This window comes from Fulvimarina thalattae, assembly GCF_040239565.1.
Lineage (GTDB): Bacteria > Pseudomonadota > Alphaproteobacteria > Rhizobiales > Rhizobiaceae > Fulvimarina.
In genome coordinates, this window is the sequence record NZ_JBEHWS010000011.1 from 56,056 (window position 1) to 142,290 (window position 86,235).

The 86,235-nt window shown below is 61.5% G+C and carries 90 protein-coding genes and 3 tRNA genes; 44 read left to right on the top strand and 49 right to left on the bottom strand.

Translation table 11 applies throughout. The features are described 5' to 3' along the window. Window positions 1-124: 124 nt before the first annotated feature. From ABRA89_RS14245 to rpoZ, 4 genes are all read right to left on the bottom strand, one after another. On the bottom strand, window positions 125-697 hold the full coding sequence (locus tag ABRA89_RS14245) for a DUF2062 domain-containing protein (RefSeq protein ID WP_349942166.1): 573 nt from the start codon (window positions 695-697) through the stop codon (window positions 125-127). Window positions 698-758: 61 nt separating this feature from the next. Continuing rightward, window positions 759-1,337 (bottom strand): orotate phosphoribosyltransferase, encoded by a 579-nt coding sequence (gene pyrE / locus ABRA89_RS14250; RefSeq protein ID WP_349942167.1) that lies wholly within the window; start codon window positions 1,335-1,337, stop codon window positions 759-761. Window positions 1,338-1,569: 232 nt separating this feature from the next. Beyond that, on the bottom strand, window positions 1,570-3,798 hold the full coding sequence (locus ABRA89_RS14255) for a RelA/SpoT family protein (protein WP_349942168.1): 2,229 nt from the start codon (window positions 3,796-3,798) through the stop codon (window positions 1,570-1,572). 174 nt (window positions 3,799-3,972) lie between these two features. Continuing rightward, on the bottom strand, window positions 3,973-4,371 hold the full coding sequence (rpoZ, locus tag ABRA89_RS14260) for a DNA-directed RNA polymerase subunit omega (RefSeq protein ID WP_349942169.1): 399 nt from the start codon (window positions 4,369-4,371) through the stop codon (window positions 3,973-3,975). A 242-nt stretch (window positions 4,372-4,613) separates the two neighbouring features. On the opposite strand from rpoZ, the gene ABRA89_RS14265 reads away from it, so the two are divergent. Both ABRA89_RS14265 and ABRA89_RS14270 read left to right on the top strand, forming a co-directional pair. Further along, window positions 4,614-5,213, top strand: a complete 600-nt coding sequence (locus ABRA89_RS14265) for a LabA-like NYN domain-containing protein (RefSeq protein WP_349942250.1) — start codon at window positions 4,614-4,616, stop codon at window positions 5,211-5,213. 23 nt (window positions 5,214-5,236) lie between these two features. Further along, window positions 5,237-5,896, top strand: coding sequence for a uracil-DNA glycosylase (locus tag ABRA89_RS14270; protein ID WP_349942170.1), 660 nt, complete (start codon window positions 5,237-5,239; stop codon window positions 5,894-5,896). 84 nt (window positions 5,897-5,980) lie between these two features. On the opposite strand, the gene ABRA89_RS14275 is transcribed toward ABRA89_RS14270, so the two are convergent. Together ABRA89_RS14275 and ABRA89_RS14280 are read right to left on the bottom strand one after the other, a co-directional pair. Further along, window positions 5,981-6,346 carry a hypothetical protein gene (locus ABRA89_RS14275; RefSeq protein WP_349942171.1) on the bottom strand — a complete coding sequence of 122 codons (366 nt, stop codon included), beginning with the start codon at window positions 6,344-6,346 and terminating at the stop codon, window positions 5,981-5,983. A gap of 325 nt (window positions 6,347-6,671) precedes the next feature. Next, the gene (locus ABRA89_RS14280) at window positions 6,672-8,168 is read right to left on the bottom strand and encodes a CoA-acylating methylmalonate-semialdehyde dehydrogenase (protein ID WP_349942172.1); all 1,497 of its coding nucleotides are present in this window, start codon (window positions 8,166-8,168) and stop codon (window positions 6,672-6,674) included. Between the two features lie 123 nt (window positions 8,169-8,291). Here ABRA89_RS14280 and ABRA89_RS14285 point away from each other — a divergent pair, with 123 nt between their 5' ends. Beyond that, window positions 8,292-9,173: a LysR family transcriptional regulator gene (locus tag ABRA89_RS14285; RefSeq protein ID WP_349942173.1), complete on the top strand. Its 882-nt coding sequence runs from the start codon at window positions 8,292-8,294 to the stop codon at window positions 9,171-9,173. A gap of 13 nt (window positions 9,174-9,186) precedes the next feature. After that, complete coding sequence (locus ABRA89_RS14290) at window positions 9,187-9,591, top strand: hypothetical protein (RefSeq protein ID WP_349942174.1); 405 nt, start codon at window positions 9,187-9,189, stop codon at window positions 9,589-9,591. A gap of 8 nt (window positions 9,592-9,599) precedes the next feature. On the opposite strand, the gene thrS is transcribed toward ABRA89_RS14290, so the two are convergent. The 3 genes from thrS to ABRA89_RS14305 form a co-directional block, all read right to left on the bottom strand. Next, complete coding sequence (thrS, locus tag ABRA89_RS14295; protein WP_349942175.1) at window positions 9,600-11,612, bottom strand: threonine--tRNA ligase; 2,013 nt, start codon at window positions 11,610-11,612, stop codon at window positions 9,600-9,602. A 335-nt stretch (window positions 11,613-11,947) separates the two neighbouring features. Beyond that, window positions 11,948-13,342 carry an ATP-binding response regulator gene (locus tag ABRA89_RS14300; protein ID WP_349942176.1) on the bottom strand — a complete coding sequence of 465 codons (1,395 nt, stop codon included), beginning with the start codon at window positions 13,340-13,342 and terminating at the stop codon, window positions 11,948-11,950. Beyond that, window positions 13,339-14,577 carry an FIST N-terminal domain-containing protein gene (locus ABRA89_RS14305; protein WP_349942177.1) on the bottom strand — a complete coding sequence of 413 codons (1,239 nt, stop codon included), beginning with the start codon at window positions 14,575-14,577 and terminating at the stop codon, window positions 13,339-13,341. The genes ABRA89_RS14300 and ABRA89_RS14305 overlap by 4 nt, the downstream gene beginning before the upstream one ends. A 382-nt stretch (window positions 14,578-14,959) precedes the next feature. Here ABRA89_RS14305 and ABRA89_RS14310 point away from each other — a divergent pair, with 382 nt between their 5' ends. The 13 genes from ABRA89_RS14310 (at window position 14,960) to ABRA89_RS14370 (ending at window position 26,544) form a co-directional block, all read left to right on the top strand. Next, window positions 14,960-15,877 carry an ABC transporter permease subunit gene (locus ABRA89_RS14310; protein ID WP_349942178.1) on the top strand — a complete coding sequence of 306 codons (918 nt, stop codon included), beginning with the start codon at window positions 14,960-14,962 and terminating at the stop codon, window positions 15,875-15,877. A gap of 6 nt (window positions 15,878-15,883) precedes the next feature. Beyond that, window positions 15,884-17,341, top strand: a complete 1,458-nt coding sequence (gene livM, locus ABRA89_RS14315) for a high-affinity branched-chain amino acid ABC transporter permease LivM (RefSeq protein ID WP_349942179.1) — start codon at window positions 15,884-15,886, stop codon at window positions 17,339-17,341. A 2-nt stretch (window positions 17,342-17,343) separates the two neighbouring features. After that, window positions 17,344-18,348, top strand: a complete 1,005-nt coding sequence (locus ABRA89_RS14320) for an ABC transporter ATP-binding protein (RefSeq protein WP_349942180.1) — start codon at window positions 17,344-17,346, stop codon at window positions 18,346-18,348. Next, window positions 18,345-19,097, top strand: coding sequence for an ABC transporter ATP-binding protein (locus ABRA89_RS14325; RefSeq protein ID WP_349942181.1), 753 nt, complete (start codon window positions 18,345-18,347; stop codon window positions 19,095-19,097). The genes ABRA89_RS14320 and ABRA89_RS14325 overlap by 4 nt, the downstream gene beginning before the upstream one ends. Further along, window positions 19,097-19,444, top strand: a complete 348-nt coding sequence (locus tag ABRA89_RS14330) for a DUF6867 family protein (protein WP_349942182.1) — start codon at window positions 19,097-19,099, stop codon at window positions 19,442-19,444. The genes ABRA89_RS14325 and ABRA89_RS14330 overlap by 1 nt, the downstream gene beginning before the upstream one ends. Before the next feature lie 166 nt (window positions 19,445-19,610). Then, a complete protein-coding gene (locus ABRA89_RS14335) occupies window positions 19,611-20,837 on the top strand; it encodes a branched-chain amino acid ABC transporter substrate-binding protein (RefSeq protein WP_349942183.1) in 1,227 nt (408 codons plus the stop codon). A gap of 252 nt (window positions 20,838-21,089) precedes the next feature. Further along, window positions 21,090-21,950: a D-amino-acid transaminase gene (locus ABRA89_RS14340; RefSeq protein ID WP_349942184.1), complete on the top strand. Its 861-nt coding sequence runs from the start codon at window positions 21,090-21,092 to the stop codon at window positions 21,948-21,950. Window positions 21,951-22,034: 84 nt separating this feature from the next. Then, on the top strand, window positions 22,035-22,583 hold the full coding sequence (locus tag ABRA89_RS14345; protein ID WP_349942185.1) for a biotin transporter BioY: 549 nt from the start codon (window positions 22,035-22,037) through the stop codon (window positions 22,581-22,583). A gap of 15 nt (window positions 22,584-22,598) precedes the next feature. Beyond that, window positions 22,599-23,273, top strand: a complete 675-nt coding sequence (locus tag ABRA89_RS14350) for an energy-coupling factor ABC transporter ATP-binding protein (protein ID WP_349942186.1) — start codon at window positions 22,599-22,601, stop codon at window positions 23,271-23,273. After that, the gene (locus ABRA89_RS14355; RefSeq protein ID WP_349942187.1) at window positions 23,270-23,860 is read left to right on the top strand and encodes an energy-coupling factor transporter transmembrane component T family protein; all 591 of its coding nucleotides are present in this window, start codon (window positions 23,270-23,272) and stop codon (window positions 23,858-23,860) included. The genes ABRA89_RS14350 and ABRA89_RS14355 overlap by 4 nt, the downstream gene beginning before the upstream one ends. A 129-nt stretch (window positions 23,861-23,989) precedes the next feature. Further along, window positions 23,990-24,988 (top strand): ABC transporter substrate-binding protein, encoded by a 999-nt coding sequence (locus ABRA89_RS14360; protein WP_349942188.1) that lies wholly within the window; start codon window positions 23,990-23,992, stop codon window positions 24,986-24,988. Then, window positions 24,978-25,784 (top strand): ABC transporter permease, encoded by an 807-nt coding sequence (locus ABRA89_RS14365; RefSeq protein ID WP_349942189.1) that lies wholly within the window; start codon window positions 24,978-24,980, stop codon window positions 25,782-25,784. Before ABRA89_RS14360 ends, ABRA89_RS14365 begins: the two co-directional genes overlap by 11 nt. Window position 25,785: 1 nt before the next feature. Continuing rightward, window positions 25,786-26,544 (top strand): ABC transporter ATP-binding protein, encoded by a 759-nt coding sequence (locus ABRA89_RS14370; protein ID WP_349942190.1) that lies wholly within the window; start codon window positions 25,786-25,788, stop codon window positions 26,542-26,544. Between the two features lie 81 nt (window positions 26,545-26,625). Here the strand turns inward: ABRA89_RS14370 and ABRA89_RS14375 are convergent, their stop codons facing one another. After that, window positions 26,626-26,952 carry a DUF1236 domain-containing protein gene (locus tag ABRA89_RS14375; RefSeq protein ID WP_349942191.1) on the bottom strand — a complete coding sequence of 109 codons (327 nt, stop codon included), beginning with the start codon at window positions 26,950-26,952 and terminating at the stop codon, window positions 26,626-26,628. A gap of 219 nt (window positions 26,953-27,171) precedes the next feature. Here ABRA89_RS14375 and glpK point away from each other — a divergent pair, with 219 nt between their 5' ends. Together glpK and ABRA89_RS14385 are read left to right on the top strand one after the other, a co-directional pair. Beyond that, a complete protein-coding gene (gene glpK / locus ABRA89_RS14380) occupies window positions 27,172-28,659 on the top strand; it encodes a glycerol kinase GlpK (RefSeq protein ID WP_349942192.1) in 1,488 nt (495 codons plus the stop codon). 324 nt (window positions 28,660-28,983) lie between these two features. Beyond that, the gene (locus tag ABRA89_RS14385) at window positions 28,984-29,235 is read left to right on the top strand and encodes a ribosome modulation factor (RefSeq protein ID WP_349942193.1); all 252 of its coding nucleotides are present in this window, start codon (window positions 28,984-28,986) and stop codon (window positions 29,233-29,235) included. Window positions 29,236-29,244: 9 nt separating this feature from the next. On the opposite strand, the gene xth is transcribed toward ABRA89_RS14385, so the two are convergent. Next, window positions 29,245-30,048 carry an exodeoxyribonuclease III gene (xth, locus tag ABRA89_RS14390; protein ID WP_349942194.1) on the bottom strand — a complete coding sequence of 268 codons (804 nt, stop codon included), beginning with the start codon at window positions 30,046-30,048 and terminating at the stop codon, window positions 29,245-29,247. 228 nt (window positions 30,049-30,276) lie between these two features. Here xth and ABRA89_RS14395 point away from each other — a divergent pair, with 228 nt between their 5' ends. Together ABRA89_RS14395 and ABRA89_RS14400 are read left to right on the top strand one after the other, a co-directional pair. Next, window positions 30,277-31,986 carry a hypothetical protein gene (locus ABRA89_RS14395; protein ID WP_349942195.1) on the top strand — a complete coding sequence of 570 codons (1,710 nt, stop codon included), beginning with the start codon at window positions 30,277-30,279 and terminating at the stop codon, window positions 31,984-31,986. Between the two features lie 165 nt (window positions 31,987-32,151). Then, the gene (locus ABRA89_RS14400) at window positions 32,152-32,925 is read left to right on the top strand and encodes a glutaredoxin family protein (protein WP_349942196.1); all 774 of its coding nucleotides are present in this window, start codon (window positions 32,152-32,154) and stop codon (window positions 32,923-32,925) included. A 72-nt stretch (window positions 32,926-32,997) separates the two neighbouring features. Here ABRA89_RS14400 and ABRA89_RS14405 read toward each other — a convergent pair whose 3' ends face one another. After that, entirely contained in the window at window positions 32,998-33,309 is a 312-nt protein-coding gene (locus ABRA89_RS14405) for an ArsR/SmtB family transcription factor (RefSeq protein ID WP_463671301.1), read from the bottom strand. Window positions 33,310-33,384: 75 nt separating this feature from the next. Here ABRA89_RS14405 and ABRA89_RS14410 point away from each other — a divergent pair, with 75 nt between their 5' ends. Genes ABRA89_RS14410 through ABRA89_RS14420 form a run of 3 tightly spaced genes read left to right on the top strand, consistent with a single transcriptional unit; the run spans window position 33,385 to window position 34,813 of the window. Continuing rightward, complete coding sequence (locus ABRA89_RS14410) at window positions 33,385-34,290, top strand: MBL fold metallo-hydrolase (RefSeq protein ID WP_349942198.1); 906 nt, start codon at window positions 33,385-33,387, stop codon at window positions 34,288-34,290. Between the two features lie 11 nt (window positions 34,291-34,301). Then, a complete protein-coding gene (locus ABRA89_RS14415) occupies window positions 34,302-34,691 on the top strand; it encodes a rhodanese-like domain-containing protein (protein ID WP_349942199.1) in 390 nt (129 codons plus the stop codon). Beyond that, the gene (locus tag ABRA89_RS14420; protein WP_349942200.1) at window positions 34,688-34,813 is read left to right on the top strand and encodes a hypothetical protein; all 126 of its coding nucleotides are present in this window, start codon (window positions 34,688-34,690) and stop codon (window positions 34,811-34,813) included. The genes ABRA89_RS14415 and ABRA89_RS14420 overlap by 4 nt, the downstream gene beginning before the upstream one ends. Window positions 34,814-34,838: 25 nt before the next feature. Here ABRA89_RS14420 and ABRA89_RS14425 read toward each other — a convergent pair whose 3' ends face one another. The 4 genes from ABRA89_RS14425 to ABRA89_RS14440 all read right to left on the bottom strand — a co-directional run bounded on the left by ABRA89_RS14425 (window position 34,839) and on the right by ABRA89_RS14440 (window position 36,098). Then, window positions 34,839-35,303: a DUF411 domain-containing protein gene (locus ABRA89_RS14425; protein WP_349942201.1), complete on the bottom strand. Its 465-nt coding sequence runs from the start codon at window positions 35,301-35,303 to the stop codon at window positions 34,839-34,841. A 235-nt stretch (window positions 35,304-35,538) separates the two neighbouring features. Then, window positions 35,539-35,615 (bottom strand) — tRNA-Arg (locus tag ABRA89_RS14430). A gap of 54 nt (window positions 35,616-35,669) precedes the next feature. Further along, window positions 35,670-35,975: an ETC complex I subunit gene (locus ABRA89_RS14435; protein ID WP_349942202.1), complete on the bottom strand. Its 306-nt coding sequence runs from the start codon at window positions 35,973-35,975 to the stop codon at window positions 35,670-35,672. Between the two features lie 46 nt (window positions 35,976-36,021). Next, window positions 36,022-36,098: transfer RNA gene (locus ABRA89_RS14440), tRNA-Pro, on the bottom strand. A 178-nt stretch (window positions 36,099-36,276) separates the two neighbouring features. On the opposite strand from ABRA89_RS14440, the gene ABRA89_RS14445 reads away from it, so the two are divergent. Both ABRA89_RS14445 and ABRA89_RS14450 read left to right on the top strand, forming a co-directional pair. Beyond that, a complete protein-coding gene (locus tag ABRA89_RS14445; RefSeq protein WP_349942203.1) occupies window positions 36,277-37,074 on the top strand; it encodes an alpha/beta hydrolase in 798 nt (265 codons plus the stop codon). A 224-nt stretch (window positions 37,075-37,298) separates the two neighbouring features. Further along, window positions 37,299-37,499: a hypothetical protein gene (locus ABRA89_RS14450; protein WP_349942256.1), complete on the top strand. Its 201-nt coding sequence runs from the start codon at window positions 37,299-37,301 to the stop codon at window positions 37,497-37,499. Here ABRA89_RS14450 and yacG read toward each other — a convergent pair. The 4 genes from yacG to ABRA89_RS14470 all read right to left on the bottom strand — a co-directional run bounded on the left by yacG (window position 37,450) and on the right by ABRA89_RS14470 (window position 39,705). After that, window positions 37,450-37,647: a DNA gyrase inhibitor YacG gene (gene yacG, locus ABRA89_RS14455; RefSeq protein WP_349942204.1), complete on the bottom strand. Its 198-nt coding sequence runs from the start codon at window positions 37,645-37,647 to the stop codon at window positions 37,450-37,452. The genes ABRA89_RS14450 and yacG overlap by 50 nt on opposite strands. Next, window positions 37,644-38,348, bottom strand: a complete 705-nt coding sequence (locus tag ABRA89_RS14460; RefSeq protein WP_349942205.1) for a Maf-like protein — start codon at window positions 38,346-38,348, stop codon at window positions 37,644-37,646. The genes yacG and ABRA89_RS14460 overlap by 4 nt, the downstream gene beginning before the upstream one ends. 42 nt (window positions 38,349-38,390) lie before the next feature. Then, on the bottom strand, window positions 38,391-38,609 hold the full coding sequence (gene infA, locus ABRA89_RS14465; protein WP_007065640.1) for a translation initiation factor IF-1: 219 nt from the start codon (window positions 38,607-38,609) through the stop codon (window positions 38,391-38,393). A gap of 352 nt (window positions 38,610-38,961) precedes the next feature. Further along, entirely contained in the window at window positions 38,962-39,705 is a 744-nt protein-coding gene (locus tag ABRA89_RS14470; protein ID WP_349942251.1) for a L,D-transpeptidase, read from the bottom strand. Window positions 39,706-39,972: 267 nt separating this feature from the next. Between ABRA89_RS14470 and cueR the strand changes: the two genes are divergently transcribed. Next, window positions 39,973-40,377: a Cu(I)-responsive transcriptional regulator gene (gene cueR / locus ABRA89_RS14475; protein ID WP_349942206.1), complete on the top strand. Its 405-nt coding sequence runs from the start codon at window positions 39,973-39,975 to the stop codon at window positions 40,375-40,377. A gap of 90 nt (window positions 40,378-40,467) precedes the next feature. Then, window positions 40,468-40,953, top strand: a complete 486-nt coding sequence (locus ABRA89_RS14480) for an MmcB family DNA repair protein (RefSeq protein ID WP_349942252.1) — start codon at window positions 40,468-40,470, stop codon at window positions 40,951-40,953. Window positions 40,954-40,990: 37 nt separating this feature from the next. Here ABRA89_RS14480 and ABRA89_RS14485 read toward each other — a convergent pair whose 3' ends face one another. Then, a complete protein-coding gene (locus ABRA89_RS14485) occupies window positions 40,991-41,563 on the bottom strand; it encodes an ActR/PrrA/RegA family redox response regulator transcription factor (protein WP_349942207.1) in 573 nt (190 codons plus the stop codon). Between the two features lie 234 nt (window positions 41,564-41,797). Beyond that, window positions 41,798-43,171 (bottom strand): ActS/PrrB/RegB family redox-sensitive histidine kinase, encoded by a 1,374-nt coding sequence (locus tag ABRA89_RS14490; protein ID WP_349942208.1) that lies wholly within the window; start codon window positions 43,169-43,171, stop codon window positions 41,798-41,800. Between the two features lie 270 nt (window positions 43,172-43,441). Between ABRA89_RS14490 and ABRA89_RS14495 the strand changes: the two genes are divergently transcribed. Then, window positions 43,442-43,936, top strand: a complete 495-nt coding sequence (locus ABRA89_RS14495) for a YciE/YciF ferroxidase family protein (RefSeq protein WP_349942209.1) — start codon at window positions 43,442-43,444, stop codon at window positions 43,934-43,936. 215 nt (window positions 43,937-44,151) lie between these two features. Beyond that, on the top strand, window positions 44,152-45,936 hold the full coding sequence (locus ABRA89_RS14500; RefSeq protein ID WP_349942210.1) for an SLC13 family permease: 1,785 nt from the start codon (window positions 44,152-44,154) through the stop codon (window positions 45,934-45,936). 9 nt (window positions 45,937-45,945) lie between these two features. Here ABRA89_RS14500 and ppdK read toward each other — a convergent pair whose 3' ends face one another. The 4 genes from ppdK to ABRA89_RS14520 form a co-directional block, all read right to left on the bottom strand. After that, entirely contained in the window at window positions 45,946-48,609 is a 2,664-nt protein-coding gene (gene ppdK / locus ABRA89_RS14505; protein WP_349942211.1) for a pyruvate, phosphate dikinase, read from the bottom strand. Window positions 48,610-48,772: 163 nt separating this feature from the next. Beyond that, window positions 48,773-49,651, bottom strand: a complete 879-nt coding sequence (locus ABRA89_RS14510; RefSeq protein WP_349942212.1) for a DsbA family protein — start codon at window positions 49,649-49,651, stop codon at window positions 48,773-48,775. A 131-nt stretch (window positions 49,652-49,782) separates the two neighbouring features. Then, complete coding sequence (locus tag ABRA89_RS14515) at window positions 49,783-50,301, bottom strand: DUF721 domain-containing protein (RefSeq protein ID WP_349942213.1); 519 nt, start codon at window positions 50,299-50,301, stop codon at window positions 49,783-49,785. Next, the gene (locus ABRA89_RS14520) at window positions 50,298-51,596 is read right to left on the bottom strand and encodes an O-antigen ligase family protein (RefSeq protein ID WP_349942214.1); all 1,299 of its coding nucleotides are present in this window, start codon (window positions 51,594-51,596) and stop codon (window positions 50,298-50,300) included. The genes ABRA89_RS14515 and ABRA89_RS14520 overlap by 4 nt, the downstream gene beginning before the upstream one ends. Window positions 51,597-51,655: 59 nt before the next feature. Here ABRA89_RS14520 and mutY point away from each other — a divergent pair, with 59 nt between their 5' ends. Then, window positions 51,656-52,894: an A/G-specific adenine glycosylase gene (gene mutY, locus ABRA89_RS14525; RefSeq protein WP_349942215.1), complete on the top strand. Its 1,239-nt coding sequence runs from the start codon at window positions 51,656-51,658 to the stop codon at window positions 52,892-52,894. A gap of 15 nt (window positions 52,895-52,909) precedes the next feature. On the opposite strand, the gene ABRA89_RS14530 is transcribed toward mutY, so the two are convergent. Continuing rightward, window positions 52,910-54,046: a site-specific DNA-methyltransferase gene (locus ABRA89_RS14530; protein WP_349942216.1), complete on the bottom strand. Its 1,137-nt coding sequence runs from the start codon at window positions 54,044-54,046 to the stop codon at window positions 52,910-52,912. 192 nt (window positions 54,047-54,238) lie between these two features. On the opposite strand from ABRA89_RS14530, the gene ABRA89_RS14535 reads away from it, so the two are divergent. Further along, window positions 54,239-54,934: an HAD family hydrolase gene (locus ABRA89_RS14535; RefSeq protein WP_349942217.1), complete on the top strand. Its 696-nt coding sequence runs from the start codon at window positions 54,239-54,241 to the stop codon at window positions 54,932-54,934. A gap of 24 nt (window positions 54,935-54,958) precedes the next feature. Here ABRA89_RS14535 and ABRA89_RS14540 read toward each other — a convergent pair whose 3' ends face one another. After that, window positions 54,959-55,318, bottom strand: coding sequence for a gamma-butyrobetaine hydroxylase family protein (locus ABRA89_RS14540; RefSeq protein WP_349942218.1), 360 nt, complete (start codon window positions 55,316-55,318; stop codon window positions 54,959-54,961). Between the two features lie 369 nt (window positions 55,319-55,687). On the opposite strand from ABRA89_RS14540, the gene moaA reads away from it, so the two are divergent. Both moaA and ABRA89_RS14550 read left to right on the top strand, forming a co-directional pair. After that, window positions 55,688-56,677 (top strand): GTP 3',8-cyclase MoaA, encoded by a 990-nt coding sequence (gene moaA / locus ABRA89_RS14545; RefSeq protein WP_349942253.1) that lies wholly within the window; start codon window positions 55,688-55,690, stop codon window positions 56,675-56,677. Window positions 56,678-56,748: 71 nt separating this feature from the next. Continuing rightward, entirely contained in the window at window positions 56,749-57,234 is a 486-nt protein-coding gene (locus tag ABRA89_RS14550) for a hypothetical protein (protein ID WP_349942219.1), read from the top strand. A 27-nt stretch (window positions 57,235-57,261) separates the two neighbouring features. On the opposite strand, the gene ABRA89_RS14555 is transcribed toward ABRA89_RS14550, so the two are convergent. Continuing rightward, window positions 57,262-57,666: a hypothetical protein gene (locus ABRA89_RS14555; RefSeq protein WP_349942220.1), complete on the bottom strand. Its 405-nt coding sequence runs from the start codon at window positions 57,664-57,666 to the stop codon at window positions 57,262-57,264. A 295-nt stretch (window positions 57,667-57,961) separates the two neighbouring features. Here ABRA89_RS14555 and ABRA89_RS14560 point away from each other — a divergent pair, with 295 nt between their 5' ends. The 3 genes from ABRA89_RS14560 to ABRA89_RS14570 all read left to right on the top strand — a co-directional run bounded on the left by ABRA89_RS14560 (window position 57,962) and on the right by ABRA89_RS14570 (window position 60,710). Next, window positions 57,962-59,170 carry a multidrug effflux MFS transporter gene (locus tag ABRA89_RS14560; protein WP_349942221.1) on the top strand — a complete coding sequence of 403 codons (1,209 nt, stop codon included), beginning with the start codon at window positions 57,962-57,964 and terminating at the stop codon, window positions 59,168-59,170. Continuing rightward, window positions 59,167-59,775, top strand: a complete 609-nt coding sequence (gene mobA / locus ABRA89_RS14565) for a molybdenum cofactor guanylyltransferase (protein WP_349942222.1) — start codon at window positions 59,167-59,169, stop codon at window positions 59,773-59,775. The genes ABRA89_RS14560 and mobA overlap by 4 nt, the downstream gene beginning before the upstream one ends. Window positions 59,776-59,915: 140 nt before the next feature. After that, the gene (locus tag ABRA89_RS14570) at window positions 59,916-60,710 is read left to right on the top strand and encodes an ABC transporter substrate-binding protein (RefSeq protein WP_349942223.1); all 795 of its coding nucleotides are present in this window, start codon (window positions 59,916-59,918) and stop codon (window positions 60,708-60,710) included. A 101-nt stretch (window positions 60,711-60,811) separates the two neighbouring features. Here the strand turns inward: ABRA89_RS14570 and ABRA89_RS14575 are convergent, their stop codons facing one another. Further along, the gene (locus ABRA89_RS14575) at window positions 60,812-61,795 is read right to left on the bottom strand and encodes an MBL fold metallo-hydrolase (RefSeq protein WP_349942224.1); all 984 of its coding nucleotides are present in this window, start codon (window positions 61,793-61,795) and stop codon (window positions 60,812-60,814) included. A gap of 116 nt (window positions 61,796-61,911) precedes the next feature. On the opposite strand from ABRA89_RS14575, the gene ABRA89_RS14580 reads away from it, so the two are divergent. Both ABRA89_RS14580 and ABRA89_RS14585 read left to right on the top strand, forming a co-directional pair. After that, window positions 61,912-62,619 carry an ABC transporter permease gene (locus tag ABRA89_RS14580; protein ID WP_349942225.1) on the top strand — a complete coding sequence of 236 codons (708 nt, stop codon included), beginning with the start codon at window positions 61,912-61,914 and terminating at the stop codon, window positions 62,617-62,619. Further along, window positions 62,616-63,425, top strand: coding sequence for an ABC transporter permease (locus ABRA89_RS14585; RefSeq protein WP_349942226.1), 810 nt, complete (start codon window positions 62,616-62,618; stop codon window positions 63,423-63,425). The genes ABRA89_RS14580 and ABRA89_RS14585 overlap by 4 nt, the downstream gene beginning before the upstream one ends. A 23-nt stretch (window positions 63,426-63,448) precedes the next feature. Here the strand turns inward: ABRA89_RS14585 and ABRA89_RS14590 are convergent, their stop codons facing one another. The 8 genes from ABRA89_RS14590 to ABRA89_RS14625 form a co-directional block, all read right to left on the bottom strand. Continuing rightward, entirely contained in the window at window positions 63,449-64,855 is a 1,407-nt protein-coding gene (locus ABRA89_RS14590; protein WP_349942227.1) for an L-serine ammonia-lyase, read from the bottom strand. A gap of 174 nt (window positions 64,856-65,029) precedes the next feature. Further along, window positions 65,030-65,335, bottom strand: coding sequence for a type II toxin-antitoxin system RelE/ParE family toxin (locus ABRA89_RS14595; RefSeq protein ID WP_349942228.1), 306 nt, complete (start codon window positions 65,333-65,335; stop codon window positions 65,030-65,032). Window positions 65,336-65,583: 248 nt separating this feature from the next. Further along, on the bottom strand, window positions 65,584-67,269 hold the full coding sequence (locus ABRA89_RS14600) for a PQQ-dependent sugar dehydrogenase (protein WP_349942229.1): 1,686 nt from the start codon (window positions 67,267-67,269) through the stop codon (window positions 65,584-65,586). Next, window positions 67,262-67,717 (bottom strand): DUF2231 domain-containing protein, encoded by a 456-nt coding sequence (locus ABRA89_RS14605; RefSeq protein ID WP_349942230.1) that lies wholly within the window; start codon window positions 67,715-67,717, stop codon window positions 67,262-67,264. Before ABRA89_RS14605 ends, ABRA89_RS14600 begins: the two co-directional genes overlap by 8 nt. A gap of 138 nt (window positions 67,718-67,855) precedes the next feature. Then, complete coding sequence (gene pip / locus ABRA89_RS14610) at window positions 67,856-68,806, bottom strand: prolyl aminopeptidase (RefSeq protein ID WP_349942231.1); 951 nt, start codon at window positions 68,804-68,806, stop codon at window positions 67,856-67,858. 96 nt (window positions 68,807-68,902) lie between these two features. Beyond that, window positions 68,903-71,128 (bottom strand): xanthine dehydrogenase family protein molybdopterin-binding subunit, encoded by a 2,226-nt coding sequence (locus ABRA89_RS14615; RefSeq protein ID WP_349942232.1) that lies wholly within the window; start codon window positions 71,126-71,128, stop codon window positions 68,903-68,905. A gap of 5 nt (window positions 71,129-71,133) precedes the next feature. Beyond that, a complete protein-coding gene (locus tag ABRA89_RS14620; protein WP_349942233.1) occupies window positions 71,134-72,105 on the bottom strand; it encodes an FAD binding domain-containing protein in 972 nt (323 codons plus the stop codon). Further along, a complete protein-coding gene (locus ABRA89_RS14625) occupies window positions 72,102-72,650 on the bottom strand; it encodes a 2Fe-2S iron-sulfur cluster-binding protein (protein WP_349942234.1) in 549 nt (182 codons plus the stop codon). The genes ABRA89_RS14620 and ABRA89_RS14625 overlap by 4 nt, the downstream gene beginning before the upstream one ends. Before the next feature lie 212 nt (window positions 72,651-72,862). Between ABRA89_RS14625 and ABRA89_RS14630 the strand changes: the two genes are divergently transcribed. Continuing rightward, window positions 72,863-73,138 (top strand): type II toxin-antitoxin system ParD family antitoxin, encoded by a 276-nt coding sequence (locus tag ABRA89_RS14630; protein WP_349942235.1) that lies wholly within the window; start codon window positions 72,863-72,865, stop codon window positions 73,136-73,138. After that, the gene (locus tag ABRA89_RS14635; RefSeq protein WP_349942236.1) at window positions 73,131-73,427 is read left to right on the top strand and encodes a type II toxin-antitoxin system RelE/ParE family toxin; all 297 of its coding nucleotides are present in this window, start codon (window positions 73,131-73,133) and stop codon (window positions 73,425-73,427) included. Before ABRA89_RS14630 ends, ABRA89_RS14635 begins: the two co-directional genes overlap by 8 nt. Here the strand turns inward: ABRA89_RS14635 and ABRA89_RS14640 are convergent, their stop codons facing one another. The 5 genes from ABRA89_RS14640 to ABRA89_RS14660 form a co-directional block, all read right to left on the bottom strand. After that, the gene (locus ABRA89_RS14640) at window positions 73,428-74,009 is read right to left on the bottom strand and encodes a DUF447 domain-containing protein (protein WP_349942237.1); all 582 of its coding nucleotides are present in this window, start codon (window positions 74,007-74,009) and stop codon (window positions 73,428-73,430) included. 34 nt (window positions 74,010-74,043) lie between these two features. Then, on the bottom strand, window positions 74,044-75,474 hold the full coding sequence (locus ABRA89_RS14645; RefSeq protein WP_349942238.1) for a DUF6513 domain-containing protein: 1,431 nt from the start codon (window positions 75,472-75,474) through the stop codon (window positions 74,044-74,046). A 52-nt stretch (window positions 75,475-75,526) separates the two neighbouring features. After that, window positions 75,527-76,180 (bottom strand): amino acid kinase family protein, encoded by a 654-nt coding sequence (locus ABRA89_RS14650; RefSeq protein ID WP_349942239.1) that lies wholly within the window; start codon window positions 76,178-76,180, stop codon window positions 75,527-75,529. Between the two features lie 130 nt (window positions 76,181-76,310). Further along, the gene (locus ABRA89_RS14655; RefSeq protein WP_349942240.1) at window positions 76,311-77,396 is read right to left on the bottom strand and encodes a (5-formylfuran-3-yl)methyl phosphate synthase; all 1,086 of its coding nucleotides are present in this window, start codon (window positions 77,394-77,396) and stop codon (window positions 76,311-76,313) included. Beyond that, window positions 77,393-78,172, bottom strand: a complete 780-nt coding sequence (locus ABRA89_RS14660; protein WP_349942241.1) for a DUF3280 domain-containing protein — start codon at window positions 78,170-78,172, stop codon at window positions 77,393-77,395. The genes ABRA89_RS14655 and ABRA89_RS14660 overlap by 4 nt, the downstream gene beginning before the upstream one ends. On the opposite strand from ABRA89_RS14660, the gene ABRA89_RS14665 reads away from it, so the two are divergent. Further along, window positions 78,144-79,439, top strand: coding sequence for an ABC transporter substrate-binding protein (locus ABRA89_RS14665; protein ID WP_349942242.1), 1,296 nt, complete (start codon window positions 78,144-78,146; stop codon window positions 79,437-79,439). The two genes, ABRA89_RS14660 and ABRA89_RS14665, sit on opposite strands and share 29 nt — an antisense overlap. Window positions 79,440-79,454: 15 nt before the next feature. Here the strand turns inward: ABRA89_RS14665 and ABRA89_RS14670 are convergent, their stop codons facing one another. Next, window positions 79,455-80,636, bottom strand: coding sequence for a BaiN/RdsA family NAD(P)/FAD-dependent oxidoreductase (locus ABRA89_RS14670; protein ID WP_349942254.1), 1,182 nt, complete (start codon window positions 80,634-80,636; stop codon window positions 79,455-79,457). A gap of 277 nt (window positions 80,637-80,913) precedes the next feature. Here ABRA89_RS14670 and ABRA89_RS14675 point away from each other — a divergent pair, with 277 nt between their 5' ends. Next, on the top strand, window positions 80,914-82,179 hold the full coding sequence (locus tag ABRA89_RS14675; protein WP_349942243.1) for an ABC1 kinase family protein: 1,266 nt from the start codon (window positions 80,914-80,916) through the stop codon (window positions 82,177-82,179). Between the two features lie 26 nt (window positions 82,180-82,205). On the opposite strand, the gene ABRA89_RS14680 is transcribed toward ABRA89_RS14675, so the two are convergent. The 4 genes from ABRA89_RS14680 to ABRA89_RS14695 all read right to left on the bottom strand — a co-directional run bounded on the left by ABRA89_RS14680 (window position 82,206) and on the right by ABRA89_RS14695 (window position 85,080). Beyond that, window positions 82,206-82,931, bottom strand: coding sequence for an amino acid ABC transporter ATP-binding protein (locus tag ABRA89_RS14680; RefSeq protein ID WP_349942244.1), 726 nt, complete (start codon window positions 82,929-82,931; stop codon window positions 82,206-82,208). Beyond that, the gene (locus ABRA89_RS14685) at window positions 82,909-83,568 is read right to left on the bottom strand and encodes an amino acid ABC transporter permease (RefSeq protein ID WP_349942245.1); all 660 of its coding nucleotides are present in this window, start codon (window positions 83,566-83,568) and stop codon (window positions 82,909-82,911) included. Before ABRA89_RS14685 ends, ABRA89_RS14680 begins: the two co-directional genes overlap by 23 nt. Beyond that, window positions 83,568-84,242: an amino acid ABC transporter permease gene (locus ABRA89_RS14690; protein ID WP_349942246.1), complete on the bottom strand. Its 675-nt coding sequence runs from the start codon at window positions 84,240-84,242 to the stop codon at window positions 83,568-83,570. The genes ABRA89_RS14685 and ABRA89_RS14690 overlap by 1 nt, the downstream gene beginning before the upstream one ends. Window positions 84,243-84,315: 73 nt before the next feature. Then, the gene (locus ABRA89_RS14695; RefSeq protein WP_349942255.1) at window positions 84,316-85,080 is read right to left on the bottom strand and encodes a transporter substrate-binding domain-containing protein; all 765 of its coding nucleotides are present in this window, start codon (window positions 85,078-85,080) and stop codon (window positions 84,316-84,318) included. Between the two features lie 282 nt (window positions 85,081-85,362). Here ABRA89_RS14695 and ABRA89_RS14700 point away from each other — a divergent pair. After that, window positions 85,363-85,439 (top strand) — tRNA-Arg (locus tag ABRA89_RS14700). A 416-nt stretch (window positions 85,440-85,855) separates the two neighbouring features. Here the strand turns inward: ABRA89_RS14700 and ABRA89_RS14705 are convergent. After that, on the bottom strand, window positions 85,856-86,235 hold a 380-nt coding region (locus ABRA89_RS14705), incomplete at its 5' end, for a recombinase zinc ribbon domain-containing protein (protein ID WP_349942247.1).

Below are 86,235 nucleotides of genomic sequence, written 5' to 3' on the forward strand. Positions count from 1 at the left end.
AAACCTTTTGGATCGACCGAAACACCCCGGCCACAAATGTTAAGGCGCTTTTATCCACCATGCCCCTCAGGGGCAATGCGCGAAACCACCGAGAATGCAAGCGCTGCCACATGGTGACAGATTGTCATCCGGTTATGGCAGATTTGGCGCGGTTGAGCTTGAGACGGGCAAGGCGTGCCGCGCGCCGCGTCTGGAATCGACCGACACCCATATGGATGATCCAGTAGGAGATTCCGGCAGCGACGAGACCGATCGGGATGCCACCGATCAACATGGGCTTTAAGAGCGGCTCCCAGATAGCCGCCACGTTCATCTCTCGCAGCGCCCAACCGACCTGGTGCGTGGATCCAAGTTCGCCGCGCCCATAGAGGATTTCCGAGCCGCATTCGAAGGTGAGCGCCCAGATGAAGGGAAAGGTAAGCGGATTTCCGACGGCGGTTCCCAGCGCGGCGGAAGCCATATTGCCTCCGATGACATAGGCGATGGCGAAGGCGAGCAGAAAATGAAAGCCGATGAACGGCGTGAACGAGGCGAGCACGCCGGCGGCGAACCCGGCCGCGATTGCATGCGGCGTCGCATGGAGCCGCAGCACCCGCTTCTTGAAGTAGAGAAAGGAGCGCTGAAACGAGACGCGCGGCCAGAGCCAGAGCCTGGCTCTATCCCAGAAGATTTCCGGTTTGCGTCTTCGAAACAGCATCTTCGGCGATTGTTTTCATTCCGTAACGGGACGACGTGGGCGGTTTTCGTTCAGGACACCGTCAAAGCGAGCGGCTACCCGGTTTCACCGGCTCTATTGCCGCAAGTTCTGGCGGAATTTGGTCCGCCGGATAGGCCGGCACCTCATATTCGGCGAGCGCGATCAGCGGAACGCCGACATCTGACTTTCCGGCAGAACGATCGATGATGCAGGAAGCGGCGCGCACATCGACACCTATCTCCTTCAGGCAGGCCACCGTCTCGCGGATCGAGAGCCCGGTGGTCACGATATCCTCCACGACCACCACGCGGGCACCTTTCGGCAGTTCGAAGCGGCGCAGTTTGAAGACGCCGTTCTCACGCTCAACCCAGACGGCCGGCACCTTCAGATGGCGGGACGTCTCGTAGGCCGGGATGATCCCGCCGACAGCGGGTCCCACAACGTAATCGACCGGACCGTCGACGCGTTCACGGATCGCATCGGCCATTGCCTTGCAGAGCCGCTCGGTCAGGTCCGCATGCATAAAGACACGCGCCTTCTGCAAAAAGACCGGGCTCCTCAGGCCGGAAGTCAAAATGAAATGGCCTTCGAGATAAGCGCCCGCCTCGCGAAATATGGCCAGGACCTCGTCGGTCGTCATTGAGAATACCTTTCTAACGAACGCGCTCGGCGAAGCGCACCGCCCGCACGTCCTTCGTCTCTCAGATATCGCGATCGGACCGGCCGAATGCGAAAGACCGGCGGCATAAACCGTTCGGCCGTTTTGAGAGAACCATCGATCTGCTTTCGCATCGGTTTAGAAGGTCGCTTCCCGGGTATCAACCGGAACGGCCACAAGCCACGCACACAGAGCATTGAGCGTTACTGAAAAGCTATCCGTTGACCCGTTCGACGGTGGAAACGCACTCTTTTCCACGGATCTGGGACAGCGTCCGATTCAGATGGTTCACGTCCCAGACTTCGAGATCGAACACCATCAGGGTGAAATCTGAAGCCGCCGATTTCATCTCCAGCTTGTGAATATTGGCGTCATTATGCGCGATCGTCGCGGCGATTTCGGCGAGCGAGCCCGGCTCGTTGAGCGCGGAGACCGAAATACGCGCGGGAAACCGGCGGTCGAAGTTTTCGTCGATGTCCCAGCGCACGTCGACCCAGCGCTCCGGATGATCCTCGAAGGCAAGCAGCGCCGGCGACTGAATGGGATAGATGGTGATCCCCTTGCCCTGCTCCAGAATGCCGACGATCCGATCCCCCGGAACCGCACCGTCTTCGGAGAACGTGACCGGCAGGTCGCCGCCGCCGACGCGAATCGGGATGGCCGACGAATTCTTCTTGCGCTGCGGCTTTGGCTTGCCCGGCACGCGGAATATCATGCCGGCCGCACTGCGTAGGTTGAACCAGCCATCCTGGGGATCGCGCTCGGTACGCCGCGTGACGCGCGTATCCTGATAGTCGGGGTGGATCGCCCTCAGAACGTCGAGAGACGGCAGCTCGCCGCGACCAACGGCGGCGAAGGCGTCCTCGACATTCTGATGACCGAGCTTTCCGAGAACGGACTTCAGCATCTCGACCGAAAATGGCCGGCTCGAACGGGTGAAGGTTCGCTCGATAATCTGGCGGCCCAGGCCCGAATACTGCTTGCGGATATTGGCGCGGGAAGCCCGGCGGATCGCGGAACGCGCCTTGCCGGTCACGGCGATGTTCTCCCAGGCTGCCGGCGGCACCTCGCCATCGCCGCGGATCACTTCCACCTCGTCGCCGTTCTGGAGCTCCGTCACCACCGGCATGATGCGGCCGTTGATCTTCGAGCCGACGCAGGAATTGCCGATATTGGTGTGGACCGCATAGGCAAAATCGATCGATGTCGCTCCGCGGGGCAGCGCGATCAGGCGGCCCTTTGGCGTGAAACAGAAGACCTGGTCCTGGAAGAGTTCGAGTTTGGTGTGCTCGAGGAATTCCTCCGAATTGTCGCCGCTTGCCAGAAGCTCGATCGTATGGCGAAGCCAGGCATAGGCTTTCGAATCCTTCGAAAGCTCGATCGATCGGACGACCTCGCCGTTCTCGCCCTTCTCATCCTTGTAAATGGCATGGGCCGCGATGCCGTATTCGGCGATGCGGTGCATTTCGTGGGTGCGGATCTGAAGCTCGACACGCTGGCCCGCCATGCCGATCACCGTCGTATGCAGCGAGCGATAATCATTCTGCTTCGGCGTCGAAATATAATCCTTGAACCGCCCCGGCACCATGCGCCAGGCGCGGTGCACGATGCCGAGCGTGCGGTAGCAATCCTCTTCCGCCGCGACGACAACCCGAAAACCGAAGATATCCGACAGCTGCTCGAAGGACAGCTTCTTGCGCTGCATCTTCGAAAACACCGAATAGGGCCGCTTCTGCCGGCCTGTCACCTTCGCATCGATCCCCATGGCCTTGAGGCGCGCGGTAAGTTCCTCCTCGATCTTGGTGATCGTTCCCGCATAGCGCCGCTTCAGCTCGGCGAGACGCTCCGTCAGCGTTTCATAGGCTTCCAGATTGACATGGCGAAAGGCGAGGTCTTCCAGTTCCTCGCGCATGTCCTGCATGCCCATACGCCCGGCGAGCGGCGCATAGATGTCGAGCGTCTCCTGCGCGATGCGGCTGCGCTTGTCGGCCCGCATCGGCCCGAGCGTGCGCATGTTGTGAAGGCGATCGGCAAGCTTGACGAGGAGGACGCGGATATCGTCCGCGATGGCGAGCAGAAGCTTGCGCAGGTTCTCCGCCTGGGCGGCGCGCTTCGACACGAGATCGAGTCGCTTGAGCTTGGTCAGTCCCTCGACCAGTTGGCCGATCCGCGGGCCGAAAAGCTGATCGATCTCCTTGCGGGTCGCGTCGGTATCCTCGATCGTGTCGTGTAGGAGGGCCGTCGCGATCGTCGCCTCGTCGAGGCGCAATTCGGTGAGGATCGCGGCGACTTCGAGCGGATGGGAGAAGTAGGGATCGCCGCTGGCGCGCTTTTGCGCACCGTGCTTCTGCATGGCGTAGACATAGGCGCGGTTGAGCAGAGCCTCGTCCAACTCAGGGCGATAGGCCGCGACCTTCTCCACCAGTTCGTATTGGCGCATCATCGCCGCGCTGCGCTTTCATCCATGCAATGCCGGGCAGACTTGCAAAAAGCCCCGAAACGAAAAAAGGAGCATGCCCCGATGGGCACGCTCCTTCACAATAGTCAGCTTTGACGCAACGCGGTAGGCCTCTGCGGCATAAGACGCCGCAATAAAAGGCCTATGTGCGCAACGCGCTTAATAGTCGTCGGTTTTTTCCGGAGCGACGAGGCCTTCGATACCGGCCAGCAGTTCGTCCTCGGACATGCGGTCGAAGGCGACAGTGTCGTCGGGCTTGTCCTGGATGGCGGCCTGCGGCGCCGGAGCCTCGGAACGTTCTGCCGGGCGGGTGTCCTCCGGCTCGTCGACCTCCACATGCTTCTGCAGCGTGTGGATGAGGTCTTCCTTCAGATCTTCCGGCGAAAGGGTTTCGTCGGCGATCTCGCGAAGGGCGACGACCGGGTTCTTATCGTTGTCGCGATCGACCGTGATCGGGTTGCCCTGGCTGATCTGACGGGCGCGATGGCTGGCCAGGAGCACGAGCTCGAAACGGTTGTCGACCTTATCGACGCAATCTTCTACGGTGACACGGGCCATGCCTGTCTCCTCATGCCGAATAGCGGTATGGTTGGAATCGTGGACTCAATACCGAATAGGCGGAACCTCCACAAGGCCGCTTTCCGATAAAATACGCGTTCGGCTTCAATAAATTCGCAAGCCACCTTGATTAAAGCATGATTGTCCCTGTACCGGAGCGCGATCAGTACCCTCCTCAATTTGGCGGCCAATACCTCACTGAGAAATTATTACCGCCCAATAGACTAGCGAAAGTTGAATATATGTTCGATCAACGCGAGAAAATTGCACTTTTTATTGACGGCGCAAATCTCTATGCAGCCTCTCGCAATCTCGGTTTCGATATCGATTACAAGAAAATGCTTACTTTCTTCGAGAAGAAGGCATATCTTCTACGCGCATACTACTACACCGCACTGATCGAAGATCAGGAATACTCCTCCATCCGCCCACTCATCGACTGGCTCGACTATAACGGGTACCGGGTGGTGACGAAGCCGGCAAAGGAATTCACAGATCAGTCCGGCCGCCGTAAGGTAAAAGGCAATATGGACATCGAACTTGCCATCGATGCCATGGAATTGTCGGACACGGTCGATCACTTCGTCCTTTTTTCCGGCGACGGCGACTTCCGTTCACTTGTTGATGCCTTGCAGCGCAAAGGCCGCAAGGTGTCTGTCGTTTCCACGCTCTCGACCCAGCCGCCGATGATCTCCGACGATCTGCGGCGCCAGGCCGATCATTTCATCGATCTGACAAGTCTGAAGAACGATATCGGTCGCAGCCAGGCCGAACGTGACGCGCGCCTCGCACGCCGCGCCAATGTGGACAACGCCGATGACGACGAGGACGACGACTACTGATTTCGTCGGCCCGATCGAAGACGATGAGCGCGACCGGCCCGACCGAGCCGCCCCGCAACTGCCCGCTCTGCCCGCGCCTCGTGGATTTCCGCGAGGAATGGCGAGCGAAAGAACCCGGCTGGCACAATGCGCCGGTCTCGACCTTCTATCCCGAAGGCGGCGCCGGTGAGGTTCGCCTGCTCATCGTCGGACTCGCGCCGGGCGTACGCGGCGCGAATCGAACCGGACGACCATTCACGGGCGACTACGCCGGCACCCTTCTTTACGGCACGCTTCACAAGCACGGCTTCGCAAATGACCGATTCAATGCCGACCCGAATGACGGACTGAAACTCTTCGGGACCGCCGTGACCAATTCGGTGCGATGTGTTCCGCCCGAAAACAAGCCGGTAGGAGCCGAGATCAATACCTGCCGGCAATTCCTGTCGGCGACCATTGCATCGCTGCCGAAACTTCAGGCGATCGTCACGCTAGGCCGGATCGCGCATGACTCGACCGTGCGCACGCTCGGCTTGAAGTTGAAGGACCAACCGTTCAGCCACGGCGGTCAGCTGCCCGCGGGCGCCTACACCCTGTTCCCGACCTATCACTGCTCGCGGTACAACACGAATACGGGCAGGCTGACTGAAGAAATGTTCGACAAGGTATTCGCAAACGTCGCCCGTTTTCTTGCCGCGACCTGAACCCTCCATGCAAAAAGCCGGCCCGCGCGTTGCGGACCGGCTTTCATCAAGTCTTGGGAGGACTTTACTGGTAGCGTCTATTGTTTATCGAACACTATCGCGGGTCTGCTGCTCAGCGATATGGCGACCATAGTCCGAACCCGGCACGATCTGCGTGCTACCCGGGTTGACGCTGGAAGCGTTGACACCAGCAGTATCAGCCTGGACCGCAGCGCGCGTCTGCTGCTCGGCGATATGGCGACCATAGTCTGAGCCCGGAACGGTCTGGCTATAGCCATACACACGGGTCGCATCGACAGCGGTCGAACGCGGAGCGTCCGCAACGCTTTCACGTGCAGCTTCTTCGTTCTGGGTCTTGTAGTACTCCGAACCGCCAAGCGCCTGGGCACTGGCGGGAGCGGCGATTGCGGTTGCGGCGAGGGTTGCTGCGATCAGCGTTGTCTTGAACATCGTACAGTCTCTTTCATCGTTCGAATGTCGGTAGGCCTTATCGCGGCCATTGGCTCGACACTTCGGGGCGGCGCCTGTCGCGTCGTCTTGTGAACCCAAGATGGTGACTGTGGATTGGCACGGTAGGCCATATCCATTGAACAATCTGTCGATATTCAAACCGATCACGACCGTATGATCGGAGGAACTTAATCGATGAGTGAACAATCATGAATTTATTGGCCTTCGCGCAAATACCTCTCTCAAACGTGATCGGGCGCCCCGCAAAGGGAGCGCCCGATCGAAAGCGTGTGCCTGAGAAAGACACGGAAAGTGCTTGAGCCCCTCAGCGCATAACGGGCATCGAGAATTCCGCCCCGTCCTTGATGCCCGAAGGCCAGCGGCTGGTGATCGTCTTGGTGCGCGTCCAGAACTTGATCGAGTCCGGACCGTGCTGGTTGAGATCGCCGAAGACCGAGCGCTTCCAGCCGCCGAAGGAGTGATAGGCCATAGGTGTCGGGATCGGCACGTTGACGCCGATCATGCCGACCGGCACCTTCGAGGCGAAGTCGCGTGCCGCATCGCCGTCGCGGGTATAGATCGCAACGCCGTTGCCGTATTCGTGGTCGGTCGGCAGAGCCAGCGCCTCGTCGTAGTCCTTCGCACGGACCACCGAGAGGACGGGACCGAAGATCTCTTCCTTGTAGATGTCCATGTCCTTGGTGACATTGTCGAACAGGCATGCCCCGACGAAATAGCCGTCCTCATAGCCCTGCATGTTGAAGCCGCGACCATCGACGACGAGATTGGCGCCTTCCGAAACCCCCTTTTCGACAAGGCCGAGGATCTTCTCCTTCGACGCCTTCGTGATGACCGGGCCGAAATCCGCTTCGCTATCGGTATACGGGCCGATCTTCAGCGCCTCGATGCGTGGAACAAGCTTGTCGACGAGGGCGTTCGCCGTCTCCTCGCCCACCGGCACGGCCACCGAGATCGCCATGCAGCGTTCGCCTGCGGAGCCATAGCCCGCTCCGATCAGCGCGTCGGCCGCCTGATCGAGATCGGCGTCCGGCATAACGATCATGTGGTTCTTGGCACCGCCGAAGGTCTGGGCGCGCTTGCCGTATTTCGCTGCCTCCGCGTAGACATGAGCGGCGATCGGGGTCGAGCCCACGAACGAAACGGCACCGATATCCTGATGCTGGAGTATGCCGTCGACCGCGCCCTTGTCGCCGTTGACGACCTGGAGGATGCCCTTCGGCAGTCCGGCTTCCATCATCAGTTCGGCAAGCCGCATCGGAACGGAGGGATCGCGCTCGGACGGCTTCAGGATGAAGGCATTGCCGCAGGCGATCGCCGGGCAGAACATCCACATCGGGATCATGGCCGGGAAGTTGAAGGGCGTGATCCCGGCTCCGATGCCAACGGGCTGGCGCATCGAATACATATCGATGCCGGGGCCCGCGCCCTCGGTGTATTCGCTCTTTTGAAGATGCGGGATGCCGATGACGAATTCAGCGACCTCGAGGCCGCGCTGGATGTCGCCCTTGGAATCCTCCACCGTCTTCCCGTGCTCGGAAGACAGAAGCTGGGCGAGTTCCTGCATGTTGTCGTTCAGAAGCTGAACATACTTCATGAAGACGCGCGCCCGGCGCTGCGGATTGGTCGCCGCCCAACCCGGCTGTGCCGCCTTCGCCGCGTCGACCGCATTCTGCAGATCGTCGGCGCCAGCGAGCGCGAGCTTTTTCGTCACCTGGCCGGTCGCCGGGTTGTAGACATCCGTCGTCTGCCCGCTCGAGCCGGGAACGCGTTCGCCATTTATGAAATGACCGATTGTGTCCATGAGATCCTCCTCAGATTTCTGCGTTGCCCCGTAGTGGCGCACAATTTCGTCCAAACCAATCCCTTGAAACGCCAATCCGTTGTGCGAAAAGTATAGTCCATCCACTGCCGACGGGGCTCATCAATGAACTGGGACGATGCGCGGATTTTTCTCGCCGTCGCGCGAGCAGGCCAGATACTCGGCGCAGCACGTCGGCTCGAACTCAACCATGCGACGGTCGGGCGACGCCTCTCGGCGCTGGAGGCCGATATCGGCGCACAGCTCCTGCATCGCCGGCCGAATGGCTGCGAGCTGACGGCTCAGGGTCGTACCTTCCTCACCCAAGCCGAACGCATGGAAGCGGCGACGATCTCCGCCCGCGCCGAGATCGGTCAAGCCGATGTCAGTCTTTCCGGAACGGTGCGTATCGGCGCACCCGATGGCTTCGGTACCAGCTTTCTCGCCCCGCGCCTCTGGCGTCTGGCCGAACGCCATCCGAACCTGACGATTCAGCTCGTGCCGGTCCCCCGCGCCTTTTCGATCTCGCGGCGCGAGGCCGATATCGCGATCACGGTGGAACGGCCCGAGCACGGGCGTCTGGTGGCGGGAAAGCTTACGGACTACTCCCTCGGCTTCTACGCGGCCCGATCCTATCTCGATCGGCACGGGGAACCCGAAAAGCTGGAAGATCTCGCCTCCCACCGTCTCGTCGGCGCAGTCGAGGACCTCCTCTACTCACCACGCCTCTCCTACTTCGCCGATCTTCTTCCCGAATGGCCATCACGCTTCGAGGTGTCTTCGGCCATGGGGCAGCTGGAGGCGGTTTCGGCCGGTGCGGGCATCGGCATCCTACATTGCTTTACCGCGGAGAAACGCAGCGAACTCGTCCGTCTGCTCCCGGCAGAACACATCGACCGCGCTTATTGGCTGGTGTTCCATGAAAGCGTCCGCGACGTTGCCCGGATCGCCGCCGTCGCCGAATTCATCCGCGAGACGGTAGAAGCGGAGAAAGCGCTTTTCGGATGAGGGTCATGCGCACATGAACAGGCGCCTCGCACTGGCGAACCTCTTCCTCTTTGCAGCCAGCGGAATTGCGCTGGTCTGGGTCCGATTATCGGATCTGGTGTCCTGGAAACGTGCCATCACGAACTGCGCGAAATCGCTCGCGATCGACAATTCAAGCTTCTGGCTTCTCGGCGCCTCCGGACCCGAGCTGTTCCCGCTGCTCGGCCTGTTCTCATCCGAGCGAATACACGCGATGATCCTCGCGGCGAGTGTCGTTCTGTTCCTCGCCCTGCCGCTTCTCGGATATGCGATTCTGAGATCGTACGCAGCCGATCGAGGCTATGACTGGATCGAAGCGCCGAGCGTCTTCGTGCTTCGCGCCTATGACGTCCCTGCCGAAGGACCATGCGAGCGGACCGCCGATGATCCGCCCGCATAATTTCAGCGTCAGGCTTGAGTCTCGAACGCCTTGTCCATGGCCTTGCGCTTCAGATCGGGCGGCATGGCCTCTGCCGCCAGCGTCTGGACCGCCTCTTCGAGACCCATCGCCGTCTGGTCCTTCGAGCCGAGACGGCGGATGTTCACCGCCCGCTCCTCGGCCTCGCGCTTGCCGCAGACGATGATGACCGGCACCTTGGCTAGCGAGTGCTCGCGGACCTTATAGTTGATCTTCTCGTTGCGCAGATCGGTCTCCACCTTCAGCCCGGCGGCGCGCAGGATCTCCGTCACCTCGCGGGCGTAGTCGTCGGCTTCCGAGGTGATCGTCGCGACCACCGCCTGCTGCGGCGCAAACCAGAGCGGCATGTGGCCGGCGAAGTTTTCGAGAAGGATGCCGAGGAAGCGCTCCATCGAGCCGCAGATGGCGCGGTGGATCATCACCGGGCGCTTCTTCTCGGAGTTCTCGTCGATATAGAAGGCCCCGAAGCGCTCCGGCAGGTTGAAGTCCACCTGCGTCGTGCCGCACTGCCATTCGCGGCCGATCGCATCGCGCAGGGTATATTCGAACTTCGGCCCGTAGAACGCGCCCTCGCCTTCCAGGATGCCGGTTTTGATCTTGCCGCCGGACTTAGCCTCGATCTCCTTCAGAACATCGCCCATGATTTTCTCGGCATGGTCCCAGTTCTCGTCCGAGCCGACGCGCTTTTCCGGCCGGGTGGAGAGCTTTACCACGATCTCCTCGAAGCCGAAATCGGCATAGATCGAAAGGATGAGATCGTTGATCCGCATGCATTCGGCGGCCAGCTGCTCTTCCGTGCAGAAGACGTGCGCGTCGTCCTGCGTGAAGCCTCTGACGCGCATCAGGCCGTGCAGCGCGCCGGACGGTTCATAGCGATGCACATTGCCGAACTCGGCATAACGGATCGGCAGCTCGCGATAGCTTTTGAGGCCGTGCTTGAAGATCTGCACATGGCCGGGGCAGTTCATCGGCTTGATCGCGAAGACGCGGTGATCGGCTTCCTCGTCGTCCGGATGGGTGAAGGCGTGAGCCGACTTCACCGCGAACATGTTCTCCTGATACCAGCCCCAGTGGCCGGAGGTCTCCCAGAGCGCCTTGTCGAGGATCTGCGGCGCATTCACCTCCTCATAAGTGCCGTCGAGCCGGCGGCGCATGTAGGAAACAAGCGACTGGAACATGCGCCAGCCCTTGGAATGCCAGAAGACGACGCCCGGCCCTTCCTCCTGGAAGTGGAAGAGATCCATCTCGCGGCCGAGCTTGCGATGGTCGCGCTTTTCGGCCTCTTCCAGCATGGTGAGGTAATTCTTCAGCTGTTCCTTGGAAGCCCAAGCCGTGCCATAGATGCGGCTCAGCATCGGCCGCGTGGAATCCCCGCGCCAATAGGCCCCGGCCGTCTTCATCAGCTTGAAGGCATCGCCGATCTGGCCCGTGGAAGCCATATGCGGCCCGCGGCAGAGATCGAACCACTCGCCCTGTTTGTAGATCTTGAGGTCCTGATCCTCGGGAATCGCATCGACCAGTTCGACCTTGAAGCCCTCGCCCTTCTTTTCGAAGACGTCCTTTGCTTCGTTGCGCGACCAGACCTCCTTGGTGAAAGGCTTGTTGCGCTGGATGATCTCGCTCATCTTCTTTTCGATGACCGGCAGATCCTCCGGCGTGAACGGCGACTCGCGGTGGAAATCGTAGTAAAAGCCGTTCTCGATCACCGGCCCGATCGTCACTTGCGTCCCCGGCCAGAGCTCCTGCACGGCCTCGGCCAGCACATGGGCGCAATCGTGCCGGATGAGCTCGAGCGCGCGTGGATCATCCCGTGTCAGGATTTCGAGCGCGCCGGCGCTTCCCACCGGGTCGGCAAGATCGCGCACCTCGCCGTCGAGCGCATAGGCGACGGCCTTCTTGCCCAGAGATTTGGAAATGCCCGACGCGATCTCCGCGCCGCTCGTCTCGGGCGCGTACTGCTTGATCGAACCATCGGGAAAGGTAAGGGAAACGGCTTCCGCCATCGGTCTGCTCCTGAAGTTTCCAGTCCCGCCTACGAGCGCGGGTGGGGTGAGTTGAGGCGCACGGCTGTTTCGGTGCGCGGGGCCGATATATGCGGAAGTCGCGACAGGCTCAAGCGAAAGACGGAGGACTGCAGGGCAACGTATTCAGATGGCGGCAGATGACGGGTTGCCTCGAAGAGGTCCGCCATAAACCTTTCAGTCGCCAAACCGCCTGTTGCGAAATCTACTGGCCACAGTCTTTCCATTCCAAAGCCGCAGCGCACCACCCAATGAAAACACCACAGATGCATGATGCGGCGTTCGTGTAAGATATTTGAATGAACATACAGGCCGCTTCACGCCGTCATGTGAGCGAGCAGGGCGCGAAGCTCGGCGGGCCTCACCGGCTTTCGGATCAGTTCGCAGCCGCTGGCCTGGATCTGCTCTTCGGTCTCTGTGGCATAGTCCGCCGTTAGAACGCAGGCCGGCACGCTTCGCCCGAGCGTCGAGCGAACCGCTTCGACGACATCGATGCCGAGCTGTCCCTTGTCGAGCCAGTAATCGGCGATGACGACGTCCGGATAGAACTTTTCCTGCGACAGGATCGCCTGCGCCTCGCTGATGCCGCTGGCCGTGCGCACTGAGCAGGACCAGCGCTCAAGCAGCGCAACGGTCGCTTCCATCACCGCCTTCTCGTTCTCGACGAGAAGCACCTTGGAAAAGGCGAGGCCGATGCCTGAGGCCTGAACACGTGGCGAGGCCGGTTTGTCCTGCCGGTGCTGGACCGGCGCCAGCGGCATCGTGACGGAGAAGACCGTTCCCCGCTTCTCGCGGGAACGAAAGGTGAGATGATGGCCAAGCGCAGCCGCCGTCCGTTTGACGATCGACAGGCCGAGACCGAGGCCTGGCCGCGCGGTTGAACTCTGCGGTCCGAGCCGGCCGCGATGGAATTCCTCGAAGATCTTCTCGTACTGATCGGCCGCAATCCCGTGGCCCGTATCGACGACATCGATCCGCACCGAATCCCCACGTCGCCGCGCGCCGATCAACACGCCGCCCTTGTCGGTGTAACGGATCGCATTGGAAAGGAGATTGGCCAGCAGCCGGCGCAGCAGAGCGGCGTCGGAGAGGCCGATCAGATCGCTGCCGACAGCGCGCAAGGAGAGAGCCTTTTCCCGCGAGAGCGGCTGAAATTCGGCGGCAAGCCTCGTACAGAGATCGCCGACGGCGATCTCGCCGATATCCGGCTCGAGCACGCCCGCATCGAGCCGCGCGATTTCGAGAACGCTGCCGATGAGGTCTTCCATCGTGTCGAGGGCACGGTCGACGGCCGTCGCGAAGCGCTCGCCCTCCGGATTGAGTCCGGAGCCCTGGACGGCGAAGAGCGAGAGCCGGGCCGCGTTGAGCGGCTGCAGAATGTCGTGGCTGGCGGCCGCCAGGAATTTCGACTTGGACTGATTCGCGTTGACGGCCGCTTCGCGCGCGGCGAGATTCTTGCGGTTCGTTTCCTCCAGCGTCTTCAGCGCCTCGGATAGTTCCTCTTCCCGCCGCCGAACCTGGGTTTCGCGCTGGATCGCGGCCTCGAACAGGGAATAGGCGTTGGCCTGGTTGTCGGTGACCTGCTCGATCCGCCGCAGCAGAGCGAGATTGATACGCTTCAAACGGCGGATTTCCTCCTTTTCCGGGGAGCCGGTATCGGGCTTTTCGTCCGCCGAAATCGTCCCCAGCGTGCCGAGAATGATTTCGTTCATGCCAACACACCGACAAAGGCGCGGTCGTCGGATGCAGTCGTCTTATGCGTCGTTTCCGCTGGAGCGCCGAACGCGATGCCCGTCAGCGTCTGGTTGAGGTGCATGGACGAGAACTGCTCGCCATAGGTCGTGAAGCCGATGACGTTGTGATTGTCGAAGACCTCGGCGACGCGCCGCGACAGCTGGCGCTCCTCGGCTTCGATCCGGCGCAGGATGCAGTCGAAACCGAGCGCGAGATCGATGCCGCCGAGCTCCCCGGCGATCCGGTCGAACTCGCCGCGCATCGAATCGATCATGTCGTTCGCCTCGGCGATGGTGAGCACGACGCCCTCCTCGATCGCGCAGAAGAAGGAGAGCCCATCCGGCTCCATGCGGCGGATCGACCGACAATAATGCTCACCGCCGACTCGCACCGTGAGCGGATGGGCGGCGAAGGAGAAGGGCGTCAGGCTCTGGGGGTCGAGACCGAGGACGCTCGCATATTCCGTCGCAGCATCGATACCGTTGAGTTCGGTGACGAGCCGCTTTTCCGGATCGCAGCCGGTCACGACGAGACGGACATCGGTGGGTCTGTAGTGATCGGACTTGAAGACCGCGAACGGCACCTTCGTCCATATCAGGCAGACGACCGCGGCGTCGGTGTGCGCCCGGCCGTCGAGGCAGACATAGGTGTTCTCGAAGGCCAGCCCGTCGCCGGCGGAACCGCCGACCAGCGGAAGGTTCGGCAAGCCCCGCTGGATGGCGGCGACGACGACCTCCTCGTGATTCGAAAGCCCGTCGATCAGCGTCAACGCGAAGATCTTGCCGGTCTCGGCCTCATCCTTCCGCCGGTGAATCACATTGTTCTCAAACCGCTCGTAGAGCTCGCCCGCGACGGTCGTCCCCTGCTCCAGTCCGCCCGACGAGATGGCCGGCACCAGCTCCGCGAGAACCTCGAACTCGGCAGACGAGAAGAAAACGAAGATAATGCAGCCATCGACATAGCCGAAGGGACCGACACCACCGGCCGTCGATGCGCAGACTTGGGTGGGAACCTCGATCTCGCGCTTGAGGCGACGCGCCAGTTCGCCGGCATCGAATCCGCGATCGAAGAGCGCAACCATGAGCGTGAATTCGCCGCTAACGGCGATGGATCGGGCGGTCTCGCACGCGCCCTCGATATCCGAGCCGGCATAGACCACCGTCTCGATGCCGCGTGTCGAACGCCTGCCAACGGCCGGATCGGCCAGCTCCATCGTCTCCCTCCCTCGGCCGCGCGTCTCTAGTCAGGGCCTTGGTCTGTCTCCCAGCTTAGACCTATTCGAATGGTGGCCAGCTCACAAGTTTCGCTGGCAAGACGTCAATAGCTTCAAGAGCGCTATCGACGCAGGCAAACTCGACACCGATCCGTCACTGAAAGTGACTGATCCCGTAGTGAATTTCTGAACGCCGCCTGTGAGTGAACCGGAGATCTGAGAAGTTGGCACTTGCCAGCGCGGTGATGCTATGGAATGCATCACCTCCACAAACTGCCTTGAAATCTTTCAGGGCAGCCCCTTACCGGACGCAGCGCTTCCTGACCGAACAACACAAGCTGCCGATCCGAAATCAAAGCACGCTGTAACAAGACGGGCGCGAATGGAATATTTTCTGCAGCAGCTGATCAACGGGATCACGCTGGGATCGATCTACGGGCTGATCGCCATCGGATACACGATGGTCTACGGCATCATCGGCATGATCAACTTCGCCCATGGCGAAATCTTCATGATTGGCGCGTTCATCGCGCTCACGACATTTTTGGCGCTCGCCGCCCTCGGCATCACCTTCCTGCCGCTGGTGCTTCTCATCATCCTCGCGGTCGCGATGTTCTTCACCGCGGTCTGGGGCTGGACGATCGAGCGCGTGGCCTATCGCCCCTTGCGCGGCTCCTTCCGCCTCGCGCCGCTGATCACCGCGATCGGCATGTCGATCTTCCTGCAGAACTTCGTCCAGGTGACCCAGGGCGCGCGCGTCAAGCCGCTACCACCGCAGATCCAGGGCGGCATTACGCTGATGGACGGGCCTGGCGGCATCGTCGTCCAGCTCTCCTACATGCAGATCATCATCATCGTGACGACCATCGTGTTGATGACGGCCTTCTCGCTGGTCATCAGCAAGACCTCGCTCGGTCGCCAGCAGCGCGCCTGTGAGCAGGACCGCAAGATGGCCGCGCTTTTGGGCGTCAACGTCGACCGCACGATTTCTCTAACCTTCGTGATGGGCGCCGCACTCGCGGCCGTCGCGGGTCTGATGTACCTGCTCTATTATGGTGTGATCGACTTCTACATCGGCTTCATCGCCGGCGTGAAAGCCTTCACCGCTGCCGTTCTCGGCGGCATCGGCTCGCTTCCCGGCGCGATGCTCGGCGGACTTGCGATCGGTCTCATCGAGACCTTCTGGTCGGGCTATTTCTCGGTGGAGTACAAGGACGTCGCGGCCTTCTCGATCCTTGCGATCGTGCTGATCTTCCTGCCCTCCGGCCTGCTCGGCCGTCCGGAAGTCGAGAAGGTTTAAGGCATCATGGCAACCACCAATCAGCCCACCGCCTCGAACCGGCCCGAGGGCGAAGAGCTCGAAAGCGAAGCTCGCCGGGACGCCATGCAGGGCGAGCCGCCCTTCACGGAAGCCCCGACCGAGGAATCGCGCCTCGTTCGCTCTCTCAAGGAAGCCGGAATCACGGCAGCGCTCGTGGGCGCGCTTACCGTCTTCTTCTTTATCTTCCGGACCGACATCGGCAGCGGAGGCCTCGATCTCACCCTGCGGCCCGGCCTCTGGATCGTCTGGGTCGGAATCGCCTTCGGCGTCCGCTTCCTCCTGTCCTACTTCATCTTCCGCGCCGAACAGCCGATCACCCGCTACTTCAAGCGCCCGGCTTCGAGTCGCAAGCCGCTGCCGATCGGTAAGATCTTCGGAACCGCGATGCTTGTCATCGCGATCTTCCTGCCGATTCTGCTGGACACCTTCCTGCCGCGCCAGAACCGATATCTCCTCGATTTGTCGATCCTGATCCTCACCTATGTGATGCTCGGCTGGGGCCTCAACATCGTGGTCGGCCTCGCCGGCCTTCTCGATCTCGGCTATGTCGCCTTCTACGCGGTCGGCGCCTATTCCTTCGCGCTGCTATCGACGAATTTCGACCTTGGTTTCTGGGTCTGCCTGCCGATGGCCGGCCTCTTTGCCGCGCTCTGGGGTGTCATGCTCGGCTTCCCGGTATTGAGGCTGCGTGGCGACTATCTAGCCATCGTAACGCTCGCATTCGGCGAGATCATCCGCGTCGTGCTTTTGAACTGGTACGAATTCACCGGCGGTCCGAATGGCCTTCTCGGCATCCCGAAGCCCACACTGTTCGGCCTCGAATTCTCGCGCGGCGACGACGGCTTCGCGGCCTATTTCGGCATCGACTACGATCCGATCCAGCGCTTCGTCTTCCTCTACTACATCATCCTGGCGCTTGCGCTGCTCACCAACTTCGTGACCATGCGCATGCGGAAGCTTCCCGTAGGCCGCGCCTGGGAAGCCCTGCGTGAAGACGAAATCGCCTGCCGCGCGCTCGGCATCAACACCGTGAATGTCAAGCTTTCGGCCTTTGCCACCGGCGCGATGTTCGGCGGTTTCGCCGGCTCCTTCTTCGCGACGCGTCAGGGTTTCATCTCGCCGGAAAGCTTCACCTTCATCGAGTCGGCGATCATCCTCGCCATCGTGGTTCTCGGCGGCCTCGGCTCGCAGCTCGGCGTGGTCATCGCCTCTGTGGTGATGATCGGCGGTATTGAGCTCCTGCGTAATCTCACCGTGCTCGAAGCGGTGTTTGGCGCCGGCTTCGACCCGACCCAGTACCGCATGCTGATCTTCGGTCTCGCAATGGTGGCCATCATGGTCTGGAAGCCGCGAGGTCTCATATCGACCCGCGTTCCGTCGGTGTTCTATAAGGAGAAGAAGAAGATCGGGGCCGATCTCGTCAGCCAGGGCGAGGGTCACTGATCATGTCCAACACCATGCACGACAAGCAAGACACGCCTGCAGCCCATGGCCGGTGGACCGAGGACCCGGTCCTGACGGTCGAGCATCTGACCATGCGCTTTGGCGGGCTCGTCGCGATCGACGATCTCTCCTTCAGCGTTGGCCGCGGCGATATCACTGCGCTCATCGGCCCGAACGGCGCAGGCAAGACGACTGTCTTCAACTGCGTTACCGGCTTCTACAAACCGACCGAAGGCCGGATCGTGCTTCGGCGCGGCAAGAAGCCCAGCGATGCTTCGATCACCGAACTGACGAAGAGCGGCCTGCAATACAGCCGCAACGGCGAGGACGGTATCTACCTTCTGGAACGGATGAACGACTTCCGCATCACCGCGACGGCGGGCGTTGCGCGCACCTTCCAGAATATCCGCCTCTTCGGCGGCATGACCGTTTTGGAAAACCTGCTCGTCGCCCAGCACAACCACCTGATGCGCGCCTCGGGCTATTCGATCTCTGGCCTGCTCGGCCTGCCGAGCTGGCGACGCGAAGCGAACCGGGCCAAGGACAAGGCCGTCGCCTGGCTCGACCGTATCTCTCTGCTCGACCGCGCCGACGATCCGGCCGCCGATCTCTCTTACGGCGACCAGCGCCGGCTGGAAATCGCGCGCGCCATGTGCACCAATCCGCGCCTTCTGTGCCTCGACGAGCCGGCAGCCGGCCTCAACCCACGCGAGTCGGCCGAGCTCAACGATCTCCTGCGCTCGATCCGCGATCGGGACGGTGTCTCGGTCCTGCTCATCGAGCACGACATGGGCGTCGTCATGGAAATCTCCGACCACATCGTCGTACTCGACTACGGCAAGAAGATCGCCGACGGCGATTCACGCGCCGTCCGTGACGATCCGAAGGTGATCGCCGCCTATCTCGGCGTCGATGACGAGGAAGTCTACGAGGTGGAGGAGGATCTCCACCGTTCAGACCCGCAAAAGGCAGCCACCGAAACCATGTCCGACGGAGGCCAGGCATGAGCGCGGCGATCGATTCACACGAAAATCGCGAACTCCTCCTGTCGATCCGCGGCGTCGAGACGTTCTACGGCAAGATCCAGGCCCTGCGCGGCGTCGATGTCGACGTCTATCGCGGCGAGATCGTCACGCTGATCGGCGCGAACGGGGCCGGCAAGTCGACTCTGATGATGACCATCTGCGGTTCGCCCCAGGCCAGGAACGGCCAGATCGTCTATCGCGGAGACGACATCACCAAGCTGCCGACCCACGATATCATGTCGCGTTCGATCGCCCAGTCGCCGGAAGGTCGTCGCATCTTCTCGCGCATGACGGTGATGGAAAACCTGCAGATGGGCGCGATCCTGGAAGATCCGAAGGATTTCCAGTCCGATCTCGACAAGGTCTTCGAGCTCTTCCCGCGCCTCAAGGAACGCCGAAACCAGCGCGGCGGCACGCTATCTGGCGGCGAACAGCAGATGCTGGCCATCGGCCGCGCGCTGATGAGCCGGCCGAAGCTTCTGCTTTTGGACGAGCCATCGCTCGGCCTCGCCCCGCTCATCGTGAAACAGATCTTCGCGGCGATCGGCGAACTCAACCGGACGGAAGGCCTCACCGTGTTCCTCGTCGAGCAGAACGCTTTCCACGCCCTTCGCCTCGCCCATCGCGGCTATGTCATGGTCAATGGCTCGATCACAATGAGCGGAACCGGCAAGGAACTCCTGTCGCGCGAAGAAGTTCGTAGCGCCTATCTCGAAGGGGGAGCCCACTGATGGAAGCCGAAATGGGTCTCCTCTGGGAAGTCTCGATCTTAGAATTCATCTTCGTCACGGTCATCCTCGGCGGCGCGGCCGCCTATGCGATCGGACGCTCGACGGCGCTGGGCTGGAACGGCTGGGGGCTGATGGCCTTCTACGTGTTCCTTCTCAACATCGCGCTGCGCTTCATCCACTTCAGCCTCTTCGACGGCACGTTCTATCTGCCTCTCGATGGTTTCGGCACCGCGCTCTACTACGGTGTCATCGATTACATCGTGTTGTTCGCCATCGCGGCGGCCGGACGAAGCTATGTCCGCAACCGCCAGATGGCACGGCAATACGGCTTTCTCAAAGCCGGCTAATCATTCAAAAACCTTGGTGAATCGCCTCTTGATTCATCAAAGGCGAAAAAAGCGGCGAAACGACTAGCCAAAGCCATTCCGACCGTTTTTAATCCGCCCCAGGCATGGAACCCCATTCCTGACCACACCCCGATAAGGGGCACAACAAATCGACCAGGGAGCATTCATGAAAAAGGCACTTCTAGCCGGCGCGGCACTCGGTCTCGTCTTCACGGGCGCGGCCAAAGCTGACATCACGATCGGTGTCGCAGGCCCCATGACCGGCCAGTATGCAAGCTTCGGCGAGCAGCTTCGCGTCGGCGCCGAACAGGCTGTCGCCGACATCAACGAAGCCGGCGGCGTCAACGGCGAAATGCTACAGCTCTCCATCGGTGACGATGCTTGCGATCCGAAGCAGGCCGTGGCCGTCGCCAACAACTTCGCCTCCGAAGGCGTCCCGTTCGTCGCAGGCCACTTCTGCTCGGGCTCCTCGATCCCGGCGTCTCAGGTCTACGCCGACGAGCAGATCATCGAGATCACCCCGGCCTCGACCAACCCCGACTTCACCGACCAGCGTCCCGGCGACGGCATCTTCCGCGTCTGCGGCCGTGACGACCAGCAGGGCGAAGTCGCCGGTGCCTACATCGCCGAGAACTTCCCCGATGCCAATGTCGCGATCCTGAACGACAAGACGGCTTACGGTAAGGGCCTCGCCGACCAGACCCAGAAGTTCTACGAGGAAGCCGGCAAGACGCCAGCTCTCGTGGAAGCCTACACGGCCGGTGAAAAGGACTACACCTCGCTCGTCACCAAGATGAAGCAGGCCGGCATCGACCTTGTCTACATCGGCGGCTACCACACCGAAGCCGGCCTGATGGCACGTCAGATGCGCGAGCAGGGCATGGACACGGTCATCATGTCGGGCGACGCTCTCGTCACCGACGAATATTGGGCGATCACCGGCGACGCCGGTCAGGGCACCCTGATGACCTTCTCGCCGGACCCGCGCAACAACGAAGCGGCGAAGCCAGTCGTCGAGAAGCTCGAAGCCGAGGGCAAGACCACCGAAGGCTACGTGCTCTACACCTATGCAGCGATCCAGGCCTGGGCCGATGCCGCCAACGAAGCCGGCTCGACCGATTTCGATCCGGTCGTCGAAGCTTTGAACAACGGCGACTTCTCCACCGTGATCGGCGACCTGTCGTTCGACGACAAGGGTGACGTGACCCTGCCGGGCTACGTCATGTACGAGTGGGACAACGGCGAATACGCCGAGATGGACTCCTCCGCCACGGGCGGCGAAGCAGAAGCGACCGATGCTTCCGCTTCGGGCGACTCCATGGAGTCCGATTCCTCGACGTCCGAAGAAAGCTCCTCTACGGAAGGCGAGACCGAAGAGGCTCCCGCCAACTAATCAGATCGTCTCGGGCTGAAGTCCGACGATCGAATTCAAGGCCCCGGCGTTCGCGCGCCGGGGCTTTTTCGTGCGCCGACGGACAGCGGAACACATCCAGTTCCGCAGGCGCTGCCGCCTCATCCCGCGTGTCGACCGATCCAGATTGTTGAAAGCTCATGCTCTCCTTTCCGCAAGTCCGACCGCTTCAGATTCTCCACCAAATGCTCTAGATCGCTCGGACGCATCCCTTCGGTTATCGAAAGTCCGCCCATGTCCCGCACCGTCTACGTCAACGGCTCCTATGTCCCCGAGAATGAGGCCAAGATTTCCGTCTTCGATCGCGGCTTCCTCTTCGCCGACGGTGTCTACGAGGTAACGGCGGTGCTCTCCGGCAAGCTGGTCGATTTCGCCGGCCACATGAAGCGGCTCCGCCGTTCGTTGTCGGAACTGGCTCTCGCCTCGCCTGCGAACGACGACGAACTTCTCGCAATCCACCGCGAGCTCGTCTCCCGTAACGGAATCGAGGAGGGTCTCATCTACATGCAGATCAGCCGCGGCGTTGCCGACCGGGATTTCGCCTTTCCGCCCGAAGGCACCGAGCCGAGCCTCGTCCTCTTCACGCAGCAAAAGACCCTGCGCGAGACGACGGTCTCCAAGACAGGCATTACTGTCGCCACGGTGCCCGATCTTCGCTGGCGGCGCTGCGACATCAAGACGGTCCAGCTTCTCTATCCCTCACTCGCCAAGATGGAGGCCAAGGCGAAAGGCGCCGACGATGCCTGGATGGTCGATGAAAACGGCTTCGTGACCGAAGGCACCTCCAACAACGCCTACATCGTCAAGCAGGACGGCACCGTCATTACCCGGCATCTGTCAAACGACATCCTCCACGGCATCACCCGCGCGTCAGTCGTCGGCCTTGCCGAACAGGAAGGCTGCACCGTCGAGGTCCGTCCCTTCAGCGTCGACGAGGCGAAGGCCGCGCAAGAGGCCTTCATCACCTCCGCCTCCGCCTTTGTCATGCCGGTGGTTTCGATCGACGGGCAGACGATCGGTGCCGGCACCCCCGGCGACTTCACCCGCCGTCTGCGCGAGCGCTATATCGCCCATGCCGAAGAAACGGCGATCTGAACGGTATTATGCGCTGCATTGCGAAGATGAAGCGGCTCGGCTAGGGACCGTCGCATCGTCGATGCGACTTCCGGGCTCGTTCCAATGACCACACGCGACATCGTTCTGATCGCTCTTTTCGCCGCGCTGATGGCCGTTCTTGGCGCGTTTCCGCCGCTCACCGTGCCCGTCATTCCGGTGCCGATCACCGCCCAATCGCTCGGGCCGATGCTGGCGGGCGGGATCATTGGCGCGCGGCGCGGAGCGCTGTCGATGGCGCTGTTCCTTTTGCTTGTCGCAGTCGGCCTACCGCTTCTTTCTGGCGGGCGTGGCGGGCTGGCAGTGTTCGCAGGGCCGACGGTCGGCTACCTCTTCGGCTGGATCGCCGCGGCCTATGTCATCGGCTGGCTGACGGAGCTCAATTGGCGCACGCTCGAATTCCCGATGGCGCTGCTCATCTGCCTGGTCGGCGGCATCTTCGTCATCTACGCGATCGGCGTTCCGGCCACTGCCTTCATCGCCGATATTCCGCTCTGGACCTCACTCGTAGGCTCCGCGCCCTTCATCCCCGGCGACATCGTGAAGGCCGTCGTGGCCGCGCTCGTCATCGTCACACTGAAGCGGGCCTATCCGCTGGTCGAAGCGCGTGGCTAGCGCAAGGCAACACGGATGATCGTTCTCGACGGCGTTTCGGTCAGGCGGAACGAAACGCTCGTCCTTCACGACCTGACGCTTGAACTCGGCGAGCGGCGAATCGGCGTGATCGGCGCGAACGGCTCCGGCAAGAGCACCTTCGCGCGACTCCTGAACGGTCTCATCCTGCCCACCGCGGGCAGGATGACGGTCGACGGTCTCGATACGAAAGCCAAGACCAAGGAGGTTCGCCGCCGCGTCGGCTTCGTTTTCCAGAACCCCGACAACCAGATCGTCTATCCGACGGTCGGCGAGGATATCGCCTTCGGCCTCAAAGCGCGGAAATGGTCGAAGGCCGATATCGAAGCCCGCCTCGAAATCATCCTCGAACGCTATGGCCTGACTGGCTTGGAGGATCGCCTCGTCCACGAACTGTCCGGTGGCGAGCGGCAGATGGTGGCCTTTGCCGGGATCATGGCCCTGGAGCCCGACAGGCTCGTTCTGGACGAACCAACGACGCTTCTCGACCGCCGCAACACCAACCGGGTGATGCGCACGATCGCCGAAGTTTCACAGAAGATCATCTTCGTGACGCATGATCTTGAACGCCTCTCCGGCTTCGATCGTGTGCTTGTCTTCGAGGCCGGCCGGATCGCGTTCGACGGACCGCCAGCCGAAGCGATCCCGTTCTACATGGATCTGACGGCATGATTGCCGGCCTATACAAGCCGGGTACGAGCTTCCTTCACCGCATGAAGGCCGGGCGGAAGCTGATCGCGCTTCTCGCTTTCGGGACACTTCTCCTTTCGATTCCATCCCTCGCCATCTCAACGGCCGGTCTAGTCGTCGTGCTCGTCAGCTATCCGCTCGCCGGCTTTTCCCTCCACACGATCTTTCGGCAGCTTCGCCCGGTAGTCCTTATTCTCGCAATGCTCTTCGCGGCCCAATTATGGCTGGTTGGCCTCCAGGCCGCGCTCCTTTTCCTGACGCGCTTTTCAGCGCTGATTCTCGCCGCCGCGCTCGTGACGTTGACGACGCGCACAACCGATCTGGTCGCAGCTATCGAGACGGCGCTCCGGCCTTTCGAGCGGCTCGGCGTCAATGCCGAAAAGGTGAGCCTCGCCATATCCTTGACGATTCGCTTCATTCCGATGGTCTCTCAGGTGGTGAGCGAGGTTCGCGAGGCACAGGCAGCGCGGGGCGGACGGCGATCTATCGTCGCACTCGCCGTCCCCGTTACGGTCCGGCTGCTGAAGGCTGCGGACGCGATCGCAGAGGCGATCGACGCACGGTCGTAACAAATTCCCGACTGGACCGGGAAAAAGTCCCGTTGCCCCTAAGTCGCACTCGCGCCCTTAACGGTGCGGTTCGGATTCCTGTACGATCGAACCCAACGATTTTTCGACGATTTCGGGAGGATCGGCGATATGAAAACCTTGCTTACGACGCTCGCCGTAGCCGCCGCGCTCTTCGCCGGCATACCTGCCCAGGCGCAGGACGATAGCGGCGGACCGGCACCCATTCGCGTCGGCGTCCTCAAATACGGAACGGTGAACTGGGAACTCGCCGCGATGACCAGCGAGCGCCTCGACAAGGCGAACGGCGTCGACGTGGAGATCGTGCCCTTTGCCGGCGAGCAGGCCTCGAACGTCGCGCTTCAGGCAGGAGATGTGGACATGATCGTCTCCGACTGGCTCTGGGTCTCGCGCCAGCGTGCGACCGGCGCGGACTATACGTTCGCGCCCTACTCCACCTCCGTTGGCTCGCTGATGATTCCCGGCGACAGCGATGTGAAGGACCTGGGCGATCTGAAGGGCAAGACGATCGGCATAGCCGGCGGCCCGCTCGACAAGAACTGGCTGCTTATCCAGGCGCTCGCCGAACGCGACTACGACACCGATCTGTCCGCCGAAAACGAGATCGCCTTCGGCGCACCGCCGCTTCTTGCCGAGAAGGCGCGATCCGGCGAACTGGATGCCGTGCTCAACTTCTGGCACTACGCGGCGCGGCTCGAGGCGGAGGGTTTCAAGACCCTGACATCCGGCACGGATGCGGCAATCGCCATGGGCGCAGAGGGCCCGGTCGCCTCGATCGGCTGGGTTTTCCGCGACAGCTTCACCGAAGAACATCCAAACGCGATTGAAGCTTTTCTTGCGGCCGATCGCGCGACCAAGGATCTCCTCACCACCTCCGACGAGGCGTGGGAGCCGCTCCGCGAGCTGATGCAGCCTGAGAACGACATCGCCTATCAGACCCTCATCGAGCGCTATCGCGAAGGCATTCCCTCGCGCAGCGCCGCCGACGAAGTGAAGGACACGGAAAAGCTCTACGCCCTCCTCTACGAGATCGGCGGCGAGAAGCTCGTCGGCCCCAGTGAGACTCTGATGGAGGGCACGTACTACACCGGCCTCGGCCATGGCGATTGATGCCGAAGGCACGGCGAGCGAAGGGCGCATCTACCGTCTCGCGACGCGTGGGCTGACGCCGAAGGCGGTCACCGCGATCTCGCTCCTTGGTCTCCTCGCCATCTGGTGGGTGAGCGCGATCCTCGCCGACAGCCGCGTGCTGCCGGCCCCGCCTGCCGTCTTCGAGGCATTCTGGCGCGATGCGGCGGCGGGCGAACTCTGGTTTCACCTCGCCATGACGCTGATGCGGGTCTTCTTCGCATTCGTCGCCGCCATGGTGATCGGCTCGGCTATCGGCATCGCGCTCGGTGTCAGCCGCGAGGCGAACCGCTTCTTCGACCCATGGCTGATCCTCTTCCTCAATATCCCGGCGCTCGTCGTGATCGTGCTCGCCTATATCTGGTTTGGCCTCAACGAGGTGGCGGCGATCGGCGCGATAGCGGTGAACAAGATCCCCAACGTCGTCGTCACCATGCGCGAAGGCGCCCGCGCCCTCGATCGCGATCTAACTGAGATGGCGACGGTCTATCGCTTCGGCGCCATGAAACGCCTGCGCCATGTCGTGCTGCCCCAGCTTCAGCCCTATTTCGCCGCCGCATCGCGCTCCGGTCTCGCGCTTATTTGGAAGATCGCCCTCGTCGTCGAACTCCTCGGCCGCTCCAACGGCGTCGGGTTTCAGATCAATCTCTACTTCCAGCTTTTCGACGTCGCCGGCATCCTCGCCTACACACTCGCCTTCGTCGCGGTGATGCTGCTGATCGAACTCTGGATCGTTCAGCCGCTGGAAGCCCACGCCACCCGGTGGCGAAAGACCTGATTTGAAGCACGATCCCACTATCACAGACATCAATGAGACCGCCCGTCCCCTTGATGTCGCGATTACAGGAAAGACCTTCCGTGGTGCTGACGGCGTGGCCGTTCATGCCATCGACAACATCGCCTTCGAGGCTCCGGCCGGCTCCTTTACGACGCTGATTGGCCCGTCCGGCTGCGGCAAGACGACGGCCCTTCGAATTATCCTCGGTCTCGACGCGGATTATCGTGGCACGGTCTCCCGCCCTGATCCGGGGGGGCGGATCGCGGTCGTCTTTCAGGAGCCGCGCCTCCTGCCCTGGCGAACTGTGGAACAGAATGTGCGGCTAGCGCTCCCGGACGAACTGCGCGGTGATAATCTCGACGAGCTGTTCGATATCGTCGGCCTCACCGAAATGCGGGGCCGGTTCCCGACCGAACTCTCGTTGGGTCTTGCCCGCCGCGTCGCTCTCGCCCGCGCCTTTGCGATCCGACCGAGCCTGCTTCTTCTTGACGAGCCCTTCGTCTCACTCGACGAGATGACAGCAACCCGTCTGCGCCATCTCCTCATCGAGGTCTGGTCGGCCCGGCGAACGACGGCGCTGATGGTGACCCATAATTTGCGGGAAGCCGTGCAACTGTCGGACCGGATCGTCTTCCTCACCGAACGCCCCTCGACGGTTCGTGGTGTTCACCAGATCGAACGGCCACGCGATGCGCGCGACGCTGACTGGCGCGAGGCCGAGGTCAAGCGTATCGACGAGCAATTTTCCGGCGTGCTCTGAGACAGCGCTCGCGAATTCATTCCATGTCGCAGCAAAAAGGGCCCGCGCGGGGCCCTTTTTCCAGATCACTCGATAAAATCCTCAATCGAGAATCTGCACGATGTTGCGATTCTCATCGACCAGCACCGAATGGCCGTCGATCACCGTGTACTGGTAGGACGGAGGCGCGACGCCTTCGGGTAGTTCGTAGAGCGGAACAGGGTCCGGGAGGGCCGATCCGACGGTGACCGTCACGCCTTCCGGCGGGGCAATGGAAGCAACGCCCTGTTCGACAACATAAGTGCGGATTTCTTCGACACGCGGCTGTTCGACGACAGTGGTTTCCGTGACCGTTGTCGTAGTCGTCTGCGCCAATGCCGGTCCAGCCACGACGCCGGCGGCAAGCACTGCAACAATAAGACGTTTCATGGGATCAGCATCCTGTCTGTTTGCGATGAGACAAGAATACAGATCAGGTCGATCCGTTCCGGCGGCATGATCACGAAATGTCATTGAGTGATATAGCGATGGCGAGTCGCACACCGCTCGAAAATTCGGAAATGACATGCGCCGAACTTTGGTGCGCCGGGGGTTCGCCGAAACGATCCTCGGCGTTAAAATGGCGATCGTGGTGGAGGAGGAATCACAATGTCCGGATATGTACTTGCGATCGACCAGGGCACGACGTCGTCACGAGCGATCGTCTTCGACGACCAATTCCGGGTCGTCGGCGTCGGCCAGAAGGAATTCGCCCAGCATTTTCCGCGTTCCGGTTGGGTCGAGCACGACCCTGAAGACATCTGGAATTCCGTTCGCGACACGGTACGCAGCGCGCTGAGCGATGCCTCGCTTTCGGCGTCGGATATCGCCGCGATCGGGATCACCAACCAGCGCGAAACGGTGCTGATCTGGGATCGCACGACCGGCAAGCCGATCCACAACGCCATCGTTTGGCAGGACCGCCGCACCGCCGATATCTGCCGAAAGCTCCACGATGAAGGGGCCGAAGCGTTGATCACGGAAAAGACCGGCCTCCTGATCGATCCCTATTTCTCCGGCACGAAGATCGCCTGGATGCTGGATCACGTGGAGGGCGCACGGGCCAAGGCAGAAGCCGGCGATCTCGCCTTCGGAACGGTCGACACCTTCCTCCTCTGGCGCCTGACGGGCGGCAAAGTCCATGCGACCGACACGACGAATGCCTGCCGCACCCAACTCTTCGACATCTCTGCAAATGCCTGGGACGAAGACCTCCTGAAACTGCTGCGCGTGCCGCGCGCGATCCTGCCCGAAGTGAAGGATTGCGACGCCGATTTCGGCGTGACCGACGCCTCGCTCTTCGGCGCGGGCATCCCGGTTCGCGGCATAGCCGGCGATCAGCACGCTGCAACGCTCGGCCAGGCCTGTTTCCAGCCTGGCATGCTGAAGAGCACCTATGGCACCGGCTGTTTCGCCGTTCTCAACACAGGGTCGGAGCGCGTACCCTCTTCGAGCCGGCTTCTGACAACCGTCGCCTATCGGCTCTCCGGCCAGACGACCTATGCTCTCGAAGGCTCGATCTTCGTAGCAGGCGCTGCCGTTCAGTGGCTCCGTGACGGTCTCGGCGTTGTCGATCGTGCCGAACAGACCGGCTCCATGGCTGACGAGGCGGACGACACCCAGGATGTGATCATGGTGCCGGCCTTCACAGGCCTCGGCGCGCCGTGGTGGAACGCCGAAGCGCGCGGCGCGATCTACGGCCTGACCCGCAAGTCCGGCCCGAAGGAGATCGCGCGGGCAGCACTCGAAGCGACCTGCTTCCAGACAGCCGATCTGCTGCGCGCGATGAAGCAGGATTTTTCCGGTGCGGCAAACACGGTCCTGCGGGTCGATGGCGGCATGGTTGCCAGCGATTGGACCATGCAGCGTCTCGCCGATCTTCTTCACGCGCCTGTCGACCGGCCGGTGGTCCTCGAAACGACCGCTCTCGGGGCCGCCTGGATCGCCGGTCATGCCGCGGGCGTCTGGCCCGATCAGGCCGGTTTTGCCGAACGCTGGCGGTTGGAACGCCGGTTCGAGCCCAAGATGGCGGCTGTCGAGCGCGGCCGACGACTGGCCCTGTGGGAGAACGCAATCAAACGCACTCTCGCCGCCTGAAGTCCATTGTCGCGGAATGGCCGCCGCAAGTTCGCCTGTTCATCTTTCGCAAAGGAAAACCGCAACGGCTGAGCCAATAGTCAGCAGAGGTAATGGATTCGTGTCGAAATACTCACTGACAGAATCAATCAGGCTGCCCTGTCAATCGCTTCTGAGGGTCAGCTAAATAACAATGACTCGCTTTTCTTCAATTTTTTGCGTTCATTAGCGCCTGGGTAACCGCGTCCAGCGAAATTGTCGGCGCGGCTGCCTTGACCGAGCGGTTGCGGTAAGCGGCGGCTGTTTCGGCTCGTCGTTCTGTTGTTTGAGTACGGTGGTATCAACATGCGCGACGAAATGCAGACATTGTCGTCCGAAGCGACGATCGAGCCGGCGCGTTCGACGCTGGCCCATGCGATCGAAATGGCGAAGGCCGAACGCGTTTTCCATCAAGCTGGCCGAACCGCATTCCGGGAAGGCCGCAACGAAGGTGCCTGCCCTTATCCGGGCTCCTCGGTGCGTGCCAAGCTCTGGCTGCTGGGCTTCAACGAAGCGCGCGATGCCGAAGAGCAGAAGCTCTCCAATCGCTGGCGCTGAAGCCCCCGGTCACAGCGCGAAGCGTGCCGTCACCGGAACATGGTCGGAGGGACGCTCCCAGCCCCGGGCATCGGTGAGAACGCTCACATCGAAGAGTTTTTCGGCGAGGTCGGCCGAGCTCCAGACGTGATCGAGGCGCCGTCCGCGATTGGATGCCGCCCAGTCCTTTGCGCGGTAGCTCCACCAGGTGAAGAGCTTTTCCTCCATCGGAACGTGCTGGCGCATCAGGTCCGTCCAGCCACCCTCGGAAATCGCGGCGACAAGCCCCTCGGTCTCGACGGGGGTGTGCGAGACGATCTTCAGCATCTGCTTGTGAGACCAGACATCCATCTCGTAGGGCGCAATGTTGAGGTCACCGCATAGAAGCGCGGACACGCCTTCCTCGCCTTCGGCCCGCATCTTCCGCATTTCGTCGACGAATTGCAGCTTGTGCCGAAACTTCGGGTTGGCCTCCGGATCGGGTACGTCCCCGCCTGCCGGCACATAGAGATTGTGTACACGGATCTTCCGATCTCCAACCGCCAGCTTGACGGAGAGATGGCGGGCATCGCCCACCTCGCAGAAATCCTGCCGCACGACGTCCTCGAACGGCAGTTTCGAGAGGACGGCGACGCCGTGATAGCCCTTCTGACCGTGCAGCGCGACATGGTCGTAACCCAGCCCCTCGAAGGCCGAATGGGGGAACTGCTCGTTGGTGCACTTCGTCTCCTGCAGGCAGATGACGTCGGGCTGTTCCATCTTGAGGAACTGCACGACAATCTCGGCGCGGAGACGAACGGAGTTGATATTCCAGGTCGTAAGCGAAAAGGTCATGGAAAGCGGTTTCTTCTGAAAACGGAATCAGGCGGGCGGGCGTCACCCTTTTCGATTACCAGTCATGATCGCGATGGCAAGCGCGGAAATACGCGTATGGGCCCACAGCCGTGAGAGGACCCAACTGGCGCTCCTTTCAAGAAGCAGCTTTCCCGAAAGTAACGGTTCTCTAACGGCCAGCGCCGATGATTTAAGCCGCCAGTTCCGCATCCAAGGTCCGCTCAGCCGATGTCCGATATCACCAGCCAAACCGCACGGGTTACCGGTTTCCGGCTCGGCGTGGCCTCGCCGCCCCTGCTGCTGGGTCTCGCCACCATTCTGCTGTTCGCGCTGCTGACCTTCCCGATCACGGTGCCGATCGGACCGTTCTACTGGGACACGTTCATCTACTTCGATGCGGCGAACCGGCTTGCGAGCGGGCAGATGCCCTCGGTCGATTTCTTCGCCCCCGCCGGTCCCCTCGGTTACTGGCTGTTCGCTTCGCTCAACGAGATTTTCACCCAGGCCCAACCGGCGCTTCTCGCTCAGTACATGATCCTGGTGATCGCTGCGCCGCTGCTGGCGGCCGTGCTGATGGATGTCGATCGTCGATCTCGAACAACCGCCCTCTCGCTGCTCCTGCCGTTTCTAATCTTCGTGGCGCTGCCTATCAACGCGACGGCCTATTCGTCCTATCCGGGGATCGACGGCTTTGGCTATTACAACCGCCAGTGCATCCATCTTCTCTACGTCCTCACCGCCGCTCTTCTCTTCGCGACCAACCGGACCGTCCTTCTGACAGTGCTGATCGGCACGATGACGGCCCTCTTTCTCACAAAGATCACCGGCTTCGTCTCGGGCGGCCTTCTTTGTGCGTTCGCCGTGCTTGCCGGCCGGGTGAGCGTCAAAGAGGGGTTCATCGTCTTCGCGGGATTTGCCGCCATCCTGCTCGGTCTCGAAGCCGCAACGGGCGTGACCTCGGCCTATGTCGCCGACCTGATGACGCTCGCCATCATGAACGACGGCGTTCTCCTCCAGCGTTTCCTTCAGGCCGGCTCGCTGCATTTCGGCATCTTTGCCTCGGCCGCGCTGCTTTGCCTTGCGCTTCTCTACGCCGAGCGGAATCAGCTCGCGACCTGCATCAAGACTTTTGCAACAGACAGGACCCTTTCCGGCGCCGCCTCGGTTTTCGATCGCGGCTCGATCTGGCTCGGCGTCGCGCTTTTCGCCGGCCTCTTCTTCGAGACACAGAATACGGGCAGCCAGCCTTTCGTCTTCGTCTGGCCTGTAGTGCTCATGATCCTTCTCAATATCGATCAGCTGGCCGGCAAGCTCCGCCTCGCCTGCCTGACGCTAGCCGCCGCAGCCACCCTTCCGAGCGCGGTTTCGACGATTCACCACGCCGCGCGGGCCGCTGTCGGACAGCTGCAATATGTGTCGATGGAGCTGCCTCATATGAAGACGCTCGACCAGGTGAGCCAGCGACCCGAAATCGTCGAGCGCTCGGCGATCGTTCTCGATCTCTACAAGCGTTTTCCGGAGACCTTTCAGGCTTTTGCGGATAAAGAAATCCTGCCGAGCTTCATCTTCTACACGGAGCAGGATACGCAGCTTACCTGGCTGCGCGCCGTCAGCGAGGGCGTTGAGGCCATCCAGGCCTACGAAGCTGAAAACGACGTGCGCTTCGAGACGATCTTCAGCCTCAATTTCACGAACCCGTTTCCCTATCTGATGGACCGCCGCGCTCCGAGGGGCGTACCCATCGGCGCCGATCCTTATCGTACGGTCCCGGAACCAAGCGAACAGGTCCTCGCAGAACTGAACGCAACCGATCTTATCCTTTACCCGAAATGCCCTGTCACGAACGCGAACCAGGAGCTCTACCGCTTCTACGAACCGGCACTGAGCTCCCGTAAGACCATAGAGCTGTCGCCCTGCTGGGACGGGCTCGTACGATAGGACCGCTAGATCGTCCCTTTTGAGAGCCGACACGGGTCGACTTTTGTGTGCCGGGGATCGTTCGAAGAACCCTTCGGACGGTTTGGCCTTGACCTTCCAGCGAGTGGAACTCCCACCTTTCGAAGATCGAACGGAGAGGGTTTCCATAGGAAGGACAATCCAGCCATGGACAGCATTTCGACGACGGAAAACGGAAAAAAGGCCGTCCTCTATCGGATGGTCATGGATAAACACCTCTGCCCCTTCGGCCTCAAATCGAAAGATCTACTCGAGCGCGAGGGATTCGACGTCGAGGATCATCATCTGACGACGCGCGCCGAAACCGACGCGTTTCAGGAAAAGATCGGGGTCGAAACGACACCGCAGACCTTCATCGGCGGCGAGCGCGTCGGCGGCTATACGGAACTGCGCGAGCATTTCGGCAAACGCGTCAAAGAGAACCAGCACACGACCTATCAGCCGGTCATCGCGATCTTCGCGGTCGCGTTCCTGATGGGACTCGCCGTTTCCTGGGCCGCCTACGACACCATCTTCACGTTGAGGGCGGTCGAATGGTTCTTCGCGATCTCGATGACCCTGCTCGGCATCCAGAAGCTGCAAGACGTCGAGAGCTTTTCGACGATGTTCCTCAACTACGATCTTCTGGCTCAACGCTGGGTGCCCTACGGCAAGCTCTATCCCTTCGGCGAAACCCTTGCCGGCATCTTGATGATCGCGGGTGCGCTTACCTGGATATCGGCGCCGATCGCACTCGTCATCGGCACCGTCGGGGCGATTTCAGTATTTTACGCCGTCTACGTCCAGAAGCGCGAGCTCAAATGCGCCTGCGTCGGCGGCGCGTCGAGCGTGCCTCTCGGCTTCATTTCGCTGACCGAAAATCTGGTCATGATCGGCATGGGCATCTGGATGCCTATCCGCATGTTGCTTTGGGGCGGCTGATTGAGACGAAGCGGTAACCGCGAGCAGGAAAAAAGCGAGGACGCGTCGACGCGAATGCTCGCCCGCCTCGCTTCAGCCGTTTCCTCTTTCGGATTTTGCCCGTCCGGGGCCGCAGAAGATTTCATAGAGGCTTTCCATGATCGCCCGAATCTCACCGTCGGCGAGGCGGTAGTGGATCGTCTGACGGTCGCGCCGGGTTTCTACGGCTCCGCCGGCGCGCAATTTTGCGAGGTGTTGGGAGAGTGCCGACTGGCTGAGGCCAACGGCTTCAGCAAGCGCGCCGACTTGAAGCTCCCCTTCGGCGAGAAGGCACAGGATGCGCAGCCGAGCGGGATTGGCGATCAGCGAGAGGATCGCCGCCACTTCCTCTGAACGCTCTTCCAAAAATTCTATATTAGATATTGCTAATTTAGACATTAATCATATATGGCGCTCAACCCTTTGGAAGACAATCGGACGATGGAGATTGCCATGCTCGCCCGCCATAGTCCCTCGACCGGCCCAAGGTCGCCGGACGTATGGGGCTTCTACGAGGAGAACACTGGCTCGATCCAGTATCTTGTCGCCGACCCCGCGACGAAGAAAGCTACTCTGATCGACGTCGTTCAGAATTTCGATCCCCCCGAGGCTCGAACCGGCTTCGAGAGCGCCGACGAAGTTCTGCATTTCGCTAACAAACAGGGACTCACGATCGAGCGTGTGCTCGATACCCATCCCCATGCCGATCATCTGATGGCATCCACCTACCTGAAGAACAAGCTGAAGGTCCCGAACGGCATCGGCGAAAAGGTTCTGGAGATCGCCGATCTGTGGCGCGACCTCTATCATCTGCCGGATGCATTCGACCCAGTCCGCGACTTCGACGATCTGTTCGCGGATGGCGACAGCTTCACGATTGGCGACCTTCAGATGAAGGTGATCCTGTCGCCCGGCCATACGCTGGGCTCGATCACCTATGTCGTCGGCGATGCCGCCTTCGTCCACGATACGCTGATGTATCCGGATATGGGTTCGAGCCGAGCGGACTTCCCCGGCGGCGACGCAGGTATACTCTGGGACTCGATCCAGACGATCCTAGCGCTGCCTCCGGAAACCCGGCTCTTCGTCGGCCACGACTACGGAACAGACGAGCGCGAAGAGATCTTCTGGGAAGCGACGGTCGCCGAGCACAAGCGCGCCAACAAGCATGTGCGCGACGGCATCTCGAAAGAGGAGTTCGTCAAGACGCGTACCGAGCGCGACGAAACGCTGTCCCTGCCTGACCGGATGCTCCACGCGTTGCAGGTCAATCTGCGGGCGGGTCAGCTCCCGCCGGCGGAGGCCGATGGCCATGTCTATTTAAAAATACCAATGAATCGGCTTTGAAGGAGGCTCGAATGCCCAAGACCATGAAGGATTTCGTCGCCGAGGCTCGCAAAATGACCGGCGGCTCGGTCGACGCCGGGAAGGCCGACGGCCTGATTCTCGATGTGCGCGAGGCGCATGAACTCGACACGGACGGCCGTGTTCCGGATGCGGTTCATATTCCACGCGGGTTTCTGGAAGCGAAGGCGGACGTGACCAACGAGGGCGGCGAGAAGGCGCTCCATGCCTCCCATGCCGGCGGAATGCCGGTCCACGTCCTCTGCGCCTCAGGAGCGCGAGCAAGTCTTGCGGCAGCAACGCTGACCGAGATGGGCTATTCCGCCAAACCGATCGAAGGCGGTCTCAAAGCCTGGCGCGAAGCCGGCAGACCGGTCGATGGCGGGAATGGAGGCACGTCATGATGCATGACGGAAGCGACATGATGGGTTCGTGGATGCCGTTCGGGATGGGCCTCTGGGGCATCCTCTGGCTCGTCATCGTCGTTCTGGTGATCGCGGCGCTGATCAAATTCCTGCGCCGCTAAGGCCTTTGCCGCCGAGCAAAATCGCTTAGCGCGGGTAGCTGGCGAAGACTTCGCTCGAACCATCCTCTTTGACCAGCAACACGTCGTACGGCGTGTCGCCATTGCCCATGCCCGGCGCATCGGCCGGCATGCCCGGCACTGAAAGTCCGATCGCTTCGGGCTTTTCGGTCAAGAGACGCTTGATATCCGAAGCCGGAACGTGGCCTTCGATCGCATAGCCGTCGATCAGGCCCGTATGGCAAGAGGAATGCTTCGGCGTGAAACCCGCTTGCTGCTTCTGGGCATTGAGATCGGCCATGCCGACATGTTCCACCTCGACGTCATATCCAGCCTCTTCGACATGCCGAACCCAGGCCGCACAGCAGCCGCAGGTGGGAGAGGCGTAGACCTTCATCGCCTCACCGGCATGGGCAAGGAATGTCGTCGAGAACAGGGCGAGCGCGCCGGCGCCGAGTGCTGCTGCAATGCCGGTCTTGGTCCGAGTCGTCATGGATCGTTCTCCTTCTCCGGGTCATACTCGCTTTCGCTAATCCTAAGCGAGCAAGAGCAAGTCGTCAGCTTAACACTTCGTCAGAAAGACGAATGAGTCTTGCCTTGAGACACTGGCCGTGAAGTGACGCCGGTGAGAACAAAGATGGGAATTTCAGCTGGATTTGGTGGCAAAGACAGCGACATCAAAATGCACCAAACTCTGCGAAAATCGCTTTTAAATCAATAATTTAGGATGGCGATCCCACCAGGATTCGAACCTGGGACCTACGGCTTAGAAGGCCGTTGCTCTATCCAGCTGAGCTATGGGACCGTTGCGTCGATGATAGGTCATCGAGGCGGACAAAGTCACGCGACCAAGGGGCCGTCAGTGTGTCCAGGGCTGGCGTCGGTCGTATTTGAAATTATCGGCATAGGCGACACGAACCCGCTTGGTCTCTTTGGGCTCTTCGACGCGGTAGGGAATGTCGTTGCGCTCGGCATATTCAATCGCCTGTTCACGCGTTTCGAACGACAGGCGCAACTGGCTCAGCATGTCGCCGGACGACGTGTAACCCATCAGGGGATCGATCCGCTTCGGCTCCTGCGGCTCGTAGACCAGCAGCCATTCCTGCGTCTTGGCCTTGCCCGACTGCATGGCGGTGCGCGTTGGTTTATAGATCCTCGCGACCATTGCGATCCTCTAGCGAAATGAGCCAACGATGCCGGCAAAATAAGCATGGTCGGAGCGGCAGGATTCGAACCTGCGACCCTCTGGTCCCAAACCAGATGCGCTACCAGACTGCGCTACGCTCCGAGACTGCTCATTCGGCCGTCGTCCACGGGATGAGGATGTGAAGGGGCGGCCCCTGAAAGTCAAGGCGGCAGAGGCAGTCATATCCGCACTTTGAGGAATATTCCGCCGACCTGTCTTTGACACCGGGCCTGACGCACTTAAGACCCAACAAAAGCGCAAGGAAAGAAGGATGAATGCCATGCAGGACGGCGACCGTGACACCGGCCACGAAGTGAGCGTCGGCGAAAGCGGCGATACGCGGCAGATCGCATACCGGACTCTCGACGGTAGAGGACCGACGATCGTCTGGCTCGGCGGATACCGCTCCGACATGCGCGGCACCAAGGCCGAGCACCTGCTCGACATCGCGGCCCGCGAAGGCCGCGCCTATATGCGGCTCGATTATTCCGGTCACGGCGAATCGGGCGGGCGCTTTGAAGAGGGCACGATCTCTCGATGGACAGAGGAGGCGTTGCGCGCCATCGAGGCCTCGGGTGCTCGATCTGTCCTCCTCGTCGGCTCGTCCATGGGCGCCTGGATTGCCCTCAACCTCGTTGCCCGCGCCCGCAGCGGCCAGGCCTCCTTTTCGGTCGCAGGCCTTCTGCTTCTCGCCCCGGCTCCCGATTTCACCGAACGTCTCATGCGACCGCGACTGAGCGAGGCCGACCTCATGAGCATCCAAACGCGCGGTCTGCTGGAAGAGCCATCTGAGTACAGCGACGAGCCGAATATCTACACCAAGGCGCTGTTCGACGACGGCGCAGCCAATCTGGTGATGGACGGCCCGATCGAGACCGGGTGCCCGGTCGCAATCATTCAAGGCATGGAGGACCCCGACGTGCCCCACGCCCATGCACTGGCTCTGATGACTTGCCTGTCAGCCGACGATGCCACGATGACGCTGATCAGAAATGGCGACCATCGGCTGTCGCGCCCCAAAGACCTCGACGTTATCGAACGGGTTCTGACCAATCTGCTGGGACAGATCACGGCCTGAAGCAATAGCGCGAGAGCGTCCATTCCCAGAGATCAGCAACGCGACCAATAGATCATTATCTTATACTAAAGTCGAAACCGTTAGTCGCGACGCAAATTAATCTGTTCTACCAACCAGAATAGGGCGAAAAATCGATTTTTATTGAACGACTTAATGGCATCGACGCCTGATTTACGTTACTGTCGATATCGAGGGACATACCTCTCGATGGGAGGAATATGAACGTGAGCTTCGATGATGATCGTGAGCTGGTCGAACTCGTCAGCGCTGCGTTGAAATCGCTTTCGGTTGCCTCTTCGAATACCAAGCCGGTCGATTTTGCCACCGTCAAACGGGAAGAAGCATCGATGGCTCGCATGGTGGCGAGCCTGTCGGCTAGCTCTCCTCGTCGTCATCCCCAGCCGACACGGACGGACCGGGAATAACGTAACTTCCCGCCAGCCAGCGATTGAGATCGACCGCCTTGCACCGTTCCGAGCAGAACGGGAACAGCTCCCGGGACGACTCGCGTCCGCATTCGGGGCATCGGCGCTTGCGGCGCAATGGCGTCACTTTCGAAGTCGGTTCGGTCATGGGGCTGCGGAAGCGGCTTCCTTGTCTCGATCCGGCTGCTGTTTTTTCTCGTCCTCGTCCACGGGCATCAGTGGCGACGTATCCTGATCGTCGTCGTCGAGCAGCAATCCCGTTCGCGAGTCGATGTCGTAGCCCTCGCCCGCAAGAAGATTGACCGTCTCATACAGCGGCAGACCGACAACGTTGGTATAAGATCCGATCAGCCGTACGACGAAAGCGCCTGCCCTTCCCTGAATGGCATAGCCACCGGCCTTGCCCCGCCACTCGCCGGATCTCAGATACCGGTCGATATCCTCTCTCGACAGACGCTTGAACCGAACCCGGCTCTCGACGAGACGCTGGCGCAGGGAACCGCGCGGCGTGATCAGACTGACACCCGTATAGACCCGGTGCGCGCGACCCGACAGGATACGCAGGCAAGCCTGAGCATCCTCCTGAAGTTCCGCCTTCGGCATGATGTCGCGGCCGACGCAGACCACCGTATCGGCTGCAAGGACGTATGCGTTGTCGTAATTGAGTTCAGCGACTCGCTTCGAGGTCGCTTCCGCCTTTTCGCGCGACAGACGCTTTACCAGAGACCGCGGATGTTCGTTACGTGTCGGCGTCTCGTCGAGATCGGCCGGCATCATCACATCCGGCTCTATGCCGGCCTGCTGAAGCAGTGCGAGACGACGCGGCGAAGCTGAGGCGAGTATCAGCATGAGAACTCTTCGCGAAAATGCGTTGATCGGCGCGGCAGGTGATTACTTGAAGCGATAGGTGATCCGGCCTTTGGTGAGATCGTAAGGCGTCATCTCGACAAGCACCTTGTCGCCCGTCAGCACGCGAATGCGGTTCTTGCGCATGCGCCCGGCGGTATGGGCGATGATCTCGTGTTCGTTTTCCAGCTTCACGCGGAATGTCGCGTTTGGCAAAAGCTCGACAACCTCGCCGGGAAATTCCAGGACTTCTTCCTTGGCCATTCGTATTCCTTGTCAGTCGTCCCCGTCCAAGGGGACATTCAAATTGAAATGGGCCGCTCGGGGCGGCCCTCGCCGCGCACGTTCTTCCGGGCGCACGAAAACATGCGAGGAACGAGACGCGGCGCTTTCCCCTTAAATCGTAGGAAATGCGGGAAAAAGCAAGTTAGGGCTCCGCAAGGGAGCGCAAGCGCGCCGTCGCATCGAAAAGCCGGCGCGTAAAGCGGGAAAGGGCCATTCAACGAGAAAGCCGGACATCTCGAACGAGATATCCGGCTCGAAGGCGTCCCCGCCCGTTATCCATCCACCTCGGAGCGTCCGCGACACTTCGGCCACGCTCCGAGCAGACAAGAGGTCAGCGCTGGGCGAGGCGTTCCTGGCCCTGCTTGACGACAACCTTGGCTTGGCGCGGAACGCGCTCGTAAAGGTCGATGACGTCCTGGTTCATCATGCGGATACAGCCGGACGAAGCAGCGGTCCCGATGGTCCACCACTCAGGCGTTCCGTGGATGCGGAACAGCGTGTCCCTGCCGTCCTGGAAAAGGTAGAGCGCGCGCGCGCCGAGCGGATTGGTAAGGCCCGGTTCCATGCCGCCGTTACGGTATTCCTCAAGCTCAGGCTTGCGGTCGATCATCTCGCCCGGAGGATGCCACTTCGGCCAATGCTGCTTGGAATTGACGTAGGCATCACCCGACCAGGAGAAGCCCGCGCGGCCGACGCCGATGCCATAGCGCATCGCCATGCCGTTCGGCTGGACGAGATAGAGGAAGCGGTTCGGCGTATCGACGACGACCGTGCCCGGCTCGTACTGGCTGCCTTCCGGATAGGAAACTTCCTGACGCAGATATTGCGGATCGATCTTCTCGGACGGGATCGCCGGAAGCGCAAAGCCGTCGTCGACGGCTGCCGCATAATCGGGGTTGGACACCGCGGCGACGCTGCCGGAATTGAGCGTCGAGGGGCCGGCATAGGCCGCAGCGACCTGCGCGTTCATCGGAGTAACCGTCGAAACGCGTGACGACGGGCCGGTGGAGCAGGCCGAAACGAGAGCGGCTGCGCCGAGGACCAAGCCGGCTTTGATTAGGGTGTCGATTTTCATCATATTCGTCCAGTCAAGAGACGGGGAGCTGCCTCAGAAAGCAGCGGTAAACGTTGGGTCCGCAGCGACACTTGAAGACGAGCCGGACCCGAAAATGCTGTCACTCTGGATAAGCCTGCCCTTGCGGTGAAGCAACGGCGAGAATGTGGCAGACCATGCTTAAGAAATCCTTGTTGCGGGCCCAACACAGTTGACGCTTCTCCACCCCGCGACATCTGGAAAAGAAGTGCGGCGAACGATCGCCGCGAAGGGTAAGGTGAGGCAAGCATGAACATCGGAGAGGCGTCAAAGCTGTCCGGGCTGCCGCCGAAGACCATCCGATACTACGAGGAAATCGGCCTGGTTAAGCCGGCCCGTGCACCCAACGGCTATAGAGACTACAGAGACCGGGACGTCCATATTCTGCGCTTCTTGCAGCGCTCGCGCTCGCTCGGCTTCTCGATCGAGGACGCACGGCGGCTGCTTTCGCTCTATGCCGACGAGAACCGCCATTCCAAGGACGTGAAACAGGTCGCACGCAGGCGAGTCGCAGAAATCGATCGCAAGATCGAGGAATTGCAGACACTGAAACGCGCGCTCGCAGACCTGACGGAACGCTGCCACGGTGACGCCGATCCCGACTGTCCGATCCTCGAAGAAATCGGAGAGGATCGCAAACTCGCGACCAACTGATACATTTTCGCAACGTGATCATTGGCGCAGACCAACAGATCGTTCACGTTTTGTCTTGCGCAGAATCCGGCTTTGGGTAATACCCTGCCCATGCCGCTCGTTTCGCCCTTCTCCAACGAACCTCTGATCGACGGTCGCCAGTCCGAGCGGGCCATGATGGTCCGTCGAGGCGTTCAGCGCCTGATGATCGCTCACCGGATCTCTCTGCTCCCGGAAATGCCGCTCAAATCAGGACGGCGCGCCGATCTCGTCTGCCTTTCCGAAAAGGGCGAGATCACCATCGTCGAGATCAAGACCTCGATCGAAGACTTTCGGGTCGACCGGAAATGGCCGGATTATCTCGAACATTGCGACCGGCTGTTTTTCGCCACCCATCCCGGCGTGCCGGTGGAGATCTTCCCCGAGGATCAGGGCCTGATCGTCTCGAATGGCTATACAGCGGAGATCTTGCGCGAAGCGCCGGAAAACAAGTTGAGTTCCGCCACGCGTAAAGCCATGACGCTTCGCTTTGCGCGCCTCTCCGCCGACCGGCTCCTGCAAGCAGAATGGGCCGCCAACCCGTTCATGACGGACTGACGGCCCAAACTGAATACGTCTGTAGACTGCCTCCCGCTCAGCGCGGCGCGCGTTTCGCCAGAATGCGCTGCAAGGTGCGTCGGTGCATGGAAAGCCTGCGCGCAGTCTCCGACACGTTGCGGTCGCAGAGCTCGTAAATCCGCTGGATGTGTTCCCAGCGGACGCGATCGGCAGACATCGGGTTTTCCGGCGGCGCCGCACGTTGGTCGACGTCGCGGGTGAGCGCTGCCGTAACCTCATCCGCATCAGCGGGCTTCGCAAGGTAATCGATCGCGCCGAGCTTCACCGCCGTAACGGCAGTGGCGATATTGCCATAGCCGGTCAGTACGACAGCCCGTGCATCAGAGCGAACACCGCGAAGAGCCTGCACCACATCGAGCCCGTTGCCGTCGCCTAGACGCATGTCCACAACGGCGAAGGCGGGTGACGACCGTTTGACGGCATTCATGCCTTCGCTGACGCTTTCCGCGGTAGTAACCGCGAAACCGCGCTGTTCAAGCGCGCGACCAAGCCGTTGCAGGAATGGCCGATCATCATCGACCAGCAGCAGGGAGTTATCACCGGCCACCGGAGTAAAGGTCTGGGCTTCTGCCTGAGCAGTATCGAGCATGTCAGTCTCCTTGTCCGGTTACGCAGCTACGATGAGCGCGGTCGGGTCCTTCGCCGCCCTGCGCGCACCACACCTTTTCAGGATTCGGAGCCTTTAGGAATGCGAGGTGGCTGGACCCTCTTACGTAACGTTGAGATGGATACCCATCTTGTTGAATTCAACGAAACAAACAGCCGGAAAGATGCGACTTTGGTGCGAGTGCGGCGACCGGTCGCAACCTGGCAGGATCCTCGATCAGTCCGTCTGGCTCGCCCGTGCAAGGGAACCGCCCTCTTCAAACACGCTGCGGTTCCACTGGACGATGACGATCGCCCCGGCCTTCTCGCCATTCACACGGCCCGGCTCATGACGGTTCTCGAACGAAATCGAGGCGCCGGAACGCTCGAGCAGGGTCTTGGCGATGAAGACACCGAGGCCGAGACCGCCGCCCGCGCGACGATCGCCCCGAAGCTTGTCGGACATATAAGGGTCCCCGATCCGCGCAAGCACATCCGCATTGAAGCCGGGCCCGTCATCAATGACCGTAACCGCGACAGCCGTCTCGTCCCAGGCGACCGAGATAGTCACCGAAGACATTGCGAAATCGACTGCGTTCTCGACGATATTGCCGAGACCATAAAGAACGCCTGCGTTGCGCCGAGTGACAGGCTCCGGCCCATCGCCCTCGGTCTCGACCGCGACGGTGATTCCGAAATTCCGATGGGGCTCGGCCACCTCGTCGATCAGCGAGAGCAGCGGCAACTTCGCCATATGGCTTTCAGACGACGACGACAGGCTGGAAAGCTGGCGGAGAATTTCGCGGCAGCGCTCGGACTGTTCGAGCAGGAGATCGATGTCGTCGCGTAGGGGACTGTCCTTCGGAACGGTCCGGCTCATCTCCTTGGTAGCAAGGGCTATGGTGGCGAGCGGCGTGCCGAGTTCGTGGGCTGCGGCGGCGGCCAGCCCGTCGAGGGCGGAAATGTGCTGCTCGCGCTGGAGGACGAGTTCGGTCGCGCTCAGCGCGTCTGCGAGCGCACGGGACTCGGCCGCGACGCGGTAGACGTAGATCGCCGAAAAGACGAGCGTTCCGACGATCGCATACCAGAGCCCGGCGATGTAGATCGCTGGCAGCGAGAAGGTCTCGCCATCGGGCCACGGCAGCGGCATATGGAATATCGCAAGGAAAGTAGCAGCCAGCGAAGCCAAAAGCCCCAACCCAAAGGTCGTGGCCGGTGGCTGCGTCGCAGAGGCGATCAGACATGGAACGATGAGGAAGACCGAAAACGGGTTTGTCAGTCCGCCCGTTAGGTACAGGAGGCCCGTCGGCTGAAGGATGTCGAAGGTCAAGACGCTCGCAGCCGCCCCCGGCGAAAGCCGGCGGCTCGCGGGAAATTGCGTCGTCAGATAGATGTTCAGCGCAACCGAAAGCGCGATCAGGCTGAGACAGAACCAGGCCGGGATCGGCCACCAGACGCCCCACGCGACAAAAACCACGGTCGCGATCTGCCCGGCGACGGAAATCCATCTGAGCCGCACGAGGGTCGCCAAACGCAGGCGTTGGCTCTCGCGCATCGTCGTGACGAAAGGCGGGAGGCGAAGATCGAAGCTTTGGCGCGTGGTCGTGTCCATAACGGCCTATCTAACGGAGATCGCCTCCGCCTCGATATGAGGCGAGTTCACGCACCCGTTATTTAGACGCCAAAATGGTTGAAATGCTGCGCGACCGATTGCCGTAGGGTGCGACTGCGGATCGTTGCAGGCAGTTGAAAAGACTTCCCTTTCCCCGATCTGACAACAGCACAGAAAGGTCGAAACCGCCAGCCGGGCAGGTCTTTGAAGTGGAACAATTCGCGCTCCCTAGCGCTATGCCCCACAACAACCGACCAGGAAGGACGGATTATGACCATCACCAATCTCAAGGACATCTATATCGATCAGGCGCAGGACATCTACAGCGCCTGCAACCAGTCGGAGAAGGTCACGCGCGAGCTCGCCGACGCCGCCAAGAGCGAAGAGCTGAAGAAGGCCCTGAATGCCGGTGTCGATGGCATCGAAAGCGGCATGCAAACCCTTTCCGCGATCATCAAGGGTCACGGCGAAGATCCCAAGGGCGAGTTCTGCAAAGGCATGGAAGGGCTTGTGAAGGAAGCCCGCGCTCACGGGCTGGAAGAAGACATCACCGACCCGGACGCCCGCGACGCGATGATCATCACGCAGTATCAGCGCATGGCCCACTACGCGATCGCCGGTTATGGCTGCCTCGTGGCTTTCGCCAAACGCCTTGGTCTCGACGACGAAGCCAAGAAGCTGCAGTCCTGCCTCGACCACACGGCGGACGGCGACCGCACCATGACCGATCTCGCCACCGGCGGTATCAACAAGGCCGCTGTCTGAGCATCAGCCTGATTGGAGACGGCTCCAGCCGTCTCAAGAGCGATCCCGGCAAGATTTCGATCTTGACCGGGATTTTCTTTTGCCGGGCAGCGTTACCTTGTCCTCAATGAAGACGGCAACGACAGACCATTTGTATTCGATAACCCGGGATGTACAGCGTTTCGGTTTTTTTCCGTACGCGTACGCGAAGCCGCGCAAAGGCGGCGTATAAGGCCATGACCGCGTTTCTCGCTGATTATTCGGCCTATATCGGCATTGCGATCGTCATTATCGTCTTCATCGGCTTTGCCATCGAGCGGTATCCACCGGAAGTGGTGGCGGTTGCAGGCGCCGTGACCTTTCTCGTGCTCGGCTATCTCGACGCCAACGAGATCTCGGCCGCCTTCTCCAACCCGGCACCGATTACCATCGCCGCCATGTTTGTCCTCTCCGGAGCTCTGATCCGAACGGGAACGCTGGAGGTTGCGGCGAGCTGGCTGGTTTCTCGCGCGGGCAAACAACCCGTCGTGACGATGGCGATCCTGACCGCCGGCGTGATGGCGGCTTCCGCCTTCATGAACAACACTCCGGTCGTAATCGTCATGATCCCGATTTTGATCGAGATCGCCCGGAAGCTGCAGATCGGATCGACGCGGCTGCTGATCCCGCTGTCCTACGTCACGATTCTGGGCGGCACCTGCTCGCTGATCGGCACATCCACCAATCTCCTCGTCGACGGTGTCGCTCGCTCAGAAGGCCTCGATCCGTTCACGATCTTCGAGATCACGCCGATCGGCCTTTTCGCTGCGGCCGTCGGTCTTGTTTATCTCGTGATCGCCGGTCCGCTATTGCTGCCGGATCGCACGGCCGCTGAAGAGGCACTCGCGAGCGACGAAGACAACGACAAGTATCTGAGCGAGATCACCGTGCGCGAAGAGGCGAGCGCCATCGGCCGGACGGTGAAGGACGTCTCCAGCCTCTCCCGGCGCGGCGTCAAAGTGGTCGCGATCCGACGTGGCGGTGAGACCATTCGACGTGATCTGCAGGACCAGGTGATCGAACGCGGGGACCGGATCGTCCTCTTCGCAACGGCCGAGGAACTCCTCACCCTCAACGACAGCGATCATTATCGCGTCGGTCGCCTCAGCCGATCTCGGAAAAGCGCTGAGACGGTCATCGTCGAGGCGACAGCCGCGCCGCACCGGCGCGGCATCGGCCGGCGGATCGACGACCTGATCGGCTATTCCGGCTCCGGCGTCGCTGTGATCGGCGTGCGCCGCCATCGCCATACACCGGGACCATCGCTTTTGGAAACGCGCCTGCGCCCCGCCGACCGGCTTCTCCTCGAAGGCGCACCTGAAGCCATCTCTCGGATTGCCGACACGAACGATCTCATCGAGATCAACACGTCCCACGCGCGACCCTTCCGGCGCGAAAAGGCACCGCTCGCTATTGGCGCGTTGATCGCCGTGATCGCGCTCTCGGCCTTCGGCCTCGCCTCGATTCAGGGCCTCGCCTTCATCGCCATCGCGGCGCTGCTGCTGCTTCGGGTGATCGATGCCGACGAGGCCTGGCGCTCGATCCGTGCCGATCTCCTGATCCTCATCTTCGCCATGCTTTCGATCGGTGAAGGTCTTTCCAAGACCGGAGGCATCGAGCTGATCGTCACGACGATCGAGCCCCTGCTACAAGCGGTGCCGGCCTTCGCAGTCCTGATCCTGATCTACGCGCTGTCCTCGACGCTGACCGAGATGGTGACCAACAACGCTGTCGCGGTGATCCTCACCCCTGTCGCGATCGCCCTCGCCGCCTCCCTGGGCATCGAGCCACGCGCCCTCGTCGCCGCCGTGATGTTCGGCGCCTCGGCCTCATTCGCAACACCGATCGGCTATCAGACGAACACGCTGGTCTACGCCGCGGGCAACTATCGCTTCATGGATTTTCTGAAGATCGGCGGGCCGATGAACGTCATCATCGGCCTCGCAAGCTGCCTCGCGATCAGCGTCTATTATGGATTCTGACGGGTCCGCTCAGCGCCGAGAACGCCCGCCGCGCGTGATCCGGTCTTCGCGGATCGCAGCCTGGGCCGCTGCCAGCCGGGCGATCGGCACGCGGAAGGGAGAGCAGGAAACGTAGTCGAGACCGGCTTCGGCAAAGAACGCGATCGAGGCCGGGTCGCCGCCCTGCTCGCCGCAGACGCCCAGTTCGATATGCGGCTTGGTTCGCCGTGCCTTTTCGACCGCGATCTGGATGAGCTCGCCAACGCCCTCGACGTCCACGGTCTGGAACGGATCGCGCTCGATGATACCCTCGCGGACATAAGTCGACAGGAAGGTCCCTGCATCATCGCGCGAGATGCCGAAAACGGTCTGCGTCAGGTCATTCGTGCCGAAGGAAAAGAAATCGGCGGCCTCGGCTATCGTGTCGGCGCGGACGATCGCGCGCGGTAATTCGATCATGGTCCCGACTCGGTAGGTCAGATTTGTGCCCGTCTCCGCGATCACCTGCGCAGCGACAGCGTCGATCCGCTCCTTCACGAAATCGAGTTCGCGTCGCAGACTGACGAGCGGCACCATGATTTCCGGCGTCACGGCAGCGCCTGTCTTCGCGCCGGCCTCCACCGCCGCCTCGAAGATCGCACGCGACTGGACCTCGGCGATCTCCGGATAGGAAATCGCAAGCCGGCAGCCGCGATGGCCGAGCATCGGATTGAATTCCTGAAGCGCAGCAATCCGCTGGCGCAGCGTGGAGACATCAATGCCGAGAAATTCCGCCGTCTCGCCGATATCGCTTTCGGCCTGGGGCAAGAACTCGTGCAGCGGCGGGTCGAGCAGCCGGATCGTTACCGGAAGGCCGGCCATGATCTCGAAAAGTTCGACGAAATCGGCACGCTGGATCGGCAAGAGCTTTTCGAGAGCCGCGCGGCGGCCCTTTTCGTCCGAAGCAAGAATCATCTCGCGCATGGCGCGCACACGGTCGCCCTCGAAGAACATGTGCTCCGTGCGGGTGAGGCCGATGCCTTCAGCGCCAAAGTCGCGCGCTGCCCGTGCTTCGGCGGGCGTCTCCGCATTGGTGCGTACCCTCATGTGACGCGCCCGGTCGGCAAACTCCATCAGGGTAGCGAAATCACCATCGAGAGAGGGCCGAACGAGAGTGACCGCACCCTTGATCACTTCGCCGGACGTGCCGTCGATCGTAATCGGATCACCTTCCTTCAGCACCGTTTTGGCAGCGTGTAGTTCGCCAGTCGCAGCATTGAGGCGCAGCGTTCCCGCACCTGTGACGCAGGGCTTGCCGATACCACGCGCGACCACGGCCGCGTGGCTGGTGGTGCCGCCGCGGATCGTCAAAACGCCCTCGGACACGTGCATGCCGTGAATATCTTCAGGATGGGTTTCGTGACGCACGAGGATGACCTTTCGGCCTTCCGAGGCGAGCGCCTGGGCGCGATCGGATGTGAAGACCATCTCACCCGTCGCGGCCCCTGGCGATGCGGGCATTCCCCGCGCCATCACCTCGAAGCTCTCGTCGCGCTGAATCGATGGGTGGAGAAGCTGATCGAGCGACGTCGCGTCGATCCGCGACAGGGCCTCCGCCTCGTCGATCAGGCCATCGCGTACGAATTCGACGGCAAGACGGACGGCTTCGGAGGCGCTGCGCCGGCCGACGCGCGACTGGAGCAGAAAGAGCTCTCCATCACCGATCATGAACTCCACTTCGGCGAGATCGCCGAGATAGGCCTCTACGGCCCGTACATGGTCGTCGAGATGTTCGATATCGGCTGGAAATTCCTCGCCACCATTCTCCAGTGCAGCCGCGAGATTGATACTGCGATGTTGGTCATTGCGCAGAACATGACCGGAGCCGAGCTGGAATTCTCCGGTCAGCTGCGGTCTGCCTGTCGCCATGTCACGCGACAGGGCCCGGCCACGTCCGGACTGGGCATTGCGCTCGTTGAAGATCATCGAATGGATCGTGACGGCGAGACCCGAATTCTCGGGAATGCCGTGCAGCGCACGATGGGCCTGGGCCGGAGCGCTTCGCCAGCTCTTGAAGACGGCATTGACGATCTCGACGAGTTGCTCGAACGGCGTCTGCGGCATGATGACTTCGAGTTCGTCGGCCAGAAACCGGTTCAGTCGCGCGATCAGCGCACGCCAGTCGTCGATCGACGTCGGTTCTCCGGTCCAGCCCTTCTCTTCCGCTTCCTCGTCGGCGATCTCCTCAAAATCCGTGGGATCGGCGTCGTAGACAAGCTGGGCATAGCTCTCGATCAGCCGGCGATAGCTGCGGAAAGCAAAGGTCGCATCGTCCAGTTCTTCTGCAAGGATCTCGACCGTCCGGCCGTTGAGCCCGACATCAAGCACGCTTTCAGCAAGGCCCGGCATGGCGGCCTTCGCGCTGGAACGTACGGCAAGAAGAAGAGGCCGGCGGTCGCCGTCGAAGCGGCGCCCGGTGACGTTTTCGAGGGCTTCGACATGATCGCGAAGATCGGCCCGCAGGCCCATGGAAAGCTCGTCGCGGCCGCCCTTCGATTCGCGCCATGCATAGGTCGAGATCGTGAAACCCGGAGGAACGGGCAAATTGAGCGATGCCAGAAGCGCAAGGTCCGCGCCCTTGAGACCGAGGGACTCGACCGAGTCCGCCGGCCGTTCGGCCTTGCCTCTTTGAAATTGAAATATGCGTTGTGGCATCGAACCGCCGGGTCAGGACCTCTTTCCAGTCTACCCTCGCGTTTAGCGCGGCATGTCCGCAACACCAAGAGCGTCCCGGCGGAATCCTAATGCGAGTTTAAGGAAAAATCACAGGCACTTCGACAGCATCGCCGCCGAAGTGCCTCAAGGCCTAATCCAATCGTCAGTTCGTCGGTGTCGCCGCCTCGATCGCGGCAGCCATATTCTCCGGGCTCATCGCGCCGGCATATTTGGTGCCGTTGATGAAGAAGGTCGGCGTCGCGGTCACGCCGAAGTCCTCTTCGCCGGCCTTCTGCACATCGACGATCTGCTGCTGCAATTCCTTGTTGTTGAGGCAGGCGACGAATTCATCCTGTCCCATACCGGTCATGCGCGCGATCTTCAAAAGCTCCTGCGAAGGACTTTCGGCACCGGCCCAGGTCCGCTGCTGCTCGAAGAGAACGTCCACCATTGCCGTACGCCGCTGATCGTCGCCGGTGCAGCGCGCCATCATAAAAGCGGCGAGCGAGACGGGGTCGAACGGGAATTCGCGGACGATGAGCTTGGCCTTTCCGGTATCGAGATAGGCTTTCTTGATCGCCGGGTAGCTGTTTTCGTGGAAGTTCGCGCAATGGCCGCAGGTCATCGAGGCATACTCGACGATGGTGACCGGCGCATCGGGATCACCCTGGACGATGTCCGGCAGAGCCTGCTCGCTCATCAGTTCCGACACATCGACATTGCCGGAGGATTCCGGCGCCTCCTCGGCTGGCGTCAGCGTCGGTTCAGACGAGCTCTCGGCTGTCTGTTCAGCGGCCGCAGCATCGGACTCCGAGGCGGCCTCGGTGTCGGCCGCAGGCTCGGCGGATGGCTCCGACTCGGCGGTCGTTTCTGTTTCCGCCACAGGATCGCTTGCCTGAGCGACTTCGATCTGGCCAGCGTCCGGCTGAACGATGCCATTAGCAGAGGCGTCTTCATCGCTGCAGGCAGCGAGCGTGATCAAGCTAGCACCGGCGAAAGCGAGCGCGGCCAGCTTCAGGGGCGAGGAATTTGAGCGGGTCACGGGCAGAATGTCTCCGTTTGAAAATCGTGCTTTGCAGCGGTTTCTATATAGACGCTGGTCCGTTGCCTACCACGAACGACCGCCGCGCCGACTTACAATTCTGTCATGCGCGCGCGAGCGGCACCGTCTCGTCAGTCCCGTTTGCGGTCGCTGCGGCTGAGCGTTGCCTCCGCAAAGGCTTTGAGGGACTCTCGCAGGGTCTCGTCCTCGATATGACCAACCATGGCCTCGATCTTCTGGCGATCCGACAGGTTCAGGCGGCGCGAGCTTGGCTTGTTGCTGCGAGACGCTTCCATGACAGGCATCTGCGTAATCTTGACCTTGGCAACCGCGATGAATCCATAGAGTCGATTGATCCGCGCGATCAGCTCGCTCGTCTGGTGCTGGAGCCGAAGAGCAGCTGCCGGCTCCGCGCCGATTACGAGGGTCGCCGGCTCAAAGGGATCGTCCTCGCCGCGCTTCGGCGGCCAGCGGAATTCCAGCGGCCGCGTCTGTCCCGTGAGGCGGGGACCCGCGATCTGCGGCCAGGCGAGCGCGAGCTCGGAGGTCATGCCGGCCTTCTTGCGCAGGACCGGATCAACTAGCTTCGACGCAAGATCCGATAGCGATCGCGGCGGTGGGCGCCGCTTCGGTTTCTGAAAATCGCTCATGCCGGAGCGTCCTCCGTCGACCGCACGCCGTTTTCACTCATCATCGTACCCGCCAGCGTCCAGATCGAAAGAGCCCAGACGGCGTCGAGAATATCGTGGAAGAACATGATGTTCGTAAGGCCGGGGATCAGATAGGCGCAAACGAGAATGAGCGCGAAGGCCAGCCGGGCCGGGCCCTCAGCTTCGCGCCGCTGCCGAAAGGCGCACCAGATGGGCGTAAAGAGAACTGCGAGAAGTGCTGCGATGCCGACCAAACCTGCCTGCACGCCGACGGTCAGGATCACGTTGTGCAAGTGGCTGAAGGAGAAGCCGTCGGCAAAGACCGCGCCGAGATGCGGCTGGACAGCGGCCCAGAGACCGCTCTCGCCCCAGCCGAGGAAGGGTCGTTCCAGAAAGGCCGCGATCCCGGCCCGATACATGTCGGACCGCAGGCTGAGAGAGGTCGCGGCATTTGCATTCGCAAACATCACCTCGAAATCCTGAATCAGGCCCTGCGCGCGATGGCTGACATATTCCGCACCCAGCACCACTCCGACGAGCGTCAGGACAAACGCTGCAGCGAGGGTCAAACCGCGATGCCGCTGCCCGATCCGCGACCAGACGACCGGGATGTCCCGCCGCCGTGTCCAGAGGGCGATTGCTAGGATGATGGGAAGCGCTGGCCAGGCACCGCGCATGCCCGTCATGATCACGGCTAGCGAGGCGCCGAACATGCCAAGAAGGGCGATAGCATTCCGGAAGAAATCGTGCTTCTCGCGAAAACCCAGCAGCGCAAGTCCGGCGGTCAGGAGGCAGAGGATCGAAAAAGGACCGGCATTGCCGGCAAAACCCTCAGCCCGGTAGCTGTCGAAGAGAATGATGGAGGCGAGCCCCGCGACCGGCGCGAGGATGCCGCCGATCGCAGCCCCCTTGAACACGGCATCGAGCACGTCCTCCGTGCGGGAGATTGCCACCCGATGCACCGCGATGATCGGCATCAGGAAGAACAGGCGAAGACCGATATCGAGGGCAGCCGTTCCGGGATCGCTGTTGAGAATATCCGCAACCGCCAGCGCGCCGAAGAAAGCGACATGGCTCCAGAGCAGCGGAGCCGCCGGTCCAAAGGCGCGCCAGCTAAGCCGTCCGACGACGAGACAAATTGCCGCCCAGCAGGTGAGGACAGTGACTATCAAGCCCACGAGAGACCCGGCGAGCGGCATGATGGCATATGAGAGTATGATCGCGGGGCGATTACGCTCGGCCATCCCCTCGGTGGGCGGATTGATCAGCCGCGCGAAAGACGTCACTGGGTTCATCTCGCCTTCGTATCCACCTCGATCATGCTTGCCCCGTTCAGCGGATTGAAAGCCTGCCCATGTCGCTTCCCAAAGACCCGCTCTCCAAGCAGCTCCTTGCCTGGTACGACACCCATGCGCGGGACATGCCCTGGCGAATGAGCCCGAAAGCCCGGAAGGCAGGCGCGCGTCCCGATCCTTACCGCGTCTGGCTGTCGGAGATCATGCTCCAGCAGACCACTGTCGCGGCGGTGAAACCCTTTTTCGAGCGCTTCGTCAATCGCTGGCCGACCATCACCGATCTCGCGCGCGCCGAGGCGAGCGAGATCATGGCCGAATGGGCGGGGCTCGGCTATTACAGCCGCGCCCGCAATCTCCATGCCTGCGCGAAGACGGTTGACGAAGAGCATGACGGCGCGTTTCCGAAGACCGCCGCCGAGCTGAAGGCGCTTCCCGGCATCGGCGACTACACGTCGGCCGCCATCGCCTCGATCGCCTTCGATGAACCCGCTCCCGTCGTCGACGGCAATATCGAGCGCGTGATCACCCGCCTGTACCGGATCGCAGACCCGCTCCCCGGAGCGAAACCGAAGATCAGGGAGAAGGTCGCCGCGCTCACGCCGAAGGATCGGCCCGGCGATTTCGCTCAAGGCATGATGGACCTCGGCGCTACCATTTGTGTGCCACGAAACCCGAACTGCCTGATCTGCCCGATCACCAGGTCCTGCGATGCCCGGAGCGAGGGCGACCAGAGCCGATATCCCGTCAAGGCGCCGAAGAAGGCGGTTCCGCACCGGGTCGGCGCTGCCTTCGTCGCTATACGGCTGTCCGATGGCGCGGTATGGCTTCGCCGCCGACCGTCGTCCGGCATGCTCGGTGGTATGTCCGAAGCGCCGTCGACCAACTGGTCGGCACGGGCGGACGGCAAAACCGGAGGCGATAGCGCACCTTTTTCGGCGGACTGGCATAACGCAGGAGCCGTCGAGCACGGTTTCACGCATTTCAAGCTCGAACTGACGGTCTATCGCGCCGAGATCGAGCAACCCCCGGATATGGAGGGCTGGTGGGCACCGGCGGATCAGATCGCGAATCAGGGGCTTCCAACGCTGATGCGCAAGGTGGTGACGCGCGCCCTCGCCGATGACTGCCAGAACATCAAAGCGAAGCAAGATGCCCCAAAACACCAAGCAGCTGGGAATACGGACGACCGAGAGTCAGCCGATCAGGAGACGCTTCTTCGGGAAGAACCGGAAATAGAACGCCGGGCCCGCCCTGTCAGGCGAGCCCGGCGCACGTCCGGGCGTTGGTCCCGGACCTGAAAGCAAAAACGTTTGTCAGGCACTTGCCGCCGTCGCCATGCGCTGGCGGGCAACCTGGCGAAGCTCGTCGATCGGCGTCAGCCTCTGGCCTTCTTTGACGTGCCAGAAGGTCCAGCCGTTGCAGGCATCGAGACCCTGAACCCGAGCGCCGATGCGATGGATCGAGGCGGCGTCATTTCCGACGGCGATCGTGCCGTCAGCCCGCACGCGCGCCCGGTATCGGCGCTTGGAGTCGGTAAGTTCCGTCCCCGGCGTCACGAGCCCTGCTTCGACGAGGCTCGCAAACGGCACCCGTGGCTCGGCGCGCTTGCCTGCGGCCATCTTGAGATCGTCGTCGTCCAGCGGCTCGATCTCCGCGATCCGCTGCCGGGCGATCTTCACATACTCGTCTTCGCGCTCGATACCGACGAAGTCACGGCCAAGACGCTTGGCGACGGCGCCTGTCGTGCCCGTCCCGAAAAACGGATCGAGGACGACATCTCCCGGCTTCGTCGAGGCCATGAGGATGCGGGCGAGCAGGGCTTCCGGCTTCTGCGTCGGATGGGCCTTCACGCCGTCCTCGTCCTTCAGGCGCTCACCGCCCGAGCAGATCGGGAAGAGCCAGTCCGAGCGCATCTGAACGTCGTCGTTCGACGCCTTCAGGGCTTCGTAGTTGAACGTGTAGCTCTTGGCCTTGGCATCGCGCGAAGCCCAGATCAGCGTCTCGTGGGCGTTCTGAAAGCGCTTGCCGCGGAAGTTCGGCATCGGGTTCGTCTTACGCCAGACGATGTCATTGAGGATCCAGTAGCCGAGGTCCTGAAGGCTCGCGCCGACCCGGAAGATGTTGTGATAGGAGCCGATCACCCAGAGGGTGCCGTTCGGCTTCAGAACGCGCCGCGCTGCGAGCAGCCAGGCACGGGTGAAGGCGTCATAGGCCTGAAAGCTCTCGAACTGGTCCCAGGCGTCGTCGACAGCATCCACCTTGGAATGGTCAGGCCGCATCAGATCGCCGCCGAGCTGCAGGTTGTAGGGGGGGTCGGCGAAGATCGCGTCCACCGATTCGGACGGAAGGCGCTCCATCTCCGTCACGCAATGACCCTGCAGGATCTGGTTCCGCCAGTCGATCTCTGGAAATGGCTGACTGTGGACGAGAACGGGTCCGCTACGCTTCATACTCAACACCGCCGCTTGACTTCGGTTTTCAACAGGTCTTTCGCGGAACAGAGTTACCGAACGCGGTTAATTACCGATGAAAACGCGGAGCGATCCGCGACGAAATCCGATAGCCTCAGGCTTGGCGGTGCGGCGGCGCCCGTGATACCGCAGCGCGAAAACTCTCACACGCCTTCCGAAGGACCCTCAACGATGTCCATGCCCAAGCTGATGATCTTCGATTGCGACGGCGTTCTGGTCGACAGCGAAATCATAGCCGCGGATGTCGAGGCCAAGCTGATCGCCGAATACGGTGTCGAGATGAGTGCCGAGGACCTGGCAACACGTTTCGCCGGCCTGACCTTTCCGGTGATTCTCGAAAAGATCAGCGAAGAGAGCGGGCAGCCCATGTCGGCCAACCTCATCGAGCGCGCCGATGCGGAGATCGACCGACGCCTCGGCGAGGAGGTCGAGGAACTCGCCGGTGCGCGTGAGGCAATCGAAGCCTTTGCGGCGCAGGGCGTTCCGTTCTGCATCTGCTCAAATTCCTCCTCCCAGCGGTTGGAAATCGAGCTCGAGCATGTCGGTCTCAGGGATTACTTCGCCTCGAATGTCTTTGCCGCCCGCGAGGTCGGCACCAAGAAGGGCAAGCCCGCACCCGACGTCTTCCTCCATGCCTGCGAGACCTTCGGCGTGAAACCGTCGGACGCCTTCGTCGTCGAGGATTCCGTGCACGGCGTCGCGGCCGCAAGTGCCGCCGGCTGCCGTGTCGTCGGTTTTACCGGCGCGAGCCACACATATCCGGGGCACGCGGAAGCGCTCGCAGAGGCTGGCGCAACGACCGTCATCAGCAAGCTGAAAGACCTCCCCGCGACCGTCGAGGCATTGGCGGAGTTCGGTGAGATATGAGGCTTAGCGTCCGAGCCTGAGCGCTCAGCGCGGCAAGCCCTTCTCTTCCAGTTCCTGGAGATAGGCTGCCCATTTCTTGTCCTTCTCCTCGGTCAGCTCGGCGAGATAGGTCCAGGAAAAAAGCCCGGTATCGTGGCCGTCGGAAAAGCTGATCTTGATGGCGTAATTGCCGACGGGCTGGATGTTTCGGATTGCGACGTCGCGCTTGCCGAACTGGGTCTTGCGATCGGAGGGCCGGTGTCCCTGCACTTCGGCAGACGGGGAGTGGACGCGCAGATATTCGGCCGAAAGCTCTTCCGGACCCCGCTCTGGCCAGGCGAGCGTGATCGTCCGCTTGTCCTTGGAGACGCGGATTTCGCTCGGGGTCGTCTGGCGCGCGGTCATGCGGAATATCCTTCGGAAGTTTGTTGAGGCGACAGGACGTCTTCTCTTCCTACCAATGGCGATCTGGCTTCGCGCGGACAAGCCCTTTCGATCGGTCACCGCCCGCACATACCGAGCCCGCTTCAGACCGCTGCCGGGCCACGCGGCTTGATCCCTCGCAGGAAGGCATCCACATTCGGTACCGGACACGCCTCATACCAAAGCCTCTGTTCTCGCCCGATCTTCGTCTGCTAAGACCATGTGATGACCAAGACCACGCTCTTCAAACAGGATGGCCTCCCGGCCTTCAGACCCCCATCGGATGCGATCGAGGTGCGGCGTGGCGGCGCGAAGCCTGCGCTTGCTGGCCTCACGGGTGCGGATAGCGAGATGGTCGACCCGTTCGGTCGCCACATCACTTATCTACGCGTCTCGGTGACGGATCGCTGCGACTTTCGATGCGTATACTGCATGGCCGAGGACATGGAGTTCCTGCCAAAGCGCGATCTTCTAACGCTGGAAGAGCTCGACCGGCTGTCGACCACCTTCATCGCCAAGGGTGTGAAGAAGTTGCGCCTCACCGGCGGAGAGCCGCTGGTGCGCAAGAACATCATGCACCTGATCCGCTCGCTCTCCCGGCATCTGGAGACCGGCGCTCTCGAAGAACTGACCCTGACGACCAACGGTTCGCAGCTGAAGCGATTCGCAAAAGATCTCGCCGATGCCGGCGTCCGCCGACTGAACGTCTCGGTCGACACGCTCGACGCCGACAAGTTCCGCCAGATCACTCGCTGGGGTGAACTCAAGAAGGTAATGGAAGGCATCGACGCAGCGCAGGAAGCCGGCATTCACGTCAAGCTCAACGCCGTAGCGCTCAAGGGCTTCAACGACGCCGAAATTCCCTCGATGATCGAATGGGCCCATGGCCGCGGCATGGACATGACCCTGATCGAGACCATGCCCATGGGCGAGATCGACGAGGACCGAACCGACCAGTATCTGCCGCTCAGCCAGGTGCGCGCCAACCTCTCGCGTCAATGGACACTCAGCGACATTCCGTTCAAGACCGGCGGCCCGGCCCGCTATGTCGAAATCGCCGAAACCGGCGGGCGCCTGGGCTTCATCACGCCGATGACCCATAATTTCTGCGAGAGCTGCAACCGGGTCCGCGTCACCTGCACCGGTACGCTGTTCATGTGCCTCGGTCAGGAGGATGCTGTCGATCTTCGCGAGCCTCTACGCTCGTCCGAGGGCAACGAATTGCTCGCTGAGGAAATCGACCGCGCGATCCTGCGTAAACCAAAAGGCCACGACTTCGTTATCGACAGGAAGACGCGTGGACCATCCGTATCCCGCCATATGAGTGTGACGGGCGGCTGAGGCTTGTTCAGCATGGGTTAAGGCCGGGTCTGCGAGCGTTGTAAAACGACTGCAACAACAGGTTGAGACCGATGATCCGCTTGATTTCGACTATCGCGGCAGCTTCGATCGCTGCCGTCACAGCCTTTTCACCCGCCAGCGCCGACGATCTGTTCTATAAGAACGAGCGTTACGGCACGAGCGCGACCTTCCCGACAGAGCTTTTCCCCGACCGCCTTCCGGCGCCGACGAATGGCGATGGCCTGGGCTGGAGTTCGCCGGATGGTGCCGAAATCTTCATCTACGCGCGGGAAAACCAGGGTGGCGAGACTCCGAAATCGATCATCGCCAGCCGCGCTGATGCGGACGACATGACCTACAAGGCATCCGGCAAGCGCTGGGCCGTCGTGTCCGGCTATCTCGACGGTCGCATTTTCTACGAGCGCTATATCTTCCGCGGCAACCTGATCCATTCGGTCGCCATCCGTTATCCGAAAAGCGCGCGGGAGACCTACGATCCGATCGTCGGCGAGGTCACCAACTCGCTTCGCGGCCCGTCAGCGCCATTGCAGGGCTAGAACGAGCCGCGAAAGCGAACGTCGCGCTTATCGGGTCGCGGCCGCTTCGGCAGCTCCGGAATATTCCGCATAGGCGGTGGCCACCACGCCGACGGCGGCGGCTCCGTCCAGTTCGGCCTCATCGCCCAGCATCTGAACCGTCGTGTTTTGTGGCATCGTCTGCATCGCTGCGCGCACCTGCAATTCGACCTGAATGGCGATCGCGCGCGCCTTCTCCTTAACACCGAAGGCATTCGGCGCGTCTTCGATCAGGCCGAACATGCTCGGTTGGAGGGAAGCGCCAGTTCGCGTGTCATCACTTCCTCGCGCTTCCTCGGAGTTGAAGGTTGACGTATCGGTGTTTTGCGAGAGGGGGCTGATCGTCGGGTCGGGTTTTGGTCCCGCGGCTACGGCGCCCCTGTGGTGCTCGCTTTCTATCGATCCGGAGAGCATCGCAAATCCTTTCGGTGCTACATCAAAGCATTGATGAAAGAATAATCGCTGCAAATTTCTGACGCCGCGTTGCAGAATTCGGTGCTATTTAATGAAAAACAACCATAACGCGAGACCCGCCGACTAACCCCATAGTGCAGGAAGCGCGAGGCTTTGACAGATCGTCGCCATCGGGTCCAGCCTCCCCAAATTCTCCATGGCTCTATATTGCGGCAAGACCGCCGCGCCGCGGTCACGACATTGGGCGCGAACCGAATCTGCCGCGCCGCCTTCCGCAGTTCATGAGACTTCCCCTTTGACCACCGCACCGACAACCTCCGTTCCGGATGAGACCGTACGCAAGCCGATGCTGATCACGCTGATGATCGCATCGGCTGTTTCCCCGCTCGCCATCAACATCTTCATTCCCTCCATGGCGACGATCGCCGAAGCCCTCGGAACCGACGGGCCTACCGTCGGCCTCGGCCTCTCGCTCTATCTCGTCGCAGTCGCATTGCTGCAGATCGTCGCCGGGCCGCTTTCGGACCGGTTCGGTCGGCGTCCGGTCATCATCGGTGGCATGGTGCTGTTTCTCATCGGTACAGCGATCTGTCTTTTCGCCGAAACGATCGGCTGGTTCCTGATCGGCCGCATCGTCCAGGCGGCGAGCGCCACCGGCATTGCCCTCTCGCGTGCCGTGGTCCGCGACGTCTATTCGCGGCGGCGTTCGGCAGCGATGATCGGCTATGTCACGATGGGCCTAGCGGTCGCGCCGATGATTGGCCCGGCGATTGGCGGCGTGATGGATACCTGGCTCGGGTGGCGCAGCGTCTTCTGGCTTCTGATGGTGCTCGGCGTCCTGACGCTCGCGCTCGTCCTGTCAGATCTTAACGAGACCAATCCCAATCTCGGTGCGCCGATGACGCGCCAGCTCTCGAATTACGGCAAGCTCTTCTCCGAGCCGAGTTTCTGGATCTATGCCGGAACCGGCTCGTTCATCACCGCCGCATTCTTCGGTTTTCTTGGCGGGGCGACCTTCGTCTCGGTGGAAGTCCTCCATCTGACGCCGGCCGAATACGGTGTCTGGTTCATCCTTTGTCCGCTTGGTTATGCCATCGGCAACTTCCTGACCGGACGCATTTCGGAGCGCGTCGGCATCAAGCGGATGATGGTGATAGGCTCCGCCCTCACACTCGTCGCAGTGCTGGCGATCCTGATCCCGATCCTGCTGGATCTCCTGACGCCGCTCACCCTCTTCGGGCCGATGATCCTTCTCGGGATCGGCAACGGCATGACCCTGCCGTCCGCCACCGCTGGCGGTGTCAGCGTCCGAACGGATGCGGCGGGCGCGGCAGCCGGCCTGCTCGGCTCGGCACAGATCGGTCTCGGCGCCGTCGCTTCCTCGATCGCAGCGGCATTCGCGGTTGGCCCTTCCGCGGCAACCAGCCTTGCCCTCGTCATGCTGGTCGCTGCCGTTCTGGCGCTCGTCTTTTCGCTTCTCGCACCGCGGGTGTCCGAAGCATGAGGGCGGGCGCGATCATACTTGCAGCCGGGCGCGGCTCGCGCATGGGCGAGGACGGCGAGCCCAAGCCGCTCCGCAACCTCGCCGGGCGCCCCATGATCGCCCATGTCGTCGAACGGCTGGCTGGAATATCGCCGATCCTTGTCAACGCTCCGGCGGACGGGACTTTCGACAAGTTCGGCGATGCCGTGGTGCCAGACATTCGGGCAGGATTTCAGGGCCCACTCGCGGGCATCGAGACCGGGCTATCTGCACTTGATACCGACTACGAAGAAACGACCCACGCCCTCGTTTTTCCCTCGGATACGCCTTTCCTGCCCCAAGATGTCGCCGCCCGGCTCATCGCCGAGGCATCGGAGCGCGAGATCATCGCCGCCGAACATGGCGGGCGCCTGCATCCGACGGTCTCTCTCTGGCCCGTCACGCTGCTTTCGACGCTGACCCGGTGGCTCGACGACGAGCGCCCACGCGCCCTACGCCATTTTCTCGGGCATGTCGGCTATCGCACCATCTCGTTCGACGGCGATGGGCGCAACGAGGGGATCGACCCTTTTGCCAATATCAACACGCCGGAAGAGCTGGCTGTGGCCGAGAGATCTTTCGGCTGAGACGCTCAACTGAAGAGAATCAATTGTCTTCGTGACGATATCCATGCCAACATTGCCGCAATCCGCGCCATGCCTGTTTTGCAGGCGGCGGCTCATCTCGGCGGATCGCCGAAAACACCAATAAAAATCATGGAGTATCCATGCTGAAAGTCCTGACAACCGCTCTCGTCTCCGCAACGCTCCTCACCGCCGCCCCGGCCTTCGCCCAGGAAAGCGATGCCGACAAGGACTGGTCGAACGTCGTCGTCGGCACCGAAGGCGCCTACCCGCCGTTCAACTTCCTTGATGCATCCGGCGAGCTTCAGGGCTTCGACGTCGACATCGCCAAGGCGCTCTGCGAGGAGATGAAAGTCGAGTGCAGCTTCGTGACCCAGGAATGGGACGGCATGATTCCGGCGCTCCAGAACGGCAATTTCGATCTTCTGATCGCCTCGATGTCGATCACGCCCGAGCGCCAGGAACAGATCGATTTCACGAACAAATACTACAATACGCCGCCGGCACTCGCTGTCCTAAAGGATTCCGACATCGCGGACACCACCGAGGAGGCTCTATCGGGCAAGACGATCGGCGCCCAGGTCTCCACGACCCATGCCCGAGCCGCGCAGGAATACTTCCCGGATGCCGAGGTGCGCCAATACCCGTCGGCCGAAGAATACAAGCTCGACATCGAATCGGGCCGCGTCGACGCGGTGGTCGATGACGTCGTCGTTCTGGACGAATGGCTGAAGAGCGATGCCGGCTCATGCTGCAAGTTGCTCGGCACGTTGCCAGCCGAAGAGGAAATCTACGGCGAAGGCATCGGCATCGGCCTCAGAAAGGGCAACGAGAAGCTGAAAGGCATGGTCAACGATGCCATCGCGGCGATCCGCGAAGACGGCACCTACGAGGAAATCCAGTCGAAGTATTTCGACTTCGACGTCTACGGCGAGTAAGCTCCTTGCCGGCTCTCCCGGCATCTCAGGCAAACGAAAACCCGGCGCGCGGAACCGCACGCCGGGCCTTTTCTGCTTCGTTCGGGCAGAATGGCCGATCGTCAGCCGTTCGAGCTGCCGATAACGTAATTCCAGTCGGACGGGATGAAGCGATAGGCTTCGCCCTCGCCGCTTCCCGTCACGAGATGGCCGACGCTCGGGAACGCGACATGCATGCCGGCAATGCGCGTCCGATTCGCAGCAACATCCTCGAACAGCGCTTCGCGTGTGGCAATCGCCTCTTCCGGCGCGTTGTCGAATGCAATGCCGACACCGGGTTTGCGGAACTGGATCGGTCCGGCATGGACGATGTCACCCCAGATAAGCAGGCTTTCTTCGCCGGACTGCACCGTGTAGCCGACATGGCCCGGCGTGTGCCCGAAGAGTTCGCGCGCCGTGATGCCGGGCACGATCTCGCTGTCACCGGTGAAGGTCTCGACCTTGTCGCCGGCCGTTTCCATCGCCGTGCGCGCCGTATCGAAGAAGCCCTTCGCCGAGTCCGGCGCAGCGTCGCGGTTTTCCGTCGAGGTCCAGAAGTCGAACTCGTTCCGATGAACGTGAACGGTCGCATTCGGGAAGGCGAGCTCACCGTCGCGCACAAGACCGCCGACATGGTCCGGATGAAGGTGGGTGAGAAGAACCGCATCGATATCCTCGGGCGGAATATCGGCAGCGCTCAGCCGGTCCTGCAGCTTGCCCATCTCGGGGAAGGCGCCGGCGCCGCCCGTATCGACCAGAACCGTGCTGTCCGGCAGATGGACCACATAGGCATTGACGCCCGTCGTCACCGGCGGCTCGCCCTGGAACGCGTCCTCAAGGATCTGCCGCGCCTCGTCGGCGGAAATATTCGAAAGAAGGCTCGGATCGAGATCGAGGTAGCCGTCGGAAACAGCGGTGACGACGGCATCGCCCACCTTGATCTGCTGGACCGGCAGAACCTGCGACGTTGGCATGGCGACCTTCGCGGACGCAGGAGCCGGCACGAAGCGCAGCGCGATGGGCGCGAGCGCGGCACCGGCGACGAAATGACGGCGACTGATAGCCATGGAATTCCTCCTAGCTGGTTTCGTTCACGCATGAACTTATCGCGCAGGCGTTCGCCGACAACGAAACGGATCGTTTCCCGCGAACACGTCACAGGCCTTTCGGTTGGAGGCTTTGAATGGAAGCCCTGACGCTTCTTGGCTTCGGCGATACCGGCTGGGGCGACGATATCGCCTATGGCGTCTTCGTCACCGCCTCGCTTGCCATTTGCACCCTGCCGATCGGTCTCGTCGTCGGCTTTTTGCTGTCCCTTGCCAAACAGTCCGGCGACCGCCTCCTCTTCGTCTCGGCCAATATCTACACGACTATCTTTCGTGGCCTGCCGGAGCTCCTGACGCTGTTTCTCGTCTATTTTGGCGTCAACAGCTTGCTGAAGAGCTTAACCGACGCGACCGGCCTGCCGGACATCGCGCTGTCGAGTTTCGTCTCCGGCATGATCGCGCTCGGCTTCGTCTTCTCCGCCTTCGCATCCGAGGTCTTCGCTGCCGCCTTCCGCGCGATCCCGAAGGGCCAGTACGAGGGTGCGAATGCGCTCGGAATCGGCACGTTCAAGACGATGCGGCTCGTCATCTTCCCGCAGCTCATCCGCATCGCCCTGCCCGGCCTCACCAATCTCTGGATGATCCTTCTGAAGGACACTGCGCTCGTCTCGGTCATCGGCCTGACGGATATCCTGCGCCAGTCGCAGATCGCGGCGCGTGTCACGCGTGAGCCGTTCCTGTTCTTCGGAACCGCGATCCTACTCTACCTCGTCCTGACGCTCATCTCCTCGATTGCGGTCGGGCGGATCGATCGCTGGGCGAAACGCGGCGAGGCGGCGCGATGACCGATCTCACAGCATCCGCGCCGCCGCCGGTGGAAAAGAAGCGTCCCGGCATCGCCGGCATCGTCTTCGCCTGTTTCTGGGCGCTCGTCTTTGCGGCCCTCGCCTTTTACATCATCGCGAACTGGGACCCGGCACTCTTTGCCCGCTACGGCGTGCCTTATCTCGAAGGCCTCTGGGTCACGGTGTCGCTCGTCCTCTCGAGCTTCGTCTGTGGCGCGTTCGTATCGCTGCCGATCGCCTTCGGGCGCATGTCGCATCATTTACTCGCTCGCGGCCCGTCTTTTTTCTTCGTCTATTTCTTCCGCGGCACACCGCTGATCGCGCAGATATTCCTCGTCTATTACGGCTTCGGCGAGTTTCGCGAATATCTCGACGCGATCGGTCTCTGGTGGTTCTTCCGTGAGGCCTGGTTCTGCGCGCTCTTCACACTGACGCTGAACACCGCCGCCTATCAGGCGGAAATCCTGCGCGGCGCCATCGAAAGTGTGCCCAAGGGCCAGTGGGAGGGCGGACGTTCGCTAGGGATATCACGCCCCGTCATCTTCTCGCGGATCATCCTTCCGCAGGCGATGATCGTCGCGCTGCGCCCTTATGCCAACGAGCTGATCCTCCTGATCAAGGGCTCGGCGATCGTCGCTATCATCACCGTCTACGATCTCTTCGGCATCACGCGTCAGGCCTATTCGCGGACCTTCGACTTCCAGACCTATATCTGGGCGGCCATACTATACCTCGTCATCGTCGAGGTGCTGCGACGCCTGACGAATGTCGCCGAAGCCCGGCTGACCAAGCACTTGCAACGATAGCTATCGACTCTACAGAATGCTCCTCAGCACTCCGGCAGATTGACCGCGAGACCGCCTTGCGAGGTTTCCTTGTAGCGCTCCGACATGTCGATGCCGGTCTGGCGCATGGTCTCGATGCAGTTGTCTAGGGGCATGAAGTGGGTGCCGTCGCCGTGCAGGGAGAGCGAGGCGGCAGAGACGGCTTTGATGGCCCCGAAGCCATTGCGCTCTATGCAGGGCACCTGGACAAGGCCGTTCACCGGGTCGCAAGTCATGCCGAGATGGTGCTCCAGCGCGATCTCGGCGGCGTTCTCCACCTGCTCGTTGGTGCCGCCCAGCGCCGCGCAGAGGCCGGCGGCCGCCATCGCCGAGGCCGAGCCGACCTCGCCCTGGCAGCCGACCTCGGCCCCCGAGATCGAGGCATTGTGCTTGACGAGCGCGCCGATTGCTGCGGCCGCAAGAAGGAAGGTGCGGATGCCCTCGTCGCTCGCGCCGATGCAGTGGTCGCGGTAATAGCGGATGACGGCGGGAACGACGCCGGCCGCACCATTCGTCGGTGAGGTGACGACGCGTCCGCCTGCCGCGTTCTCCTCGTTGACAGCCATGGCGTAGACCGAAAGCCAGTCGTTCTTGGAATAGGGCTGGGTCTGGTTGCGGCCTTCATCCGCGGTCAGGCGGTCAGCGATGCGCTTGGCGCGGCGCTTCACCTTCAGGCCGCCGGGCAATTGGCCCTCCTGGCTCATGCCCCGATCGATGCAGCCGCGCATGGCGTCCCAGATATGATCGATCCGGTCGTTCAGCGCATGGCGCTCGAGATGGATTTCCTCATTGGCCCGCTTCATCTCGGCGATAGTCAGTCCGCTCTCGCGGCCCATCTGAAGCATCTCGACGGCCGTGCCGAATGGATAGGGATAGCCGAGCGCCTTCTTGCCCTGTTCCAGCCCTCCCTTGCGGTTTTCCTTGGAGGCGGTGAGCTGGGCCTCGGACATGACGAAGCCGCCGCCGACCGAATAATAGATCGACCGTAGAATGCGCGTCCCGGCCTCGTCATAGGCCTCGAAGGTCATGCCATTGGCATGGCCCTCCCGCCGCGTGTCGTAGTCGAAGACGAGATCGGTCTCGGGGTCGAAGGCGAGCCGGCCGAAGCCCTCCACAGAGACGCTTCTGTCGGCTTTCAGTTTTTCCAGAAGCGGCTGGATATCGTCGGGATCGATCTGGTCGGCGCGCTCACCAAGAAGGCCGAGGCAGACGGCGTTGTCGCTGGCATGGCCCTTGCCGGTCCAGGCGAGCGAGCCGTGCAGCCGTACCCTGAGGCGCACCGGCGGCTCACCATCGTCTGGAAGAGCCCGAACCTCTTCGAGAAAGCGCGTCGCCGCCACCATCGGGCCGATCGTGTGAGAGCTCGATGGACCGATACCGATCTTGAAGATGTCGAAGACGCTGATGAACATGGGTGCCCTGCCAATTTTGCCAATCAGCTACGCTGCCACGAATAGCAAAGGCGATGAAATAGGCGACGCTCGTGCCAATGCGCGCGACGTTATACAGGTTCCAGTTGCAACGCAGGCAGCCTTTCCCGGCTTGCATACGCTACCTACCCCGATTTTCTCGTGGCGCGAACGACCCTATGGATACTGCCGTTTCGTATGAATGATCGTCTGGACGTCGAGTTGCAGGGGGTCCGGAATCGAATAGACGATCAGATAAGGAATTCGAGGAACCTTCAGCTCACGTGTTCCCTCGACACGGCCCGGTCTTCCGAGGAGCGGAAAGCGCTCGAGATAATAGATCGAAGCCAGCAGGCTATCGATCGTGCGTCGAGCGGAAACTTCGTCGTCTCTGGCAATGAATTCGAAAATCGTATCGAGATCGGCTTCCGCGACGCTCGATAATCTAACGTGCATCGAGCCCGTATTTGGCGGCAACTTCATCGAGCGGCCGATACTCAAGTTCGCCAGCCCGCGCCTTCTTCATCACACCTTCGATTTTCTGACGCGCCCAGCGGTCATGATCCGATTCAGCGTGGCTGGAATCGACTGGTAAGTCGTGGCGCGGGTTTCTGATCGAACTCATGGTTTGAAGATATGATGAAATGGAGCTCAAAGCCAGTCATTGCTTGCGGGCATCAGCAAAAGGCGGCACCATTTCGGTACCGCTTTTAAACTCCGCATTGTCAGCCTTACTGCGCTTCCTCGGAGCCAGCATCGACCGTTCCTTCCGGAAGCACGGCCGGCGCGATGTCCGTCTGGGACGGCTCGCTCGGCGAACCGGTCTGCTGCGCGCCCGAATCGTTGGACTCCCCGTTCGCATCGGACGACTGGGCATCGGACGAAGTTTCCTCACCACTCTCGCTCGACTGCTCGGGCGCATTCCCGGACGGCTCCTCGGAGGATGATGGTTCTTCGCCTGTACCGGCTGAGGAAGCCGCATCGGTCGCAGAGCCAGATGGTTCATCACCGCCCTGCTCTTCGCCGCCAGCTTCGGCCATCGAAACACGGTCCGTGCCGATTGCCTCGTCGGTGACGGATCCATCGGCCGCGGCAACGCGCCAGACCGTGTTCCCTGAATCGTCGGCAACCAGCAAAGCGCCCGTTCCGTCGATCCCGACGCCGACTGGCCGGCCGCGGGCATTGTCGCCGTCGAGGAAGCCGGTCACGACCTCCTGCGGCATGCCCGATGGCTCGCCGTTCTCAAAGGGCACATAAACCACGTGATAGCCGTTGAACTGGTCACGGTTCCAGGAGCCGTGCTCACCGATGAAGGCGCCGCTCGCATATTCATCCGGCAGGGCCGAGCCGTAGGAGAAGGTCAGGCCCAGCGCGGCGACATGGCTTGAAAGCGCATAATCCGGCGATATCGCCTGTTCCACCATGTCCGGCCGACGCGGCATCACGCGCTCGTCTACGTGGTCGCCGTAATAGCTCCACGGCCAACCGTAGAAACCGTCCTCATGCACGGAAGTCATGTAGTCCGGCACGAGGTTCGGCCCCAGCTCGTCGCGTTCGTTGACGACGGTCCAGAGCTCGCCGGTTTCCGGATGGAAGGTAAGGCCGTTCGGATTGCGCAGACCCGAAGCGTAAACCCTTGAGGCACCGGTCTCCCGGTCGATCTCCCAGATGGCCGCCCGGCCCTTCTCGGCTTCGAGGCCGCGCTCGACGATATTGGAATTCGACCCGACCGAAGCGTAGAGCATCTCGCCATCCGGGCTCAGCGCCAGATCCTTGGTCCAGTGGTGGTTGATCGGACCGCCCGGCAGCGGTGTTACGAGTGTCGGCTGCTCACTGATCTGCGCCTGACCGAGCTGGTATGGATAGGAAATAACCGCCTCGGTGGTCGCGACATAGAGCGTATCGTCCACCCATGCGACGCCAAAGGGCGATGCAAGATCGGTGAGGAGATCGGACCGCTCGTCGACCTCGCCGTCGCGATTGGTATCGCGCAGCAGCGTGATCTTGTTGGTCTCCGGCGGGTTGCCGCCTCCGCCACCATGGGCAATCGACATGATCCAGCCACGGATATAGTCCTTCGGCCGATTGAGAGGCTTGCCAGACGGCCCCTTCGACTGAACGACAAGAACATCGCCGTTCGGCAGCGTATGGACCGTACGCGGATTGCCAAGATCCTGCGCGTAAGGCGTGATCGTCAGACCATCGGGAACCGTCGGGGCTTCCCCATTTTCCCATCCGACCACGGTCGCGACCTTCATGGCAGGCAGGATCGAATTGGTCGGTTCCGGCAAGGCCGGATCGGGACCGAACTGGCGGGAAAGATCGAAATCATTGTCGCTGCAGGCGCCAAGCGCCATAAGCGCCACGGCGCTAGCCGAAACAGCCAGGATACGGGTTGTGCGGACGGACTTACTCATAATTCGAAACTCCAACGCCATGCTTGAAAACCAGGGACCGACCGAGCCAGGACGTCATGAAGATGACGATCACCGTCACCACCGACAGAGCGAGGCCCCAGGGCATTACGGCGGTCCATCCGTCGCCGGCATGGACGAGACTGTTGAAGAAGGCGAGGATCATGGTCGCGAGAAAGCCGATGGCATAAGGCCAGGTCGAGGACTGCTCGCGGATACTCCGGCTACCGATGAGATCGATCACACCAGCAATCAGCGCGATGCCGCCGAAAACGAGACCTGCGAGAAGTAGCCAAGCCGAAAAATCCTGCCAGAGCAGATTGGCAGTCAGAAGGTAAAAGATGTCGGTCAGCAGAACGAGCGTGAAGCAGACAGTTGGAAATTGAGAAAACATCGCATGAACCGGCTGCCCGCCGATTGATGCGGTGGCTCTTGGGTGCGGATAGTCCATCGAAAAGTCCCGTTCAGATGCAAAGGGTCATGTTCCTGCATAAGAACGGTGCGACGGGCATAGTTCCTGCGACATATCGCAAAAAGCGTGGGCGGGTGGCAATTTGGTGCTTCCCTACGCTTCAAAGATCAATCGATCCTAAGCGGCAAACCGATCTGTCGCCTCGATCAGCTTGTCGAGAATACCCGGTTCATCGAAGGCGTGTCCGGCGCCCTCGACAAGATGAAAGGCCGCATCGGGCCAGGCTTTGGCGAGAGACCAGGCCGAGCGTGCGGGACATGGCATGTCGTAGCGTCCGTGGATGATCGCGCCAGGAATGCCCGAGAGCTTGTTTGAATCTCTTAAGAGCTGCCCCTCCTCCAACCAGCAACGATGCGTAAAATAGTGGTTCTCGATGCGCGCGAAGGCGAGCGCGAAGTGGCCGTCGGCAAAGAGGTCTGCCAGCTCGTCGCTCGGGTGAAGCTTGATCGTGCGAGCCTCCCAGGTGCTCCACGCCTTGGCGCAAGCCAACCTTTCAACTTCATCGTCACCGATCAGACGCCTGCGATAGGCAGCGATCATGTCGCCGCGTTCCGCTTCAGGAATCGGGGCCTGAAAGCGCTCGAACTCCTCCGGGTACATCTCCGAGACGCCAAACTTATAGTACCAGTCGAGCTCCGCACTGGTGACGAGATAGACGCCTCGCAAAACGAGTTCACTGACGCGGTCGGGATGCGTCTCGGCATAAGCGAGCGCCAAAGTGGAGCCCCAGGAGCCGCCAAAAACCTGCCATTTCTCGCACCTCATCACATCGGCCCGTAGCCGTTCGATATCGGCGACCAGATGCCACGTCGTATTTGCATCAAGGGATGCGTGCGGGGTCGAGCGCCCGCAGCCGCGCTGATCGAAGAGGAGAATGTCGTAGCGGTCCGGATCGAATACCCGGCGCTGATCGGCCGTGCACCCACCGCCCGGCCCGCCGTGCAGGAAGACGACCGGTTTGCCACCCTTCGTGCCGCAGCGCTCCCAATAGACCTGATGGCCATCGCCGACATCGAGCATGCCGGTCTCGTAGGGCTGGATCGTCGGGTAGAAGGTTCGCAGCGTCATGGCACCATCGTCTTGTCGCGGATTTGGTATGCGCGGCATATACGCAAAAAAGGGCCGGTTTCCCGACCCTTTTTCGATTGTCGATCTGTGTGCCCCTCAGGCAGCCGTCAGATAATCGTCCGGCAGGCCGGCAAGCACCTTGTCGAGGGTTGCCGGATAATCCCGGATGCGCACGCCGCAGGCGTTGTAGATCGCGTTGGTGATCGCGGCGCCGACACCTGCGATCGCGAGTTCACCGATACCCTTGCCCGCGAGCGGGCTCGCGTGGGGATCGCGATCTTCAAGAAGCACTACGTCAAGCTTGGGCACGTCGGCATGGACCGGCACGTGGTACTCGGCAAGATCGTGGTTGACGATCAGGCCGTTGCGCTTGTCGACGACGAGGTCCTCTTCGAGCGCGTAGCCGATACCCCAGATTTGACCGCCGTAGCACTGGGATGTGGCCGTCTTCTCGTTGAGGATGCGGCCCGCCGCACCGACGGTCAGCAGACGGCGAATACGCGTTTCGCCGGTGACGACGTTGACGCCGACCTCGCAGAAATGCGCGCCGTAGCTCGCCTGATGGGTCTCTTCGGCCTGCTTGCCCGGCTCGATTTTGCCGGTAACGGAGATCGCCTCGCCCTTCAGGATGTCAGCGAACGGAATTTGCTTATTGCCCGAAATCGCGTGACCGTCCTTGAGGGTGAGCGTCTCCGCATCGGCGTCGATGCGGCTTGCAAGCTCACGGATGAGAGCCAGGGAAGCGACGTAGACCGACGAACCGGCCGAGTTTGCGCCCCATGAGCCGCCGGAACCGGACGATTGGGCAAAACGGGAGTCGCCCAGTTCCACATCCACCATATCGAGCGGCAGACCAAGCATCTCGGCCGCGATCTGCTGCAGGATGGTGTAAGTTCCGGTGCCGATATCGGTCATGCCGGTCCGCACCGTGGCGCGTCCATCTGCGGCCATCTCGATCTCCGCCGCCGAGGGCATCAGATCGTTCTTCCGGCTTGCCGACGACATGCCATATCCGATGAGCCATTCGCCCTCGCGACGCGAACCGGGCGTCTTCGGCCGATCCAGCCATCCGAAGCGCTTCGAACCTTCTTCGATGCAATCGATCAGGCGACGCGACGAAAATGGCGTGTCGTCCTGCGGATTGACCTCAGGCTCGTTCATCCGGCGAAACTCCACCGGATCGATACCAAGGGTTTCCGCGAGTTCGTCGAGCGCGCTTTCAGTCGCCAACATGCCCGTCGCCTCACCGGGCGCGCGGCAGGCTGATGCCATCAGGACGTCTGTTTCCACGATATTGTGCGAAATGATCCGGTCCTTGCCGGGATAAAGGAAGACCGTGGAAATGCCCGATGGCTCGAAGAAGCCGTTGCCCGGCGAATTCGTCGTGTCGGTCTCATGCGCAAAGCAGGTGATCTTCCCCGCTTTCGTCGCGCCGATGCGCACCCGCTGCACCGTCTCGCCGCGCCGCGACGTCGCCTGGAAGACGTTCTGGCGGGTCAACGCGATTTTGACGGGCTTTCCGATGGCAATGGACGCGTTCGCGGCCATGACAGCGTCTGGGCCAAGACCCAGCTTGGAACCGAAGCCGCCGCCGATATAGGGGCTGTGGACCGTGATCTTGTCCTCATCGATACCGGTATGCTTGGCGAGCTGGCCGGGCGCGGTTTCGAGAAGCTGATGCGAGGTCCAGACGGTCAGATGGTTGCCATCCCACTTCGCCGTCGTTGCATGCGGTTCCATCGCCGCAGCCTGATAGGACGGCGTCGTATAGGTCTGGTCGAACTTGACCTCAGCCTCGGCAAAGGCGTGCTCGAAATCGCCACGGGTCTGGTTCGGCTCCATCGGCATCGAAGCCGGCTCGCGGACCGTGTGGCGGTTGGTGATGTCGAAACGTCCTTCCGTTTCGGAGTATTCCACCTTCACGAGCTTCGAAGCGTGGCGTGCAGTTTCGAACGTGCCGGCGATGACAACCGCGACAGGCTGGTTGTAATGGAACACCTCGCCGTCGATGGTCTGGGCCGCCGGAGCCATTGGCTGTGAGGCGGCACGGACAATTTTCTCGCCCGAAATGACCTTCAGGACACCGGGGATGGCCTCGGCCGCGCTGGCATCGACCGATTTGATCGTGCCCTTCGCGATGCTCGCCGGCACGATGAAGCCGTAAGCCACATCCTCACCGCCGAGATGCTCGTAGGCATAAGGCGCTGTGCCCGAGACCTTGAGTTTGCCCTCGTAGCGGGGCGCACCCTTCCCGATGACACCCTGCGTATTGCGATCGAGGCGCGTCTCGCCGATCGCATCGTCCATGACGTGCTTGTTCATATCGTTCACGCTCCTTGCGTTGCTTCGGCGAGCACGGAAATAAGAGTGCGCCGCGCGAGCGGGATCTTGAAATCGTTCTCGCCCTGGCCCTGTGCATCAGCCAAAAGGGCATCTGCGACATCCTCGAAGAGCTTGCGCTTCGGCGTCTCGCCGATCAGCATCTCCTCGATCTTCGGATCGCGCCATGGCTTGTGGGCGAGGCCGCCGAAGGCAAGACTCGCTTCGGAGATCGCGCTCCCGTCAGTCTTGATGATCGCGGCCACCGATACCAGCGCGAACGCGTAGGACGCACGGTCGCGGACCTTGCGATAGGCGTGATAGCCAGCCTTCGGCTTGGGAAGGCGAATGTTGACGATCAGCTCGCCCTCTTTCAGCTCGTTCTCGATGTGGGGCGTGTCGCCCGGCAGTCGGTAGAAGTCCTTGAGCGGGATTTCGCGCTCATGGCCATCCGCCTGCTGGGTCTCGACCACTGCATCGAGCGCCATCATCGCGACGGCCATATCCGACGGATGGGTCGCGATGCAGTTGCTCGAAGTGCCGAGAATCGCATGGATGCGATTGAAGCCGCCGATCGCATCGCAGCCCGAGCCCGGCTCGCGCTTGTTGCAGCGGCGGGAGGTCTCGTAGAAATAGCCGCAACGCGTGCGCTGAAGCAGGTTGCCGCCGGTCGAAGCCTTGTTGCGGAGCTGGCCGGACGCACCCGCAAGCAGCGCGCGGGAGAGCACCTCGTAGTTCCGGCGGATGCGCTCGTCGGCCGCGAGGACGGAGTTCGTCACCAACGCGCCGATCTTCAGACCGCCATCTTCGGTTTCCTTGATTTCGTTCAGCGGAAGCCGGGTGATGTCGACGAGTTTTTCCGGCGTCTCCACCTCGAGCTTCATCAGATCGAGAAGATTGGTGCCACCGGCGATGTACCGACCACCCAGCGTGCGAGCCTCGCCGACGCTTTGTGCGCGGGAATATTCAAACGGTCTCATGCGGGCTCCTTGGTCTTGCTGGCTGCGGTCTCGATCGCGTCGACGATGTTCGGATAGGCCGAGCAACGGCAGAGATTGCCGCTCATACGCTCGCGGATTTCATCGCCGGAGAGTTCGGTTCCGGTCTTGATGTCCTTGGTGACATGGCTCGGCCAGCCATCGCCGACCTCGCCCAGCATGCCGACGGCCGAAACGATCTGGCCGGGCGTGCAGTAGCCGCACTGATAGCCGTCATGCTCGACGAAGGCAGCCTGCATCGGATGCAGGTTTTCGGCGGTACCGAGACCCTCGACGGTGGTGATCGTATCGTTCTCGTGCATGACCGCGAGGGTCAGGCACGAATTGATGCGACGGCCGTTGACGAGCATCGTGCAGGCACCGCACTGGCCGTGGTCGCAGCCCTTCTTCGAGCCGGTGAGTGCAAGATGGTCGCGGCAGGCATCGAGCAGGGACGTACGCGGATCGATATCGAGCGTATGGTCCTTGCCGTTGATTGAAAGTGTGACGTTCACGGAGATTTCCCCTTCGCTTCTCGGGACGCTCAATCTGAGGCTCTCCGGGTGAGGCGCCAGATTGGAACGATTCGAAGTCTTGCGGGAAACTAAGGGGCAGACGAAAAGGTTCGAGGGTGAACGCTGTTTTCGTTTAGCGGCGAAACGACGCCGGATGTTCGGAGGCACCACACCGCCAAGCTTGTCATGGAGCTTGCGAGAGCGCATGTTGTTGTTGTGATCTACGAAACTGCAACGAGTCTTCGATGACCTCTCAGCGATCCGAAGAGCTTACGGTAACGCTGCCCACCGAACAGGTCCGTCTCATGAAGTCCGCGATCGAGAGCGGCTCCTACGACACCAATAGCGACATTATCAGAGATGCACTGAAGCTTTGGGAGCAGAAGGAGGCGGTGGAGCGCGCGGATCTTGAGCGGCTCAGGCGCGCCTACGCCGAAGGCATTGCCAGTGGCCCCGCGCAACCCTTCGATAGGGACAAATTCTTTGACGAGCTGAAATCCAACAAGGCCTCTGGTGGCTGAATACCGTCTTACGCCGAGGGCCGAGAAAGACCTTCGTTCGATCTGGGCGACGATCGCAACCGATAGCGAACGGCATGCCGACCGTCTTCTGACACGCCTCCTCGACAAATTCGAGCTTGCGTCGGATCAGCCGCGAATGGGTGTCAGCCGGCCTATGATCGCGCCAGAGGTGCGGCTGTTATTCGAAGACAACTATATCGCGCTCTACAAGCCGTCTGATTACGGTATCGAAGTTATCGCCATTGTTCATGGTATGCGCGAACCGGGTCGTTGGCTGTCTGAAGAATGATCAACCTCCAGCTTCCATCTCCACCCGCGCCAGATGCTCGATGATCTTCTCCAGTAGCCAGCCGAACGCCTGATGTTCCGCCGGGCCGGCGGTCTTGTCGACAGCGATCTTCAGATAGGCGATCTCGTCCTCGATCTTTTCGGCAGGCAACATGTGAAGGCGTGAGGCAAGGATTGCGGCTTCGAGGACAGCGGCCTTGGCCCGGTTCATGCCGGTGAAGGGCGCATGGGTTTCCGATGAGATTACCTTGCAGCGATAGCGCGGACGCTGCTCGTCCTCCTTCACGTCGACGACTTCGAGGACGTCGTGCGACAGGGCGGCCTCCAGACGGGGAATGTCGCAGCCGGCGATGTCGGTCAGCGGCCAGGTCTTTCGTCCTGTCAGGCAGCCGGCGAAGATCAGGGCGTCGTCGGTGTAGTTGACCACGGCCCGGCGGCTCGCCTCGATGTTCTCCAGAGTCGTCGATGGGCGGAACGGGGCAACGATCCAGTGATCGCCGTCCTGTATGATGCCAAGCGGTGCGATATGCACTTCGCCGTCCGCCGATTTCGTCGTCAGCACGCTTTCGCGGATATAAGGCATCCCGCTTCACTCCTTCTGCGCCGGCAATCGAGGCTCAAGCGTTCGAGCCGCCGTCTTCCGTCTTTGATTTCTTTTCGGTCTTCGCCTTCAATGTGTGGCCGGCCTTTTCCAGCCGAGTCCGGTCCTCTTCGCGCACCACTGCGCCCACGCCGAAATCGAGCGGATTGTCCTGCGCATAGCGCTTGCCGAGGCTCCAGGCGATCTCCGCCTTCTGGAGCTCCGCGCCGAGATAAAACGCATGGCCGATATCGTCGCCGACATCGATATGCGGAAAGAAGTCGAAGGCGTCTCGTTCGATTGCGTGGACATCCCGGTTGTAGAGATGAATGCCCGTCTCACTCGTCTGGATGCGGTAGTTCCGGTCTTTCACGTCGGCCGCCATCTCGGCGACCTCCTGTGGTGTCGCCGCGAAGGGCCGGACGTCGTGAACCTGCGCAAGACCCGGCGCATAGCCGCGCGGCAGGGCATTGTCGCGCTTGGCCGCAAAGAGCATGCGCCGTGCGAGATCGTGCTCCGCGATCGTCTTTCGCGTGTGCGGGCTCACATGGACGATCAGCAGGTGGCCGATATCGAGTTCCGAACAGATGCCGAGCAGCATTGCCGTAATGCCGGACGTATCGGCATCGGTGAGCTCGGTCAGATTGCCGGTACCCATCAGCATCTCGATACCGGGATAGCGCTCCCGAACCTGGTGATAGCGCACCAGCGAGGCGGAGAAGCCGAAATGGATCGGGTCCAGGATCGGGTCCGCCATGAAGCGGATGCCCATCGCCCTCGCCTTCTCGATCGCGCGGCCGAGTGAGGCCATATCGTGCGGCGCGGCCGGCACCAGCACCGGCATCACGTCGTATCCCTCCGCCAGATCGAGGGTCTCCTCGGTCAACGAGAGCACATGATCGGCCCCGGCGGCGATCGCGCGCCGCAACTCATCGCGATCGGCGGAGTCGACGCTGACGGCAAAGCCATCCGCCTTCAGAGCGGCAATCGCCTCTTCCATGTGGTCGAAGGGGGTATCCGGCAGGCAACCGAGATCGATGACGTCGGCGCCTTCGGCGCGCATCGGTTTGGCACGGGCGACGATCTCCTCCACCGAAAGCGCCGAGGCGTCGACGATCTCGGCGAAGATGCGCATGGCGTGCTTCGAAAGGTCAGGCGGCGGCCCCTTGCGGCCGAGATGGGCCGGCAGATCGGCCAGCTCGTCCGGCCCTCGCTCGAAGGGAACGCCGAAACTCTTAGAAAGCCGGTCGAGATCCGCGCGGCAACGGCCCGGCAGCATGACGCGATCTGCTTCCACGGGCTTTTGCAAGCGCCGCTCGATGATGTCGCCTGTCGCAAGCGCTGCGACCTTCACGCCGATATCGGCGATCGCCCAGTCGAATTCCGTCTCACCGAGACCTTCGAGCAGGCGTTCGAGCCGGGGCCGGGCGAGATGCCCTGTCAGAAAGAGAATGCGTTCGCGCGCCATGGACCGCTATGTCGGCGAAACCGGAAGCTTTGCCAAGCCCGATGATGCCGCTTCACTCCGCGGCGTGAGCCTCGACCGTATGAGTCTTTAGCGGCGGAACCGGAATCTCCTGACCGGGGACATCCCCCACAGCAAAACGCCGCGCCGCTGTCGCGAGATCGGCGGGGCCGGCCACGAAGAGCTGACTGCCGTGCGACACCATGGACGGAAATGCGTCGTCTACGACCGCCGCGCGCGACAGCGCATCGACTGTCGAATTTTCGGGCACATCGATCTGCTTGACCATGCATAGTCGAGCCGCGCCCAGTTGGTGCTGCAGCCATGCTGCGAGAGAATCGGATGTCACCGTCCAGTTCTGCGGGATTTCGCTGGTGCTCATCACCATTTTTCGCGGCAACCAGACCGGAATATCGCCTTTTTCGAGCGCGGCATGGATTTCGCCGATGCTTGCAGCCGCAACGAAACGTTGGGAAAGGTTGAGGAGCACGCATCCGAACTGCTCCATGGCGAGAACCGACATTTCGTGGGCGGTCGCGTCGTCATAACCCAACCGCGCCTGCATCTTGCGGATGCCATCGGCAAAAGGACCGCCGCCGGGCACAACCACCGTCGGCTCCGTCGCCTGTTCGATCGCCTTGATCCATTGCTGGAGATTAGGAGAGCGGACCGTACTGCCGCCGAGCTTGACCAACGAAACATGTTTCATTCGCACGCACTCCCTTACGCCACTTACTGTACAATCCTTGCGAGCCTCGAGCGTGTCCCGCAATAACGAGATCGTTACAACATTTTAGGCGTCTAAGGGAACTGGTCTTTGGCTATATTTACTTCGCGCTCTACGCGCGGCGGACGATCTCGACGCCCACGGCACCCGGTCCCAAACCGAGCTTTTCGACTCGAATCGTGACCTGACGAACCCTGCGATCCTTCAGCAGCGTGCCGGCAAGCCGTGTGGCAAGCTCTTCCACGAGGATCGTATGGCCGCGTTCGGCCAAGGCCTTAATCGCGTCGATGATCACATCGTAGGAATAGACATCGGCCATGGTCTCGGCGCTGGCCGGGATCGGATCGACGATCGCTTCAACGGAAAATCGGATATCCTGGCGGCGTCCGTACTCATGGGCATATGCGCCGATCTCCAGCGGAATGACCAAGTCCTTCACGAAGACGCGGTCGCCCGTGACCGCCTCGTCCCTCGATGCGACGTCGGCAGCTGCGGAAGCACTCGCCTCTCCGTCACCCCTGCGAAAATCTCCGGTAATGAGCGCAGCGATTTCCCCCACGCGTCCCTCATCGACCTCTGCATCGCGGCCGCCGGCGGTCAACGCGCCGCGGAAGCCGAGGAAGTCAGGAGTGAGCGGGCTGAGACGCGGAATATCCGGCGCTTCGAGGGAGCCCGCCAGCCCCACCATCAGATTGTGTTCTCTCGCTCTGGCAACGAATTCCTGAAGTCGCGCGGACGAGAGATGGCGCGTCAGACCGCCGGCGCTTTTTTCCATCGTGTCGAGCATAACGCCCGAAAAACCGACTTTCGCCAATTTGCCCAGAATGCCGAAATCCGGCACCTGATCGGCAAAGAGGACGGCGATAAGAAGGCAGCGATCACTATAGTCCGCAGCCGCTTCGACGACCGCCTCGGTCGCCTCACTGCTTGCCGGGAAAAGACCGATCTTTACGAAATCGGCTTCGAGCCGCGGCTCGATCGCAGCGCGAACGGCCTCCGGCTCCATCGGGCAGTTGCCCGCGACAGCCGAAACCGGGCGCCTTCCACCGACCGCCGCGATCGTCTGTTCGATCAGTTCCGGTGAAACGGCGCCGAGCGCTCCATCCGCCGGGTTCTTCAGGTCGATGATGTCTGCCCCGCCACGAAGCGCGACGAGCGCCTCGTCCGGGCCGGATACGCTGGCGAGAAATCTGATCAAGGCCGGTTCTCGAGCTGTTCCTTGAGCACGTTGTCGAAGAGGTAATCTATGCCGCGCTCCCAGCTTTGATCCGTGTTGGAACGGATATCGGCACTTCCCCGTGCGATCTGCTTGCGACTTTCGACGTCGTAGACATAGGCGTTGATGTTGAGGATCAGGTTGGACACCTTCTGGACCGTTCCGAATACTGCAATTTCGGCCCCCAGATCTTCCGCAAAGGTCAGGCCGCAATTCCCGCAGGACTGAAGATTGACGCCCGCCACCTGTTCGTCGGCGGAGGACGTGTCGATGACGTCGTATCCCGACAAAATCCCGAAGTCTTCCCGCAGCATCGGCGCCAATTTTGCAAGACGCGCCGTCTCATCAGGGTTCTCGCCCATCATGTCGCCTTCGAGGCTGGAGTCGATCAGCTCGAAGGGGAAGATCGCAACCTTTTGCGCCTCGCCCGTGGACGCGGCTTCGGCCTCCGCCGATGAAGCGCTTTGTCCCGCCGTCGTTTCGGCCGAACCGTCGTTCTGCGCCACCGCAGGTGCGGCGAGAAGAACGGCAGCCGTTGCGACAACGGGAAAAATTCCAGCTTGCCTTGGCCTCAAGGCTTCAAGAACATGACTGTAAAACATGAAAAATTGTCTCCCGGAGCGGTGCCCACCGCTTCGTGCCATAGGTTTAACGCGCATCGCGCGGCGATCAAATTGAAATGGCGACGGGCGGAAGCCATGAAAAGAGTGTGGAGGGACGCGTAAAACCATGTCCAGAAGACCAAAGACCGAGTTCATACGGTCCGCCCTGATTTCGAGCTCGCTCGCCCTGTCGCTGGCGCTCGCAGCTGGACCGGCGGCGGCACAGGACAGCACCGAGACGTCCCCCGCCGATGAGCCCAGCTCAGCTTCGGAGCCGACCGCTGCGACGACCGGAAACCAGCAGCAGCTTTCCGAGGTCAAGATCGGCTATCTCAGAACCTACGAACCGACGCTGGCTCTCTCGGTCCTCGATATCCCGCCCGAGGATATCGGCGTTGCCGGCGCAAAGGTCGGCATCGACGACAACGACACCACCGGTTCCTTCATGGGCCAGAAATTCACGCTGGACGTGGTGTCCCTGACACCGGGCGACGACGTAGCGCCGGCCGCCCAGGAAATGCTCGACGCCGGCGTCCACTACATCGTCACCGATCTCAACGCCGAAGATACTCTGAAGGTCGCCGACATCGCGGCCGAAGAGAAAGCCCTCGTCTTCAATGCCGGGGCTCTCGACACGCGGCTTCGCGACGAGGACTGCCGCGCCAACATGCTCCACACAGCCCCGTCTTACGCCATGCTGACGGACGGGCTCGCGCAGTATCTCATGTGGAAGCAGTGGCGGAACTGGGCGCTGGTCGCCGGCGAGCATGAACAGGACAAGCTCTTCGCCGATTCCATGCGGCGCTCGGCGACGAAGTTCGGTGGCAATATCGTCGGCGAAAAAACCTTCGAGGACACCGGAGGCGCCCGGGCCACGGATTCCGGACAGGCTCTTGTCCAACGACAGCTCCCGGTTTTCCTGCAGGAGCTGCCGGACCACGAAGTGCTGCTCGTCGCCGACGAATCCGAAGTCTTCGGTTCCTACGTGCCGTGGCGCACATGGATCCCCCGCCCCGTCGCGGGAACCGCCGGCCTGACGCCCGGCTCGTGGCATCCGGCAAGCGAACAATGGGGCGGTGCGCAGATCCAGAACCGTTTCGAGGATGCATCGGGCCGGCGCATGGAATCAAAGGACATGCAGGCCTGGACAGCGGTCCGCGTGGTTGGCGAAGCGGCCTCCCGCACCCAGTCGACTGAGCCGGACGTGCTCGACGCGTTCATCAAGTCCGAGGACTTCACGGTTGCGGCCTTCAAGGGCCAGCGCCTGACATTTCGCGACTGGAACTGGCAGCTGCGCCAGCCGGTGCTGCTCGGCACGGAAGAGTCCGTCGTCACGGCCTCGCCGCAGGAGGGCTTTCTGCATCAGGTCTCGAACCTCGACACGCTGGGTCTCGACCGGCCGGAAAGCGCCTGCTCGTTCTGACGGATTTGGCGGTCGCTATTCGGCGACCGTCCTCGCCTTCTCTGCGATCGCCTTTCCGGCGGCGACACCTGAAGCCCAGGCCCACTGAAAATTATAGCCGCCGAGCCAGCCCGTGACATCGACCGCTTCGCCAATGGCGTAGAGGCCGGGCACGGACCGCGCTTCCATGGTCTTGGACGAGAGCTCGTCCGTATCGATCCCGCCGGCGGTGACTTCGGCCTTGGCAAACCCCTCGGTGCCGGACGGTCGGAAGGCCAGCGCAGTCAGGGTCTCCGCCGCCAGCTCCAGTTCGGCATCGGCGCAGTCACCGAGCCGCTTTTCGAGGCCGATTCTGGACGCCAGCGCGTCTGCGAGCCGGTTGGGCAGGAATTCCGAAAACGCGGCCTTGAGGCCAGCCTTGGGCATCGTCCGCTTGGCCGTCTTCAGCCTCTCGGCTGCCTTTGGATCGAGGCAGAGCGCGATCTGATCGCCCGGTTTCCAATAGGACGAAATCTGTAGGATTGCCGGCCCTGAGAGGCCCTTGTGCGTAAAGAGCACCGCCTCTTCGAAGCTGACATCGCCCGCACTTGCGACAGCGGGACAGGCAACGCCGGAAATTTCTCGAAACAGCTGCTCGTTCCTGCCGAGGGTGAGCGGGACCAGCGCCGGGCGCGGCGTGACCACATCGAGCCCAAAGCGTTCTGCGATCTCGTAGGCGACCCCCGTCGCGCCCATTTTCGGGATCGACGGCCCGCCGGTCGCGATCACGAGGTTGCGTGCGCTGTCGCGGCCAAGCGTGAAGCGCCCATCGGCATGGCCTATCGAACCGATATCGGTTCCGAGCCTGACCTCGACACCACCACGCGCGCATTCGGCGAGCAGCAAACCGACGATCTGCCGCGCCGAACCATCGCAGAAGAGCTGGCCAAGCGTCTTTTCGTGCCAGGCGATCCGGTGCTTCTCGACGAGCGCCAGAAAATCCCACTGGGTATAACGCTTCAGCGCGGACTTCATGAAATGCCGGTTTTCCGACAGAAAGCAGCCGGGCTCGACATTCATGTTCGTGAAATTGCAGCGCCCGCCGCCAGAGATCAGGATTTTCTTACCGGGCTCGCTGGCATGGTCGAGGACGAGCACCTTCGCGCCCGCCTGACCAGCCGTCGCGGCAGCCATAAGCCCCGCACCCCCCGCGCCGAGTATGATGGCGTCGTAATTCATTCTCGCAGCATCACGTCGTCGATCCTCATCTCCGCTGCCTTCGCGCAAAATCGGCAGACGCGAAAGATGCGCCAGCCGGTTCAGCGCGAAATTCGCCGGACGCTCGCCTCCGGCAAAGGGTCGCATGTCTCGTAAATCCGATGGCAAGGCCGCAGAGTCGCGCCAGTTCTTTGGAAAGTCTCGCACTGGAACCCAGACCATGCCGCCCAGAGATCGAACGCCGAGAGAGCGCCCTATTCCGAGCAGCCGATTTTCGCGGCTGACGCGGTTCGGCGGCATGGCCGGAGGTCTTGCAGGAAATGTGCTTCTGGAAGGTGCCGGACGCCTTGCCAGCGGACAGCGACCGCGCCTCGCAGATCTCCTGCTGACACCCGGCAACGTCAAGCGCGTCACGGATCAGCTCTCCGAACTGCGTGGCGCCGCGATGAAGCTTGGCCAGCTTGTTTCGATGGATGACGGCGATTTCCTGCCGCCGGAACTCGCCGAGATCATGGGCCGCCTGCGTGCTGATGCCGACCCGATGCCGAAAGCGCAGCTGGAGGCCGTGCTCGCACGCAATTGGGGCCGAGACTGGCGCAAGCGGTTCGAATATTTTCAAGACCGCCCCATCGCGGCGGCCTCGATCGGACAGGTACACCGCGCCCTCACTCATGATGGCCGCGATCTCGCAATCAAGGTGCAATATCCCGGCATCGTCCGCTCGATCGACAGCGACGTTGACAATGTCGCGACGCTTCTGAAGATGACCGGGTTGATCCCGCGCCAACTCGATGTCTCACCACTTCTGAATGAGGCCAAGTGCCAGCTTCACGAAGAGGCCGACTACGAACACGAGGCGGAATGCCTCAACCGGTTCCGCGAACTTCTCAAGGACGATCCGCGCTTCCTTCTACCGGCGGTCCACGATGATTTTTCGACCGGCGAAGTGCTCGCGATGACTTATCTCGACAGCGCGCCGATCGAGACACTTTTTACTGCGGATCAGGAAAGCCGGGATCGCACCGCTACGAGCCTCATCGAACTCGCCCTGAAAGAACTCTTCGTCTTCAGGACGATGCAGACCGATCCCAATCTCGCGAACTTTCGCGTCGAACGCCATGCAAAGCCCGGCGAAGAGCGGATCGTCCTCCTCGATTTTGGCGCGACGCGGTCCTTTGCCGAAAAGCTGGTTGAAGATTGCAGGTCCCTGATGCGTGCCGCCCTTGCCGTTGACCGTCAGGCCGCCGACCACGCACTCGCGGATTTGGACCTCGTCAGCGACCGCGTCCCCGCCCCAAAACGCGCCCAGATACTCGATCTCTTCGAAATCGCCGCAAACCTCCTCGATCGGGGCTCCCGGTTCGACTTCGGTAAGGAGGAAATCTTCGAGACGATGCGCGAAGAGGGCATGAAACTCGCCGAGGACCGGCAGGTCTATCTCGTCCCGCCCGTCGATACGTTGTTCCTGCAACGCAAGTTCGGCGGCATCTATCTGATGTGCCTGCGCCTCCGCGCCCGCGTCGATGCGCGAGCGCTTCTGGAAGCACACGCGGCCGCAGGCTGATCATGCCCCGACGGCTTCTCGATCATTCAATTCACCCCAATGAACTGCTTGAGTTCCGGCGTCTTGGGCTGCGTGAAAAAGGTCTCCGGTGGGCCGATTTCGTGCATCTTGCCCTGATGCATGAAGACGACGCGGGAGCAGACGTCGCGGGCAAAGCTCATCTCGTGCGTCACCATCAGGAGCGTCATCCCCTCCGAGGCGAGCTGGCGCACGACAGCGAGCACTTCGGAGACGAGTTCAGGATCGAGCGCGGAGGTGATCTCGTCGCAGAGAAGCGCGTCGGGCTTCATGGCGAGCGCGCGGGCAATCGCGACGCGCTGCTGCTGACCGCCGGAGAGTTCTTCCGGATAGGCGTCGAAGCGGTGACCGAGACCGACGCGCTCCAGCATTTCGCCGGCAATTTTCCGCGCCTCATCCTTCGGCGTCTTCTTTACCACCGTCTGGGCGAGCATGACGTTTCGGCCTGCGCTCAGATGCGGGAAGAGATTGAACTGCTGGAAAATCATGCCGACGCGCAGCCGCAGCTGGCGAAGCTGCTTTTCCTCGCTCATCAGCTGCGCCCCACCGACGCTGATCGAGCCGGAATTGATCGTCTCCAGCCCGTTGATGCAGCGAAGCAACGTCGATTTGCCTGATCCGCTCTTGCCGATTATGGCGACGACCTCTCCCTTCTCGACGTCGAGATCGATCCCTTTGAGGACCTCGTTGTCGCCGAAGCTCTTCCTCACATCAGTTATTTCGATGAGCGACATTGAGCTTCCTTTCGAGGATCTGGCTCGAATATGACAGCGGGTAGCAGAGCGCGAAATAAAACAGCGCGACGAGCCCGTAGACGGTGAAGGGCTGGAAGGTCGCATTGGTGACGATCGTGCCGGCCTTGGTCAGCTCGACGAAACCGATGATCGAGGTGAGCGCGGTGCCCTTGATGACCTGGACGGAAAAGCCGACCGTCGGCGGGATCGCGATCCTGAGCGCCTGCGGCAGCACGACATGGCGCATCTGTTCGAGGTAGCTCATGCCGAGCGAAGCGGAAGCCTCCCACTGCCCCTTGGCGATCGACTGAACGCAGCCGCGCCAGATCTCACCGAGAAACGCAGCTGTCCAGAGGATGAGCGCGACGCCGGCGGCGAGCCAGGCCGGCACATTGATGCCGAAAAGGCCAAGCCCAAAGAAGGCAAGGAAGAGCTGCATCAGGAGCGGCGTGCCCTGAAACAGCTCGATATAGCCCTTGGATAGGAGACGCATCACCTTGTTCTTGGCGATGCGGCCGAAAAGGACGATCAATCCGACGAGACCGCCGCCCACGAAGGAGACCAGCGAAAGAACGATCGTCCAACGCAGGGCGAGCAGTAGGTTGCGGGCGATATCCCAGAGCGTGAACTCGACCATCAGACAGCAATCCTCCGGCGCGGAAAGATGAGAAGGCCGAGCCCGGCCATCAGCTGACGCATGGCGATGGCGAGGAGGAGATAGATGACTGTCGAGACGAGATAGGCCTCGAAGGCGCGGAAGGTGCGCGATTGGATGAAGTTTGCCGCGAAGGTCAGATCCTCGGCCGCGATCTGCGAGACGACGGCCGAGCCGAGCATGACGATGACGAGCTGAGAGGACAGAGCCGGCCATATGCGCTGGAGCGCCGGCACCAGCACGACATGGCGGAAGGTCTCGATCGGGCTCATGGCAAGACTTGCGCCCGCCTCGAACTGGCCCTTGGGCGTTGCCTGAATGCCGGCTCGCACGATCTCGCAGGAATAGGCGCCGAGATTGATGACCATTGCGAGATTGGCCGCCTGAAGCTCGCCCAGCTGAAAGCCGAGACCCGGCAGGCCGAAGAATATGAAGAAGAGCTGGACGAGAAAGGGCGTGTTGCGGATAAGCTCGACATAGATGCCGACGACGATGCGCAGCGGCTTCGGCCCGAGCGCCCTCGCCCAGGCGCACAGGATGCCCAGCGATATCCCGAGGATGCCGCCGACGAAGGTCAGCTCCAGCGTGATCATCACGCCCTTGGCGAGGACGGGCCAGTACTGGGCGATCCATTCGAAATTGAAGACGTAGTTCAAGGGTGAATGCCTCGCATCCTCGGGACCCACCCGAGGATGCCGATCGACGGAAGTAAACGCATGGCGCCTGCCCTCAGAGGTCCTGCGGCAGATCCATGCCGAGCCATTTGTTGCTGATCTCGTTCAGCGAGCCGTCGCTCTTGGCCGTTTCGATGATCGCATTGACCTCTTCCATCAGTGCCGGCTCGTTCTTGGCAAGGCCGATGTAGCAGGGTGAGTTCTTGATCAGGAACAGCGGCTCGGGCTTCTTCGGCGGGTTGCGCTCGACGATCGCGGCAGCGACCACATTGCCCGTCGCGACGACATCGACCTGGTTCGACAGAAAGGCCGAGATCGTGCCGTTATTGTCCTCGTAGCGCTTGATGGTCACGTCGTCCGGCGCGATCTTGGTGAGTTCCAGATCCTCGATCGAACCACGCGTGACGCCAACCGTATGGCCCGAAAGACCCTCGGCTGACTCGATCCCGAGATCGGCCGGTCCGAAAACACCGTTGTAGAAGGGCGCGTAAGCCTCCGTGAAATCGATCACGGCCTCACGTTCCGGGTTCTTGCCCAGGCTGGAAATGACGAGGTCGACCTTATTCGTCTGAAGATAGGGAATGCGATTGGCGCTAGTGACGGGAACCAGCTCCAGCTCGACCCCCATCTTTTCGGCGATTAGGCCGGCCATGTCGATGTCGTAGCCTTGGGCTGTCATGTCCGTACCGACGCTGCCGAAGGGCGGAAAATCCTGCGGCACGGCAACGCGCAACGTGCCGCGTTCCTTGATGTCCGAAACAGCATCGGCGCGCGCCGGCGACAAGCCAAAGCCAGCCGAGATCGCGACGGTTGCGGCCATGATGGCAGTGATGAATGAGCGGCGTTGCAAGGCATGTCCTCCAATCGGGTTCGATAGGACGAGACGAAGCAAGGCCTGTGCCAGCGCCAAGAGATGGGCGTAATATGTCTGTCGGCAGCCGATAGGGACGGCGACTGCGATATTGTGCTCATGAAATGAGCAGAAAAACGATCAGCCTATGGCCACCACTCTCAAGCACGCGGTCATCTTTGGAACGGATTCTCGCCTTGCCGTCCAACCGCCGATCCGTTATGCGTCAGCTCAGTGCGCCACGCGCTTCGCGCACCCGTAGCTCAGCTGGATAGAGCGCTGCCCTCCGAAGGCAGAGGTCACAGGTTCGAATCCTGTCGGGTGCGCCATCTCACTTAAGCCACACGAAATGTGCCTAAGACCTTAAATGGTAAGGACAAATTTGCCGCTCTTACCCTGGTCCGCGTGCGTGTTCCAAACGGTCGGCAATTGCGAGTTTCAGCACCGTTTTGCGGTCTTCCAGACGACCGTGATGCCATAGATTTCAAGGTTTTGATAAAAAATCGAGCGCCGATCTAAGTGCGTCGTCAAAGTTGCTCGCAGGCCGACGGACTTCGTCAATACGTTCTTTTACCAAACGCTTCTCGGCTTCGAGTTGTCCAATGCGCTTTTCATCGGTTACAATCACGCTCGGTACGGATGCATCGACGATACTGTCCGAGAGCCCTGAAACCTGACCTTCAAGTTTCTTTACCTGTGCTCTGAGCGCTTTGGCTTGCGCATCGACCTGTCCAAGCCGATGCGTCTACAAATCTTTGAACATCGCGCGTGCCACACAAAACAGCGCGTCGATGGGCTGCGGGGTTTTCAGTCTCGCTTCGAATTCGCCTTCAATATCGGCACGACGAAGCGACTTCACGTAGCTCTCACAACCGTGCTTCGGGCAATGATAATAGGGATAGCGACCATGCGAGACTTTTGACCAGCATGCCGTAAGCGGGTTTTCGCAATCAGCGCAAACGACATGGACGCGCAGCGGGACAGCTGGACGTCTCCGGAAATTGGAGTTTTTGGCGGTGATCTGATTCACTGACGTCGTGGTGGTCGGGAGGATCGGATGCCGGGTCAGTTTGGATTTTGGGACGTTTCGGATCGGCTGTCTCAGCTCTCCAAACAGGGCGATCC

What these genes read in the sequence shown, in the direction of transcription:
- yacG (WP_349942204.1), bottom strand. Translation starts at nt 37,647, where the DNA reads ATGACCGAACCGACTTCGAAAGTGACGCCATTGCGCCGCAAGCGCCGA.
- ABRA89_RS14645 (WP_349942238.1), bottom strand. Translation starts at nt 75,474, where the DNA reads ATGGCGCGCGAACGCATTCTCTTTCTGACAGGGCATCTCGCCCGGCCC.
- glpK (WP_349942192.1), top strand. Translation starts at nt 27,172, where the DNA reads ATGTCCGGATATGTACTTGCGATCGACCAGGGCACGACGTCGTCACGA.
- infA (WP_007065640.1), bottom strand. Translation starts at nt 38,609, where the DNA reads ATGGCCAAGGAAGAAGTCCTGGAATTTCCCGGCGAGGTTGTCGAGCTT.
- pip (WP_349942231.1), bottom strand. Translation starts at nt 68,806, where the DNA reads ATGACGCTGCGAACCTTCTACCCGACGATCCAGCCCTACGAGACCGGC.
- ABRA89_RS14595 (WP_349942228.1), bottom strand. Translation starts at nt 65,335, where the DNA reads ATGAAGTTGCCGCCAAATACGGGCTCGATGCACGTTAGATTATCGAGC.
- ABRA89_RS14640 (WP_349942237.1), bottom strand. Translation starts at nt 74,009, where the DNA reads ATGCCTTATATCCGCGAAAGCGTGCTGACGACGAAATCGGCGGACGGC.
- livM (WP_349942179.1), top strand. Translation starts at nt 15,884, where the DNA reads ATGGCAACCACCAATCAGCCCACCGCCTCGAACCGGCCCGAGGGCGAA.
- ABRA89_RS14485 (WP_349942207.1), bottom strand. Translation starts at nt 41,563, where the DNA reads ATGCTCGATACTGCTCAGGCAGAAGCCCAGACCTTTACTCCGGTGGCC.
- mutY (WP_349942215.1), top strand. Translation starts at nt 51,656, where the DNA reads ATGTCGCTTCCCAAAGACCCGCTCTCCAAGCAGCTCCTTGCCTGGTAC.
- ABRA89_RS14350 (WP_349942186.1), top strand. Translation starts at nt 22,599, where the DNA reads ATGATCGTTCTCGACGGCGTTTCGGTCAGGCGGAACGAAACGCTCGTC.
- ABRA89_RS14460 (WP_349942205.1), bottom strand. Translation starts at nt 38,348, where the DNA reads ATGCTGATACTCGCCTCAGCTTCGCCGCGTCGTCTCGCACTGCTTCAG.
- ABRA89_RS14550 (WP_349942219.1), top strand. Translation starts at nt 56,749, where the DNA reads ATGATCCGCTTGATTTCGACTATCGCGGCAGCTTCGATCGCTGCCGTC.
- ABRA89_RS14265 (WP_349942250.1), top strand. Translation starts at nt 4,614, where the DNA reads ATGTTCGATCAACGCGAGAAAATTGCACTTTTTATTGACGGCGCAAAT.
- ABRA89_RS14285 (WP_349942173.1), top strand. Translation starts at nt 8,292, where the DNA reads ATGAACTGGGACGATGCGCGGATTTTTCTCGCCGTCGCGCGAGCAGGC.
- ABRA89_RS14410 (WP_349942198.1), top strand. Translation starts at nt 33,385, where the DNA reads ATGGAGATTGCCATGCTCGCCCGCCATAGTCCCTCGACCGGCCCAAGG.
- ABRA89_RS14425 (WP_349942201.1), bottom strand. Translation starts at nt 35,303, where the DNA reads ATGACGACTCGGACCAAGACCGGCATTGCAGCAGCACTCGGCGCCGGC.
- ABRA89_RS14600 (WP_349942229.1), bottom strand. Translation starts at nt 67,269, where the DNA reads ATGAGTAAGTCCGTCCGCACAACCCGTATCCTGGCTGTTTCGGCTAGC.
- ABRA89_RS14680 (WP_349942244.1), bottom strand. Translation starts at nt 82,931, where the DNA reads ATGTCGCTCATCGAAATAACTGATGTGAGGAAGAGCTTCGGCGACAAC.
- pyrE (WP_349942167.1), bottom strand. Translation starts at nt 1,337, where the DNA reads ATGACGACCGACGAGGTCCTGGCCATATTTCGCGAGGCGGGCGCTTAT.
- ABRA89_RS14515 (WP_349942213.1), bottom strand. Translation starts at nt 50,301, where the DNA reads ATGAGCGATTTTCAGAAACCGAAGCGGCGCCCACCGCCGCGATCGCTA.
- ABRA89_RS14360 (WP_349942188.1), top strand. Translation starts at nt 23,990, where the DNA reads ATGAAAACCTTGCTTACGACGCTCGCCGTAGCCGCCGCGCTCTTCGCC.
- moaA (WP_349942253.1), top strand. Translation starts at nt 55,688, where the DNA reads ATGGTCGACCCGTTCGGTCGCCACATCACTTATCTACGCGTCTCGGTG.
- ABRA89_RS14300 (WP_349942176.1), bottom strand. Translation starts at nt 13,342, where the DNA reads ATGAACGAAATCATTCTCGGCACGCTGGGGACGATTTCGGCGGACGAA.
- ABRA89_RS14630 (WP_349942235.1), top strand. Translation starts at nt 72,863, where the DNA reads ATGACCTCTCAGCGATCCGAAGAGCTTACGGTAACGCTGCCCACCGAA.
- cueR (WP_349942206.1), top strand. Translation starts at nt 39,973, where the DNA reads ATGAACATCGGAGAGGCGTCAAAGCTGTCCGGGCTGCCGCCGAAGACC.
- ABRA89_RS14275 (WP_349942171.1), bottom strand. Translation starts at nt 6,346, where the DNA reads ATGTTCAAGACAACGCTGATCGCAGCAACCCTCGCCGCAACCGCAATC.
- ABRA89_RS14575 (WP_349942224.1), bottom strand. Translation starts at nt 61,795, where the DNA reads ATGGCTATCAGTCGCCGTCATTTCGTCGCCGGTGCCGCGCTCGCGCCC.
- ABRA89_RS14270 (WP_349942170.1), top strand. Translation starts at nt 5,237, where the DNA reads ATGAGCGCGACCGGCCCGACCGAGCCGCCCCGCAACTGCCCGCTCTGC.
- ABRA89_RS14495 (WP_349942209.1), top strand. Translation starts at nt 43,442, where the DNA reads ATGACCATCACCAATCTCAAGGACATCTATATCGATCAGGCGCAGGAC.
- ABRA89_RS14245 (WP_349942166.1), bottom strand. Translation starts at nt 697, where the DNA reads ATGCTGTTTCGAAGACGCAAACCGGAAATCTTCTGGGATAGAGCCAGG.
- ABRA89_RS14335 (WP_349942183.1), top strand. Translation starts at nt 19,611, where the DNA reads ATGAAAAAGGCACTTCTAGCCGGCGCGGCACTCGGTCTCGTCTTCACG.
- ABRA89_RS14375 (WP_349942191.1), bottom strand. Translation starts at nt 26,952, where the DNA reads ATGAAACGTCTTATTGTTGCAGTGCTTGCCGCCGGCGTCGTGGCTGGA.
- ABRA89_RS14540 (WP_349942218.1), bottom strand. Translation starts at nt 55,318, where the DNA reads ATGACCGCGCGCCAGACGACCCCGAGCGAAATCCGCGTCTCCAAGGAC.
- mobA (WP_349942222.1), top strand. Translation starts at nt 59,167, where the DNA reads ATGAGGGCGGGCGCGATCATACTTGCAGCCGGGCGCGGCTCGCGCATG.
- ABRA89_RS14520 (WP_349942214.1), bottom strand. Translation starts at nt 51,596, where the DNA reads ATGAACCCAGTGACGTCTTTCGCGCGGCTGATCAATCCGCCCACCGAG.
- ABRA89_RS14590 (WP_349942227.1), bottom strand. Translation starts at nt 64,855, where the DNA reads ATGTTCATCAGCGTCTTCGACATCTTCAAGATCGGTATCGGTCCATCG.
- ABRA89_RS14280 (WP_349942172.1), bottom strand. Translation starts at nt 8,168, where the DNA reads ATGGACACAATCGGTCATTTCATAAATGGCGAACGCGTTCCCGGCTCG.
- ABRA89_RS14650 (WP_349942239.1), bottom strand. Translation starts at nt 76,180, where the DNA reads ATGAAACATGTTTCGTTGGTCAAGCTCGGCGGCAGTACGGTCCGCTCT.
- ABRA89_RS14530 (WP_349942216.1), bottom strand. Translation starts at nt 54,046, where the DNA reads ATGAAGCGTAGCGGACCCGTTCTCGTCCACAGTCAGCCATTTCCAGAG.
- ppdK (WP_349942211.1), bottom strand. Translation starts at nt 48,609, where the DNA reads ATGCCACAACGCATATTTCAATTTCAAAGAGGCAAGGCCGAACGGCCG.
- ABRA89_RS14420 (WP_349942200.1), top strand. Translation starts at nt 34,688, where the DNA reads ATGATGCATGACGGAAGCGACATGATGGGTTCGTGGATGCCGTTCGGG.
- ABRA89_RS14435 (WP_349942202.1), bottom strand. Translation starts at nt 35,975, where the DNA reads ATGGTCGCGAGGATCTATAAACCAACGCGCACCGCCATGCAGTCGGGC.
- ABRA89_RS14330 (WP_349942182.1), top strand. Translation starts at nt 19,097, where the DNA reads ATGGAAGCCGAAATGGGTCTCCTCTGGGAAGTCTCGATCTTAGAATTC.
- ABRA89_RS14675 (WP_349942243.1), top strand. Translation starts at nt 80,914, where the DNA reads ATGGCCGGAGGTCTTGCAGGAAATGTGCTTCTGGAAGGTGCCGGACGC.
- ABRA89_RS14615 (WP_349942232.1), bottom strand. Translation starts at nt 71,128, where the DNA reads ATGAACAAGCACGTCATGGACGATGCGATCGGCGAGACGCGCCTCGAT.
- ABRA89_RS14310 (WP_349942178.1), top strand. Translation starts at nt 14,960, where the DNA reads ATGGAATATTTTCTGCAGCAGCTGATCAACGGGATCACGCTGGGATCG.
- xth (WP_349942194.1), bottom strand. Translation starts at nt 30,048, where the DNA reads ATGACCTTTTCGCTTACGACCTGGAATATCAACTCCGTTCGTCTCCGC.
- ABRA89_RS14355 (WP_349942187.1), top strand. Translation starts at nt 23,270, where the DNA reads ATGATTGCCGGCCTATACAAGCCGGGTACGAGCTTCCTTCACCGCATG.
- ABRA89_RS14415 (WP_349942199.1), top strand. Translation starts at nt 34,302, where the DNA reads ATGCCCAAGACCATGAAGGATTTCGTCGCCGAGGCTCGCAAAATGACC.
- ABRA89_RS14445 (WP_349942203.1), top strand. Translation starts at nt 36,277, where the DNA reads ATGCAGGACGGCGACCGTGACACCGGCCACGAAGTGAGCGTCGGCGAA.
- ABRA89_RS14325 (WP_349942181.1), top strand. Translation starts at nt 18,345, where the DNA reads ATGAGCGCGGCGATCGATTCACACGAAAATCGCGAACTCCTCCTGTCG.
- ABRA89_RS14665 (WP_349942242.1), top strand. Translation starts at nt 78,144, where the DNA reads ATGTCCAGAAGACCAAAGACCGAGTTCATACGGTCCGCCCTGATTTCG.
- ABRA89_RS14620 (WP_349942233.1), bottom strand. Translation starts at nt 72,105, where the DNA reads ATGAGACCGTTTGAATATTCCCGCGCACAAAGCGTCGGCGAGGCTCGC.
- ABRA89_RS14605 (WP_349942230.1), bottom strand. Translation starts at nt 67,717, where the DNA reads ATGGACTATCCGCACCCAAGAGCCACCGCATCAATCGGCGGGCAGCCG.
- ABRA89_RS14500 (WP_349942210.1), top strand. Translation starts at nt 44,152, where the DNA reads ATGACCGCGTTTCTCGCTGATTATTCGGCCTATATCGGCATTGCGATC.
- ABRA89_RS14585 (WP_349942226.1), top strand. Translation starts at nt 62,616, where the DNA reads ATGACCGATCTCACAGCATCCGCGCCGCCGCCGGTGGAAAAGAAGCGT.
- ABRA89_RS14290 (WP_349942174.1), top strand. Translation starts at nt 9,187, where the DNA reads ATGAACAGGCGCCTCGCACTGGCGAACCTCTTCCTCTTTGCAGCCAGC.
- ABRA89_RS14580 (WP_349942225.1), top strand. Translation starts at nt 61,912, where the DNA reads ATGGAAGCCCTGACGCTTCTTGGCTTCGGCGATACCGGCTGGGGCGAC.
- ABRA89_RS14695 (WP_349942255.1), bottom strand. Translation starts at nt 85,080, where the DNA reads ATGGCCGCAACCGTCGCGATCTCGGCTGGCTTTGGCTTGTCGCCGGCG.
- ABRA89_RS14255 (WP_349942168.1), bottom strand. Translation starts at nt 3,798, where the DNA reads ATGATGCGCCAATACGAACTGGTGGAGAAGGTCGCGGCCTATCGCCCT.
- ABRA89_RS14685 (WP_349942245.1), bottom strand. Translation starts at nt 83,568, where the DNA reads ATGGTCGAGTTCACGCTCTGGGATATCGCCCGCAACCTACTGCTCGCC.
- ABRA89_RS14305 (WP_349942177.1), bottom strand. Translation starts at nt 14,577, where the DNA reads ATGGAGCTGGCCGATCCGGCCGTTGGCAGGCGTTCGACACGCGGCATC.
- ABRA89_RS14400 (WP_349942196.1), top strand. Translation starts at nt 32,152, where the DNA reads ATGGACAGCATTTCGACGACGGAAAACGGAAAAAAGGCCGTCCTCTAT.
- ABRA89_RS14320 (WP_349942180.1), top strand. Translation starts at nt 17,344, where the DNA reads ATGTCCAACACCATGCACGACAAGCAAGACACGCCTGCAGCCCATGGC.
- ABRA89_RS14345 (WP_349942185.1), top strand. Translation starts at nt 22,035, where the DNA reads ATGACCACACGCGACATCGTTCTGATCGCTCTTTTCGCCGCGCTGATG.
- ABRA89_RS14555 (WP_349942220.1), bottom strand. Translation starts at nt 57,666, where the DNA reads ATGCTCTCCGGATCGATAGAAAGCGAGCACCACAGGGGCGCCGTAGCC.
- ABRA89_RS14340 (WP_349942184.1), top strand. Translation starts at nt 21,090, where the DNA reads ATGTCCCGCACCGTCTACGTCAACGGCTCCTATGTCCCCGAGAATGAG.
- ABRA89_RS14385 (WP_349942193.1), top strand. Translation starts at nt 28,984, where the DNA reads ATGCGCGACGAAATGCAGACATTGTCGTCCGAAGCGACGATCGAGCCG.
- ABRA89_RS14480 (WP_349942252.1), top strand. Translation starts at nt 40,468, where the DNA reads ATGCCGCTCGTTTCGCCCTTCTCCAACGAACCTCTGATCGACGGTCGC.
- ABRA89_RS14490 (WP_349942208.1), bottom strand. Translation starts at nt 43,171, where the DNA reads ATGGACACGACCACGCGCCAAAGCTTCGATCTTCGCCTCCCGCCTTTC.
- ABRA89_RS14395 (WP_349942195.1), top strand. Translation starts at nt 30,277, where the DNA reads ATGTCCGATATCACCAGCCAAACCGCACGGGTTACCGGTTTCCGGCTC.
- thrS (WP_349942175.1), bottom strand. Translation starts at nt 11,612, where the DNA reads ATGGCGGAAGCCGTTTCCCTTACCTTTCCCGATGGTTCGATCAAGCAG.
- ABRA89_RS14570 (WP_349942223.1), top strand. Translation starts at nt 59,916, where the DNA reads ATGCTGAAAGTCCTGACAACCGCTCTCGTCTCCGCAACGCTCCTCACC.
- ABRA89_RS14535 (WP_349942217.1), top strand. Translation starts at nt 54,239, where the DNA reads ATGTCCATGCCCAAGCTGATGATCTTCGATTGCGACGGCGTTCTGGTC.
- rpoZ (WP_349942169.1), bottom strand. Translation starts at nt 4,371, where the DNA reads ATGGCCCGTGTCACCGTAGAAGATTGCGTCGATAAGGTCGACAACCGT.
- ABRA89_RS14470 (WP_349942251.1), bottom strand. Translation starts at nt 39,705, where the DNA reads ATGAAAATCGACACCCTAATCAAAGCCGGCTTGGTCCTCGGCGCAGCC.
- ABRA89_RS14670 (WP_349942254.1), bottom strand. Translation starts at nt 80,636, where the DNA reads ATGAATTACGACGCCATCATACTCGGCGCGGGGGGTGCGGGGCTTATG.
- ABRA89_RS14365 (WP_349942189.1), top strand. Translation starts at nt 24,978, where the DNA reads ATGGCGATTGATGCCGAAGGCACGGCGAGCGAAGGGCGCATCTACCGT.
- ABRA89_RS14660 (WP_349942241.1), bottom strand. Translation starts at nt 78,172, where the DNA reads ATGAACTCGGTCTTTGGTCTTCTGGACATGGTTTTACGCGTCCCTCCA.